The 114022-nt window shown below is 69.4% G+C and carries 105 protein-coding genes, 2 tRNA genes and 4 pseudogenes (2 of these 111 running past the window's edge); 70 read left to right on the top strand and 41 right to left on the bottom strand.

Going from position 1 to position 114022, the window contains the following annotated elements; translation table 11 throughout:
• Window positions 1-980, bottom strand: the 5' portion of a protein-coding gene (locus tag A4R44_RS05865) for a prolyl oligopeptidase family serine peptidase (protein WP_067577067.1). The gene continues 868 nt to the left of window position 1, outside the view; 980 of the gene's 1848 nt are visible here — the first part of the coding sequence; it begins with the start codon at window positions 978-980; the stop codon falls past the left edge of the window.
• 39 nt (window positions 981-1019) lie between these two features.
• On the opposite strand from A4R44_RS05865, the gene A4R44_RS05860 reads away from it, so the two are divergent.
• Window positions 1020-1763, top strand: a complete 744-nt coding sequence (locus A4R44_RS05860; protein ID WP_067577065.1) for a class I SAM-dependent methyltransferase — start codon at window positions 1020-1022, stop codon at window positions 1761-1763.
• 193 nt (window positions 1764-1956) lie between these two features.
• Here the strand turns inward: A4R44_RS05860 and A4R44_RS05855 are convergent.
• The 3 genes from A4R44_RS05855 to A4R44_RS05845 form a co-directional block, all read right to left on the bottom strand.
• A tRNA-Pro gene (locus A4R44_RS05855) sits at window positions 1957-2030 on the bottom strand.
• 29 nt (window positions 2031-2059) lie between these two features.
• Entirely contained in the window at window positions 2060-3040 is a 981-nt protein-coding gene (locus A4R44_RS05850; RefSeq protein WP_067577063.1) for a metallophosphoesterase, read from the bottom strand.
• A gap of 379 nt (window positions 3041-3419) precedes the next feature.
• Window positions 3420-5570: a transglycosylase domain-containing protein gene (locus A4R44_RS05845; protein WP_067577060.1), complete on the bottom strand. Its 2151-nt coding sequence runs from the start codon at window positions 5568-5570 to the stop codon at window positions 3420-3422.
• A gap of 337 nt (window positions 5571-5907) precedes the next feature.
• Between A4R44_RS05845 and A4R44_RS05840 the strand changes: the two genes are divergently transcribed.
• Window positions 5908-6201: a WhiB family transcriptional regulator gene (locus A4R44_RS05840; RefSeq protein ID WP_067577058.1), complete on the top strand. Its 294-nt coding sequence runs from the start codon at window positions 5908-5910 to the stop codon at window positions 6199-6201.
• Window positions 6202-6245: 44 nt separating this feature from the next.
• On the opposite strand, the gene A4R44_RS05835 is transcribed toward A4R44_RS05840, so the two are convergent.
• The 3 genes from A4R44_RS05835 to A4R44_RS05825 are packed head-to-tail and all read right to left on the bottom strand — an operon-like array spanning window position 6246 to window position 8639.
• Window positions 6246-7364: an ArsA family ATPase gene (locus tag A4R44_RS05835; RefSeq protein ID WP_067577056.1), complete on the bottom strand. Its 1119-nt coding sequence runs from the start codon at window positions 7362-7364 to the stop codon at window positions 6246-6248.
• Complete coding sequence (locus A4R44_RS05830; protein ID WP_067577055.1) at window positions 7364-8368, bottom strand: ArsA-related P-loop ATPase; 1005 nt, start codon at window positions 8366-8368, stop codon at window positions 7364-7366. Before A4R44_RS05830 ends, A4R44_RS05835 begins: the two co-directional genes overlap by 1 nt.
• Window positions 8369-8390: 22 nt before the next feature.
• On the bottom strand, window positions 8391-8639 hold the full coding sequence (locus tag A4R44_RS05825; RefSeq protein ID WP_067577053.1) for a hypothetical protein: 249 nt from the start codon (window positions 8637-8639) through the stop codon (window positions 8391-8393).
• A 189-nt stretch (window positions 8640-8828) separates the two neighbouring features.
• Between A4R44_RS05825 and A4R44_RS45325 the strand changes: the two genes are divergently transcribed.
• The 7 genes from A4R44_RS45325 to A4R44_RS05795 all read left to right on the top strand — a co-directional run bounded on the left by A4R44_RS45325 (window position 8829) and on the right by A4R44_RS05795 (window position 13331).
• Complete coding sequence (locus A4R44_RS45325) at window positions 8829-8990, top strand: DUF4177 domain-containing protein (protein WP_093572516.1); 162 nt, start codon at window positions 8829-8831, stop codon at window positions 8988-8990.
• Between the two features lie 10 nt (window positions 8991-9000).
• The gene (locus A4R44_RS05820; protein ID WP_067577051.1) at window positions 9001-9456 is read left to right on the top strand and encodes a RidA family protein; all 456 of its coding nucleotides are present in this window, start codon (window positions 9001-9003) and stop codon (window positions 9454-9456) included.
• Window positions 9456-10085, top strand: coding sequence for a hypothetical protein (locus A4R44_RS05815; RefSeq protein WP_067577049.1), 630 nt, complete (start codon window positions 9456-9458; stop codon window positions 10083-10085). Before A4R44_RS05820 ends, A4R44_RS05815 begins: the two co-directional genes overlap by 1 nt.
• A gap of 38 nt (window positions 10086-10123) precedes the next feature.
• Window positions 10124-11308: a hypothetical protein gene (locus A4R44_RS05810; protein ID WP_067577047.1), complete on the top strand. Its 1185-nt coding sequence runs from the start codon at window positions 10124-10126 to the stop codon at window positions 11306-11308.
• Window positions 11309-11478: 170 nt separating this feature from the next.
• Window positions 11479-12303 carry an NUDIX domain-containing protein gene (locus A4R44_RS05805; RefSeq protein WP_067577045.1) on the top strand — a complete coding sequence of 275 codons (825 nt, stop codon included), beginning with the start codon at window positions 11479-11481 and terminating at the stop codon, window positions 12301-12303.
• Window positions 12304-13080 (top strand): MBL fold metallo-hydrolase, encoded by a 777-nt coding sequence (locus tag A4R44_RS05800; protein WP_067577043.1) that lies wholly within the window; start codon window positions 12304-12306, stop codon window positions 13078-13080.
• Window positions 13077-13331 (top strand): glutaredoxin domain-containing protein, encoded by a 255-nt coding sequence (locus tag A4R44_RS05795; RefSeq protein ID WP_043827085.1) that lies wholly within the window; start codon window positions 13077-13079, stop codon window positions 13329-13331. The genes A4R44_RS05800 and A4R44_RS05795 overlap by 4 nt, the downstream gene beginning before the upstream one ends.
• 762 nt (window positions 13332-14093) lie before the next feature.
• On the opposite strand, the gene dnaN is transcribed toward A4R44_RS05795, so the two are convergent.
• Both dnaN and A4R44_RS05785 read right to left on the bottom strand, forming a co-directional pair.
• Window positions 14094-15167, bottom strand: coding sequence for a DNA polymerase III subunit beta (dnaN, locus tag A4R44_RS05790; protein ID WP_067577041.1), 1074 nt, complete (start codon window positions 15165-15167; stop codon window positions 14094-14096).
• Window positions 15168-15355: 188 nt separating this feature from the next.
• Entirely contained in the window at window positions 15356-16615 is a 1260-nt protein-coding gene (locus A4R44_RS05785) for an MFS transporter (RefSeq protein WP_067577039.1), read from the bottom strand.
• Between the two features lie 92 nt (window positions 16616-16707).
• Here A4R44_RS05785 and A4R44_RS05780 point away from each other — a divergent pair, with 92 nt between their 5' ends.
• A complete protein-coding gene (locus A4R44_RS05780; protein WP_067577037.1) occupies window positions 16708-17865 on the top strand; it encodes a glycosyltransferase in 1158 nt (385 codons plus the stop codon).
• A 420-nt stretch (window positions 17866-18285) separates the two neighbouring features.
• On the opposite strand, the gene A4R44_RS05775 is transcribed toward A4R44_RS05780, so the two are convergent.
• The gene (locus A4R44_RS05775) at window positions 18286-18960 is read right to left on the bottom strand and encodes a Crp/Fnr family transcriptional regulator (RefSeq protein WP_009084463.1); all 675 of its coding nucleotides are present in this window, start codon (window positions 18958-18960) and stop codon (window positions 18286-18288) included.
• Between the two features lie 159 nt (window positions 18961-19119).
• Window positions 19120-19371: a hypothetical protein gene (locus tag A4R44_RS05770; RefSeq protein ID WP_037369289.1), complete on the bottom strand. Its 252-nt coding sequence runs from the start codon at window positions 19369-19371 to the stop codon at window positions 19120-19122.
• 237 nt (window positions 19372-19608) lie between these two features.
• Between A4R44_RS05770 and nth the strand changes: the two genes are divergently transcribed.
• The 4 genes and pseudogenes from nth to A4R44_RS05750 all read left to right on the top strand — a co-directional run bounded on the left by nth (window position 19609) and on the right by A4R44_RS05750 (window position 22782).
• Entirely contained in the window at window positions 19609-20292 is a 684-nt protein-coding gene (gene nth / locus A4R44_RS05765) for an endonuclease III (RefSeq protein ID WP_067577035.1), read from the top strand.
• Window positions 20289-20891, top strand: a complete 603-nt coding sequence (locus A4R44_RS05760) for a TlpA disulfide reductase family protein (protein ID WP_067577033.1) — start codon at window positions 20289-20291, stop codon at window positions 20889-20891. Before nth ends, A4R44_RS05760 begins: the two co-directional genes overlap by 4 nt.
• Complete coding sequence (locus A4R44_RS05755; protein ID WP_067577031.1) at window positions 20888-21604, top strand: CoA pyrophosphatase; 717 nt, start codon at window positions 20888-20890, stop codon at window positions 21602-21604. Before A4R44_RS05760 ends, A4R44_RS05755 begins: the two co-directional genes overlap by 4 nt.
• A gap of 7 nt (window positions 21605-21611) precedes the next feature.
• Window positions 21612-22782 (top strand): annotated as a pseudogene (locus A4R44_RS05750) (MarP family serine protease).
• 278 nt (window positions 22783-23060) lie between these two features.
• Here the strand turns inward: A4R44_RS05750 and A4R44_RS05745 are convergent.
• From A4R44_RS05745 to nhaA, 3 genes are read right to left on the bottom strand one after another with little or no spacing between them, the layout of a single operon-like run.
• Window positions 23061-23978 carry an alpha/beta fold hydrolase gene (locus tag A4R44_RS05745; RefSeq protein ID WP_067578045.1) on the bottom strand — a complete coding sequence of 306 codons (918 nt, stop codon included), beginning with the start codon at window positions 23976-23978 and terminating at the stop codon, window positions 23061-23063.
• A 19-nt stretch (window positions 23979-23997) separates the two neighbouring features.
• The gene (locus A4R44_RS05740; RefSeq protein WP_067577029.1) at window positions 23998-24495 is read right to left on the bottom strand and encodes a phage holin family protein; all 498 of its coding nucleotides are present in this window, start codon (window positions 24493-24495) and stop codon (window positions 23998-24000) included.
• Window positions 24496-24554: 59 nt separating this feature from the next.
• The gene (gene nhaA / locus A4R44_RS05735; protein WP_067577027.1) at window positions 24555-25739 is read right to left on the bottom strand and encodes a Na+/H+ antiporter NhaA; all 1185 of its coding nucleotides are present in this window, start codon (window positions 25737-25739) and stop codon (window positions 24555-24557) included.
• Between the two features lie 287 nt (window positions 25740-26026).
• On the opposite strand from nhaA, the gene A4R44_RS05730 reads away from it, so the two are divergent.
• Window positions 26027-27484: a peptide MFS transporter gene (locus tag A4R44_RS05730; protein WP_067577025.1), complete on the top strand. Its 1458-nt coding sequence runs from the start codon at window positions 26027-26029 to the stop codon at window positions 27482-27484.
• Here A4R44_RS05730 and A4R44_RS05725 read toward each other — a convergent pair.
• Window positions 27481-28203 (bottom strand): VIT family protein, encoded by a 723-nt coding sequence (locus A4R44_RS05725; RefSeq protein WP_067577023.1) that lies wholly within the window; start codon window positions 28201-28203, stop codon window positions 27481-27483. The two genes, A4R44_RS05730 and A4R44_RS05725, sit on opposite strands and share 4 nt — an antisense overlap.
• Window positions 28204-28324: 121 nt before the next feature.
• Here A4R44_RS05725 and A4R44_RS05720 point away from each other — a divergent pair, with 121 nt between their 5' ends.
• Window positions 28325-28663, top strand: coding sequence for a cupin domain-containing protein (locus tag A4R44_RS05720; RefSeq protein ID WP_067577021.1), 339 nt, complete (start codon window positions 28325-28327; stop codon window positions 28661-28663).
• Between the two features lie 63 nt (window positions 28664-28726).
• On the opposite strand, the gene A4R44_RS05715 is transcribed toward A4R44_RS05720, so the two are convergent.
• The 3 genes and pseudogenes from A4R44_RS05715 to A4R44_RS05705 all read right to left on the bottom strand — a co-directional run bounded on the left by A4R44_RS05715 (window position 28727) and on the right by A4R44_RS05705 (window position 32052).
• Window positions 28727-29242 (bottom strand): DUF6319 family protein, encoded by a 516-nt coding sequence (locus A4R44_RS05715; protein ID WP_067577019.1) that lies wholly within the window; start codon window positions 29240-29242, stop codon window positions 28727-28729.
• A 137-nt stretch (window positions 29243-29379) separates the two neighbouring features.
• Complete coding sequence (gene acs, locus A4R44_RS05710) at window positions 29380-31359, bottom strand: acetate--CoA ligase (protein ID WP_067577017.1); 1980 nt, start codon at window positions 31357-31359, stop codon at window positions 29380-29382.
• 118 nt (window positions 31360-31477) lie between these two features.
• A pseudogene (locus tag A4R44_RS05705) lies at window positions 31478-32052 on the bottom strand (GNAT family N-acetyltransferase).
• A 112-nt stretch (window positions 32053-32164) separates the two neighbouring features.
• Here A4R44_RS05705 and A4R44_RS05700 point away from each other — a divergent pair.
• From A4R44_RS05700 to A4R44_RS05680, 5 genes are all read left to right on the top strand, one after another.
• A complete protein-coding gene (locus A4R44_RS05700) occupies window positions 32165-32662 on the top strand; it encodes a phosphoribosyltransferase (RefSeq protein ID WP_067577015.1) in 498 nt (165 codons plus the stop codon).
• Between the two features lie 82 nt (window positions 32663-32744).
• Window positions 32745-33467: an oxidoreductase gene (locus A4R44_RS05695; protein ID WP_067577013.1), complete on the top strand. Its 723-nt coding sequence runs from the start codon at window positions 32745-32747 to the stop codon at window positions 33465-33467.
• 182 nt (window positions 33468-33649) lie between these two features.
• Window positions 33650-34399 carry a 3-hydroxybutyrate dehydrogenase gene (locus A4R44_RS05690; protein ID WP_067577011.1) on the top strand — a complete coding sequence of 250 codons (750 nt, stop codon included), beginning with the start codon at window positions 33650-33652 and terminating at the stop codon, window positions 34397-34399.
• Between the two features lie 34 nt (window positions 34400-34433).
• Complete coding sequence (locus A4R44_RS05685) at window positions 34434-35741, top strand: MFS transporter (RefSeq protein WP_067577009.1); 1308 nt, start codon at window positions 34434-34436, stop codon at window positions 35739-35741.
• Window positions 35738-37558 (top strand): GAF domain-containing protein, encoded by a 1821-nt coding sequence (locus A4R44_RS05680; RefSeq protein ID WP_067577007.1) that lies wholly within the window; start codon window positions 35738-35740, stop codon window positions 37556-37558. The genes A4R44_RS05685 and A4R44_RS05680 overlap by 4 nt, the downstream gene beginning before the upstream one ends.
• Here the strand turns inward: A4R44_RS05680 and A4R44_RS05675 are convergent.
• Complete coding sequence (locus A4R44_RS05675; protein WP_067577005.1) at window positions 37543-38112, bottom strand: TetR/AcrR family transcriptional regulator; 570 nt, start codon at window positions 38110-38112, stop codon at window positions 37543-37545. The genes A4R44_RS05680 and A4R44_RS05675 overlap by 16 nt on opposite strands.
• 88 nt (window positions 38113-38200) lie before the next feature.
• Between A4R44_RS05675 and A4R44_RS05670 the strand changes: the two genes are divergently transcribed.
• Complete coding sequence (locus A4R44_RS05670) at window positions 38201-39076, top strand: aldo/keto reductase (RefSeq protein ID WP_067577003.1); 876 nt, start codon at window positions 38201-38203, stop codon at window positions 39074-39076.
• Between the two features lie 2 nt (window positions 39077-39078).
• Here A4R44_RS05670 and A4R44_RS05665 read toward each other — a convergent pair whose 3' ends face one another.
• The gene (locus A4R44_RS05665; protein WP_067577001.1) at window positions 39079-39957 is read right to left on the bottom strand and encodes a sigma-70 family RNA polymerase sigma factor; all 879 of its coding nucleotides are present in this window, start codon (window positions 39955-39957) and stop codon (window positions 39079-39081) included.
• Window positions 39958-40028: 71 nt separating this feature from the next.
• Here A4R44_RS05665 and A4R44_RS05660 point away from each other — a divergent pair, with 71 nt between their 5' ends.
• A complete protein-coding gene (locus tag A4R44_RS05660) occupies window positions 40029-40481 on the top strand; it encodes a carboxymuconolactone decarboxylase family protein (protein WP_067576999.1) in 453 nt (150 codons plus the stop codon).
• A 61-nt stretch (window positions 40482-40542) separates the two neighbouring features.
• Here the strand turns inward: A4R44_RS05660 and A4R44_RS05655 are convergent, their stop codons facing one another.
• The 8 genes from A4R44_RS05655 to A4R44_RS05620 form a co-directional block, all read right to left on the bottom strand.
• The gene (locus A4R44_RS05655) at window positions 40543-41121 is read right to left on the bottom strand and encodes a hypothetical protein (RefSeq protein ID WP_157904822.1); all 579 of its coding nucleotides are present in this window, start codon (window positions 41119-41121) and stop codon (window positions 40543-40545) included.
• Window positions 41122-41137: 16 nt separating this feature from the next.
• A complete protein-coding gene (locus A4R44_RS05650; RefSeq protein WP_067576995.1) occupies window positions 41138-42214 on the bottom strand; it encodes a HoxN/HupN/NixA family nickel/cobalt transporter in 1077 nt (358 codons plus the stop codon).
• Between the two features lie 89 nt (window positions 42215-42303).
• A complete protein-coding gene (locus A4R44_RS05645) occupies window positions 42304-43233 on the bottom strand; it encodes an N-acetylmuramic acid 6-phosphate etherase (RefSeq protein WP_093572536.1) in 930 nt (309 codons plus the stop codon).
• 16 nt (window positions 43234-43249) lie between these two features.
• Window positions 43250-44251 (bottom strand): MurR/RpiR family transcriptional regulator, encoded by a 1002-nt coding sequence (locus A4R44_RS05640; RefSeq protein WP_167545218.1) that lies wholly within the window; start codon window positions 44249-44251, stop codon window positions 43250-43252.
• Window positions 44252-44462: 211 nt separating this feature from the next.
• Window positions 44463-46214 (bottom strand): serine hydrolase domain-containing protein, encoded by a 1752-nt coding sequence (locus A4R44_RS05635; protein WP_067576989.1) that lies wholly within the window; start codon window positions 46212-46214, stop codon window positions 44463-44465.
• A gap of 11 nt (window positions 46215-46225) precedes the next feature.
• Window positions 46226-47506, bottom strand: coding sequence for an exo-beta-N-acetylmuramidase NamZ domain-containing protein (locus tag A4R44_RS05630; RefSeq protein ID WP_067576987.1), 1281 nt, complete (start codon window positions 47504-47506; stop codon window positions 46226-46228).
• The gene (locus tag A4R44_RS05625; RefSeq protein WP_067576985.1) at window positions 47503-49305 is read right to left on the bottom strand and encodes a glycoside hydrolase family 3 protein; all 1803 of its coding nucleotides are present in this window, start codon (window positions 49303-49305) and stop codon (window positions 47503-47505) included. The genes A4R44_RS05630 and A4R44_RS05625 overlap by 4 nt, the downstream gene beginning before the upstream one ends.
• Before the next feature lie 627 nt (window positions 49306-49932).
• Window positions 49933-50754 carry an HAD family phosphatase gene (locus A4R44_RS05620; protein WP_067576983.1) on the bottom strand — a complete coding sequence of 274 codons (822 nt, stop codon included), beginning with the start codon at window positions 50752-50754 and terminating at the stop codon, window positions 49933-49935.
• 689 nt (window positions 50755-51443) lie between these two features.
• Here A4R44_RS05620 and ssd point away from each other — a divergent pair.
• The 9 genes and pseudogenes from ssd to A4R44_RS05585 all read left to right on the top strand — a co-directional run.
• A pseudogene (ssd, locus tag A4R44_RS52220) lies at window positions 51444-52046 on the top strand (septum site-determining protein Ssd); the annotation flags it as partial.
• 112 nt (window positions 52047-52158) lie between these two features.
• The gene (locus tag A4R44_RS52215; protein ID WP_369805855.1) at window positions 52159-52461 is read left to right on the top strand and encodes a hypothetical protein; all 303 of its coding nucleotides are present in this window, start codon (window positions 52159-52161) and stop codon (window positions 52459-52461) included.
• Complete coding sequence (locus A4R44_RS45320) at window positions 52462-53613, top strand: TadA family conjugal transfer-associated ATPase (RefSeq protein WP_095213204.1); 1152 nt, start codon at window positions 52462-52464, stop codon at window positions 53611-53613. It abuts the gene before it with no gap.
• Window positions 53614-53855: 242 nt separating this feature from the next.
• Window positions 53856-54608, top strand: coding sequence for a type II secretion system F family protein (locus A4R44_RS05605; RefSeq protein WP_067578043.1), 753 nt, complete (start codon window positions 53856-53858; stop codon window positions 54606-54608).
• Window positions 54554-55300, top strand: a complete 747-nt coding sequence (locus A4R44_RS05600) for a type II secretion system F family protein (protein WP_369805827.1) — start codon at window positions 54554-54556, stop codon at window positions 55298-55300. Before A4R44_RS05605 ends, A4R44_RS05600 begins: the two co-directional genes overlap by 55 nt.
• 30 nt (window positions 55301-55330) lie before the next feature.
• Window positions 55331-55495 carry a DUF4244 domain-containing protein gene (locus A4R44_RS45315; RefSeq protein ID WP_078561018.1) on the top strand — a complete coding sequence of 55 codons (165 nt, stop codon included), beginning with the start codon at window positions 55331-55333 and terminating at the stop codon, window positions 55493-55495.
• A complete protein-coding gene (locus A4R44_RS05595; RefSeq protein WP_067576977.1) occupies window positions 55495-55833 on the top strand; it encodes a TadE family type IV pilus minor pilin in 339 nt (112 codons plus the stop codon). Before A4R44_RS45315 ends, A4R44_RS05595 begins: the two co-directional genes overlap by 1 nt.
• Window positions 55830-56192, top strand: coding sequence for an Rv3654c family TadE-like protein (locus A4R44_RS05590; RefSeq protein WP_067576975.1), 363 nt, complete (start codon window positions 55830-55832; stop codon window positions 56190-56192). Before A4R44_RS05595 ends, A4R44_RS05590 begins: the two co-directional genes overlap by 4 nt.
• 1052 nt (window positions 56193-57244) lie before the next feature.
• Window positions 57245-57865, top strand: a complete 621-nt coding sequence (locus A4R44_RS05585; RefSeq protein WP_067576973.1) for a bifunctional DNA primase/polymerase — start codon at window positions 57245-57247, stop codon at window positions 57863-57865.
• Between the two features lie 47 nt (window positions 57866-57912).
• Here A4R44_RS05585 and A4R44_RS05580 read toward each other — a convergent pair whose 3' ends face one another.
• Entirely contained in the window at window positions 57913-60888 is a 2976-nt protein-coding gene (locus A4R44_RS05580) for a DEAD/DEAH box helicase (RefSeq protein ID WP_067576970.1), read from the bottom strand.
• A gap of 276 nt (window positions 60889-61164) precedes the next feature.
• Here A4R44_RS05580 and A4R44_RS05575 point away from each other — a divergent pair, with 276 nt between their 5' ends.
• Window positions 61165-63450, top strand: coding sequence for a sodium-translocating pyrophosphatase (locus A4R44_RS05575; RefSeq protein ID WP_067576968.1), 2286 nt, complete (start codon window positions 61165-61167; stop codon window positions 63448-63450).
• 137 nt (window positions 63451-63587) lie between these two features.
• Entirely contained in the window at window positions 63588-64175 is a 588-nt protein-coding gene (locus A4R44_RS05570; protein WP_067578041.1) for a hypothetical protein, read from the top strand.
• Here the strand turns inward: A4R44_RS05570 and A4R44_RS05565 are convergent.
• The gene (locus A4R44_RS05565; RefSeq protein WP_232791510.1) at window positions 64142-64903 is read right to left on the bottom strand and encodes a nucleotidyltransferase domain-containing protein; all 762 of its coding nucleotides are present in this window, start codon (window positions 64901-64903) and stop codon (window positions 64142-64144) included. The genes A4R44_RS05570 and A4R44_RS05565 overlap by 34 nt on opposite strands.
• Window positions 64904-65014: 111 nt before the next feature.
• Here A4R44_RS05565 and A4R44_RS05560 point away from each other — a divergent pair, with 111 nt between their 5' ends.
• Window positions 65015-65716 (top strand): hypothetical protein, encoded by a 702-nt coding sequence (locus A4R44_RS05560; RefSeq protein ID WP_067578039.1) that lies wholly within the window; start codon window positions 65015-65017, stop codon window positions 65714-65716.
• A gap of 52 nt (window positions 65717-65768) precedes the next feature.
• Here the strand turns inward: A4R44_RS05560 and A4R44_RS05555 are convergent, their stop codons facing one another.
• Entirely contained in the window at window positions 65769-66584 is an 816-nt protein-coding gene (locus tag A4R44_RS05555; protein ID WP_067576964.1) for a serine protease, read from the bottom strand.
• Between the two features lie 306 nt (window positions 66585-66890).
• Here A4R44_RS05555 and topA point away from each other — a divergent pair.
• The 6 genes and pseudogenes from topA (at window position 66891) to A4R44_RS05525 (ending at window position 76777) form a co-directional block, all read left to right on the top strand.
• A pseudogene (gene topA / locus A4R44_RS05550) lies at window positions 66891-69792 on the top strand (type I DNA topoisomerase).
• Window positions 69793-69853: 61 nt separating this feature from the next.
• Window positions 69854-71002 carry an MFS transporter gene (locus A4R44_RS05545; RefSeq protein WP_067576962.1) on the top strand — a complete coding sequence of 383 codons (1149 nt, stop codon included), beginning with the start codon at window positions 69854-69856 and terminating at the stop codon, window positions 71000-71002.
• Window positions 71003-71065: 63 nt separating this feature from the next.
• Window positions 71066-71917: an ESX secretion-associated protein EspG gene (locus A4R44_RS05540; RefSeq protein ID WP_067576960.1), complete on the top strand. Its 852-nt coding sequence runs from the start codon at window positions 71066-71068 to the stop codon at window positions 71915-71917.
• A gap of 795 nt (window positions 71918-72712) precedes the next feature.
• A complete protein-coding gene (locus A4R44_RS05535) occupies window positions 72713-73303 on the top strand; it encodes a hypothetical protein (RefSeq protein ID WP_202506954.1) in 591 nt (196 codons plus the stop codon).
• 148 nt (window positions 73304-73451) lie between these two features.
• Complete coding sequence (locus tag A4R44_RS05530; protein ID WP_067576956.1) at window positions 73452-75581, top strand: dTMP kinase; 2130 nt, start codon at window positions 73452-73454, stop codon at window positions 75579-75581.
• Window positions 75578-76777 carry a DNA polymerase III subunit delta' gene (locus A4R44_RS05525; protein WP_067576954.1) on the top strand — a complete coding sequence of 400 codons (1200 nt, stop codon included), beginning with the start codon at window positions 75578-75580 and terminating at the stop codon, window positions 76775-76777. Before A4R44_RS05530 ends, A4R44_RS05525 begins: the two co-directional genes overlap by 4 nt.
• 59 nt (window positions 76778-76836) lie before the next feature.
• On the opposite strand, the gene A4R44_RS05520 is transcribed toward A4R44_RS05525, so the two are convergent.
• The gene (locus tag A4R44_RS05520; protein ID WP_067576952.1) at window positions 76837-78525 is read right to left on the bottom strand and encodes a hypothetical protein; all 1689 of its coding nucleotides are present in this window, start codon (window positions 78523-78525) and stop codon (window positions 76837-76839) included.
• A gap of 127 nt (window positions 78526-78652) precedes the next feature.
• On the opposite strand from A4R44_RS05520, the gene A4R44_RS05515 reads away from it, so the two are divergent.
• Window positions 78653-78726, top strand: a tRNA-Thr gene (locus A4R44_RS05515).
• Between the two features lie 78 nt (window positions 78727-78804).
• On the opposite strand, the gene A4R44_RS50020 is transcribed toward A4R44_RS05515, so the two are convergent.
• The gene (locus A4R44_RS50020) at window positions 78805-79080 is read right to left on the bottom strand and encodes a hypothetical protein (RefSeq protein WP_067576950.1); all 276 of its coding nucleotides are present in this window, start codon (window positions 79078-79080) and stop codon (window positions 78805-78807) included.
• 275 nt (window positions 79081-79355) lie between these two features.
• Window positions 79356-79946 carry a TetR/AcrR family transcriptional regulator gene (locus A4R44_RS05505; RefSeq protein ID WP_093572548.1) on the bottom strand — a complete coding sequence of 197 codons (591 nt, stop codon included), beginning with the start codon at window positions 79944-79946 and terminating at the stop codon, window positions 79356-79358.
• A gap of 87 nt (window positions 79947-80033) precedes the next feature.
• Between A4R44_RS05505 and A4R44_RS05500 the strand changes: the two genes are divergently transcribed.
• Window positions 80034-80735 carry an SDR family oxidoreductase gene (locus A4R44_RS05500; protein WP_067576948.1) on the top strand — a complete coding sequence of 234 codons (702 nt, stop codon included), beginning with the start codon at window positions 80034-80036 and terminating at the stop codon, window positions 80733-80735.
• A gap of 5 nt (window positions 80736-80740) precedes the next feature.
• Here A4R44_RS05500 and A4R44_RS05495 read toward each other — a convergent pair whose 3' ends face one another.
• The gene (locus tag A4R44_RS05495; protein WP_232791536.1) at window positions 80741-81031 is read right to left on the bottom strand and encodes an SRPBCC domain-containing protein; all 291 of its coding nucleotides are present in this window, start codon (window positions 81029-81031) and stop codon (window positions 80741-80743) included.
• 162 nt (window positions 81032-81193) lie between these two features.
• Here A4R44_RS05495 and A4R44_RS05490 point away from each other — a divergent pair, with 162 nt between their 5' ends.
• From A4R44_RS05490 to A4R44_RS05480, 3 genes are all read left to right on the top strand, one after another.
• Window positions 81194-81613 (top strand): SRPBCC domain-containing protein, encoded by a 420-nt coding sequence (locus A4R44_RS05490; RefSeq protein WP_067576946.1) that lies wholly within the window; start codon window positions 81194-81196, stop codon window positions 81611-81613.
• Window positions 81603-81938, top strand: a complete 336-nt coding sequence (locus tag A4R44_RS05485; protein WP_067576944.1) for a helix-turn-helix transcriptional regulator — start codon at window positions 81603-81605, stop codon at window positions 81936-81938. The genes A4R44_RS05490 and A4R44_RS05485 overlap by 11 nt, the downstream gene beginning before the upstream one ends.
• Window positions 81939-82040: 102 nt before the next feature.
• On the top strand, window positions 82041-82487 hold the full coding sequence (locus A4R44_RS05480; RefSeq protein WP_067576942.1) for a hypothetical protein: 447 nt from the start codon (window positions 82041-82043) through the stop codon (window positions 82485-82487).
• Between the two features lie 47 nt (window positions 82488-82534).
• Here A4R44_RS05480 and A4R44_RS05475 read toward each other — a convergent pair whose 3' ends face one another.
• Window positions 82535-82993 (bottom strand): GreA/GreB family elongation factor, encoded by a 459-nt coding sequence (locus A4R44_RS05475; RefSeq protein WP_037808306.1) that lies wholly within the window; start codon window positions 82991-82993, stop codon window positions 82535-82537.
• A gap of 122 nt (window positions 82994-83115) precedes the next feature.
• Between A4R44_RS05475 and A4R44_RS05470 the strand changes: the two genes are divergently transcribed.
• From A4R44_RS05470 to glyA, 3 genes are all read left to right on the top strand, one after another.
• The gene (locus A4R44_RS05470) at window positions 83116-83703 is read left to right on the top strand and encodes a TetR/AcrR family transcriptional regulator (RefSeq protein ID WP_067576940.1); all 588 of its coding nucleotides are present in this window, start codon (window positions 83116-83118) and stop codon (window positions 83701-83703) included.
• Between the two features lie 19 nt (window positions 83704-83722).
• Window positions 83723-84241, top strand: a complete 519-nt coding sequence (locus A4R44_RS05465; protein WP_067576938.1) for a gamma carbonic anhydrase family protein — start codon at window positions 83723-83725, stop codon at window positions 84239-84241.
• Window positions 84242-84399: 158 nt separating this feature from the next.
• Window positions 84400-85668 carry a serine hydroxymethyltransferase gene (gene glyA, locus A4R44_RS05460; RefSeq protein WP_067576936.1) on the top strand — a complete coding sequence of 423 codons (1269 nt, stop codon included), beginning with the start codon at window positions 84400-84402 and terminating at the stop codon, window positions 85666-85668.
• A gap of 40 nt (window positions 85669-85708) precedes the next feature.
• Here the strand turns inward: glyA and A4R44_RS05455 are convergent, their stop codons facing one another.
• The gene (locus tag A4R44_RS05455; RefSeq protein WP_067576934.1) at window positions 85709-86845 is read right to left on the bottom strand and encodes an RNA polymerase sigma factor; all 1137 of its coding nucleotides are present in this window, start codon (window positions 86843-86845) and stop codon (window positions 85709-85711) included.
• Entirely contained in the window at window positions 86842-87249 is a 408-nt protein-coding gene (locus A4R44_RS05450; RefSeq protein ID WP_067576932.1) for a YciI family protein, read from the bottom strand. Before A4R44_RS05450 ends, A4R44_RS05455 begins: the two co-directional genes overlap by 4 nt.
• 204 nt (window positions 87250-87453) lie before the next feature.
• Here A4R44_RS05450 and A4R44_RS05445 point away from each other — a divergent pair, with 204 nt between their 5' ends.
• Window positions 87454-89103, top strand: coding sequence for an MDR family MFS transporter (locus A4R44_RS05445; protein WP_067576930.1), 1650 nt, complete (start codon window positions 87454-87456; stop codon window positions 89101-89103).
• Between the two features lie 56 nt (window positions 89104-89159).
• On the opposite strand, the gene A4R44_RS05440 is transcribed toward A4R44_RS05445, so the two are convergent.
• A complete protein-coding gene (locus A4R44_RS05440; RefSeq protein WP_067576928.1) occupies window positions 89160-89678 on the bottom strand; it encodes an inorganic diphosphatase in 519 nt (172 codons plus the stop codon).
• Window positions 89679-89849: 171 nt separating this feature from the next.
• Between A4R44_RS05440 and dacB the strand changes: the two genes are divergently transcribed.
• The 12 genes from dacB (at window position 89850) to folK (ending at window position 104410) form a co-directional block, all read left to right on the top strand.
• A complete protein-coding gene (gene dacB / locus A4R44_RS48810) occupies window positions 89850-92720 on the top strand; it encodes a D-alanyl-D-alanine carboxypeptidase/D-alanyl-D-alanine-endopeptidase (protein ID WP_232791508.1) in 2871 nt (956 codons plus the stop codon).
• Between the two features lie 109 nt (window positions 92721-92829).
• Window positions 92830-93846, top strand: a complete 1017-nt coding sequence (locus A4R44_RS05430; protein WP_067576926.1) for a zinc-dependent metalloprotease — start codon at window positions 92830-92832, stop codon at window positions 93844-93846.
• Complete coding sequence (tilS, locus tag A4R44_RS05425) at window positions 93843-94814, top strand: tRNA lysidine(34) synthetase TilS (protein WP_067576924.1); 972 nt, start codon at window positions 93843-93845, stop codon at window positions 94812-94814. The genes A4R44_RS05430 and tilS overlap by 4 nt, the downstream gene beginning before the upstream one ends.
• Window positions 94815-94817: 3 nt before the next feature.
• Window positions 94818-95372 carry a hypoxanthine phosphoribosyltransferase gene (hpt, locus tag A4R44_RS05420; RefSeq protein ID WP_037369179.1) on the top strand — a complete coding sequence of 185 codons (555 nt, stop codon included), beginning with the start codon at window positions 94818-94820 and terminating at the stop codon, window positions 95370-95372.
• A gap of 171 nt (window positions 95373-95543) precedes the next feature.
• On the top strand, window positions 95544-95912 hold the full coding sequence (locus A4R44_RS05415; RefSeq protein ID WP_067576922.1) for a hypothetical protein: 369 nt from the start codon (window positions 95544-95546) through the stop codon (window positions 95910-95912).
• Between the two features lie 1561 nt (window positions 95913-97473).
• On the top strand, window positions 97474-98277 hold the full coding sequence (locus tag A4R44_RS05405; RefSeq protein WP_067576920.1) for an ESX secretion-associated protein EspG: 804 nt from the start codon (window positions 97474-97476) through the stop codon (window positions 98275-98277).
• Window positions 98278-98717: 440 nt separating this feature from the next.
• Window positions 98718-99539, top strand: a complete 822-nt coding sequence (locus A4R44_RS05400) for an ESX secretion-associated protein EspG (RefSeq protein WP_067576918.1) — start codon at window positions 98718-98720, stop codon at window positions 99537-99539.
• 206 nt (window positions 99540-99745) lie between these two features.
• Window positions 99746-102148 carry an ATP-dependent zinc metalloprotease FtsH gene (ftsH, locus tag A4R44_RS05395; RefSeq protein WP_067576916.1) on the top strand — a complete coding sequence of 801 codons (2403 nt, stop codon included), beginning with the start codon at window positions 99746-99748 and terminating at the stop codon, window positions 102146-102148.
• Complete coding sequence (folE, locus tag A4R44_RS05390) at window positions 102120-102734, top strand: GTP cyclohydrolase I FolE (protein ID WP_067576914.1); 615 nt, start codon at window positions 102120-102122, stop codon at window positions 102732-102734. The genes ftsH and folE overlap by 29 nt, the downstream gene beginning before the upstream one ends.
• The gene (gene folP, locus A4R44_RS05385; RefSeq protein WP_067576912.1) at window positions 102731-103567 is read left to right on the top strand and encodes a dihydropteroate synthase; all 837 of its coding nucleotides are present in this window, start codon (window positions 102731-102733) and stop codon (window positions 103565-103567) included. Before folE ends, folP begins: the two co-directional genes overlap by 4 nt.
• Window positions 103560-103919, top strand: coding sequence for a dihydroneopterin aldolase (gene folB / locus A4R44_RS05380; RefSeq protein ID WP_067576910.1), 360 nt, complete (start codon window positions 103560-103562; stop codon window positions 103917-103919). Before folP ends, folB begins: the two co-directional genes overlap by 8 nt.
• Entirely contained in the window at window positions 103916-104410 is a 495-nt protein-coding gene (folK, locus tag A4R44_RS05375) for a 2-amino-4-hydroxy-6-hydroxymethyldihydropteridine diphosphokinase (RefSeq protein WP_067576908.1), read from the top strand. Before folB ends, folK begins: the two co-directional genes overlap by 4 nt.
• A gap of 32 nt (window positions 104411-104442) precedes the next feature.
• Here folK and A4R44_RS05370 read toward each other — a convergent pair whose 3' ends face one another.
• On the bottom strand, window positions 104443-105381 hold the full coding sequence (locus A4R44_RS05370; protein ID WP_067576905.1) for a MerR family transcriptional regulator: 939 nt from the start codon (window positions 105379-105381) through the stop codon (window positions 104443-104445).
• Between the two features lie 70 nt (window positions 105382-105451).
• On the opposite strand from A4R44_RS05370, the gene A4R44_RS05365 reads away from it, so the two are divergent.
• The 7 genes from A4R44_RS05365 (at window position 105452) to A4R44_RS05335 (ending at window position 112824) form a co-directional block, all read left to right on the top strand.
• A complete protein-coding gene (locus A4R44_RS05365; RefSeq protein WP_067576903.1) occupies window positions 105452-105904 on the top strand; it encodes a DUF3180 domain-containing protein in 453 nt (150 codons plus the stop codon).
• Between the two features lie 69 nt (window positions 105905-105973).
• Window positions 105974-107866, top strand: coding sequence for a DUF6779 domain-containing protein (locus A4R44_RS05360; protein WP_067576901.1), 1893 nt, complete (start codon window positions 105974-105976; stop codon window positions 107864-107866).
• A 412-nt stretch (window positions 107867-108278) separates the two neighbouring features.
• Window positions 108279-109433, top strand: a complete 1155-nt coding sequence (locus A4R44_RS05355; RefSeq protein ID WP_202508015.1) for a PrsW family intramembrane metalloprotease — start codon at window positions 108279-108281, stop codon at window positions 109431-109433.
• A 259-nt stretch (window positions 109434-109692) separates the two neighbouring features.
• A complete protein-coding gene (locus A4R44_RS05350) occupies window positions 109693-110595 on the top strand; it encodes a Rossmann-like and DUF2520 domain-containing protein (protein WP_067576899.1) in 903 nt (300 codons plus the stop codon).
• Window positions 110592-111500, top strand: a complete 909-nt coding sequence (panC, locus tag A4R44_RS05345) for a pantoate--beta-alanine ligase (RefSeq protein WP_067576897.1) — start codon at window positions 110592-110594, stop codon at window positions 111498-111500. Before A4R44_RS05350 ends, panC begins: the two co-directional genes overlap by 4 nt.
• A gap of 12 nt (window positions 111501-111512) precedes the next feature.
• A complete protein-coding gene (gene panD, locus A4R44_RS05340; protein WP_067576895.1) occupies window positions 111513-112007 on the top strand; it encodes an aspartate 1-decarboxylase in 495 nt (164 codons plus the stop codon).
• A gap of 43 nt (window positions 112008-112050) precedes the next feature.
• Window positions 112051-112824 (top strand): type III pantothenate kinase, encoded by a 774-nt coding sequence (locus tag A4R44_RS05335; protein WP_067576893.1) that lies wholly within the window; start codon window positions 112051-112053, stop codon window positions 112822-112824.
• On the opposite strand, the gene A4R44_RS05330 is transcribed toward A4R44_RS05335, so the two are convergent.
• Complete coding sequence (locus tag A4R44_RS05330) at window positions 112821-113555, bottom strand: SDR family oxidoreductase (protein ID WP_067576891.1); 735 nt, start codon at window positions 113553-113555, stop codon at window positions 112821-112823. The genes A4R44_RS05335 and A4R44_RS05330 overlap by 4 nt on opposite strands.
• Window positions 113556-113685: 130 nt before the next feature.
• On the opposite strand from A4R44_RS05330, the gene A4R44_RS05325 reads away from it, so the two are divergent.
• On the top strand, window positions 113686-114022 hold the 5' end (the start) of the coding sequence (locus A4R44_RS05325) for a sigma-70 family RNA polymerase sigma factor (protein WP_067576889.1). The gene runs 518 nt beyond the window's last position; 337 of the gene's 855 nt are visible here — the first part of the coding sequence; it begins with the start codon at window positions 113686-113688; its stop codon lies beyond the right edge, outside the window.

Here is a 114022-nt window from a genome sequence, read left to right as displayed (position 1 = left end):
GACCACGAGTACTCGATGGTTCCGTCCGGCCGCACGCCCGCGCCGCCGATCCGTCCGGCGGGAGTGTCCACAGCGGACAGCTCGCCGGTGTCAAGGTCGTATCGGTACAACGAACTGCGTGCCTCGTGGAAGTGCACGACGAGCAACGCGCGCGCGTCCGGATACCAGTCCGCGACGACCTCGCCGGGCAAATCAATCAGCAGTTCGGTTTCGGTGTCCGCCTGCACGTCCCACACCAGCAGTTCTTCGCGGCCGCGGCGTTCGTGCAGGACCAGCACGCGCTGGTCGCCCGGAAGCGGCGAGAACTCCAGCGCTTGCAGGCCTTTGCCTTCGCCGTCCCACTTCTCCGCGACGGTGGTGAACCCGTCGGTGGACAGCACTCGCAACGCCGGGTGCCGGGAATCGCCGTGCTCGGAATGGGAAATGGCGAGCAGGCTTTCGTCCCGCGACATCGACGTGATCCCGGCGTCGTCCGCGTGCTGGTAAAACCGCTCGGTTACGCCGTCGATTTTCGCGAACAGTTCGCTGCCGTCGTCGGTCGAAACGCCTGCCGCGATTACTCGCTGGCCGATTTCCAGACCGGCCGGGTATCCGTCGTGAATATCGGGCAGTGCTTTGCTGGCCGCGGAGCTGTCGCCGTCGAACGGCTGGCTGCGCCAGGACCCGAACTCGTCGCCGTCGGTGTCGTCGAACCACCAGATGGCTGTTCCGTCGGGCGAGGGCGTCGCGTGCAAGGTGCCGTTGGGCCGGTCGGTGACCCGCCGGTGACTGTCGGTGGCCCGGTCCCACGCGTAAACCTCCCATACGCCGCTGGCGTTGGAGACGTACACGTTGGCCTCGGGTGCGTCGCGGGCCCATTCGGGCACCGAGATGCGCGGCGCGTGGAATCGCGCCAGCCAGCGTTTTTCGGCTTCGGGGTCGTCGAACAGGCGGTCCGGGACCACCGCGGGCGGATTTTGGTTGCCTGACTGCGTGCTCACCCCTCGATCCTGCCACCTCTCACCCGTACTCTGTGCGGGGTGCTGGAGGGTTACGCGCCGGGCTATGCCCAAGACGCGCTGTCAATGATGAACACGCGCACAGCGAGTGACCGCGCCGCGTTCGCCCAACAACTGTTCATCCCGGGCTCGCGCGTGCTGGACCTGGGCTGCGGCCAAGGCTCCATCACCACCACTCTGGCCCCGAACTGCCACGTGATCGGCCTTGACATCCACCACCCCCTGCTCCCCACTGCGTCCACAGTGGACTACATCAACGCGACCGCATACGCCCTCCCTTTCGCGACGGCGTCATTCGACGTTGTTTTTTCACACGCGCTCTTCGAGCACCTGGCAGACCCCGCCGCCGTACTGGCGGAAATCCGCCGAGTACTCCGCCCAGGCGGCCACCTGGCAATCTCCACCTCAGACTGGAGCCGAGCAAAAATCCGCCCGAGAACCGCAAACGTGGACGCCGCCCTGCGCGGCCACTACCTGCTTCGCCGCAGCTCCGGCGGCGACCCCTTTTCCGGCCGCACCATAGCCACAAAACTCGCCACCGCTGGCTTCACGAACATCACCGAACGCTCGCGCTACCGGGAAGACCTCTCCTACCGCGCCCTGGCGACCTACGTAGAAGCCCGCCTGGCGGAAGCTCTCTCCAAGCCCCCCACGAAAGACCACGACCAACTAACCTCAGCCGCCCGCTCCGCCTGGTCCTGGACCCGCACCACCGCAATCGGCGACTTCCACCAATGCTGGCAAGAACTAACCGCCACCCGCTAATCCCCCTCGTGAGCGGCAACCGGTACAAACACTCACGACCCCACCCCACCCCACCCTCCGCCGCCGCCGCACCTTCGGGGGTCCAGGGGGCGAGCCCCCTGGCGGGGGTCTGGGGGTCCGACCCCCAGGAGATACAACGAAGTAAGGGCTCCCTGTCTGCGCTTTGTGCAGACAGGGAGCCCTCACTTACCAGTCGGGGTGGCGGGATTTGAACCCACGACCTCCTCGACCCGAACGAGGCACGCTACCAAGCTGCGCCACACCCCGAGGTACTGCTTAGCGGGTCGGGGGTAAGTCTAGCGGACGGGTTTCGCGGCTTTGCGCGGGGCTGGTTTGCGGGGGTCGGGGGCGTCGGATCCGCGCGGGACCAGCGTCAACAGGCTGGCTTCCGGCGGGCAGGCGAAGCGAGCGGGGGCGTAGGGGGAGGTGCCGAGTCCGGCGGAGACGTGGAGCCACATGCGGGCTCCCCAGCGGGAGGCGCCGCGGGCACGGCTGCGGTCGAGTTCGCAGTTGGTGATGATGGCGCCGTAGCCGGGGATGCGGAGTTGCCCGCCGTGGGTGTGGCCGGCGAGGACGAGGTCGTAGCCGTCGGTGGCGAAGGTGTCGAGGACGCGTGGTTCCGGGGAGTGCGTGACACCGAGGCGGACGGCCGCGGTGGTGTCGGCGGGTCCGGCGATGTCGGAGTACCGGTCGCGGTGGAGGTGCGGGTCGTCGACGCCGGCGGCGAAGACGGCACGGCCGCCGACGTCGACCGTGCGGCGGACGTGGGTCAGGTCGACCCAGCCGTGCTCGACGAAGGCGGCGCGAAGGTCGCGCCAGGGCAGCTGGGTGCCGTGAATGCGCTTCTTTTTGCCGCGCGGCATCAGGTAGCGCGCGGGGTTTTTGGGTTTGGGCGCGTAGTAGTCGTTGCTGCCGAAGACGAACAGCCCCGGCCGGTCCAGCAGCGGGCCGAGCGCGCGGAGCACGGAGGGGACCGCGGTGCGGTGGGAGAGGTTGTCGCCGGTGTTGACGACGAGGTCGGGTTCGAGCTCGTCGAGCGCGGCGACCCAGCGTTGCTTGGCTTGGTGACCGGGGAGCATGTGCAGGTCAGAGACGTGCAGGATGGTGAACGGCGGCGTACCGGGCGCGAGTACGGGCAACTCGGCGGTCCGCAAGGTCCAGCGGCGGCGTTCGATGCCGACGGCGTAACCGAGGGTGGCGGCCCCAAGGGCGATGGTCCCCACGGCCAACCGCTTCGCGGGGCCTCCGGGCGGACTGGCATTACCGAGCGTGCTCACAAGGTCGAGGATACGTGTTCGATCGGGTCGTCCGCTGTGGCCGGTGCCGGATGGCGTAGAGCGAAGGTCTCAGCGGTGTTCTCTCGACAGCCGGCGCGTCGTTGGATCGAATTGGATCGGACCAGTCCGACAGAGATGCGGAGCCTGGCTATGGCAAGCACGATTCTCTTTTTGCTGGCCGCGTTCCCGTGGCGCCGGGGGACAAAACCCTGGGCGCGGTTGTGGTGTTTTCGCTGGGGTGGCCCCTTTGCGAGCACTGGGACCGGGCTTTCCGATCGCGATCGTGCGGCTCTGCCGGATCGCGCTCAACGGCCGACGCTGAGCCCGGACAGGCGAAACGGGGCGGGAGATCGCGTCTCCCGCCCCGTTTTCACCGGATTCAGTTGGTGTAAGCCGGATCCTCCGGCGGCAGCCCGACGATCGGCTGGTCCTTCATGATGTTCGTCATCGCGCCGAACCAGGTCTGCGCGGGCGTCTTGCCGCCGAACATGTTGCCGGTGCCGCAGGTGTACACGTTGCCAACACCTCCGTAGCAGAGGCCGCCATTACCGCCTTCGGGGCGGAACACCATCGCCGCACCGGCCATCTGCGGCGTCCCGGCCACGAAGGTCGCCGAACCGTTGTTCTGGGTCGTACCCGTCTTGCCGACGAGCGGACGGTTCCAGCCAGCGTCCGCGGCGGCCTTGGCGGACGTGCCGCCGGGCTGGTCGTCCTTGCTCATCCCGACCGCCATGGTGTTCGCGAGGCCCTCCGGCACGACCTGCTCGCACGCAGCTTCCTTGACCGGCACCGGTTTGCCGTCGCGGTCGGTCACCGACGCCAGCGGGGTCGGCGGGCACCATTTGCCGCCGCTCAGGATGGTCGCGGCGACGTTCGCCATTTCCAGGCCGCTCGTCGGGCTGAAGCCGAGCGTGAACGCGCCCGTGCCCGGGTAATTGCCCTTGGGCCCGTAGGCCTGCGCCTGGGTCTGGTTCTTTCCCGGGTTGGTCGACTTCGGATCGACCGGTCCGCCGCCCTGGTTGCTCGCCATCGTCTCGCGCATGCCCAGTTTCGTCGCCATGTCGATGGCGGGCCCGGTGCTGCCGAGCTTGTCCTCCAGCGCCACGAACGCGGTGTTCGGCGAGGTCGCCAGTGCTTGCTGCAACGAAGCCGATTCGGGATAGCCGTTGCCCGCGTTGCCAACGCAGTACCAGCGAGTGTTCGGTGCACCGGTCGCCGGGCAGTGCGGCTGGCTGCCGGTGAAGACGTGCGAGACGTAGCTGTTGCCGACCGGGATGTTGCTGTAGATCCCGGCGATGTGCTGGTTCAGCACCGCCGCGGTGGTGAAGATCTTGTAGCTCGACCCCGCGCCGCCGGTGTTGAACACGCCGGACGGGAGCGCGTAGGTCGTCTGCCCTTGATCCGCGTCGATCCCGTAGTCCCGGTTCGCCGCGAGCGCCACCACTTCGTGCCGGTCCTTGCCGGGCCGGATCAGCGAAAGCGTGTTCGCGACGTTCTTCTGGGTTTTGTTCACCTGTTGCTCGGCCGAGACCTTCGCTTCGTGGTTGGCCTTCTCGTCCAGCGTCGTCTTGACCGTGTAGCCGCCGGTGTACAGCTGGTCCTCGGACATCCCGGCCTTGAGCAGATAGTCCTGGACGTACTGGCAGAAGAAGCCGTTCTCAGTCCCGGCCCCGGTGCAGTTCGACGCGGGCTTCTGCGGGGTGTCCGGCACCACGCCGAGCGGTTCGGCCTTGAACTTGTCCGCGTCCGCCTTCGCCAGCTTCTGGTTGCTGACCATCCGGTCGAGCACCAGGTTGCGCCGTTTCGTCGCCTTGTCCGGGTGGTTCCACGGGTCGAAGACGATCGGGTTGTTCACGATGCCCGCGAGCAGCGCGGCCTGCGGCACGGTCAGGTTCTCCGGCGTGGTGTTGAAGTAGGCGTGCGCGGCCGCTCCGACCCCGTAGATCTGCCGGGAGAACTCGACGATGTTGAGGTAGCCGGCGAGGATCTGGTCCTTCGAGAGCTTCGTCTCCAGGTTGATCGCGATCCGGGCTTCCTTGAGCTTGCGCGAGAGCGTCTGCTCCTGCGCCTTCGCCTGCCCGTTCTTGTCGCCCCGGTAGACGACGTTGATCAGGTAGTTCTTCACGTACTGCTGCGTGATCGTCGAGGCGCCCTGCGTGTCCCCGCCCGCGGTGTTGGAGACGGCGGCGCGCAGCGTCCGGCCCCAGTTCACCCCGTGGTGCTCGTAGAACGCCTTGTCCTCGGCAGACAGCAGCGCCCACTTCAGCGCCGGGTTGATCTGGTCCGGGCGGACCGGGATCCGGTACTGCTTGTACAGCGTCGCGATCGGCTTGCCGCCGGCGTCGGTGATAGTCGTCACCAGCGGCGGCGGGATGTCGGCGAGGTCGGACGACGTCTTGTCGACCGTTTCGCTCGCCTGGTTGGACACGACCCCCGCGGCGCCCACCACCGGGAACATGATCCCGGCGACCAGCACCCCTGCCAGCAGGCACAGGCCGAGGAGCTTGAAAAGACCATCCGTTTTGCGCACGAAAGCCAGGGTACTGAAGCCCCGTGTCGCCTTCGTGACCTAAGGGTCCGCGCGCCCCGGAGGCGATCATTAACGGGACCCCATGTCGTGACCTTTGGTAACGGAATGCATGCTAGGTCTCGACGGAGGGAACCGAGGGACCCTACAGTCCGTCAACGTCTCACGTAGATGCCGACAGACGGAGCAGCCCGGGTGGGAGCCTGGCTGGTCCGGACGGCGGCAGCGGCACCGGGGAGGTGCCGTCACCGACGTGCGGCGCAGTGGGAAACGCTCGCGGGGGTGGGAGCGGGAGCTTCGCCTTCGCTGGTGCCATACACCAGATGAGGGAGCTGGGGGTATGCAAACCAATCAGGTTGGCTGGCGGGTCGATGCCTCGTGCCGGGACGCTGATCCCGACGGGTTGTTCGTGCGAGGCGCCGAGCAGAACAGGGCGAAAGCCGTGTGCATGGGGTGCCCGGTCCGCACCGAATGCCTCGCCGAGGCGCTCGACGGCCGGATCAATTTCGGAGTCTGGGGCGGGATGACGGAACGGGAACGGCGCGCCCTGCTGCGCCGTCGCCCGGACGTGACCAGCTGGACTGACCTGCTCGAAGCGGCGAAGCGGGACGCGCTGTCCGCCGCGGCGGGCTGAACCTGCTCGTGAGTGGCGATGCCGGTGAGAACCGGCATCGCCACTCACGACGTCAGCTTTATCCCGATGTCGCGCAGGCCTTCGAGGTCGTGCACGTCACCGGCGAGCGCGGGCACCCGGGTCAGCGGCACTTCCGGATGCGCGCGGGTGAAGCGCGCCAGCAGCCGGTTCTCGCGCTCGGCCAGCGCGACGCGGTCGGCGTGCAGCCGCAGCACGGCTTCGGCGAGCGGCGCGTTCTGCACCGACTCGGCGGCGGTCAGAGCTTCGGTCGCGGACAGCGGCGCGAGCACCGGGTGCGTGCGGTTGGCCACCAGACCGGCCAGCGGCATCGACTCTCCGGCGAGGCGCTCCACGAAATAGGACGCCTCGCGCAGCGCGTCCGGCTCCGGCGCGGCCACCACGAGGAACGACGTACCGGACGACCGCAGCAGCTCGGCGGTCTTGCGCGCGCGTTCGCGGAAGCCGCCGAACATGCTGTCGAAGGCCTGCATGAACGCGGACGCGTCGGCGAGCAGCTGGCCGCCGATGATCGTCGACACCGCCTTCGCGAACATCGAGAACCCCGCACTGACCACCTTGCGCAGGCCCCAGCCGCCCGCCTTCGCCGGGCCGGTGAGCAGCCGGATCATCCGGCCGTCGAGCGCGGTGGACAGCCGGGTCGGCGCGTCGAGGAAATCGAGCGCGGACCGGCTCGGCGGCGTGTCGACGATGATCAGATCCCAGTCGTCGGTCGCCGCGAGCTGGCCGAGCTTCTCCATCGCCATGTACTCCTGCGTGCCGGAGAACGACGTGGAAATGGTCTGGTAGAAGGGGTTCTGCAGCAGCTGCTCGGCCCGCTCGGGCCCGGCGTGCACGCGCACCATGTCATCGAACGTGCGGCGCATGTCGAGCATCATCGCCCACAGTTCGCCCTTGGGCTCGAAGCCCTCGACCCGCACCTGCTTGGGATGATTGCCCAGTTCGCGCAGCCCGAGCGCCTGCGCGAGCCTGCGTGCCGGGTCGATCGTGAGCACCACGGTCTGCCTGCCGCGTTCGGCGGCCCGCAGCGCGAGCGCCGCGGCGGTGGTGGTCTTGCCGACGCCGCCGGAACCGCAGCACACGATCACGCGGCTGGCCGGGTCGTCGAGGAGGGCGTCCACGTCGAGCATCGTGTCGGCGGGCATCAGCGCACCCCCTGTTCGTGCAGCGTTTCGGCGAGTTCGTAGAGCGCGGCGACGTCAACGCCCTCGGTGAGGTCCGGCAGCTCCAGCGTCGGCAGATCGGCCTCGGCGAGCTGTTCGCGGGCCCGCTGTTCGGCGGCGACGCGGACGGCGTGCTCCACGGTCTCCTCCACGAGCGCCTCCAGCGTCGCCTCCGGCAGGTTCAGCCCGGCCGAGGCGAGGCCGGAGCGCACCCGGTCGGCGTCCACCCGGCCGTCGGCCGCCGCGGTCACCGAACGCGCGGGCAGCCGCGGCGGACGGACCCGGTTCACCAGCACGGCGCCTGGTCGCAGATCGGCTCCGTCCAGTTCGGCCACCGCTTCGACGGTCTCGCGCACCGGCATCTCCTCCAGCAGCGTGGTGAGGTGCACGGCGGTCTCGCCGGAATGCAGCAGCCGCACCACGCCGTCGGCCTGGCCGCGGATCGGGCCGGTCTTGGCGAGGTCGGTGAGCGCCTTGGTGACGTCGAGGAACTTCACCACGCGCCCGGTCGGCGGCGCGTCGACCACGACCGCGTCGTAGGTGTGGCGGCCGTCGGATTCCGTGCGCCCGACGCATTCCTTGATCTTCCCGGTGAGCAGGACGTCGCGCAGGCCCGGCGCGAGCGTGGTGGCGAACTCGATCGCCCCCATCCGGCGCAGCGTCCGCCCGGCGAAACCGAGGTTGTAGAACATCTCGAAGTATTCGAGCAGCGCCGCTTCGACATCGATGTGCAGCGCGCGCAGTTCGCCGCCGCCGGGGACCGACGCGATCCGCTGTTCCGCGTACGGCAGCGGTTCGGTGTCGAAGAGCTGCGCGATGCCCTGGCGGCCCTCGACCTCGATCAAGAGCACCCGGCGGCCGTTTCGGGCGAGCGCGAGACCGAGCGCCGCGGCGAGCGTGGTCTTGCCGGTTCCGCCCTTGCCGGTGACGAAGTGCAGCCGGGCCCTGGCGAGCTCGTCGGTCCAGCCAGCGGAGGGTGTGGTCACACCCTCAACACTAAACCGGTGTTCAGCTGGCCAGCATCAGGACGCCGACCGCAGCGGCGACCACCGCAACGACGATCCAGGTCACCAAGCCGGGCAGCACGGTCAGCGTGAGCACCGCCACCACGATCAGCCCGGTGAGGGTGACCGCGCCCGCGATCGCCACCTGGCCCGAATCGTTCACCCGGTCCCGCGTTTTGGCCATCACGGCCAGCGCGAGCGGCACCCCGGCCACGGCGAGCAGCACGGTCGCGACGATCCGCCAGGTCTCCACGCGCCCACGCTAGCGACCTCGTGAGTGGCGATCACGGCGAGAACCGTGATCGCCACTCACGAGAGCGACGATCGGATGTGAACTGCCCCACACTCACCCGGCCCAGCCAGGTGCTCCCCTGGACGGGTGACGGGCTTTCGGCGGCCGCGGTCCGGAGGGGCCTTGCCCGCTTGGTTACGCTCCCGAGTCATGAGTGCGACCACATGGGAGTACGCCACCGTCCCGCTGCTGATCCACGCCACGAAGCAGATTCTCGACCAGTGGGGCGAGGACGGCTGGGAGCTGGTGACCGTGCTGCCCAACCCGAGCGGCGAACAGCACGTCGCGTACCTGAAGCGGCCGAAGAGCTGAGGGGGCGGCGTTGACCTGGAGTGACCGGCTCGCCGAGCTCGGCATCGAACTGCCCGGAGTCGCCGCACCGCTGGCCGCGTACGTGCCCGCCGTGCGCTCCGGCTCGCACGTCTACACCTCCGGCCAGCTGCCGTTCGTTGACGGCGCGCTCGCCGCGACCGGCAAGGTCGGCGGCGAGGTCAGCCCGGAGGAGGCCAAGGGCCACGCCCGCATAGCGGCGCTGAACGCGCTCGCCGCGGTACACGCCCTCGTCGGCATTGACTCTGTTGTCCGGATTGTCAAGGTGGTCGGTTTCGTCGCCTCCGCGGAGGGCTTCACCGGCCAGCCCGCGGTCGTGAACGGGGCGTCCGAGCTGCTCGGCGAGATCTTCGGCGACGCCGGGGTGCACGCGCGGTCGGCCGTCGGCGTCGCGGAGCTTCCGATCGCTTCGCCGGTGGAAGTCGAACTGATCGTGGAGGTGCGGTGATGGACCCCGACATCGAACAGTCCTTGCACGAACTGCTGCTGCGGCTCGCCGGCCGCACGCCGGACCAGCTGTTGTGGCGGTTCCGCGACTGGCTCGGCGAAGGCGCGATGGGGACGCTCGCGCGGACCCTGCCGAGGTCTTTGCTCAAGCACAGGATCGATTTGGACCAGTCGGAGTACCGCCTGCTCGTGGCCGGTCTGATCCCGCACGGTGCTGACTGGCACCAGGTGAGTTCGACCCTGGGGGTAGACGACGTCACCGAGACCAGGTACACATTCACGCAGAGTGCGCCCGAATGGGTGAACTCCGTCGACTCTGTGTCCGTCTTGCTTCACGCGACGTTGCGTGGACGCGCGGATGTGGGGGAAGTACGGCAGAGCTGGCGGCGCCTCGGCACCGCCAGCGAGAGCGGGGCGAAGCGAGTCCTGCTGGTGACGGCGACCGCGGGACAGCCCCGGCTCACCGGTGAACTGCAGCGGGTGCTGCGGGTCATGGGGGACGAGGAGCCCAGCGTCGAGGTCATCCCGCCGCGCTTCGACCTTCCCGGGTACCACCGGGCCGCGCTCGCCGAGTCCGAGCTGGTCTGCGTAGGCGCCGCGGGCGCCGGTCATCGACTTGTCGCCGCTTAACGCTCGTTGCCGCCAGGCGAGCTGGGAGGAGCAGAGCCATGGTGGAGGTTCACGACGGCCCGATGGACGGGTTCTCGGTGCCCCTGCGCCTGCATAACTTGTTGCTGGCCCTGGCGGGCCGCATCGACGACAGCGCGCTCACCGAAGCGCGGGAACTGATCGCCCGGGCTCACATCGACGAGGCGGTGGAACTCACCACCGGCACGTTGATCGCGGGCCGGATCGCGGTGAGCGAAGCCGAACAGCGCGAGCTGGCGCTGGTGCTCGAGATGAGCCGGTCGGACGCGACGCTCGCGAACGACCTGCTGGTCACCGACCACGAGCCGATGCACACGCACCGGTTCACCGGCGACAACCAGCCCGAGTTCGGTCTCGCCGAGGCGCTCGACCGGACCTTGCAGGTGCTGCCCGACGTGCGTTCCGTGCACGCGGTGTGGCGCAACACCCCGGCGGGCAGCGTGCCGGGCGCGCTGCCGCAGCGGGTAGTGCTGGTCGAACTCGGTCCCGAGGGCAACCCTCCCGCGGTCGCGTTCCGCGTCGACACCGCGCTGCGCCGGGCGGGCATCCGCTCGGTCGTCGAGGTGAGCGGTCCGGGAATTCCGCAGTCGGATTACCACCAGGCCGCGGGTGCCGTCGCGAGCCCGGTGTGGGTCACCGGCAGCACGCATTCGGCCCCGGACTACCGGCCGGAACCGACGCCGCAGCGCAGCGCCCCGGCGCCCGCTTCGGCTCCGGTTCCCGAGCCGGTCTCGGAAGCGCCGAGCCGGCACGGGCACCGCCAGCCCGAACCGGAACCGGTTGCCGCCGAGCCGGTGGTGCCGGTCGCGCCCGTGGTGCCGATCGTGCAGGCCGTGCCCGCACAGCCGATCTCGACGCCGGAGCCGGTGGCCGAGCCCGCCGCGTCTTCGGAGCGGCCGAGGACGGCCGGATCGGAGTCGCGTGCCGAGCGCACGTCGGACCTGACTCCGTCCGAGGTGGCGCAGCTGCGGCGCGCGCTGGCCGAGGACCCGGAGAAGGGCCGCGAGATCGCCGCGGGCAAGCCGAGCATGCACGAGGTGGTCGAGCTGCCCGCGCTGGATCTGGACGATCCGAGCCTGTCCGAACGCGACCGTGCGCTGCTGCGCGAGTTGCACGAGGAACTGGCTGAACGCGAGCGTGCCGAGGCGGCCCGGTTGCGGCTCAACGGCGCGTCCCGTTCCGGCGGGGACCAGCACTGGTCCTGAGCCCCTGTTGTTCCGTGAAGGGCTCCTTGCGGGAAGAAGATTCCCGCAAGGAGCCCTTCGCGGCTTTCGGGCGACCGGACGCGGGACGGCGGTTTTGGGCTGCCCCGGGACTGTCGGGAGGTGACACAAGTAATCCGCGACGCGTACGGATTGCGAGGTATGTTGCCCGGGTGGAACGGCCGCGTGAATTCGTTTTCGACATCCCCGCCCGTCCCGGCATCGCGATCCGGGACAACGCGGATGGCCCGCCGGCGACCCCGAAGGACGCCGCCACGGTGATCCTGCTGCGGGACGTTTCCGACGGCGTGGAGGTCTTCCTCCAGCACCGCGTCATGGGCATGGCGTTCGCCGGCGGGATGACGGTGTTCCCTGGCGGCGGGGTCGATCCGCGCGACGCCGACGCCTCCGTGGCGTGGGCCGGGCTGCCGCCGTCGTGGTGGGCCGAGCAGTTCACCTGCGACGAAAGCCTCGCCCGCGCGCTCGTTTGTGCCGCTGTTCGGGAGACGTTCGAGGAGTCCGGCGTACTGCTGGCTGGGACCGAGGACTCGGTGGTCGCCGACGTCGCGCCGTACCACGAAGCGCGGACAGCCTTGGAATCACGGGAAATCTCGCTCGCTGGTTTCCTGGCTGATGCGGGCCTTACGTTGCGCGCGGACCTGCTCCACCCGTACTCGCACTGGGTCACGCCGCCGCAGGAACAGCGTCGATACGACACCCGCTTCTTCGTCGCGAAGCTCCCTGAAGGCCAGCGCGCGGACGGCGCGACCTCAGAAGCCGCCGCCGCCGGTTGGCAACCGCCCGCCGAGGCAGTCGCGGACGCGCGCGAAGGTCGTCGCACGCTGATGCCGCCGACCTGGCTGACCCTCGTCGAACTCGCCGAGTTTTCCAAGGCCGACGCGGTGCTCGCCGAGCCGCGCGAGATCGTGAAGACCGTGCCGACCCTGGTCCGGGACGGCGAGAACATCCGCGTTGTCCTCGATACTTCGGAGTCCTGAGTGACCGCTCCCGCTTACGGCGTGCTGCGCCGTGTTTCCGAAACCGCGTCGGTGCTGCTGGAGAACAATCCTTCGACGATGACGCTGGAGGGCACCAACACCTGGGTGCTGCGCGGTGGTGACGCCGCTGCCGCCGTGGTCGTCGACCCCGGCTACCACGATCTGGAGCACTTGGAAAAGCTCGCCGCCGTCGGTCCGGTCGAGCTCATCCTGCTGACCCATCACCACCCGGATCACGCCGAAGGCGCACCCTGGTTCGCTTCGAAAACGGGCGCGCCGGTGCGAGCCTTCGACGCTTCCCTCTGCATCGACGCGCCTGCGTTCGCCGACGGCGACTCCTTCGCCGCGGGCGGACTGGACTTCAGTGTCCTGCACACTCCCGGCCACACCGACGATTCGGTGTCGCTACTGGTCGGAGGCCAGATCCTGACCGGAGACACGATCCTCGGCCGAGGCACGACGGTCCTGCACGACCTGGGCGACTACCTGCGCTCACTGCGCAAACTGATCGCACTCCCGGACGGCATCCCAGGCCTGCCCGGCCACGGCCCGGAGCTGCCGGATCTGCCCGCGACCGCACGAGAGTATTTGGCGCACCGGGAACAGCGCCTGGATCAGGTGCGTTCCGCCTTGCGAACGCTCGGCGAAGACGCGACGCCGCGGCAAGTGGTCGAGGTGGTCTACGCCGACGTCGACCGCGCGCTGTGGGCACCGGCCGAGGCGAGCGTGCGCGCACAACTGGAGTATCTACGGTCGTCTTCGGAGGACGGACAATGAGCAACGTCGAGGTCGAGTTCTACTGGCGCCCAGGCTGCGGCTTCTGCTCGGCCCTGCGCCGGCCACTGCTGGAAAGCGGTTTGCCGGTCCGGGAAATCAACATCTGGGAGGAACCGGGCGCGGCCGAACGAGTGCGCGAGGTGGCGAACGGCAACGAGACGGTGCCCACGGTGATTGTGGGGTCGACCGCACTGGTGAACCCGACGTTCGACGAGGTCAAGGCCGCGGTGGCCGCGGAGACGGCTGCCTGAAGGCTGTTCCGAGCCTTCCCCGGGACGTGCCGCGACGCATCGCGCAGGCCCCGGTGGATCTTCGGATGGAGGGCGGCAGCCGATCCATCACCGCGCAGTTGTGCTGCCTTCCCGGCAACAGCAGCCAGAACCGCCGCGAACCGACAACGGCACGCCCCTGCCGTGTTGACTCCGCCGCAGGCCGCTCAGCCCCGTTCAGACCCCTTCGGCCTCCGGCACGACTTCGCTCGGCTCCGTGCCGGGTGCGCGGCCTGGAACAGCCCGGAAAGCCCGCCGCGGAGCGTGCCGACCTTCGGCACGCTCCGCGTGCGAGAGCGCCGCGTCGCCTAGCCCCGCGGCGCTCCGGCGAGCCCCGGTCGGCGCAGTTCCGGCTCGGTGCTGTGCCGTGCCGTGTCGTGGAAGTCTGGCTTGGTTCCGGCGAGCCCGAGTCGGNCTGTGCCGTGTCGTGGAAGTCTGGCTTGGTTCCGGCGAGCCCGAGTCGGCTTAGCTCTGGCTTGGTGCTGTGCGGCTGAGCTGTGCCGTGTCGTGGAAGTCTGGCTTGGTTCCGGCGAGCCCGAGTCGGNCGAGCCCGAGTCGGCTTAGCTCTGGCTTGGTGCTGTGCGGCTGAGCCGTGCCGTGTCGTGGAAGTCTGGCTTCGTCCCGGCGAGCCCGAGTCGGCTCAGCCCCGGCTCGGCACCGCGCACCCGAGCCGTGCCTACCCCGGCTCGCACCGCGTCCGGCGCGAACCAGCCGTCAGGCCGGAGCCAAGTCAGTGTTCGCCGGTTACCGGGGCAACATCGGCATCAAGTAGTACTTCAATGCCACCTCCCGTCCGTCCTCGTCGGCCGGAGTCAGGACGCACGCTCGCAACCCTGGCTGGATTGCCAGCCGGATGCGTTCTCCGCTGAACGGGGCGAGGGCGTCCAGCAGGTACCGGGCCTGGAAGGACGGCGAGGTCCGGCCGCCGCAAACGTTTGCCTTCAGGTGTTCTTCCGCCTCGCCGGTGTCTTGTCGTGCGCTTGCCAGGCGGAGGTGTGCGTCGCCGACTTCCAGGGTCAGGACTCGGCGGTCCTCGGAGTAGACGCCGACTCGGCGGATGGCTGCGGCCAGTTCGTCGGCGCCTACCTCGACTTCCGTGTCGACCGCGTCGGACGGGATGGAGTCCGCGGACAGGAAACCCGCGTCCAGGACCGCTGTGGTGACGGTGCCTCCTCGCCAGCTCAGCGCGAAGTGGCTGGGGTCGGCGTGCAGCCCCATGGCACCGGCGCTGTGGCGGGCGGCTTCGGTCAGCAGGGTGGCGGGGACCAGGACATCGATGGGGTCCCGGACCTCTTGCAGCGGCAGGCGGGCTACGGCCATCCGGTAGCGGTCCGAAGCGGTCAGGCACAGTTCGTCGCCGATTGACTGCACTCGTACGCCGGTGAAGACCGGGAGCGGGTCATCCTTGGCGGCGGTGCCCGCGACGGTGCGCAAAGCCGCAGCGAGGGCTGTGCCGTCAACTTTGGACAGCAGGGGTGGTGGTTCCGGAACGTGGAGCAGGTCGCGGTCCAGCACGGGCAGGGCGAAGCGGGCACTGTCCGTTCGGATCGCGAGGCGGGTTCCTTCGACTGCCAACCGGACCTGGTCGACATCCAGCATGCGGACTGTCTCGGCGAACGGCGCGGCTGGTACTACGACTTCGCCGTCGAGATGGGTGGTCGCTGGGCAGGACAGCTGGACGGCCAGGTCGCGGTCGTTGCCGGACACGACGAGGCCCTCAGCGTTCGCCCGCAAGCGCAGGCGGGTTTGCCTCGACAGGAGCCGGGCCGCGGCGGTCGCGACCGCCGCCAGCGGCCGCACGAAGGATGTGAGATCCATGCCACGCAAAGTAGCGGCGAGCACCGACAAAAACGGCGACCAAGGTAGTTGAGCTGCGGAAACGCATCCCCAACCGCTGGTGAAGGGGACACGGACGGTGCCTGTCGGCGGGCAAAGAGGCCCGGACAGCTTCGGAAACAGCTACCCGGCAGCGCTGCCGAGCGAAGCGGCACTAGCTACGGGAAGGGTTACCCAGCAGCTCCGACAAGAGCACCGTCCGCAGGTACCGGCGAAGCAGCCCGCACGGTCCCCCGAAGCAGCCAAACCACCACAGCCAGCGCAACACCGGCTACGCCAGCAGCCAGGAAAGCCGCAGCCGTCCCGGAATGTTCGACCAGGTAGCCGCTCACTGACTGGCCTGCCGCGAGGCCTAGCGTCACCGCCGTGAGGACCCAGCCGAACGCCTCGGCCGCGGTGCCGCGAGGGGCGACGACCTCGATGGCTGCGGAGTGGGTCGTCGACTGGGGAGTGATCATCGCGCCGGCCAGCAGCATCAGCAGCGCAAGGGCCCACAGGCTCGACGGAAGGGCAAGCAGGGCGACGAAAGCGCCGAAACCGCCCAGCAGAATCGGCAGGCGCAGGCCGAGACGGCGCGGCCACGGGTGCAGGCTGTAAGCCACCCCGAACGCCACCGAGCTCAACGACCACGCGGACAGCAGCAGACCGCTGAGCGAGGGGTGGCCGGATTCCGTCGCGGCGGCGGGCACGGCGACCTCCACGAACCCGATCACCATGCCGAAACCGAGCGCTGCCAAGGCGAGCGTCCGCATCCCGGGGCTGGCCAGCGCGCCGAGCAGTGGTGTCCTGGCCTTCGGGGCTGAACCCCACGCGCGCACGGTCGGGTTCAGCGCGAACAGCACCGCGCCGGTGACCATGGTGATCGAGCCGACGACCATGCCGGTGCCCGCCCATGGCGCGGTGATCAGCAGGCCCGCGATGCCGGGGCCGAGGATGAAGAAGACCTCCATGCTGATCGCCTCATAGGACAGCGCGGCGTTGCGCGCCGGTCCCTCCGGCAGGATTTTCGTCCACAGCGCCCGCGACGCGGAGCCGACCATCGGCTCGGAAAGCCCGGTCGCGGCGGCCAGCGGGATCAGGACGAACGTCGGCAGGTGCGCCTCGATCGCGACCGCGAGCGACGCCATCGACAGGGCGAACACGGCGGCGACGACCAGCAGCGGACGGCTCGGCCCGAACCGGTCGATCAGCCTGCCCTGTACGACCGCGCCAACCGAGACCCCGGCGAGCGAGCTCGCGGAGACCAGCCCGGCGGCGGCGAACGAACCGGTTTCGCGCTGCACGTACAGCAGCGCGGAAATGCCGATCATCGCGATCGGGAGCCGGGCGAGGATCGACGCGATCACCGGGCCGCGCGAGCCAGGGGCGCTCAGCGCGGCGCGGTAGTCGGAGAGCGTGGTGCGGCCTTCGGAATGGGCAGACTGGGACACGCGTACCAGTATGGCGAAATTGGTACGTAGGTACCAGTAATTTCCCGGTCATCTCGGTCACGCCCGATCGGGTCAGCCAGTACGCTCGCGCGATGCGGCTGATGTTCTCCTCCGGGGCTGGATACAGCCATCTCGCGCCGATGCTTCCGCTCGCCGAGGCAGCACGTGCCGCTGGAGACGAGGTCGCGTTCGTGACCGGTCCGGAAGCCGTGCGGTACCTGGAGAACGCCGGTCTGCCAGCGGTGTCGGTGGGACAGCCGAGCGACCCCGCCGCCGCGGCCTCGATGTGGCAGCGAGCCCGCGAGGAGATGGCCGGGATGACCGCGGACGAGCGGCTCTCCCACCTGGTCGCCGAGTACATGGTCGGTCTCGGCGCGGCCGCGCGGCTCGACGAGATGGTCGAGTTCGTCCGCGGCTGGCGGCCGGATCTCGTCATCGCCAACCTCGCCGAACGTGCCGCCGTGATGGCTGCGTGCCTGGTCGGCGTGCCGTATGCGATGCACGCGATCGGCCCGCCGAAGTCCGCCGCGACGATGGAGCGGGCCTGGGAAGTCGCCAACGGCCTGGTGCGCGAACGCGGTCTCGGCGAGCTGCCGCCGCGCGAGGCCGTGCCGTACCTGGACTTCTGGCCGACGGGATTGACCCCGGCTGACGTCGCCTGGGAGTACCCGACGCGCTGGCCGCTCCAGCCCGCTGGCGTGACGCCGACGCCTGGTCCGCGTCCGGCAGTCCTCGATGGGCTGCCGTATGACCGGACCGTCTACGTCACCCTCGGCACCACCCACAACGCGCGGCCCGGCGTGCTGGAGGGAATGGTGGCCGCGTTGCGCGACGAGCCGGTGAACGTCGTGGCGACGATCGGCCTGGACGGTGACGCCGGCCGGTTCGGCGAGCGGCCGGACCACGTTCGGATCGAGCAGTTCGTGCCCCAGACACAGCTGCTGCCCGCCGTCGACGCAGTGGTCTGCCACGGCGGTTCGGCGACCGTTCTCGGCGCGCTCGCGCACGGGGTGCCGCTGGTGGTCTTGCCGTTGGCGACTGATCATTTCGAAGTCGCCGCGCAGGTTCAGGCCGTGGAAGCCGGAATCGCGGTCGACTCAGGCGACGGAATCCTCGACGCGGTCCGGACAGTGCTGGCCGACCCGGCCTACCGGGAGTCCGCCGAGTCCCTGGCCGCCCAGATCGCTGAGCAGCCCGCCCCGGCGTCGGTGGTGGCCCGGTTGCATGACCTGGAGGTCTCGATCCGATAACACCAGCTGGATTCTTCGTGAACTCGTGCAACGAAAACGCGGTCTTGGCGTCCTTGAGGGTGAATGGCCTTGAATTCGTGAGTTTTGGCCGTGATGGTTGAACGACAGCCCATTGCGGGCTGGACAGCACTGCAGCACCCAGCTCCCTCCGGCATATGGGTCGGGGCCTGGTCCGGAGGGCGGGGAGCGCGGGTCGTCGGGGGATGATCCGTGCGCAGGCAAGGAGCCGGTGCGCCACGTCGGGGGTGGCGCCCGGCTCCTTGTCATTTTCCTGGCCGGACGCGCCGAAACCGGCGGCGACACGGGACGGGAGCGGAATGCCGCTCTTGTGGGGGACAGTCCGATATGCACGCACGAAGGCCACCCCCGGTAGGAGGTGGCCTTCGAAAGCCCGTGCGGAGTAACCCGCACGGGTGTGGATCAGCGGGCGCGGCGGGCGAGCCGCTCCGGGTCCAGGATCAGCACGCTCTTGCCCTCGAGCCGCAGCCAGCCGCGGTGGGCGAAGTCGGCCAGCGCCTTGTTGACGGTCTCGCGGGACGCGCCGACGTACTGGGCGATCTCTTCCTGCGTCAGGTCGTGCGTGACCCGCAGCAGGCCCGCCTCCTGGCTGCCGAAGCGCTGCGCCAGCTGCAGCAGCGCACGGGCCACGCGGCCGGGGACATCGGTGAAGATCAGCTCCGCGACCATGTTGTTCGTGCGGCGCAGGCGGCGCGCGACGACGCGCAGCAACTGCTCGGCGATCTCCGGGCGGGTGGCGATCCACTGCCGCAGCGCCGGGCGGTCCATGGTGACCGCGCGGACCTCGGTGACCGTCGTGGCACCGGACGTGCGCGGGCCGGGGTCGAAGATGGACAGTTCGCCGAACATGTCGGACGGACCGGCGATCCACAGCAGGTTCTCACGGCCGTCCGGGGACTTGCGGCCGATCTTCACCTTGCCGGACTGGATGATGTACAGCCGGTCGCCCGGCTCACCCTCGTTGAAGATGACATGGCCGCGGGGGAACTCCACGGATTCCAAGGTCTGGGCCAGCGCCTCCGCCGCTGCCGGCTCCACACCCTGGAAAATGCCCGCACGGGCCAGGGTTTCGTCCACCTCGGGTGCCTCCTCGTCGAGAAACGACCACTTCCTTCGCAGGCCGAAGGCAGTGTCGCCGATCACTTTCGCGTCAGTCTAGGGCGTGTCGGGCAGATCGCTCGTCGGCTCGCCGCGCCCGGCGCGGCTGCCTGGAACGATCTCGTCCGACTGAGCAGCCTAACTCCGCACCTTGCGCGCGCGTAGCCTGGCTGCCCGTCCGCCGAGCCTGCGGAGCCGGAAGAGCTCCAGCGCGCGGCCGATCCCGTGCCCGTACAGGGCCCTGACCTCGTTGGGCTGGGCCTGCTCCAGGAACTCCTCGACCTCGTTCTCCTGCACCGCGACGTGCTTGAGCCTGCTCTCGACCCGTTCCATGAACAACGCGAAGAACATGATCACCAGCGGGACCAAGATCACGAACCACACGGTCATGCCACAGCTCCGCTGTTTTCGGTGACGCACTCGGTCATGGATCTCCAGATCCTCGCTCAGGGCGGACGCGCGGCCCGCAGAGGTGGTGCTCTGGCGGTTCGGCCGTCCACCGGCGGATGCTCCCGACCGGCTCGTCCGACTCGCCCGTAGGCTATCGGGGTGCCCCCTGTTGTCCCGAACGGGCCCCGCGCGGACCGCGAAGAAAGCCGGCTCGCTCTCGTGAGACGCGCCCGGCGGATGAAACGTTGCCTCGACGAGGTTTATCCGGACGCGAAGGCCGAGCTGGACTTCACGAATCCGCTGGAACTGCTGGTCGCGGTGGTGTTGTCGGCGCAGACCACGGACGTGCGGGTGAACCTCGTCACGCCCGCGTTGTTCAAGAAGTACCGCACCGCGGCCGATTACGCCGGAGCCGAGCGCGCCGAACTCGAGGAATACCTGCGCACGACCGGGTTTTTCCGGGCGAAAGCGAATTCGCTGATGGGTCTCGGCGCGGCGCTCGTGGAGCGCTACGGCGGCGAGGTGCCGAAGAAACTCGACGACCTCGTCACGCTGCCCGGCGTCGGCCGCAAGACCGCGAATGTCGTGCTCGGCAACGCTTTCGACGTGCCGGGAATCACAGTGGACACTCACTTCGGCCGCCTCGTGCGGCGCTGGGGCTGGACCGCGGAAGAGGACCCGGTCAAGGTCGAGCACGCGGTCGGCGAGCTGATCCCGCGGAAAGAGTGGACCATGCTGTCCCACCGCGTGATTTTCCACGGCCGCCGCGTGTGCCACGCACGGAAACCGGCCTGCGGCGCGTGTCCGCTGCGCAAGGACTGCCCGTCGTTCGGCACCGGGCCCATCGAGTTCGAAGTGGCCGCGAAACTGGTCAAAGGCCCGGAGAAGGACCACATTCTCGAGCTGGCGGCGCGCGGGTGACCGCAGTCACCAAGTGGGCGCTCGGGGTCGCGGTGCTGGCGGTGGCCGCGTTGGTCGCGGTCCTGACGCTGCGCGGCGGCGATTCGACGTCCGCGCCGCCCGCGTCCGGCGACCTCGCCTCGGCTCGTGCGGCGGCGAAGCTCCAGGCTTGCCCGCCCGCCGCGGCGAAAGCCGTCGATCAGCTCTCCGGGATCGAAGCGGACTGCCTCGGCGACGGGTCCCGCGTGGACGTCGCCAAGGTTCTCGGCGGCGGTCCGGTGCTGGTCAACGTATGGGCGTCGTGGTGCCAGCCGTGCCGCACCGAGCTGCCGGTGCTGCAGCGGTACGCCGCTGAGCCGGGTGCGGTGCGCGTGGTCGGCGTGCAGGTCGCCAGCCCGGCTCCGGACGGGCTCGGCCTGTTCGAGCGACTCGGCGTGCACCTCCCGTCGCTCTACGACGGCGACGGCCAGACCGGTCCCATCCGCACCGCGCTCAAGGTGCCCTCGTCGCTGCCCGCGTCGTACTTGGTCAGTGCGGACGGCCAGGTCCGGTTCATCGCGAACCCGCGGGTGTTCGACAACACTGACCAGGTGCGCGCTGCTGTGAAGGACTACTCATGACCACCGGACCGCTTGTCGAACCCGAAGCCGTGCCGGAATGGCTGCGGCCGCTGGTGAAGGTGTCCGGCGAGGTCGACAGCCGCACGTTCACCCGGTTCAGCCCGCCCGAAGACCTGCTCACCCGCGCCGCCGCGGTGCTCATCCTGTTCGGCGAACGGCCTGGCGGCGACGGCCCGGACGTCCTGCTGCAACGCCGGGCGGACACGCTCGGCTCGCACGCCGGGCAGGTCTCGTTCCCCGGCGGCGGCGCGGAGGACGGCGACGACGGCCCGGTCGGCACGGCGCTGCGCGAAGCCGAGGAGGAGACCGGCGTCGACCCGTCGGGGATCCTGCCGGTCGCGGTGCTGCCGGAGCTGTTCGTGCCGGTGTCGAGGTTCGCGGTGACGCCGGTGCTGGCGCATTGGCACAGCCCGTCGCCGGTGCGCGCGGTCGATCCGGCAGAGACGGCGGCGGTCGCTCGGGTGTCGCTGGCCGACCTCGCCGACCCGGCCAACCGGTTCACCGTGCGCCGCGGCGACGCGTCGTGGCGCGGGCCCGCGTTCACTGTCGACGGCTTGTTCGTCTGGGGCTTCACCGCCGGTCTGCTGTCCGTGCTGCTTTCGCTCGGCGGCTGGGAACGGGAGTGGGACACCGGCGACGTGCGCGAGCTTGACGTAGCGTGGGCCGAACATCAGGGCCGGTTGGCGGCTCGGGACGGTTCTATCGAGGAGTGACGGCGCGGTGAACTGGGTCGATGTCGTCGTCCTGCTGCTCGCGGTCATGGCGGCGGTTTCCGGCGCGTTCCAGGGCGTGATCGTCGCGCTGCCCGCGCTCGTGGGCGTCGCGCTGGGCGCGGTGGCCGGGGTGAAGCTGGCGCCGTTCGTGATCAGCCTCTTCGACAGTCCGGTCGCGAAGGTGGCTTTCGCGTTCGCTGTGGTCGTGTTCCTGATCGTGCTCGGCGAGACGCTCGGCGTGTGGGTCGGGCGGAAGCTGCGGCAGAAGATCAATCCGGACAAGCTTTCCGGCATCGACAAGACGCTCGGCGCGATCTTGCAGGCGGCTGCGGTGTTCGTGGTTGCCTGGCTGGTCGCGAATCCGTTGACGACGGTTTCGGCGATTCCTGGGCTGGCTAANGGTGGTGCTCGGCAAGGTCAACGACCTGATGCCTGCCGAGGCGCAAGGACTGCCAAGCGATTTGCGGAAGTTGCTTGACGCGTCCGGGTTTCCGTCTGCGCTTTCGCCGTTCGAGAAGGCTCCTTCGGCGGATACGCCGCCGCCGGATACCTCGCTCAATGTGTCCGCTGTGGCCAAGCGGGTGCATCCGAGTGTGGTGAAGATTCGGGGGAATGCGCCGTCTTGTTCCCGGGCGCTCGAAGGCAGCGGATTTGTGGTCGCACCGCAGCGGGTGATGACTAATGCGCACGTGGTGGCGGGGACCGATGAGGTCGGGATCGAGTCGACTTCGGGGGACTATCGGGCTCGGGTTGTCTATTTCAATCCGGAGATCGATGTCGCGGTGCTGGCGGTGCCTGGGCTGAGGGCGCCGGTGTTGCCGTTTGCGCCGGAAACCGCGAAGGCCGGGGATAACGCGGTGGTGCTCGGGTATCCGTTGGATGGGCCGTATACCGCTACTCCGGCCCGGGTTCGGGGACGGATTAACTTGCGCGGGCCGGATATTTACGACGCTAATACTGTGCAGCGGGATGTGTTCACCGTTCGGGGGACGGTGCGGAGCGGGAACTCCGGGGGGCCGATGATCACGCCTGACGGGGATGTCATCGGGGTGGTGTTCGGGGCCGCGGTGGAGGATCCGGATACTGGGTTCACGCTGACTGCGGATCAGGTGCGCAGTGCGGTTGACGCTGCGCCGTCGCAGACTGCTCGGGTGGGGACTGGGGCTTGCGCTAATTGATCGGCTCGTCGCCTGGGGGCGACATTGGCCCGGTTGCTGGCGTGGGGCACCCCGAAGCCCGAGTGTGCAGGAAGGCTTCGTATCGGGGTGCGGGGGAGGGCTGGGTGCCTCGATGGTCGGGTGTATCGGCTGCGGTTCTCGGGTGGGCTTGCGCGCCAATTGGGGTTTCTTGGTAGTTGTGGTGTGCGGCCTCGTTGTGGCGGTGCGCGGCATCTGGTCGGGTCGCGTGGTCTCGCTGGCGTCTGTGGGGTGGCCCTCACGTACCCCATGCTCGAGTGTCAGCGGACGAAGTCCACAACGGATTTGGTGACTCGGTCCGGGTCTTCCAAGTGTGGGAAGTGGCCGATGCCTGGCCAGATTTTCGGTTCGCTGTGCGGGCCTGCCCAGTGGACTGAGGCCAGTGCGGTTTCCGGAAGGATGCAGGTGTCGTCCGCGCCGTGTAGTTGCAGTACCGGAGCAGTGATGCGGCCGTCGACGGCGTCGGTGAAGCGTCTGCCTTCGCCGCGGAACTGGGCGCGGAAGGCCCAGCGGTAGTACTCCAGTGCGGAGTGCGCGACGCCGGGGACCAGCATGGCTTGGCGGAACGGCGGCATGGTCTCGGTGAAGTCCGAAGAGGATCGCCAGGACTCGCCGGACCAATTGGCGAACAGTTCTTCCACTGCTGCCGCGTTGTCGCGGACCAGCCACTTTTCCGGGGCCATCGGTACCTGGAAGCGGAAAAGATGGCCGGCTGCGCGGATCTGGCCGCGCGCGCGTTTCACCGCCGACTTGAACGCTAGCGGGTGCGCGGCGCCGATGGCGGTCACCGAGGACACGAGGCGCGGGTGCAGTGCCGCGACGGTCCAGGCGAGCATGCCGCCCCAGGCGTGGCCTACTAGATGTGCCCGGCGGGCGCCCAATGTCTTGATCAGGCCGCCTACGTCGCCTGCCAGTGTCCACGCGTCGTAGCCGCGCGGGGGTTTGTCTGAGTCGCCGTAGCCGCGCAGGTCTACCGCTACCGCGCGGAAACCCGCGTCGGCCAGTGCGGGCAGTTGGTGGCGCCAGGTCCACCAAAAACCCGCGAACCCGTGCAGGAGCAGCACTAACGGGCCCTCGCCGCATTCGGCGACGTGCAGGCGGATGCCGTTGGCCGAGACGTCGCGATGCGTCCACGGGCCGTCGACCCGCACGCTTGACGGGTCCGGCGTCAGCTCCACCACCGCGCGCGGGCTGGCGTCAGCCCTGCGTCGAGGGCAGGTCGTCGTCTTCGGCCGGCTTGCGCTTGAACGCCTCGGCCGTCTCCTTGACGCTGCTGATCGTGCGTTCCGGCGCGCGCAGCTTCTTCACCTTGCGCCAGCCGATGAACGCGGTCACGCCCACGGTGACCAGCATCAGGCCGAACACCGTCGCGAATGCGGGCCAGCGGATGCCCCACCAGTCCGACAGGCCCTCGGCGATCAGCAGGAACAGGAAGAAGGTGCTGTACAGAAAGACGGTGAGGGCGATCAGGAAGAAGACCGTCCCCTTGAGCGCCTTCTTCGCTTCCTGCGCCAGCTCGGCTTTCGCCAGCTCGATTTCGGCGCGGACCAGCGTCGACAGGTGCTGGGTGGCGTCGCCGACGAGCTTGCCGATGGACTGCTCGCTCGCCGCGGCTTCCTCGTCGCTGGACAGGGGCAGGTACGGCACGGCCCCCACGCCGTCGGGGCTGGTGCGCTCGTGTTTGGGGCTGCTCACTGGGTCATCGTGCCACGTGGCCGCACGCGAGGCGCGACGGACCGGCGGGAGTGTCGGGATCAAGCCGCCTTCGCGTGTACCCGGCTGCGCCGCAAGAGCAGCACGGCCGCCGTCAGCGAGGCGATCGCCGAGGCGATCAAGACCGCCGCCTTGGCCACTTCAGCGGCTTCGGCGGGCAGCGCGAGTTCGGCGATCAGCAGGCTGACGGTGAACCCGACGCCGCCGAGCACGGACAGCGCTGCCACGTCTCGCCAGCTCATTCCGCTGGGCTTTTCCGCCACGCGCAGCTTCACCGCCAGCAGGCTCGCGCCGAAGATGCCGATGAACTTCCCGACGACCAGTCCGATGAGGACAGCCAGCGGCAACGCGGTGGTGAAAACCGTCGACAACGCGTCGCCGTTCACCGAGATCCCCGCGGCGAACAAGGCGAACACCGGCACCGCCACCGCCGCTGACCACGGCTGCAGCCGGTGTTCGAGCCGGACCGCGGGTGCTTCTTCCTCACCCTGGTCCTCGCGGACGCGAGTGAGCAGCCCGAGCGCGACGCCGGCGATCGTCGCGTGGATGCCCGCCGAATGCACCGCGACCCAGGTGATCAGCGCGAGCGGCACGTACAGCCACGGCGTGCGGACGCGCTTGTGCTGCAAGAAGGCGTAAAGCCCAAGCGCGATCACCGCGACCGCCGCCGCGATCAGGTTGAAACTGCTGGTGAAGAGGATCGCGATGACGAGAATCGCGCCAAGGTCGTCCACCACGGCGAGGGAAAGCAGGAACACCCGCGCGCTGCTGGGCAGGTTCGAGGCGGTCAGCGCGAGCACGCCGAGCGCGAACGCGATGTCCGTGGCGACCGGGATCGCCCACGCCCGGTCGACGCCCGGCGTGCCCCAGGCGACCGAGAGCGCGAGCACCGCGGGCACGACCATCCCGCCGACCGCGGCGATCACCGGCAGCACCGCCTGCCGCCACCGGGACAGCTCGCCGACCACCAGTTCTCGTTTGAGCTCAAGCCCGGCGACGAAGAAGAACAGCGCGAGCAGGCCGTCTTTCGCCCAGTCGCCGAGGGTGAGGTTGAGGTGCAGGAACTCCGGGCCGAGCCGGAAGTCGCGCAGTGCCTCGTAAGCCGGCGCGAGCGGCGAGTTGGCCCAGACCAGCGCGACCGCGGTGGCGGCGAGCAGGATCAGCCCACCGGTGGTTTCAGTGCGGAGGAAACGGGCGAATTCGGCGACGGCGCGGGCTGGGGTCACGAAAAACTCCTTGTGGGATCGACGGCTCTTCCGCCGACCAGACTTCCCGGCACACCGACCGCCAGTTTACCGTCCGCAGTCGCCGATTACCGCCCGTTGTGACGAACGGCAACCCAGGACTGCCCGATGACGCTCGCATCGCGCAGGGCCGTGCGCAAACGGAGATCAGCCCGTCGCGGCGGTCAAGTTGTCTAGTCCATACTGACGCCGGTTTTTCGTTCACCTGTTCGCCTTCTAGCATGCGAGGAGAGAACGACAATGATGTTGAATACAGGGACGAGGCAGTAGTGAGCACCCCTATCGACGCCCAGGCCGACACGAGATTTTTCGGGCACCCGAGGGGGTTGGCGAACCTCTTCGGCGTGGAGATGTGGGAGCGCTTCTCCTTCTACGGGATGCAGGGCATCCTCGCCATCTACCTCTACTACCAGGCCGACAAGGGCGGCCTCGGGATCGACCAGAGCGCCGCGCTCGGCATCGTCGGCGCGTACGGCGGCACGGTCTACCTCGCCACGGTCGTCGGCGCGTGGATCGCCGACCGGCTGCTCGGCTCTGAACGCACGCTGTTCTACAGCGCCATCGTGGTGATGATCGGGCACATCGCACTGGCGGTGCTGCCCGGCCTGACCGGCGTCGGCGTCGGTCTCGCGTGCGTCGCGCTCGGGTCCGGCGGGCTCAAGGGCAACGCGACCTCGGTGGTCGGCACGCTGTACGCCGAGGGTGACGAGCGGCGCGACGCCGGATTCACGATCTTCTACATGGGCGTCAACATCGGCGGGTTCATCGGCCCGCTGCTGACCGGGCTCGCCCAGCAGAACGGCGGCTTCCACCTCGGCTTCGGCCTCGCCGCGATCGGCATGGCGCTCGGGCTGATCCAGTACACGATCGGGCGGAAGAATCTCGGCGCGAAGGCGTCCGAGGTGCCGAACCCGCTGCCGTCCTCGCAGCGCGTGCTCGTGGTCGGCGTGGCCGTGGTGATCATCGCCGCGGTCGTCGCGCTGATCATGTCCGGCGTGGTCACCCCGGACAATCTCGCCGACGTCGTGGTCTACGTGGTCGTCGCGATCTCGGTGGTGTACTTCGTCGCGATCCTGACCAGCAAGAAGATCACCTCGGACGAGCGCAGCCGGGTGCTGTCGTTCATCCCGATGTACATCGCGAGCGCCGCGTTCTTCTCGCTGTACCAGCAGCAGGCGACGGTCGTGTCGGTCTACAGCGACCAGCGGCTCGACCGCGACCTGTTCGGCTGGACGATGCCGGTGTCCTGGGTCAATTCGATCAACCCGGTGTTCATCATCGTGTTCGCGCCGATCGTCGCGGCGATCTGGACGAAGCTCGGCCCGAAGCAGCCGTCGACGCCGATGAAGTTCGTGCTCGGCACGGTGCTCATGGGCGTGGCGTTCCTGCTGTTCCTGCCGATGGCGCACACCGGGGAGAACGGCAGCCCGCTGATCGCGCTGGCCGGCATTCTGCTGGTGTTCACCATCGCCGAGCTGATGCTGTCGCCGGTCGGGCTTTCGCTGTCGACGAAGCTCGCGCCGGAGGCGTTCCGGACGCAGATGGTGGCGCTGAACTTCCTGTCGGTGTCGCTGGGCACGGCGATGTCGGGCAAGCTCGCGCAGTCCTACGACCCGCACGACGAGGTGCCGTACTTCAGCATCATCGGCGGCGTCGCGGTCGCGGTCGGCTTGCTGCTGTTCGCGCTGATCCCGATGATCCGCCGACTGATGCGCGGAGTGCACTAACCCACGGTGGTGCCGAAAAGCACTCCGACGAAGTAAGTGACGAGCATGGTGAGGGCGCCGACGCCGACGTTTCGGACGATCGCGCGCCCCACCTGCGCGTCGCCGAGCCTCGCGCTCACGAAACCGGTGAGCGTGAGGCCGACGACCACCGCCAGCGCGCACGCCCAGACGCGGACGCTGACCGATGTCCAGGCGATCGCCAGCAACGGCAGCAGCGCGCCGACGGAGAACGCCAGCAGCGACGCCCACGCCGCCTGCCACGGGCTGGTCAGGTTGTCCGGGTCGATGCCGAGTTCGGCTTCCGCGTGCGCCTGCAGCGGATCGTTTTCGGTCAGCTCGCGCGCGACCTGCTTCGCCAGCTCCGGCGAGAGGCCCTTGCCCTGGTAGATCTGCGCGAGTTCGCGTTCCTCGGCTTCAGGCATTGTTTTCAGTTCTTGCTTCTCGAGCCGCAGCAGCGCGCGTTCGGTGTCGCGCTGGGTGCTCACGCTCACGTATTCCCCGCCCGCCATGGAAAACGCGCCCGCGACGAGTCCGGCAATTCCGGCGGTGAGGATCGTGGTGCTGTCCGTGGTGGCTCCCGCGACGCCCACGACGATGCCCGCGACGGACACGATCCCGTCGTTCGCGCCGAGAACCCCGGCGCGCAGCCAGTTCAGCTTCCCGCCGAGGTCCTCGTGCGGTTCGTGCGCGTGCACCGCGTCGCCCATCGTTTCGGTCACGACTTCAGTGAATCACGGAAATTGTTTCCGCGCGACATTTTCCTGGTGCGCGGGAATTCGGTTAAGAAAGGCAATCCTCAATGAATTGTGCCTTGCCTGACCAGCCGAATAGGCTGCCGGGATGGAGCAGGAGTGGCGGACGTTGTCGGTGGTGGAGGGGCGGCCGTTGCGCGGCGGTACCGGGCTGATCCGGGAACGGGCGCGCGCGGAGCACGGTCTGGCGTACGAAATCCGTTATCCGGCTGGCGTCGCGTCGGCCGAGCACTGCCACGACCACGACAGCATCGTGCACGTGCTGGAAGGGCGGCTGCGCGGCACGGTCGACGGGGTGTGGGCCGAACTCGGACCGGGCGACGTCGTGGTGCATCCGCGCGGGGTGCGCCACCACGTCGAAGCGCTGACCGACAGCCGGTGGATCGAGTTCAAAGCCCCGCTGCCCGGACGACCGCCGGTGGGCTGAAACGACGAACGCCCGGGTCCGGAGCCACCGTGGACACCGGACCCGGGCGAACCGGGGTCTTGCTCAGTTGTCGAGTTCGGCCAGCGCCGCCTTCGCGGCCTCCAGCTCGGCCTCCAGCTGCGCGACCTTCGCGGCCTGCGCTTCGCGCGCTGCGTTGATGACCTCGTCGATCGGGCCGGACAGCTCTTCGTGCAGTTCCTTCGCCGCCCGCGACACCGCCGCGGCCGGGACGGCCAGGCCCTTCGCGACCCACTTGGCGCCGTTCTTCAGCTCGGCCTGCCACTCGCCGTCCGCCGTGCCGGTGACGGTCAGCGTCAGCTCCACAGTGCGGGTCTTCTTCGCCGTCGACGCCGCGGCCTTCGGGCGGCCGCGCTTCGGCTTCGGCGATTCGACGGCTGGGGTTTCCTCAGCCGCCGGCTTCGAAGCGTCCGCCGGGGCGGATTCCGAAGCGGACTCCGCGGGAGCGGCAGTGGACTCGGCGACTTCCGGGGTCTCCGGGGTGCCAGCGGCCTGCGGCGATGACGACGCCGCCGTCTCGGCCGCAGTGTCCTCGTCGTGCGTCAAGGCTTCCACGGACATTCGTGTCGTCTCCTTGCCCGGATCTGGGTTGGGTACGCGGGCATCTTAGAACATGCGTTCGATGTCCGCACTTTCAGGGGATCAATGCAGGAAGGGACCCTCCCAGCCGGGAGGGTCCCTTCCTGACGGTGAAGAACTTACTCCTCCTTGCCGGAGTTCAGTCCGGAGGAGATGAGGTCCATGACCGACGAGTCGGCGAGCGTGGTGACGTCGCCGATTTGCCGGTTCTCCGCGACGTCGCGCAGCAGCCGGCGCATGATCTTGCCGGAGCGGGTCTTCGGCAGCTCGGCCACGACCATGATCTGCCGTGGCTTCGCGATCGGCCCGATTTCCTTCGCGACGTGGTTGCGCAGCTCCTGCACCGCGTCATCGCCACCGTCGACGGCGTTGCCGCGCAGGATCACGAACGCGACGATGCCCTGTCCGGTGGTCGGGTCGGTCGCGCCGACGACGGCGGCCTCGGCGACTGTCGGGTGCGACACGAGCGCGGATTCGACTTCGGTGGTGGAGATCCGGTGTCCGGACACGTTCATCACGTCGTCCACGCGGCCGAGCAGCCAGATGTCGCCGTCCTCGTCGTACTTCGCGCCGTCGCCCGCGAAGTAGTAGCCCTGCTCGGAGAAACGGGACCAGTAGGTGTCGCGGAAGCGCTCTTCGTCGCCCCACACGCCGCGGAGCATCGACGGCCACGGCTTGTCCAGCACGAGGTATCCGCCGCCGCCGTGCGGGACCTCGGCACCGGTGTCGTCCACGACCTTCGCCGAGATGCCCGGCAGCGCGCGCTGCGCGGAACCCGGCTTGGCGGCGGTGACGCCGGGCAGCGGAGAGATCATGATCGCGCCGGTTTCGGTCTGCCACCAGGTGTCCACGATCGGCGTCTGGTTCGCGCCGATCTTCTCGCGGTACCAGATCCAGGCCTCGGGGTTGATCGGCTCGCCCACGCTGCCGAGAACCCGCAACGAGGACAAGTCGTACTTCGCCGGGATGTCCTCGCCCCACTTCATGAAGGTGCGGATCAGGGTCGGCGCGGTGTAGTAGATCGAGACCTTGTACTTCTGGACGATTTCCCAGTGCCGGCCCTCGTGCGGCGTGTTCGGCGTGCCTTCGTACACGACCTGGGTCACGCGGTTCGCCAGCGGCCCGTACACGATGTAGGAGTGCCCGGTGATCCAGCCGATGTCGGCGGTGCACCAATAGACGTCTTCGCCCGGCTTGTGGTCGAACACGACGTTGTGGGTGTACGCGGTCTGGGTCAGGTAGCCGCCCGAAGTGTGCAGGATGCCCTTCGGCTTACCCGTGGTGCCCGAGGTGTAGAGGATGAACAGCGGGTGCTCGGAATCGAATGCCTCCGGCTTGTGTTCAGCGGATTGTCCGTCGACCAGTTCGTGCCACCACAGGTCGCGGCCCTCGGTCCACGGCGTCTCGCCTTCAAGGTCGCTGCCGGTGCGCCGGACGACGATGACCTTCTGCACGGTTTCCGCGCCCTGCAAGGCTTCGTCGACGTTCGCCTTCATCGGCGCGGCCTTGCCGCGGCGGTACTGGCCGTCCGAGGTGATCACGATCTTCGCCGCCGCGTCGTCCACCCGCGCGCGCAGCGCAGTCGGCGAGAAACCGCCGAACACCACACTGTGCAAAGCGCCGATCCGCGCGCACGCCAGCATCGCGAAAATCGCCTCGGGCACCATCTGCAGCTGGATCGCCACGACGTCCCCGGCCACGACGCCCAGCGACGACAGCGCGTTCGCGGCCCTCGAGACCTCGTCCTTCAGCTGCGAGTAGGTGATGTCGCGCGTGTCGCCCGGTTCGCCGACCCAGTGGATCGCGACCTGGTCCCCGTGGCCGGACTCGACGTGCCGGTCCACGCAGTTGTACGCGACGTTCAGTTTCCCGCCCACGAACCACTTCGCGAACGGCGCATTGGTCCAGTCCAATACCTGGGACCACTTCGTGTCCCACGACAGCCGCTCCGCCTGCCCGGCCCAGAACTGCTCCCGGTCAGCGTCCGCCGTCGCATACAAATCGGCCTTCGCGTTCGCCTGACCAGCGAACTCGTCGCTGGGAGGAAACGTGCGGCTCTCGGTGAGCAGGTTGTCCAACGCTGGGGACTGCTCGGTCATGGTGCAAAGCCTCCTGTAGTGCGAACCCGCGGCTCAGGGAACGCTAGCGACGTTAGCCCGCCTACGACAAGGTTGCAGCCACGTTGCGCGCACAGCTCCAAGCGACCTGCGGCGAGGCTCAGCCGAGGCGGGCGAGCAGCCGGGCACGGGCGCCCGGCCACTCGGCGTCGGTCATCGAGTAGAGCACCGTGTCGCGTGTCGTGCCGTCCGGACGGATCCGGTGCGCCCGCAGCACCCCCTCGCGCAGCGCGCCGAGCCGTTCGATGGCGCGTTGCGAACGGAGGTTGCGGTTGTCGGTTTCCCACGCGACGCGCTGGGCTCCCCAGTCCTCGAAGGCGTTGCGCAGCAGGAGGAATTTGGACTCGGTGTTGAGCGCGGTGCGCTGGAATTCCGCGCCGATCCAGGTGTGCCCGATCGAGAGGATCCGGTGCCTCGCTACCACCTGGTAATAAGAAGTGGTCCCGGCGACGCGGCCGGACGCGACGTCGATCTGCGCCCACGGGCGGCGGTCCGGGTCGGCGAGCGCGTCCTTCACCATCGTCTCGGTTTCGCCGAGGCCGGCGGGCTGGCGGACGCTCAGCCAGGCCCAGATGGCCGGGCTCCGGCTTCGAGCAGGCCGGGGGCGTGCTCGGTGGTGAGGGGTTCGAGCCGTACGTGGCGGCCGGACAGAATCGGGTGCTCGCTCCAGGTCACGGGCTCACGCTACGACGACAAGTGGCAGTGCCTAAGTACCATTTACCGGTCATTTCAGCAGTCCACTTTCCGGCCGCTTATGCTCGGCGGACCCCCGAGAAAGAGAGCGCGCATGGCCGAGGAGCGAGAAAACCTCACCTGGGAGTTGTTCGGTTCGGCGAGCCGGGAACTGGCGCGGGAGGTGGCCGCGGACGGGTTCGTCCCCGACCTCATCCTCTCCGTCGCGCGCGGCGGGCTGTTCGTCGCGGGCGCGCTCGGGTACGCGCTCGACGTGAAGAACCTCCACGTGATGAACGTCGAGTTCTACACCGGTGTCGACCAGCGGCTGGATCTTCCGGTCATGCTGCCGCCGGTGCCCAACGTGGTGGATCTCACACGCAAGAAGGTGCTGGTCGCCGACGACGTCGCGGACACCGGGGCGACGCTCAAGCTGGTCCGGGACTTCTGCGCCGACCACGTCGCGGACGTGCGGTGCGCGGTGGTTTACGAGAAGCCCGCTTCGACGGTGAAGTGCGAGTACGTGTGGAAGCGGACTGACCGGTGGATCAACTTCCCGTGGTCGGTGCTGCCTCCGGTCGTGGAGCGGGCTGGACAGGTGCTCGACGCATGAGCGCTGCTTGCGAGCGAATCATCGATATTCATGCCGTCGCCTCCCCGTCGACCGGCGTGCCACTCCTGATGGAGGCGGCGACATGAGCGATCCGCTGAAGCCGCTGCTGGAGCTGGACGGCGTTGCCACGGCGGCCAAAGCAGCGCAGGACGCCGTCTTCGCCGTGCACCGGTTGCCCGCGAACCTGCGCGGCGGGGCGGAGACCGCGGCCGAGGCGTCCGTCCGTGCGGCGAGGGCTTCGGCGGGGATCGACGGGGCCAATCCCGAGTTGCCGGAAGCCGGTTCGGTGACCGACCCGCTGCTCGCCGGATCGTTGCGGGTGGCGGAGAAACTGGAGTCGTTGCTGCCGACGTGGCGGCGGGCTCCGTTGCAGACGTTGGCCCGGCTGCATTTGCTGGCCGCGTCGGACGTGGTGTCCGATCCGGATCAGCTTGGCCGTCCGCAGCGCGGCGGCGAGCGGCTGGAGTTGCTGGCTCAGCTCGTCACCGGTGCGAGCGCGGTACCCGGGCCGGTGCTGACCGCGGTGGTGCACGGCGAGCTGCTGGCGTTGTCACCGTTCGGTTCGGCGGACGGGGTGGTCGCCCGGGCGGCGGCGCGGCTGTCGATGGTCGCCACTGGGCTTGACCCGAAGGCGTTGACGGTGCCGGAAGTCGCCTATTTCCGGCGGGTTCCGCGATATGTCGAGCTGGCGCAAGGCTTCGCCGGCGGGACGGCCGACGGCGTGCGCGAGTGGCTGCTCTTCTGCTGCGAGGCCTTCGAAACCGGGGCTAACGAGGCGCGGAGCATCTCCTCTGCTGCTGGCTGAGGGCCATGCGGGGAAGGAAGGGCTAGCCCGCGTCGCGGCGGCACTTTCGAGCTGGACGGGTGCGTCCCAGAAGGGCCCTTTCCCAGACCAGTGCAGGTGGGGTCAGGCCACATAGATGGTCGTCATTCTGTGGGGGACTGAGCCATGGTCGCCCAGGTCGGAGCGACTTACTGTCTTCGGCCATGACCAGTGACAGTTCCCTCGCCGGACGCACCGCGCTGGTGACCGGCGGCGGCAGCGGCATCGGGCTGGCCTGCGTGCGGGCGTTCGGCGCGGCCGGGGCCAAGGTGCACGTCGTGGACGTGGCCGGGGCGGAGGCGGCGGCTGCTGAGGTCGGCGGGCAGGCGCACTCGGTGGACCTGACCGACCCGGCGGCGCTGGCTACCCTGCCCGCGGACGTCGATGTGCTCGTCAACAACGCGGGCGTGCAGCACGTCGCGCCGTTGCCGGAGTTCCCGCCGGAGCGGTTCACCTTCATTCAGTCGTTGATGGTGACTGCGCCGTTTCTGTTGATCCGGCAGTGCCTGCCCGCGATGTACGCGCGCGGTTGGGGCCGGATCGTGAACATGTCCAGCGTGCACGGCGTGCGGGCGAGTCCGTACAAAGCTGCTTACGTCACGGCGAAACACGCGCTTGAGGGACTGTCCAAAGTGGCCGCTCTCGAAGCCGCCGAGCACGGCGTGACCAGCAATTGCGTGAACCCAGGTTATGTCCGTACGCCGCTCGTCACCGGTCAGCTCGAAGCGCAAGCGGCTGAACACGGGGTAGCGCCGGAAGAAGTGCTGGAACAGGTGTTGCTGCGCCGGGCCGCGATCAAGCGATTGATCGAACCCTCCGACGTCGCCGATCTCGTGGTGTGGCTGTGCGGCGAGTCCGCCGGGCACGTCACCGGTGCGTCGCTTCCCGTTGACGGCGGCTGGACCGCCGGCTGAAATCCCCTTTCCCCACAACGGAGTGGAGTCCATTATGGACAAGAAGCTGCTGCGCGTCGTCGGAGCCGGGCTGATCGGAACCACCATCGAGTGGTACGACTTCTTCCTCTACACCTCGGCCGCCGCGCTGGTCTTCAACAAGCTGTTCTTCCCGACCGCGGATCCGCTCACCGGCACTCTGCTGGCGTTGCTCACCTACGCGGTCGGCTTCCTCGCGCGGCCGATCGGCGGGCTCGTGTTCGGGCACTTCGGCGACCGGATCGGACGTAAGAAACTGCTGGTCGTGAGCCTGTTGATGATGGGCGGCTCGACGTTCGCGATGGGCCTGCTGCCCACGTACAGCGCGGTCGGCGTGCTCGCGCCGGTCCTGCTGACGCTGCTGCGGCTGATCCAGGGCTTCGCCCTCGGCGGCGAGTGGGGCGGCGCGGTGCTGCTGGTGTCCGAGCACGGCGACGACCGGCGGCGCGGGTTCTGGGCGTCGTGGCCGCAGACCGGCGTTCCGGCCGGGAACCTGCTGGCCACGGCGGTACTCGCGATCCTGGCGTCGGCGCAGTCGGACGCGACTTTCCAGGCTTGGGGCTGGCGGGTCCCGTTCCTGCTGTCGGGCGTGCTGGTGGTGCTCGGTCTGTGGATCCGGCTGGCGGTTTCGGAATCGCCGGTGTTCATCGCGGCGAAGGCCGCTGCGGACGAGCGTGAGCAGGCACCGATTGTCGACGTGTTCCGCGGGCACTTCCGCGCGCTCGCGGTGACGTTCGGCGCGCGCATCGCGGAAAACGTGTCCTACTACGTGATCACCGCGTTCATTCTCGTGTACGTCACGACCGGGCTCGGCCTGCCGAAGGCGACCGGCCTGACCGCGGTGCTCGTCGCGTCGGCGGTGCATTTCGTGACGATTCCCTTGTGGGGCTTGCTGTCTGACAAGATCGGCCGGAAGCCGGTGTACCTGTTCGGCGTCGTCGGGATGGCCGCGTGGTCGTTCGGCTTCTTCTGGCTGCTCGACCTGCGCACGACGGGTTCGGTGCTCGGCGCGGCGGTGATCGGGCTGGTCGTGCACGGTGCGATGTACGGGCCGCAGGCGGCGTTCTTCGCCGAGCAATTCCCGACGCGGGTGCGCTACACCGGGCTTTCGGTCGGCGGCCAGCTGTCGTCCATCGCGGCCGGTGCGGTCGCCCCGTTGATCGCGGTGGCGCTGTTCGAGGCGTACCACTCGACGGTGCCGGTTTCGGTCTACGTGGTCGCGATGTGTCTGTTGTCGCTGGTCGCGCTGCTCGCCGCCCGTGAGACGCGCGGTGCGTCGCTGCACGAGACGGCGGCCGAACGGCAGGCTTCAATGACAGCATGACGGGTGTGGACCCCACTGCCGAGGCGTATCGCCGGCTGCTCGAACTGCTCGCCGCCGGAGCGAGCAGCGAGCAGCTGGCGCACGTCGCTGCCCGGGGCTTGTCCGCGGAACAGTCCGCCGCGATCGGTTCGGCGACCGAACTGGCGTTGCGGATCCGCGAGACGCTCAGCGAGCACCGGCGGCGGGAAGCCGAGCTGACCGCGTTGTTCGACACCGCGAGCGACCTCGCCCGGCTGCGCGATCCGGACGCGGTGCTGCGGTCGATCGTCCGGCGCGCTCGGACACTGCTTGGCGTGGACGTTTCGTATCTCAGCCTCAACGACGAAGCGAACGGCGAGACCTACATCCGGGTCACCGATGGGTCGGTTTCCGCGCTGTTCCAGCAGATTGTGCTGGGGATGGGCGAAGGGCTCGGCGGGCTGGTAGCGCAGACCGCGCGTCCATACGCGACCGCGGATTACTTCGAGGACGAGCGGTTCCGGCACACGGAACCGATCGACGCGGGCGTCGGTGAGGAAGGGTTGAAGGCGATCCTCGGCGTGCCGCTGGCGATCGGCGGCAAGGTGCTGGGCGTGCTGTACGCGTCCGACCGTTCGTCGCGGGCGTTCTCGACGGCGGAGGTCGCGTTGCTGTCGTCGCTGGCCGCGCACGCCGCGATCGCCTTGGACACCGCGCATCTGCTGGAAGAAACCCGCTCGGCGGCCGCGGAACTGAACGCGGCCAACGCGACGATGCGCCGGGCCGACGACGCACACGACCGGCTGATGGACCTCGTGCTCGGCGGCGCGGATCTGCCCGCGGTGGCAGCGGAAGTGGCCGGAGTGTTGCGCGGCTCGATCGCCGTGTACGACGAGGAAGGCGGGCTGCTGGCCGGTACCTCGGTCGCTTTTGATACTGCCGCGGTGGCTTCGTCCCACGCCAATGGCCGCGCGGTGTCTACAAAGGACGTCTGGGTCTGTGCGGTACGGGCAGGCCGCGAACTGCTCGGCAGCCTGACGCTCTCCGGACGGCCCGAGCTGGCCGGGGACGACCGTCGGCTCTTTGAACGGGCTGCGGTTGTCACGGCATTGCTGTTGCTGTTGCGCCGTTCCGTAGCGCAAGCCGAGGATCAAGTGCGCGGCGAATTGCTGACCGACCTGCTCACCTCGCCGACCCGCAACCCGGGCTCGTTGGTGGCTCGCGCACGCCGGTTGGGCGTCGATTTATCGGCACCGCACGCGGTTCTGGTCGCGCACGCGTCCGGCATCTCTCGCCGCGGACTCGCCGCGGCCTGTGCCCGGTACGGCGATTTGGTCGGAGTCCACGCTGAGCAAGTCGTCGCGCTCGCCCCGGACCAGCCTGCGGCGGCGAGGATCGCGGTCGAGCTGAAGTCCGTTGTGGACTGTCCGGTGACGGTCGGCGCGGCTGGCCCGGCGAGCGGCCCGGAAGCGTTGGCGCAGGCCTACACTGAAGCTGTTCGATGCGTTAATACTCTGCTGGCTCTGGGCCGCGAAGGCGACGGCGCGGCGATGGCCGATCTCGGGTTCCTCGGCGTCCTGCTCGGCCGCCATTCCGACCTGTCCGGTTACGTCCGCGCGACCCTCGGCCCGGTACTCGACTACGACGCTCGCCGCGGCACCGACCTCATCGGCACGCTGCGCGCGTACTACGCGGCAGGCGGGAATTTGGCGCGGGCAAAAGAAACCCTGCACGTCCACGTCAACACGGTCGCGCAGCGGATGGAACGCCTCGCGGTACTGCTGGGCGAGGATTGGCGCGAACCGGAACGCTCGCTGGAGATCCAGCTCGCGCTGCGCGTGCATCAACTCGGCGGCTGACGGACTCCGGCGAGGATCAGGTCGAGCATCCGATCCAACTGCTCCGGCCCGTCCGGCAGCGTCCGCATGCTGCACGCGCCGACCACCGTCACCACAACGTCCTGCGCGCGAACGTCCGCCCGCAGTGTGCCGTCCGCCGCGCCCGCGTCCATGATCAGCTGGACGGCTTCAGTCAGCTCCGCGCGGACCTGCGTCATGTCGACCGTGCCCGCCTCGATGATTGCGCGCAGCGTGTCGGCCATGTCGTGCTTCGTGCTCGCGTACTCGGCGAAGCGGTCCATCCACCGGCGCAGTGCGCGAATCGGCTTCTCGCTCTCAAGCAGCTTCGGCGCGCTCGCGACGACCTGCGCCAACTCGTCGCGGTACAGCGCCTCGACCAGCGCTTCGCGGGTAGGGAAGTGACGGTAGAGCGTGCCGATGCCGACACCCGCTTCGCGTGCGACGCGCTCCAGAGTCACGGGCTCGTCGTCCTGGCCGAACGCTTTACGGGCAGCAGCGAGCAGGCGAAGCCGGTTGCGTTCGGCGTCCGCGCGCGGTTTCTTGGCGCTCGACAAAGCGGAGGGTCCTCCGGTTCTGCTACGGTGGTGATACGGAGGCACCTCCGCATCAACTTCCACTATGCCACGGCAGGAGTCTTTCCTCATGACGGCAACCACTGCTCCAGGCGGCACCGCGAAGCTCGCCGGCCACGAGGTCGCGCGGATCGGCTACGGCGTAATGCAACTCGGTCGCCCCGGAACCGACCGCGCTGACCAGGTGAAACTGCTGCGCGAAGCGGCGAGCGCGGGCGTGAACCACCTGGACACCGCCCAGTTCTACAGCGACGGCCGCTGCAACGACCTGATCCGCGAAGCGTTCTCGCCCTATCCGGACGACCTGGTCGTGGTGACCAAGGTCGGTGCCGAGGAATCGCCGCGAGGGCTCCGGCTCGCGCAACAGCCGGAGCAGCTTCGAGCGCAGGTCGAGGCCAACCTCGCCGCGCTCGGCGTCGAACAGCTCGACGTGGTCAACCTGCGCCGCGCGGACGCCGGGCCTGGCCTGATCGCGGAAGGCGACCAGCTCGTCGACATCGACGATCAGCTCGCCGAGCTGATTTCCTTGCGGGACGCGGGAAAGATCGGCTCGCTGGGGCTCAGCAACGTGTCCGCCGGCCAGCTCCGGCACGCGCTCGAAGTCGGGATCGTCTGCGTGCAGAACTCCTACAACGTGCTCGCCCGAGCCACCGAACCGGTGCTGGAGCTGTGCCGGGAACACGAAATCGCGTGGGTGCCGTACTTCCCGCTCGGCTCCGCGTTCGAGCTGGGCCAGGACGTCCGCGATAATCCGGTCGTGACCGGCGTCGCGGCCGAACTCGGCGCAACTCCGGCGCAGGTCGCGCTCGCCTGGCTGTTGCAGCGCTACGCGGGCACGCTCCTGATCGCGGGCACGGCGACTCCCGCGCATCTCGCCGAAAACCTCGCGGCCGGCCAGGTGCAGCTGCCCGCCGAAGCGGTAGCTGCCCTGGACCGGCTCGGCTGATCTCAGAAGTTCAGCGCCGCGATCCGCTCGGCGTCGGCGAGGATGTTGATCTCCGTGATCAACCCGTCGGCCACGGTGAACGACAGCACCGAAACCGCCTTCCCGTCGCGCCGGGCGATGATGCCGGGGCCGCCGTTGACAGTCGCGTACTGCGACCTCAGGCCGGCTGGGCGGAACTGCGACGCGCTGCCCGCGACCTCGGCCGCGCCGCGCACGACCTTCGAGCCGAGCCCGCCGGTGTCGACGCGCAGCAGAGCGTCGGGGTGCAGAAGGGCGACGAGCCCCTCGAAGTTGCCGCCGCGTGCGGCGGTGAGCCAGGCGTCCGCGATCTTGCGCTGCTGGGCTCGATCCGCCGGACCGGCGGGCGTCACGCCCCGCACGCGGCGGCGCGCCCGGCTCGCCAGCTGCCGTACCGCGGCGGTGTTCTTGTCGAGCATCGTCGCGATCTCGTCGAACGGCACGGCGAACATGTCGTGCAGGACGAAGGCGAGCCGCTCCGCCGGGTCGAGCGCCTCCAGCACCACCAGCAGCGCGAGCCCCACCGAGTCCGCGAGGACCTCCTGCTCCGCCGGATCGACGCCGTCCCCGGTCTCCACGACCGGGTCCGGCACCCGGACGTCCAGCGGGTCCTCGCGGCGGGTCGCGCGCGAGCGCAGCATGTTGAGGCACTGCCGCGACACGATCGTCGTCAGCCAGCTGCCGGTGTTGCGGACGTCCTCGCCCGACGAACGCGTCACCCGCAGCCAGGTCTCCTGGATGGCGTCGTCGGCCTCGGCGAACGAACCGAGCATCCGGTACGCCACCGCCCGCAACCTGGGCCGATGCTCCTCGAACTGAGCCGCCCAAAAATTCTCGTCCTGTTTTTCGTCCCGCACTGTCACATCTTCTCCTCGGGCCGGGTCCTACTGGCAAGACCCGCCGAACGCGGCGGACGTGACAGGAGGAGATCACCATGCAGGCTCGGATGACCCACCCGATCCAGGTGCGGCCGGACGCGATGAAGGCGCTGCTGGCGCTGAGCAAGGCCACGAACGACAGCACCGTGCCCGCGACCACGCACCACCTCATCCACCTGCGCGTGAGCCAGATCAACGGCTGCAGCATGTGCGTCGACATGCACGCGCGGGAGATGAAGGAAGCGGGCGAGAAGGACGAGCGGATCTGGGGCGTCGGCGCGTGGCGCGAATCGACGTACTTCACCGACGCCGAGCGCGCCGCGCTGGACCTGGCCGAACACGTGACCCGGCTGGCCGACCGGACCGACCCGGTCCCGGACGAGGTCTGGGACGCCGCCGCGGACATCTACGACGAGAAGGAGCTTTCGTCGCTGCTGCTGTCCATCGCCGGCATCAACGTGTGGAACCGGCTCAACGCCGCGATCCGCCAGCCGGTCGGCTCGTTCTGAGGTGCACTGGGGGTGTTGCCGGGGGCGGTGGCGAGGGGATCCACCGCCGCCTCCGGCAGCTTCACACGCTCGCGGACAGCTGGTCCCGGATCGCGGCGACGGCGGCCCGCGGATCGTCGGCCCAGAGGTCGAGCTGAGTGATTTCGACGCCTGCCTTGCGGCCGAGATCGACCCGCTGCGGTTCGCGCAGGGTGACCGAGAGGTTGGTCGCCTGGCTGATTCCCACGGCCAGCACCCCGTCTTCGGGCACGCTGACGCCGCCGCGTGTCTTCAACGACCGGCTCGCCTGCCGGACAGAATCGATGCTGGCCAACGGGATCCGATGGTCGAAGAAGGACAGATACCGCACCCGCAGCCCTTCCCGGCTGACTGAGTGCGGGTACTTGTAGAGCGTCGCGACGAGCGCCAGGAACGCGAGTGCGCCGATGACTTCCAGCACCAGCAACGCGATCCGCACCGGCACCGACTTCACCACGACCTCGACCAGCACGATGTCGACCGGGTTGACCGCCAGCATCACCCAGAACATCGGGCGGATGGTGCGGCTGTAGTGGATCGCGACGCCGTCCGGCGGCACGTCGGTCCGGCGGCGGAGCACGAGCGCCAGTGCCCTCGCCAGTATCAGCGGTTGTCCCTCCACGGTGCCCCCTGAGCGGTCAGTCGGCGGTTCCCAGCCGCGCGGCCCACTTCTCCTCTATTCTCCCGAATTTCCAGATCGCGAACGCGGCCAACCAGGTGACGACGAACAGCCCGACGATCGCGAAGCCCACGTAGTCGAGGTCCACCGAAGCGATCGCGGCGAGCGGTCCGGACGTGATGCCGAGCTTCTCGGCGAGCAGCGTCACCAGTTCGATGGTCCCAATGCCGAGCGCGACCGCCACGGAAAGCGCGGTGACCGTGAGGTTGTAATAAATCTTTCGGATCGGCCGGGCAAACGCCCAGCCGTATGCGTAGTTCATGAGCACGCCGTCGGCGGCGTCGAACAGGCTCATTCCGGCGGCGAAAAGGATCGGCAGCACGAGAATCGCGTACCAGGGCAAGGCAAACGCGGCGGCACCCGCGGCGAGTACGAGCAGTCCGATTTCCGTCGCGGTATCGAAACCGAGTCCGAAGAGGACTCCCACTGGATAGATGTGCCACGGCTTCCGCACCGCTTTGGTGGCCCCGCGCAACAGCCGGTTCATCAGGCCGCGGTTGTCGAGATGGCGTTCCAGTTCCGCCTCGTCCAGTTCGCCGCGGCGCATCCGGGCGAACACGCGCGCGATCCCGACGAGCACGACCAGGTTCATGATCGCGATCAGGTACAGGAAAATCCCGGACACCGAGGTGCCGATCAGGCCGGTCGTCTCGTGCAGCGCGGAACCGTCGTCCTCCAGCTGCCCGGCGATCGCGCGGACGCCCGTCGACAGCAGCAGGCACAGCGCGAAGACGATCGTCGAATGCCCGAGGGAGAACCAGAACCCGACCGAGAGCGGACGCTGCCCGTCGGCCATCAGCTTGCGCGTGGTGTTGTCGATGGCGGCGATGTGGTCGGCGTCGAAGGCGTGCCGCATGCCGAGTGTGAACGCGGTGACTCCGAGGCCGATGCCGAAGGTGCCGCCCGCGCCGAGCGCGTAATGCTCTGGCGCGACGACCAGCACGAGCAAACCCCAGCCGACGAGGTTGAGCAGCAGGACCACTGCCGCCATGCCGCCGATCGACCAACGGCCGCCGCGAGTGAACCGCTGCGTCATCGCCGTCCTCTCGCTCGCCGGAAAGCCGTGCGGCTTCTTGAGGGAATCAGATTCCCTCAAGAAGCCCTTCACGGACAATCGGGTAAAGCTCAGCCGGCGCGCAGATGCAGCGAGTCGAGCGCCTTGCGCACGTGCCCGCCTGCCGAGGACAGCGCCTCGGCGGAGCGGGTGACGTCGCTGCCGGACAGCAGGTGCACGAGCGCCACCTTGAGGTCGCCGCCCGCTTCGGTGAGCGCGTCCGAGCAGTCGGCCATCGTCATGCCGGTGGCTTCTTGCAGGATCCGGATGGTGCGGCCGCGCAGCTTCGCGTTCGTCGCGCGCATGCTCACCATCAGGTTCGAGTACGTCTTGCCGAGCTTGATCATCGTCGCGCTGGAGAACGCGGTGAGGATCAGCTTCTGCGCCGTGCCCGCCTTCATCCGGGTCGAGCCCGCGATGGCCTCGGGACCGGTGGCGACGGCGATCAGGACGTCCACGCCAGGCGGTTGCGCAGCGCGCGGGTTCGCCGAGACGAGCCCGGTGTGCGCGCCGATCCGGCTGGCCTCGGCGAGCGCGCCGAGCACGTACGGCGTGCGTCCGGAGGCCGCGAGACCGAGCACGAAGTCGCCCGGCCGCACCGACAGGGCGATTTCCGCCGCGCCGGCGTCCGCGTCGTCCTCGGCGTTCTCGACGGCCTGCCGCAGTGCCTTCTCGCCGCCCGCGTGATGGGCGATGAACCAGTCGCCGGGCACGTTGAACGTCGGCACCAGCTCAGCCGCGTCCAGCGTCGCGAGGCGGCCCGAGGTGCCCGCGCCGACGTAATGCACGCGCCCCCCGCCGCGCAGCGCCTCGACGGCGTAGTCGACCGCGCGGGCCAGCTGCGGCAGCACCGCGGCCACCGCGTCCGGCACCCGGCGGTCCTCGGCGTTGATCGCGCCGAGGATCCCCATGGTGGACATCAGGTCGATGTCCACCGTGCGCGGGTTTCGTTGTTCGGTGGGCGAATCGACGTGCACCGTCTGGCAGGGGACGGACATCAGATCCTCGCTTCTTGGTTCATTTGCCGGTTTCCCGCGGGCGACGACGACCGTCGGGTCTGACCCCGAGCCGGTGCGAGCCGACCGCGTCCCTCGTGGCGTCCAACGCGCTGACCGACGCCTCCATGTGCCGCTGCGCGACGCCGATGAAGAGGCAGTCGATCACGGTCAGCTGGGCGATCCGGCTCGCTGTCGCCCCGGACCGGAAGGTGGTCTCGCGGGCTGCCGTGGTGAGCACGTGGTCGGCGACCTCGGTGATCGGCGAGCGCGGGAAGTTGGTGACCGCGACGGTCGCCGCTCCGTGCTCGCGGGCGACCCGCAGCGCCTCGACGGTGTCCGTGGTCGCGCCGGTGTGCGAGACGCCGATCGCGACGTCGCCCGGCTTCAGGACCGCGGCCGAGGTCAGCATGATGTGCGTGTCCGACCAGGAGAAGCTGACGCGGCCGATCCGGTGCAGCTTCTGCTGCAGGTCAGCGGCCACGAAAGCGCTTGCGCCCACGCCGTACACGTCGACCCGGCCGGCTTCGGCGACGAGGTCGATGACGCTCTGCAGCTGGGCGACGTCGAGCTGGTCCGCGGTCTCTTCGACGGCGCGCGCGTCGGCGAAGCTGACCTTGCCGATGACGGACGCCAGGTCGTCGCCAGGGCCGATCTCGCCGCCGAGGTTGCGCGAGGTGCGCGCCTCGGTGCGAGCGGTGTCCGCGGCGAGTGCGATGCGCAGCTGCGGGTAGCCGCCGACGCCGACGGCCTTGCAGAAGCGCGTAACGGTGGTCTCGGAGGTGTTCGCGGCGAGCGCGACCTCGGTGATGCTGCGGCGCGCGACGGCGGCCGGGTCTTCCAGGACAACCTTCGCGACCCGCTGCTCGGCCCGGGCGAGTCCGGGCAGCAGCGAGCGAATGCGGACCAAGGGGCTCGCATCCGCGTCGCGCGCCGTCGCCTGACCTGCGAGGTGCTCGGAGGGTGCGCTGCTGATTACGGATCCCGCATCATCCGCCGTCGGAAAGTTACTAACCGTTGGCATTTGCGACAAGGCTACCCACATCCTTCGGCAGAACCACAACCCGTCCGTGTCTGCGGACTTCGGTTTGCGATTAATCGTTGTCAAGAAAGTCGCCAACCGAGTCCACGGTGTTAACGACCTCAAGCTAACGACTTGGCAACTAAGTGTGTCTAGCGAAGGAGTCTTGTTCCACTGAGTGGGGACACGAAGGTGGCAATGCGCGGCGGGGTGCCTACCGAGCGCTCAATTTCCATCCCGAAGAGGCCAGTTCCGAGGGGTTTCGCTCACCATCGAGAACGACCTGGCCGCGTTGGGTGACTTTCACACTGTCGAGGGAAACTCCCCGCCCCGTGTAATTCGGATCGGTGCTGTAACGCCACCGGAGCGAGGTAGCCGCGGACGCGGGCACCTCGGCGGACACCCGCCACCAGGAACGGTGCCCGTGTCCGCCGAGCGCGGCCGTCTCGGCTCCGGGCGCACCTGGGCCACGGGCCTGGAGCGGAACAGGTTGCCAATTAACCCCGTCGGTGCTCGATTCGAGCTGTAACGGGTCGCTCGGGCCCTCGGTATCGACGAAAGCGGCGAAGGACACGCGAAGTGGTGCACCTGCTGGAAGCGGTTGGGTACTGAGCGTAGCGGTGCCGTTGTTTCCCAGGCTCGCGTACCAGGCGTCGGGACCCTGAACCGGCCGCACGGCCATCGCCTTCGCGAGCGAGGTCGCCCAGACCTGGCGAGCGGTGTTGATGGAACCCCAGTCGCGCGTCGGGTGCACGCGGTTGGTGAGCAGCAACGCGAACGAGCGCGACTCAGGGTCGATGACCAGCGTGGTGCCGGTGAAGCCGGTGTGGCCCGCGCTGACCGGCGACGCCAGCGCGCCCATGTACCAGGGCTGGTCCAGTTCGAAACCGAGCCCGTGCTCGTCGCCGGGGAAGCGCTGGTTGTAGTTCGTCAGCATCTTCGTGACGGTGTCCGGCCGCAGGATCCGGTGCCCGCGGTAGCTGCCGCCGTTGAGGATGGTCTGGGAGAGCACGGCCATGTCGCTGGCCGTGGAGAAGACGCCCGCGTGCCCGGCGACGCCGCCGAGCGACCAGGCGTTCTCGTCGTGCACCTGTCCGCGCACGAGCCCGCGCGGCGGGTTCGTCTCGTACTCGGTCGCGGCGATGCGGGCGAGCTTCGACGCGGGCGGGCGGTACCCGGTGTCGACCATGCCGAGCGGAGCGGTGATGCGGTCGTGCACCACCTGGTCCAGCGGCTTGCCGGACAGCTTCTCGATCAGGAAGCCGAGGGTGAGCATGTTGAGGTCGGAGTACAGGTACGTGCTGCCCGGCGCGTTCTTGAGCGGGCTGTCGAGCACTGCCTTGCGCCGCGAGGGGATGTCCGGATAGCCCTGCCAGAGCGACGGTGACGGGTCGGCGTCGAAGCCGGAGGTATGCGTGAGCAGCTGCAGCACGGTGACGCCCTGCTTGCCGTTGACGCCGAACTCCGGCAAATAGCGCACGACCGGTGCGTTGACGTCCAGCTTGCCTTGTTCGGTCAGCTGCAGCGCGGCGATCGAGGTGAAGAGCTTCGAGATCGACGCCATGTCGAAAATGGTGTCGTTGCGCATCGGAACCTGCTGGTCCGGCGGCAGTTCGGTGCCTTTGGCGTCCGCGTACCGGAGCGCGCCGCCGACGGCGTACCGGTCCACGACTACGCCGTCGTGCGCGAGCAGGCCGACCGCGCCGGAGAAATGCGGATGCCCGCTGTCGTCCGGCTGGGTCCAGCTCTTCAGGAACTGCTCGGCGTCGCGGATCGGCTGCGGATCGAGGTTGACCTCGCGCGGGCTGCCGTCGCGCAGCGTCGTGCTCGCCGGGGCGAACCCGTGCTGCGGACGGTCGAAGCGCCCGGCGAAGCCGTGTCGGTTGTCGATCGTGGCTGCTCCCGCGGTCGTCGTGGCCGCGACCAGGACGGCCAACGTCGCGACGAGCACTTTCCTAGCACGCATGACCGCTCTCCTCAGCGATAGATCAGGTGGGGGCGGCGTCTGCGGGCGAAGTCGGCGAGTTCGGCGCGCCAAGCGCCGGTGATCTCGTCGACCCCGGCGCCGGCGTCGACCATGGTGCGCAGCCGCGCGGATCCGGACAGCTTGTCGATCATGCGGTCCGGCCGCCAGCCGAACTTGTCGGGCGCGACGCGTTTGGCCGTTACGAACATCGAGACGGTGGTGTTAATGGCGTCGAAGGCCTGCGGATCGGCGACGGTGACCTGTACGCCGCCGCAGGGCTCGTTCACGAACTTGCCGAAGGTGGGTACGAAATAGATCTCGCGGAACGCCGCACCCGGCAGATGGAGCTTTTCGAGTTCTTCGCGCCAATGCCAGTCGAGGCCGGGCGCGCCGATGATCTCGAACGGCCGTGTCGTGCCGCGTCCTTCGGAGAACACTGTGCCTTCGAACATGCCTGTGCCCGGGTATACGAGCGCTGTGTCCGGCGTTGGCATGTTCGGGCTCGGAAGGACCCAACGCAGCCCGGTGTCGGCGAAGAAGCTGTCGCGTCGCCAGCCGCGTACCTGGACGACTTCGAGCTTCGCCAGCTTCACGCCTTCGCCGGGCAGGAACTCGGCGGCGAAGAACCGCGCCAGCTCGCCGACAGTCATGCCGTGCTGCTGTGCGATCGGCTTCAGTCCGACTCCGGACGAGAACTTCGGGTCGAGCACCGGGCCGGACAGTCGTCCGCCGATGGGGTTTGGCCGGTCTAGAACGACGAAGGCCGCGTTGACCTTCGCTGCGGCGACCATCGCCGTGTACAGCGACCAGATATAGGTGTAGAAGCGCGCGCCGACGTCAGCGATGTCGAAGACGACAGTGTCCAGTCCGGCCTTCTGGAACAGCGAAGCGAGCTTCGTCGCGTTAGCGCCGTACGCGTCGTACACGGGGATGCCGGTGCGCGGATCGGTGTAATCGCCTTCGGAGCCACCGGCTTGTGCGCTGCCGCGAAAGCCATGCTCGGGCCCGAAGGCCGCGACGGGGCGTACGCCCGCCGCGACCATCGAGTCGACAATGTGGTCGCCGTTGGCGAGCACGCCGGTCGGATTGGACAGCACGCCGAGCTTGCGTCCGGCGAGCGGACGCCAGCCCTGCGCGGCGAGCTGTTCGGCACCAGTGAGCACCCGGCGCTCCAGCTCGGGTTGCGCTGCTTCGGGTGCCGCCTGTGCCGCCTGTGCCGCAGCCGAGCCGCTCGCCAGCACCGGGACGGCGAGCGCCGGAACGGCCAGGAAATTCCTGCGATTGAGAGTCACCAGGTCAGCCCGTGTCCGAAGGGGTATTTGACGGTGTGCACGTCTGCCCCGGCCGGGACGTCGACCGGCAGCTTCCCGCTGGGCTTCGTCTCGCCGAGCACGACCTTGGCGAGCGCTTCGAGCGACGGCGTGATGTAGCCGTAAGTGGCGAGCCAGGTCGGCACCGGGTTCGCGTACCCGGCGTCGTACGGAATCTGCGCGGCGACCGCGACCACCGGCTTGCCGGTGTCCATCAACGCCTGAAGAAGCTTGCCCTGCAAGGGGAAACCGCCGAGGTTGTTGGTCAGTACCACGACGACGTCGTTTTGCTTCGCGGCGGTTGCGGCTTCGGAGATCTGCGCGTCGGTCGGGGTTTGCCCGGTGGCCAGCGCGGTCGCCTTCGTGCCATGTGCGGTGAAGCGGTCGGCAAGCGTTTGCGTCGTGGTGTCTCCCCAGCCGGTGACCAGCACGTTCGACGGCTTCTGCTTGAGCGGCAGCACTCCGGCGTCGTTGGCGATCGCGGTGACCGACCGGTCGGCGATGCCCTGCGCGGTAGCCAGGTGGTCCGGCGTGCCGACCTTCTTCATGACCTGCGAAGGGTTGTTGAACGGCGAGTACAGGATTCCGCGCTTCAGCTTGAGCTTCAGCACCCGCAGCACGCTCTGGTCGATCCGCTGCATCGGCAGGTCGCCGGACTTCACCGCGGCGATCACGGCGTTGATCGCGACGTCCAGGTGCACCGGCATGAGCAGCTGGTCCACGCCCGCCTTCAAGGCGAGGACCGGGATTTCGGCGTCGCTGTGCAGCTCCCGCACGCCCTGCATCTCAAGCGAATCGGTGATCACGACGCCGTTGTAGCCGAGTTCGCCGCGCAGCTTGCCGGTGATGATCGGCTTAGACAGCGTCGCGGGCTCACCGGACGGGTCGAGGCTCGGGAACTGGATGTGCGCGCTCATGATCGAGTCGATGCCCGCGGCGATCGCGGCCTTGAACGGCGGCACGTCGATCTTGCGCCAGTCCGCCTCGGAGCGGTCGATCTTCGGCAGCCCGGTGTGACTGTCGGTGGCCGCGTCGCCATGGCCGGGGAAGTGCTTCGCGGTGGACGAGACGGTCTGGCTCGCCGGCCCGGAGTTCTGGTAGCCCTTGACCTCCGCGGTCACGAAACTGCTGGCCAGGTCGGGTCGTCCGGAGAACGACCGGACGCCGATGACGGGGTTGGCCGGGTTGGAGTTGACGTCCGCGTCCGGCGCGTAGTCCTGGTTGATGCCGACCGCGCGCAGCTCGTGGCCCAGGATCGTGGCGGCCTTGGTCGCACTGCCGGTGTCGCGTCCGGCGGCGATGGCCATCGAGTTGGGGAACTCGGTGGCGGGCGCGCCCATCCGCGTCACCGTGCCGCCCTCCTGGTCGGTGCCGATCTGCAGCGGAATGTGCGCGCCGCTGGAGATCGCCGCGCGCTGCAGGCCGTTGGACAGCTTCGCGACCTGCGTGGGGTCGTCGAAGTTGTCGCGGCTGGTGTTGTTGAAGTAGATGACGCCGCCGAGGTGGTACTTCTGCACGGCTTGGGCGGCAGTGTCGACGCCGAAGTCGGTCTGGTTCTTCGGGTTGACCTCGTCCGCGGACTTGCCGTTCACCCACGTGACGAACAGCTGCCCCACTTTCTCTTCCAGGCTCATGCCGCGCAGCGCCTGTGCGGCCGCCGCGTCGAGCCGCGCGGCCGTCTGCTGGGGTGTCTGCTGCGGCTGTTTCGGCACCGCGAACGCCGAGGAACTCAGCCCCCCGACGGCGAGCACCCCCGCAAGGGGAACGGCGAACACCTGCATCCTCCGCGTGCGCGCGAGTCGGTTCGTCACGAATTGCCTCCCAGTGTCGCGTGCCGCAGCGGGTACGGACGCGGGTCGTGAAGCGTCCACCGGGCAGCACCGGTATCGGGAAGCTACTCACCGCGATACGGGGTTGTCCATCGGCCGAGCGCAGGAACGAGAGGGTTCACCTGGGAGGACGGTCTGCGCGCGGATTTCATCGAGCCCGGCTCGGTCCGCTGCGCGAGGTGCCGACATAACACTGGCGGCGCCCGTCAGCCGAGGCCGGACGGGTGCCGCCAGTCAGCGCGAACATCTCGGGCGACCAAGCGTGCAACTCTGGTCGTACCTTCATGGACTCGGCGTCCGGCGTCCCGGTACGCAGTCCCTAGACGACGAGCCTCCCGCGGCGTGCTGCGCGTGGGTACCCGGAGTCCGCGCACGGAGGTTGCCCGGGGTGACAGAGGCTTCTCTTCTACCTCTGTCCTGGCCGAATCAACGTCCGCACCTACTTTCTACGCCGTGAGCGCGGTCACTTCAAGTGCGCGTACGGGTGCACCGGTACAGAGGCTCGATCCGGTGACAACACCACCCTCAGCAACGGACCTAGCTGCGGAAACCGGCGTTTTGGTACCGCCACGCGGGTGCTCAGTCGCCGGTGCCCCGGGACCGGCGGCGCCGGCTCAGGCTGTACCAGGTCGCGCCCGCCGCCACGGCCCCCACGCCGAGCGCGACCATCCCCGCGGACTTCGCCGGGATCCGCGTGCGCAGCGACATCGGCCGCTCGAACGCGAGGACCGGCCAGCCGTGCTCGTCCGCGGTGCGGCGCAGCAGCTTGTCCGGGTTCACCGCGTGCGGGTGACCCACCACCTCCAGCAGGGGGAGGTCGGTGCTGGAGTCGGTGTAGGCGAAGCAGTCCGCGAGGTCGTAGCCGTGCGTGGCGGCCTGCTGCTTCGCGGCGACGGCTTTGTTCTCGCCGTAGCAATAGAAATCGACCTCGCCGGAGTAACGGCCGTCGACGATCTCCATGCGAGTGGCGACGCAGCGGGTCGCGCCGAGCATCTCCGCGACCGGAGCCGCGACCTCCTCGCCGGTCGCGGACAGCACGATCACGTCGTGCCCGTCGGCGAGGTGCGCCGCGATGAGGTCGGTCGCTTCCGCGTAAACGAGCGGATCGACTACGTCGTGCAAGGTTTCGCGCACGATCGCGGAAACCTGCGCGACATCCCAGCCCGCGCACAACGCGGAAACCTCGGCGCGCATCCGCTCGGTCTTGTCCGCGTCCGCGCCGGCGAGCGAGAAAACCAGTTGCGCGTAAGCGCTTCGCAGCGCCGCACGGCGGTTGATCAGTCCTTCGCGCAGCAACGGCTTGCTGAACGCGAGCGCGCTGGACGACGCGATGATCGTCTTGTCGAGGTCGAAGAAGGCGGCTACGCGCCGGGGTGCTTCTTCGCTGCGGGGTTCGGCCACGTGATCAGGATAGGCGCACCGCGCCGCGTTGTTGGCAGCACACCGGTCGTGGCGACGGCCGGAAAATCGATGACATCGGCTCGCTTACGGCCTCGGGTGCCGTTATCGAATCGTATGTGTCACTCACACAGCCAACTCATAGCTAACGGAGTTACAGTGAACAGGCCCGGTCTTGAACCGGGCTGGTTCAGTCCGACCCCCCGGGGCTGAACCCCTGGCGGCCCTCGTCCCTCCCCCCTGGCGAGGGCCGCCTTCTATTCTCCCCGTTTTCGCGTCGGCGAACAATTTTCAGGTCTGCCCCGGAAACGCTGTACTGCCCGTATTTATCGCTCTGACCTGGGCGGTCTTGGTCGTTCGCCGGGCACCTTACGGGCAAGATCAATTAACCGCATGCTTACCTTTCCAGTGTTTTCTCCGGCGGTGGCACCCCTTACTTCTCCCGCTGCGGCAAATTTACTTCTTTCCACTTGGTTTTCCGGAGTTTCTTCGCAGCAATCGTTTTCTCAGCCGAATGTGCGGAGCCGTGCATTATCCGGTGCCGGCCGACACTCCGCGGTGCTGGATCGATTTCGCACCCCGAGTTGTCCACAACCCCCGGGTTATCCACATGACGGAAAGACGGGCATTGCCGTGCCGCCTGGCGGCGAGCGACCGTGGGAGTCCGGCCCGCGAAACCCAGGGGAGGGCACATGGCCACCGCACAACCGCTCGTCGTCTCCGGCGAAGGCACCGTGTTCGAAGAGATCCGCCGCGTCGCCGCGGTAGTCGGCTGCGAGTTCGACCACGCGCCAGACCTAGCCGCCGCACGCGGACGATGGACACGAGCTCCGCTCGTGGTGCTGGATGAGGACATTTCGATCGACAGCTCGCCCATGCCAGCACGCGACAGCGTCGTGCTTGTCTGCAAAGGCGCACCCGGACTGGATACCTGGCGACGCGCAGCCGCCCTCGGCGCCCGCCGAGTCTTCAGCTTGCCCGACGACGAAGCGGGCCTGACCGGCGCGTTCGCCGACGTCACCGACGCACCAGCCGAATCACCAGGCCCAGTAATCGCTTTCGTGGGCGGCCGAGGCGGTTCCGGCACCTCTGTGCTGGCCGCAGCAGTCGCCGTCGAAGCCGCCCGCACCGACTCCGCGCTATTAGTCGACTGCGACCCGCTAGGCGGCGGATTGGATCTCCCGCTGGGCCTGGAACACACGAAAGGCCTGCGATGGCCCGAAGTTCGGCTGTCCGGCCGAGTGTCCGTCCCGTCCCTGATCGCCTCGCTCCCCAGTCGCGGCAAGCTCCCTGTGCTGTCCTGCGGTCGTTCCGGCGACGGCCCGACTCCTCGCGCCTTGTCCGCGGTGGTCNCCCCGCCATTTCGACGAGGGCACGCTTGCCGTCGCCGCAGCCGCCGATCTGGTCGTGCTGGTCGTTCCCGTCGAGTTCCGTGCCTGTATGGCGGCGAAACAAGTCCTGACCCACCTTCGTCCGCACACCGGGCGTTTCGCAGTCGTCGCAAGTGGACACCGCATCGACGGCGTCCCGGCTTCGCAAACCGCAGGCATGCTCGGCCCGCCCTTGATCGCTGACGTGGCCCCAGAACGCCGAGTAGCCGCCACCTTGGAATCCGGCGAGTTCGACCTGCCCCCGAAGGGCGCGTTGGCCACCGCTGCCCGTGCCGTACTGGCGAACCTGCGTCCCCTCACGACCGCACAGGCCGCGTAGATGACCACCGACCTAGTAGAACGAGTCCGTCACCGCCTGGCAGGCGAAAGCCGCGGCACCGACCCGATCGCCCTGGCCGAAGCAGTCCGGGTCGAAGCCGGCGGCGCCCTGAGCCATGACGCAGTACTAGCCGCCGTTCGCCAAGCGCGAGACGAGTTCGTCGGCGCAGGCCCGCTAGCCCCATTACTGGAGGACGACACAGTTACCGACGTCCTGGTCACTGCTCCCGACCAGGTGTGGACCGACGGCCCCGCCGGCCTCACCCACACGACCATCCGTTTCCCCAACGAGGACGCCGTCCGCCGCCTAGCGCAGCGCCTGGCCCTAGCGGCAAGCCGCCGCCTGGACGACGCCCAGCCCTACGTAGACGGCTGGCTCCCCGCCCGCCAGGGCCGAATCCGCGTCCACGCCGTCCTGCCGCCCATCGCCGCCAACGGCACCTGCCTGTCCCTGCGCGTGCTGCGCCCGGTGACGCACGACCTAGCCGCACTCCAAGCCCACGGCTCCATCGACCCAACCGCTCTGAACATCCTCGAAGCAATCCTCAAACACCGCCTGGCCTTCCTGATCACCGGCGGCACCGGTGCCGGAAAGACAACGCTCCTGAGCGCCTTGCTGAGCGCGGTAGCTCCAACCGAACGAATCGTCTGCGTAGAGGACGCTGGCGAACTACACCCGACCCACCCACAATTCGTAAGCCTCGTCGCCAGACCCGCGAACGTAGAAGGCGTAGGTGCCGTGGAACTCCCAGAGCTGGTCCGACAGGCACTGCGAATGCGCCCAGACCGCCTGATCGTCGGCGAGGTTCGCGGAGCAGAAGTGTGCTCCCTGTTGAACGCCATGAACACCGGTCACGAAGGCGGTGCCTGCACCCTGCACGCGAACTCCCCTGCCGAAGCCCCAGCACGCCTGGAGGCCTTGGCAGCCCTGGGCGGTCTGCCGAGAGATGCGTTGCACAGCCAACTAGCCGCAGCAGTCCGCGTAATCCTCCACATGCGCCGAACAGCCACCGGCCGCCGCTTGACGGAAGTCGCCGTACTCCAGCGTTACCACGGGGAAGTAAAACCCCACCCCGTCTGGCGCGACGGCCACTGGACGAACCGTCGCTCCCTTTTCACCGCACTGACAACGCCGGAACCCGCCCCTGCCTAGCCCCCCCGCTCGCTTCCATCGCTCGCGCGTTTGTCCTGCGCAGCCACTCACCAGTCGGCGTTTGCACCCATTAGACCTCGCGCCGACCCCGGACCACGCGCACCTTCCTTCCGCTCCACAACAGAACCTTGTCGCGCGGACCACGCGCACTTCCCTTTCGGCAGTCCGTTCCGCAGTTCCGCCCCGCAGCGAAGCGTCCCGTAAGAACCGCACTCAACCGACCCAGCATCGAGGTGACCCCGTTGATCTCCGCATGGTCGTTCCTCTGCGCAGGCACCGGAATCCTGTGCTGGCCAGCCACCCCCAACCGCCTCATTCCAACGCCCCGCCGCCGCTTCCGCCTCCCCGTCCCGCCCCGCCAGGCCCTCTGGCTGGCCCCCGCCATCGTCGCCCTGCCGCTGGCCGGAATCGGCGCCGCGGCAGCCACCGCCCTGCTCACCCTCGCCGTCGGTCAGGAATGGCGCAGCAGAAAGGAAACCACCGAAACCCTGACCCGCGCCGAACGCACCGCGACTGTCCTCCGCACGATGGTCTCCGAACTCCGCGCCGGTGCCCACCCGGTAACCGCCGCCGAAGCAGCCGCGGACGCGGTCCCCGAACTGGCCGGAGAGCTCCACAACCTCGCCACCGCCGCCCGCCTCGACGGAACCCTGGAATCGCCAGCACTCCCCGCCGTCGTCCAATCCTGGAACCTGGCCCGCTGCCACGGCCTGCCCATCGCCGACGCCCTCGAAGCCGCCCGCCGAGACGTCGACGCCGAAGTCGCCTTCGCCCGCCGCCTGCGCGCAAAAATGGCCGGGCCACGCATGAGCGCAATAGTCCTGACCGTGCTGCCGGTCGGTTGCCTGGCAATGGGCCAGCTCATCGGGGCCAACCCGCTCGCCGTCCTCACCGAAACCCTGATCGGACAAGCATTCCTGGTCTCCAGCGCAGCCCTGCTATGGGCAGGCACCGCCTGGTCCAGAGCCCTCACCGGCCGCAGGTCGGCCCCATGACCGCCCTGAGCCTCGCCCTCGCCGCCACCGCGCTGCTGCTCTGGCCAAACACCGTCCCGCCCCGGCACCTAGCCCGGCCCAAGCGCCCACCCCGCACTCTGCGACCAGAGGTCTGGCACCCCGCCGCCGCAATCGTCGTAGGCGTATCCGCAACCGTCCTCACCGGAATCCCCATCGGACTGGCCGCCTGCGCAGGCTCCTGGTGGCTCCTGCGCCGATCCCGCCATCCCAAAAACCCAAGCGACGTCTCGGAACGACTCCGTTCCGCGTCAGTCCTGGACCTGCTTGCCGCCTGCCTTCGCGCCGGAATGCCAGTCCCGACCGCCTTGGAAGCCGTAGCGCCCGGCGCGCCACCGGACACCGAAACCGCCCTGCGCGCAACGGCGAACCTGCTAGCACTGGGCGCGGACCCGGCTCCCGCCTGGACCCCGCTCCGAGCCCGCCGGGACTTCGCCGAGCTGGCGGTCGCAGCCACCCGAACCGCGCGGTCCGGGGCGGCCCTCGCCTCGACCGCGGACGACCTGGCCCACCGCATTCGCGACGGACTGGGCGTCGAGGCCGAAGAACGCGCCGAACGCGCCGGAGTCGCCCTGGCCCTGCCGGTCGGGTTGTGCTTCCTGCCCGCGTTCTTCGCCCTCGGCGTACTGCCGGTAGTGCTCGGCCTGGCCGGGCGAATCGGCGGTCTGCTGTGAACCCATCCACGACAGAAAGGGAATCCGACCATGTGGTTCTTGCCCGGAGACGAGGGCACCACCACCGCCGAATACGCCATCGGCACGGTAGCCGCGGCAGCGTTCGCCGTGGCGCTCTACGTGCTGCTCAGCGGAGACTCGGTCTCCGCGACTTTGGCCGGCCTGGTGCACAAGGCCCTGACGGTGGCCACCTGATGGCCAGCCGTCGCCGGGACGGCGGATTCGTCACGGTAGAAGCCGCCCTGTCCTTGGGCGCGCTGACCGCCGTGCTGGCGATCCTGCTCGCGGGCACCAGCGCGATCGCCGGGCACCTCCGCTGCCTGGACGCCGCCCGCGAAGCCGCCCGCCTGACCGCGACCGGGCAGCCAGGAGCCGCCGACGCAGTGGTCCAAACCATTGCCCCGCACGGCGCACACCTCACCATCCACCGCACCGGCGACGGCCTCACCGCAGAAGTAACCACCGACGCCCTGTCCGCTCTTCACTTGAGCGCAACCGCCTACGCCATCTTCGAACCAGGCCCAGCCTCATGACCCAGAAACAACCAGCCGACGCCGGCGTAGCCACGATCTGGACGGCCCTGGCTGCCGCAACCCTGATCTCCGTGACAGTCCTGGTGTGGTGGTTAGCCGCGGCCATCACCGCCCGCCACCGCACCGAAGCTGCCGCCGACCTGGGCGCGTTGGCCGCAGCAGCCCACGCCGCCGCCGGACCGACCATCGCCTGCGCCCGAGCCAAGGAGGTCGCCGACCACGAACGCGCAGTGCTGACCAGTTGCCGCTGGCACAACCGCGACGCCTTTGTCGAGGTCCGCGCCACGACCACCCCGATCCCCGGCCTGCCGGCCCCCACCGCAAAATCCCGCGCCGGTCCAGTCGACCTGCCTCTCTGACCGGAACGCCTCGACCGACGCTGGCCTCGGCAGCCGCGTTCAACGGCGGCGACGCGCGGACCAGTCCGGTAGCCGTGCTCCGCGACCGGCCGCTTGCGTGGACACCGGTGCTGGCCCGTTGGTGGTGTTGAGAGGCAGGGCCCGATCCAGTAGCCGTGCTCCGCAGTCGGCCGCTGACTACCCGCGCGTCCGGTAGCCGTGTCTCAGGTGGAGCGGTGTCCGGGCGGGTCGCTGCGGCTCCGCGACGGACTGCTGACTCCTTGCGCCCGCCATCGGTGTTCCCCTGCGACCGCCTGAGCTGCCCCTCGGGCACGGGACCGCCCGAGCTGCGCCTCGTGCACGGGACCGACCGGCCGAGCTGCCCGTCGGGCACGGGACCGCTTGAGCTGCCCGTCGGGCACGGGACCGCTTGAGCTGCCCCTCGGGCACGGGACCGCCTGAGCTAGGCAGATCTGCCCGGGCCTAGGCCGCCGGTTCACCCGCCGCAGTCCAGCGCGCGGTTTGTCGCGGAGACCGGCGTCGCCCGATCCAACCGAAGGGAGTTGCAACCTGCCGACCGCCTCCACACACCCCGCTCGTCCAGACACCATGGGCCGCCCTCAGCGGCGTTCCGGGCCACCAGCCGGAACCGTTCATCGGCGACGAGCCGGACCGGTGACCAGTCCCCGGAACCCACGGTGCGTCCGGATCTTTCCGGCATCGGCGACGAGTGGCGAAGAACACGAGCAGCGGTCGCTGACGCACGCCGAACGGTCAATTCCCCAGGTCAACGGGTGGTCCAAGGGCATGCCTCAGTGCGTGTGCGAAAAGGCGGGAAAGTGTCGAATCCCGTGGTAGCCCCGTTCTCGCGGGCGGGACGGCGGGGTCAGCGGCCGGTGATCGGCTCCTTGTTATCGGCCGGACAGTGGGCTACTGGGCGTTCATCGATCGGTAACGGCCGGTTGTCGCGCGGAGTCTTCCCCGCAATGTGCAACTTGCCGTTTAGTGAGACGTGCGCCACCACGGCCCCGACCCGGACGGCGCGAAAACCGGACCTCGAAGGCAGGAAAGCAATGTTGGACGCGAATTGGCCGGACAGCTGGCGGAACGCCTTCCGCATCGAACTGCGTGCGGAGGCGATCGGCCTCGCCTGGCGCGGCTGGCCGGTGCTTCCGGGGGCGACCCCGGAGCCGATCACCGCGGAGGGGGACGACCTGACCTGGCGCCGGCCGGTGCCGGTGCGCGACGACTGGCGTGAGCTGGTCGGTTCGCACGCCCACGAGGTCGCCAGCTGGTTCAGCGACCGCACGCACAGCCTGCTGGTGGCGACCGGCACCGTGCTCGACGCGGTCGAGGTGGACCAGGAACTGGGCAAGCGCGCCGCACGACTGCTGCGCGCCATCGGGCACCCGGCCCCGATCGTCGCCATGCCGAACGGCCGGTGGCTGTTCCTCACCTTGCCCTCCGAGCACCTTCCCGCCGAACTCGCCGAGCAGATTTCCCTGCAATGGCACGGCAAGGACAGCTACATCCCGCTGCCGCCGTCGCCGTTCCAGCACGGTGTCGTGCACTGGCGCGTGAAGCCCGAGGTGTGCGGCTGGCAGCTGCCGCCCGCCGCCGAGGTGCAGGACGTGCTGGTTCGCGCCCTCGCCGACGAGCACGCCTCGATGCTGGTCGAGAGCACCGCCGCCTGATTTCCGGTTCCATCCCGGCAGGTAGCACGCGACAATCGAAAAAGTCTTCACGTTCCATCGTGGCCGCACTGTTCCCCGTGCTGACGCAACGCCCCGAGCACGGCTCCCAGTACGGCCACCGCCCCTGCCTTGTCCAGCGGATCGTTGCCGTTCCCGCACTTCGGCGACTGGACGCAGGACGGGCAGCCCGTCGGGCACTCGCAGGAGACGATCGCCTCCCGCGTAGCGGCCAGCCACGGGACAATCGCGGCATAACCGCGGTCGGCAAACCCCGCACCCCCGGGATGCCCATCGTGCACGAACACCGTCGCCTCCCCGGTGTCCTCGTGCCACGCGGTAGACACCCCGCCGATGTCCCAGCGGTCGCACGTAGCGAACAGCGGTAGCAGGCCGATCGCCGCGTGCTCGGCGGCATGCAGGGCACCGGGGACGCGCGCCGGAAGCAAACCGGCGCCCCCCGGTGCTCTGCCAGCACCCCCGGTCCCCACCGGTCCCACCGCAACACCGATCTCGACCCCGGCACCGGGCCCCCGCCCAGCCGCCGGATCGCCCGAAACTTCGCCGGTTACCCCGACAGCCGACGAGGCACCCCCGGTCCCCACCGGCTCTCCAGCCGCACGACGGTCCGCCGCCCCCGCAGCGGTCCCGCCGATTCCCCCGGCGGCTGGCGATGCACTCTCGGTCCCCGCCGGTTCTCCCGCCACACGGCGGGTTGCTGACCCCGCAGCGGCTTCGTCGATGTCCCCAGCGGTTCGCGATGCACCCCCGGTCCCCACCGGTTCTCCGGCCGCACGACGGTCCGCCGCCCCCGCAGCGGTCCCGCCGATTCCCCCGGCGGCTGGCGATGCACTCCCGGCCCCCGCCGTCTGGCCGCTCGCCGACACCGCGCCCATTCGGCCGGGATTCCCGGCAGCTGGGGACGCGCCCTCGGACCCCGTCTGCCCGCCAACCCCGTGGCTCGCTACCGATCCCGCAGCGGTCCCGTCCTTCTCCGCCGTGGCTGGCGACGTGGTCTCAGCACGGCTCGCCCCGTCGACAGCCTCGTTGTTCGCCGACCCGGCAGCGGTTTCGCCGGCGCCACCGCCAGCCGGAGATTCCAGCAGCCCACCCGAAACCGTGTACCAAACCGCTCTCGTGTGCAGGCTCTGTTCCGGCAGGTCAAGCGGCGTATGGTCCAGCACTTCCCCCGACGGCCGCCTCCGTAGATACCCCACCACCTGCGATGTCACTGCGACCTCGCCAAGGCACACTGTCACCCCGCCGTGGCGGCATTGTTCTTCTGTCGACAGCACCGAGATGTCCACGATCTCGCGCGGCGAAGTCGTCCAGTCCGGGTCCTCCGCGTGCACCAGCGCCAGACCTGTCTCCAGATCCAGCTCATCGACGACATACGACGACCCCTGATGCAGATACACCGCGCCGGGATGGACGGAGTAGCAAGCCGATCCGGGGTCGACGGTGCCCAGCATTCGGCCGGAGTCGGCTTCCACCACCGCGATCTGGTCGCCGCCTGAGCCGCGGATGCCGACCTCTCCGTGCGGGCGGTCGCGCGAAGTCCAGTACCAGCCGCTCGAACGTCGGCGCAGCAGCTTCTCCTCGGCCAGATCCGCCAGTACCGCGCGGGCCGCCTCGCCGCCGAAGGTTTCCAACTCCGGTTCGGTGAGCGGCAGCTCCGCGACCGCGCACGCGAGCTGCGGGCCCAGCACGTACGGGTTCGTCGGGTCCAGGACCGCGGTTTCCACCGGGCGCTCCAGCAAAGCGGCCGGGTGGTGCACCAGGTAGGTGTCGAGCGGATCGTCCCGAGCGACGAACACCACGAGCGCCTCATCGCCCGAACGCCCGGCGCGGCCGGATTGCTGCCAGAACGACGCGAGAGTGCCGGGGTAGCCAGCCAGCACCACGGCGTCCAGGCCAGCGATGTCGACGCCCAGCTCCAAGGCGTTCGTGGTCGCGACGCCCAGCAGCCGACCCGAAAGCAGGGCTTGCTCCAGAGCACGACGCTCTTCAGGGAGATAGCCGGACCGGTACGCGGCAACGGTATCCGTCAACCGGGAGTCCACTTCGGACAGAAGGCGGCGTGCTCCCAGCGCGGTCAGCTCCGCACCGCGGCGGGAGCGGACGAAAGCCAGCGATCTAGCGCCTTCGACGACCAGTTCGGTGAGAATCCGCGCGGTCTCGACGCCAGCCGGGCGGCGGACGGGCGCGCCGTTCTCGCCAGTCAGTTCGTCGAGCAACGGCGGCTCCCACAGAGCGACCGTCCGTGCTCCGCGGGGCGACGCGTCGTCGGTGACCGCGGAGCACTGCACGCCGGTGAGCCGGGTGGCGAAGGAAGCTGGCGAAGCAGTAGTCGCCGAAGCCAGCACGAACACCGGGGAGGCTCCGTAGTGCTCCGCCACCCGGCGCAGGCGGCGCAGCAACAGCGCGACGTGCGAGCCGAAGACGCCGCGATAGCTGTGGCATTCATCGACCACGACGTATCGCAACCGGCGGAAGAACTGCGTCCATCGAGAGTGCGTCGAAAGGATGCCGCGGTGCAGCATGTCGGGATTGCTGAACACCCAGTTCGCGTGCGCGCGGACCCAGTCGCGCTCTGTCATCGGAGTGTCTCCGTCGAACGCCGCCGCGCGCACGCCTGTGACGTCCAAAGAGGACACCGCGCGCAGCTGATCAGCGCCGAGTGCCTTCGTCGGAGAGAGGTAGAGCGCGGTCGCCCGCGGGTCCGTGGCCAATGCGCTGAGCACCGGCAGCTGATACGCCAGCGACTTCCCCGACGCGGTGCCGGTGGACACCACGACGTGCGTGCCCGCGTGCGCCAGCGAAGCCGCATCGACCTGGTGCCGCCACGGTTTTTCGACTCCGGCCGCACCGAACGCGGCCACCACCGACGGCTCCGCCCACTCCGGCCACGGCTCGTGCCGGGCCGCGCGTTCCGGCAGCCGGGACACGTGCGTCACCGGATTCTCGTGCGCCGGGATCCCTGCCGTGACCCGGTCCAGCAGCCTCCGTCCTCGCTCTCCCACCACGTGCCGAAGCTTCGCACAGGGCACCGACAAAACCTGGCCGAGATCGATCCAGTGACCAATCACACAAGGTCACCGAACGTACTGTCGCCGGGACGCATTGCGGACGCGCAGATCACTACCAATACACTCCCTCGATCCACACCCACTGTGGCGAGCGTCATGCGAGACGTGCATTGCTTGCACGGCTAGCGTGTCCTTCGGCACAGATCCACGCCAGTGCAGGCGCGCCGGGTACGACGGGCCCGCGCTGGCCAAACGGCGTTCCCAGGAGGACGAATGTCCCGGCAGTTCCTCGCGGAGGGCGGTATCACGCTCTCCGGGGGTGGCTACACCATCGTCGGTGTGGTCGCCGTGGTCGCCCTTGTCGCACTGGCCATCGGTTACGTGCTGCTCAAGGAGGTGCTGGCCGCGGGCCAGGGCACCGCCAAGATGCAGGACATCGCGAAGGCAGTGCAAGAAGGTGCGGCCGCATACCTGAAGCGGCAGCGCAACACCCTCGGCATCTTCGGCGTGATCGTGTTCCTGCTCCTGTTCGCGCTCCCCGCGGACGACTGGAACGAGAGGATCGGCCGGTCGATCTTCTTCCTTATCGGGGCGGCGTTCTCGTTCGCCATCGGCTACCTCGGCATGTGGCTGGCCACGCAGGCGAACCTGCGCGTGGCCGCCGCGTCGCGCGAGGAGGGCGGCCGTGAGAAGGCGATGCGCGTGGCGTTCCGCACCGGCGGCGTGGTCGGCATGATCACCGTCGGGCTCGGCCTTCTGGGCGCGGCGATCGTGGTGCTCGTCTACACCGGTCAGGCGCCGAAGGTGTTGGAGGGCTTCGGTTTCGGCGCGGCTCTGATCGCCATGTTCATGCGTGTCGGCGGCGGCATCTTCACCAAGGCCGCCGACGTCGGCGCTGACCTGGTCGGCAAGGTTGAGCAGGGTATCCCTGAGGACGACCCGCGCAACGCCGCGACGATCGCCGACAACGTCGGCGACAACGTGGGCGACTGCGCCGGCATGGCCGCGGACCTCTTCGAGTCCTACGCGGTGATGCTCGTCGCCGCGCTGATTCTCGGCAGCTCCGCGTTCGGTGCGTCCGGCCTGATCTTCCCGCTGATCGTGCCCGCCATCGGCGTGATCACCGCGGTGATCGGCGTCTACATCACGAAGGCGCGCGCGGGTGAGGGCGGCCTGGTCACGATCAACCGCTCGTTCTACATCTCCGCGGTTATTTCCGCGGTGCTGTCGGCGATCGCCGCGTTCGTGTACCTGCCGAACAGCTTCGCTGAATTCGGCGAGGGCTACGCGCACAACACCGGTAACCCGGCGGTGATCGCGACGGTCGCGGTGATCATCGGCATCGTGCTCGCCGCACTGATCCTGCGCATCACCGGCTACTACACCGGCACCGAGCACAAGCCGGTGCAGGACGTCGGCAAGACATCGGAAACCGGTGCGGCGACGGTAATCCTGTCCGGCATCTCGGTCGGCTTCGAGTCCGCCGTGTACACCGCGCTGGTGATCGCCGCGGCCGTGTTCGGCGCTTACCTGCTCGGCGGCGGCGTCGCGCTGTTCGCGGTGGCGCTGGCCGGCACCGGCCTGCTGACCACCGTCGGCGTCATCGTCGCGATGGACACCTTCGGCCCGGTCTCGGACAACGCGCAGGGCATCGCCGAGATGTCCGGCGACGTCGACGAGAAGGCCGCGCAGATCCTCACCGAACTGGACGCGGTCGGCAACACCACCAAGGCCATCACCAAGGGCATCGCGATCGCTACCGCGGTGCTGGCGGCGACTGCGCTGTTCGGGTCCTATTCGGACGCGATCGCGAAGACCGTCGCCGAACGCGGCGAGGGCGCGGTCACTGCGGTGAACTCGTTCGTCAACCAGGTGGTCAGCCCGAACACGCTGGTCGGCGTGATCGTCGGCGCGGCGGTTGTGTTCCTCTTCTCCGGTCTCGCGGTCAACGCGGTTTCGCGTGCCGCCGGCGCGGTGGTGTACGAGGTGCGCCGCCAGTTCCGCGACATCCCCGGGATCATGGAGGGCACTACGCGGCCCGAGTACGGCCGGGTCGTCGACATCGTCACCCGCGATTCGCTGCGGGAGCTGGCGACGCCGGGTCTGCTGGCCGTTTTCGCGCCGATCGCGGTCGGGTTCGGTCTCGGCACCGGTGCGCTCGCCGGGTACCTGGCGGGTGCGATCGCGACCGGCACGCTGATGGCGATCTTCCTCGCCAACTCCGGTGGTGCCTGGGACAACGCGAAGAAGCTCGTCGAGGACGGCAACCACGGCGGCAAGGGTTCCGACGCGCACGAGGCGACGATCATCGGCGACACCGTCGGCGACCCGTTCAAGGACACCGCCGGTCCCGCGATCAACCCGCTGATCAAGGTCATGAACCTGGTCTCGGTGCTGATCGCGCCCGCGGTGGTCACGCTGACGCTCGGCGGCGGCGCGGACACCACGTGGCGGATCGTGATCGCGGTCGTCGCGGTCGCGGTGATCGTGGCGGCGATCGTCGTGTCCAAGCGGCGCGGCAGCGTCATGGCGGAGACTCCGGCGGAGGCGAAAGCCTGACGCGTTGCTCCATTCGGGCCCGGTACGCCTTGTGCGTGCCGGGCCCGTTCGCGTCCACGACCCGGGGCGAGTTGCGGTCTACTGGCGGGTCGGTACCGTGCGGAGGACACGGATTTCGATGGACAGGAGTGGTGCGGGTGCGGCCGCGGTGGACCGGTTTAGCCGCGCTGGCAACAGGAATCGGCCTTGGGCTCACGGGCTGCGGGCAACCGCCGCCGCCGAGCGAGCAGGTCGTGTCCGGCGGGCACGCGGAGGCGGCGGGCCCATCCGATCCGGCCGCGAAATGGGCCGACGGGTACTGCGGCGCGGTCACGCATCTGGTTCGTGCGCTGGCGAATCTGCCCTCGATCGATCCGAGTTCGTCAGCGCAGGCCGCTCGCACGTCGAGCGATCTGCTGGCGTCGGTCGCCACCGGCATCGACCGGACCGTGTCCGGGCTGCACCAGGTCGGCCCAGCGCCGCTGCCCGGTGGCGAACCGGCGCGCACGGCTTTGCTCGACCAGTTCGCTTCGGTGCGGCACCAGACTGACCAGGTGCGCGGCAAACTCGACGCGGCCGAGGGTCCCGAAGCGGTGAAAGCGGCGCTGGACGACGCCAAATCGGCTATCGACCAGATTTCCCGGCTCGACGTCCTCAAGGGCCTGGAAGCGACGCCAGCCCTGTCCGCGGCGGGCAAGCGCGCGGCGGGCTGTCAGGAACTGGTGGTCCCGCCCGCGCCACGCTGATCGAGTGCCCGCCGAAGGGCGACCGCGCGCTCCGCATCATGGTGGGCGACGGCGGCGAGGTAGTGCTGAAGCAGCGCCTGCCGAGACCGTTCGAGTTCGGTCAAGCTGACCGACGCCGCCCGGCCGTCTCGCAGCGTCGCCAGCACTGGTTCGGGCAGTCGGTCGACTTCGCGCCCGTGCCCAGGATTCAAGCCGTGCCGCAGGCATTCCAGGGCGATGATCTGGTCGCGAAGGTCGTCGAGCATCAGGAGGGCCTGCCAGGTCCGGCCGCGGGCGATGGCCGAGCGGGCGTGCACCGCGTACAGCCAGGCCATGCCGATCACCTGCGCGCTGTCCGGTTCCGCGGCGCTGGCCGGCTCGTTGGCCTGGCCGAACACGAGCTGAAAGCCGTCCTCGGTGGCCCGGAACAGATCGTGGGGCCAGAACGACAAGTCGACCTGGAGCGAGGAGCCGAGGAGGAAGACCCGATAGCGAACTCCCTCGCGCGAGGTCACGTCGAGGGTGTCGGCGACGCCGAACTTCTCGTCGAGCGACCGAGTCCAGCGTGCGACGATTGCGGACTCGTCCGCGTCCTCCGCGAGCTGAAGCACGAGATCGATGTCTGACCAGCGGTCCTCGGCACCGCGAGCGGCCGATCCGACCAGAGCGGCACCTGTGATGTCCACGTCCTGGCGGGCCGCGGCGATCAGCTCGGCACGCACCCGGACGCGTTCGGCGACTTCGAACAACTGGGCTCCCAGGGTCGGTACCGGTATTATTATACCGACAACGCTGAGTGCGCGGGAAAAACCTCGGCGTGACGCTCGCCTTCAATCGAACTTGTGTTCTATCATCGCGGCGTGGATCGGACGATCTCGCTGTTCTCGGCGGAGGCGACCGGCCCGGGCCTGCCCGACCTGGCCGGGCTGTTGTGCTGCCAGGGGCAGATCACCGGGTTCGGCCGCACGGCGGCGCGGCTGTCGGTGCTGGTCGAGGAGTCGTGGCGGGCTCGGGCGCTGGCGCGCGAATGCCGCAGCCGGGGCGCGGACGCGCAGGTCGCGGCGGCCGAATGCGGCAGTCCGCAGGTGCGCACGTCGTTCCGGGTCGATCTGCTCGGGCTCGCCGAACAGTGGCTGCGGCCGGGACACACCGGTCCGGCGGAGGACGATTCGGGCAAGGCGGTGCCGGGCGGCTTCCGGCTGAGCGGCGCGATGCTGCGGATGTGGGCGCTCGCGGCGGGCCGTCCCGAACCGGGCGGCTACCTGCTGGGCGTCGATCCGCTGGCCCCAGGAATGCATGAGGAACTGCTGGCTGTGCTCGCGTCGCTGGGCGTCCAGGCCCGGCTGCTCGGGCCGAAGGCGGAGCAGCCCGCGGTGCGTGTCAGCGGACGGCGGAAGCTGGCCGGTCTGCTGGAGCTGATCGGCGAACCTCCGGCCGGGGCGGAGGCGGCGTGGCCGGAGTTGCCGCCGGCCGGGGAGCGCCGCGAACGGACGCCGGGAGAGCCGCGCCGAGGCGCTCCGGCGGAGAGCCCCGCACAGTATTTACTGGAGGCTGTGGGGTAGCCGCGCAGAAAAAGTCCCCCACCGCCAAGCGATGGGGGACCGATGAAGTGTCCTACGGTTTCGGCAGGGTGCAGCCCTGCTGGTTGAGGTCGATCTCGTTGGCCGGGGTCAGGCAGGCCGGGATTCCGTAGGTCTCTTCGCCGTACTTGTAGTTCGGCCGCACGGTCACGTTGCCTGCTTCGTCGACCTCGCACGGGTTGTTCAGCGTGCAGCGCTGGCCGTCGTCGTTGGACGTGTTGTTCACGCCGATGACCTTGCCGGTGTTGCGGTCGACGACCGGCGAACCGGACGTGCCGCCGATGGTCGCGCAGCCCGGCACGTAGCGGATCGAGTCCTTCCAGACCCAGTTGTTCTCGTGCAGTTCGTGCACGAAACCGTCGATCGAGCAGGAGTAGATCTGCTTCCAGTACCCGGACACCACGTCGATCGGCGTGCCTGCCTGCGGATGGGTGTTGACCAGTTCGAGCGGCGGCACGTTGTACTTCTGCTCGATGTCGGCGTAGGTGTCGCTCAGCTGGTACAGCGAGATGTCGGTGTCGGTCATCGTCGCGTAGACGACCTTGGTCGCGGTCACGGTGCCCACCGAGCTCTGCCCGTCCGGCGACAGCAGGTCGAACGAACGGTTCGAGGACTGCCCGACGATCACCTGCCCCGGATCGGGCATGCCATCTTCGAGACAGTGCCCGTTCGACAGCACCATCGCGGGCGCGTCCATCGGCGTGGCGGCCGGTTTCACGACCGAACCAGAGCAGTTGGACAGCGCCACGGCACCGGTGAACGTGGTGGTCGCCGCGCTTGCTTCGGGGGCGGTGACCAGCGCGAATGTCGCCGTGACGGCGATCGCGGCGCCAACCAGTCGGCGGATCATGGTGGGTTCCTTTCGGCTGGGGGGAGGAATAAGTGAACCGTCGACGTCCTGGGACCCGCCACCGTCTAACGGAGGGTATCGGTGCTATGACCGGTTACCCTGCACGGCACGTGTCCGACATCACGTGCTAGGTGTGGAGGAGAAACATCGTCGAGGTCAGCGGCGATCCGACGGGCAAGGCCCCGGCGGCTCGTCAGGGCACCTCGGCGCTGCGCGGACACCGGGGACGTGCACACTGACAGGTCGAGACGCGGGCGCAGTACCCCTCTGGTGCAGGGGTGAGAGCGCCGCTGCGGCGGCGCGGAGATGAGTGGAGAGCAGGGCAGCGTGGCAGGAACACGGACCAAGAAGAGCGGTACCGGGGGCAACGGTGCCGATCGACGGCGGCTGGTGATCGTCGAGTCGCCAACCAAGGCCCGCAAGATCGCCCCCTATCTCGGCGGCAACTACGTCGTCGAGTCCTCCGTCGGGCACATCCGGGACCTGCCCCGCGGCGCCGCCGACGTCCCCGCGCAGTACAAGGGCGAATCGTGGGCCCGGCTCGGCGTCGACATCGACAACGACTTCAAGCCGCTCTACATCGTCACCCCGGACAAGAAGTCCAAGGTCACCGAGCTGAAGGGGCTGCTGAAGGACGTCGACGAGCTCTACCTCGCGACGGACCCCGACCGCGAGGGCGAGGCCATCGCCTGGCATCTGCTGGAGACCTTGAAGCCCAAGGTCCCGGTGCGCCGGATGGTCTTCCACGAGGTCACCGAGCAGGCCATCCAGGCCGCCGCCGCGGCCACCCGCGAGCTGGACGCCGACCTCGTCGACGCGCAGGAAACCCGCCGCATCCTCGACCGGCTTTACGGCTACGAGGTCTCGCCGGTGCTGTGGAAGAAGGTCATGCCGAAGCTTTCGGCGGGCCGCGTGCAGTCCGTGGCGACGCGGATCGTCGTGGAGCGCGAGCGTGAGCGGATGCGCTTCACCTCGGCGTCGTACTGGGACATCTCGGCGACCATGGACGCCGGCGAGGACGCTTCGCCGCGTACGTTCCCGTCGCGGCTGGTCGCGGTCGACGGTGCGCGCCTCGCGACCGGTCGTGACTTCGACTCGAACGGTCAGCTCAAGGGCAACACGGCGGACATCCGCGTGCTTGGCGAGTCCGACGCCCGGGCGCTGGCCCAGGGGCTGCAGGACCGCGACTTCAAGGTCGCGAGCGTCGAAGAGAAGCCGTACACGCGCAAGCCGTACGCGCCGTTCATGACCTCGACGCTGCAGCAGGAGGCGGGCCGCAAGCTGCGCTTCACCTCCGAGCGCACGATGCGGGTCGCGCAGAAGCTGTACGAGAACGGTTACATCACCTATATGCGTACCGACTCCACGACGCTGTCGGAGTCGGCGATCACGGCCGCGCGAAACCAGGCAACGCAGCTGTACGGCAAGGAGTACGTCTCGCCGTCGCCGCGCCAGTACACGCGCAAGGTGAAGAACGCGCAGGAAGCGCACGAGGCGATCCGTCCCTCGGGTGAGGTCTTCCGTACGCCGGGCCAGGTCGCGAAAGAGCTGGACACCGACGAGTTCCGGCTCTACGAGATGATCTGGCAGCGCACCATCGCGTCGCAGATGGCGGACGCGAAGGGCACCACGATGTCGGTGCGCATCATCGGCACCGCCACGACCGGCGAGGAGTGCACCTTCGCCGCTTCGGGTCGCACGATCACCTTCGCCGGCTTCTTGAAGGCGTACGTCGAGGCAGTCGACTCCGAGGCCGGTGGCGAGGCCGATGACAAGCAGAGCCGGCTTCCGGTGCTGGTCAAGGACCAGGGTCTGACCGCGCCCGAGCTGTCCGCAGACGGCCACTCCACGTCGCCGCCCGCGCGCTACTCCGAGCCGAGCCTGGTCAGCAAGCTGGAAGAGCTGGGCATTGGCCGCCCGTCGACGTACGCGTCGATCATCAAGACCATCCAGGACCGCGGCTACGTCTGGAAGAAGGGCTCCGCCCTGGTTCCGTCGTGGGTCGCGTTCGCGGTGATCGGCTTGCTGGAGCGGCACTTCGAACGGCTGGTGGACTACAACTTCACCGCCGGGCTCGAAGACGAGCTGGACCGCATCGCCAGCGGCGACGAGCATCGCGTCGAATGGCTGTCGAAGTTCTACTTCGGCGGCGACTTCGGCGTCGAGGGTTCGGTCGGCCGTCTCGGCGGGNCTCGGCGGGCTGAAGAAGCTCGTCGACGGCAGTGTCGAGGGCATCGACGCGCGCGAGATCAACTCGATCCCGATGTTCAGCGACGCCGAAGGGCACCAGGTCGTGGTGCGCGTCGGCCGCTACGGGCCGTATCTGGAGCGTGAGGTCAACGGCGAGTCGCAGCGCGCGAACCTGCCCGAGGACCTGCCGCCGGACGAGCTGTCGCCGGAGATTGCGGAGAAGCTCTTCGCGACGCCGCAGGAGGGCCGCGTGCTGGGCACCGACCCGGTCAGCGGACACGAGATCGTGGCGAAGGAAGGCCGCTTCGGCCCGTACGTCACCGAGCTGCTGCCTGAGCCGGAGCTGCCCGAGGACGCCACCGCGGCGCAGAAGAAGGCCGCGAAGGCGAAGCTGCCGAAGCCGCGTACAGGCTCGCTGTTCAAGTCGATGTCGATCGAGACGATCACGCTCGACGACGCGCTGAAGCTGCTTTCGCTGCCGCGCGTCGTGGGTAAGGACCCGGAGTCGGGCGACGAGATCACCGCGCAGAACGGGCGCTACGGGCCGTACCTGAAGAAGGGCACGGACTCGCGGTCGATTCAGACCGAGGATCAGCTGTTCTCGATCACGCTGGAAGAAGCGCTGAAGATCTATTCGGAGCCGAAGCAGCGCGGCCGGTCGGCCACCGCGCGTCCGCCGCTGAAGGAACTCGGCGACGACCCGGTGTCGGGCAAGCCGATGGTGGTCAAGGATGGCCGCTTCGGCCCGTACGTGACCGACGGCGAGTACAACGCGACGCTGCGAAAGTCCGACAGCATCGAGGAACTCACCGCGGAGCGCGCCGCTGAGCTGCTGGCGGAGAAGCGCGCGAAGGGTCCGGCGCCGAAAAAGCGGACGACGCGCAAGGCACCGGCGAAGTCCACCGCGACCAAGTCGACCACGACGAAGTCGACCACGACGAAGTCCGCGGCGGCGAAGTCGACCACGGCGAAGAAGGCACCGGCTAAGCGAAGCAGTACCGCGACGAAGTCGAAGTAACGAGGATCCGAAGGGCCACCTGGAGAACTCCGGGTGGCCCTTTCTCGGATCAGGGGGATGGATGGGGGAGACGCAGCGCGCTCGTGCCGCGGTTTCCGTGGTTTTCGCGGTTTGTGGTGCGGCATTCGCTTCATGGGCGGCTCGAGTGCCTGCGGTGCAAGCGAAACTCGGCCTCAGCACCGGAGAACTCGGGATCGGGGTGTTCGGGCTGGCCGCCGGTTCGGTGGTCGCCTTGCTGGCCGCGGGGCCGTTGATCACGAAGATCGGCAGCAGGCGCGGGGTTCTTTGCGGAGCCGCGGTGTTGTGCGGTGGATTGCCGCTCGTCGCCTTCGCGCCGGACCTGCCGTTGTTCGTTGCCGCGCTCGTGGTGCTCGGAGTGGGCAACAGCCTGCTGGACGTCTCGATGAACGCGCACGCCGCGCGCGTCGAAGAGGCGTACGGGCGGCCGATTTTCGCTGGGTTCCACGCCTTCTGGAACATCGGCGGATTGGCGGGATCGGGTGCCGCGGCGCTGATGGAGGTCTGGCGGGTGCCGATCGAAGCGCACTTCGCCGGTGCTGGCGTGGTGCTGCTGGTGCTCGGGATTTTCGCCGCTTCGCAGTTCTTGCCGGGTGCCGATCGCGGACAGGGTGAGGCGGCGTTCGCCTTGCCCAGCAAGGCATTGATCCCGCTGGGCGTGATCGCGTTCTGCGGTTTCGTCGCGGAAGGCACGGTGAACGACTGGAGCGCGGTCTACCTCCGGGAGGTCACTACGGCGAGCACGGCCGTCGCGTCGCTGGGCTACTTCGCGTTCTCGATCACGATGATCGGGGTGCGCACGGTGGCCGACCGGGTCGTCGAGCGCGTCGGCGCGGTGCTGTTCCTGCGGGTCGCGACCGCGGTGACGGTCGCCGGATTCCTGCTGGTGGTCGCGGTGCCGGTGCCGATGGTCGCGGTGATCGGGTTCGCGGTGGTCGGACTCGGCGTGTCCGGGATCGTGCCGCTCGCGTGGAGCGCGGCCGGACGCAAGCAACCGGAGGCGCCGGGGCGCGCGATCGCGGCCGTCGCGGCGTGCGGATACCTCGGGTTTCTCGCCGGTCCGGTGCTGGTCAGCGGCCTGAGCGGCGGAATCGGCCTGCACTGGACGCTCGCCGTGGTCGGCGCTCTTGTGGTGACGGTCGGCTTCCTCGCGCCCACGATGCGTGTCGGCGACCCGGTGTCGCGGCGCTGACCGACCGCTCGGCGCACGGATGGGTCGACTCGAACAAAAGTTCGAGAAATTGTCGGTACCAGGGTGTTCAATGACGGGGTGAGCAGTTCAGCACCCGTCGTCTTCGACGTCATCGACGAGGTCATCGGACCGCTGCGGGCCGAGATGCCGCAGCGGCCTTCGGTGATGGAGTTCTACGACCCGCATTTCCAGGTGCCGCCCGTGCTGGCCGAGGAGGAGCCCGCCGGAGCGGCTTCGGGACTGAGCTTGGCAGAGGAGGTCCGGCAGTCGTTCGGGCCGATGCTCGGCGCCGGGCTGGCCGAGGAGGTGGAGCAGTACACGCGATTCGTCGCCGGGATGACCGCGCTCGGGCTCGCCGCTGAGGGAGAGGTGACCGCCGAAGCGGTCGAGCTGTACCGAGTGCTGCGCGGCGGGTTCATCCGAGGAGTGGTCACCGGGGTGTTCCCGGCGAGCGAGGAGCCGTGGGAGGTGCGGTTCTTCGGAGACGAGGACTTCACCACGGTGATGAGCAAACTGGGCCGCCGGGCGCGGCTGCGGTCCGGGATGCTGAGCGCGCTGCCCGGATGGGTGTTCGACGGCCTGCCGGACCGCCCGCCCGGCCCTGGCCCCGCAGTGCGCATAGAGACCGACGACAGCGGCCTGATCCCGCGGGCGGCGTGGGGAGACCTGGACGTCATCCGGCAAGCGGTGGCCCGGCCCCGGCAGGGAACGGTGCTGGTGGACCTGGCAGTACGGGACGCGGTGCTGGCGGAGTACCCGCACGGAGCGTTCGGGCTGGTGGACAACGATCAGGGGAGGTACCAGTTCCGGGCCGCGCCACGAGGCGGAGGCGGCGGATGGGTGGTGACGTGGTCTCCGGCTACCCGGGGGACCGCGGAGGCGTGGATCGTGGAGGCGGTGCGCGGTCATGCTTGACCGGAGGTGCTGGCGGCCGGACTGGATCTGGTCGGTCGAGTCCGGGGTGTCGGACCGAGCGCGGGACAGTCCAGCTGGAGTCTGGGACGTTCCTGGCTGAGCGCGGGGCGGCCCGGCCGAGCGTGGGACAGTCCGGCTGTGCCGCGCTGGTCCGGGCTGTGCCGCGCTGGGCCGGGTTGTGCTGGCTGGGCCGGGTTGTGCCGGGCTGTGTTCCGGCTGCGGCTGGTTGTGCCGGGCTGTGTGCTGGCTGGGGCTGGTTGTGCCGGGTTGTGCTCCGGCTGCGTTCCGGCTGGGGCGGGCTGTGCCAGGCCGCACTCCGGCTGCGGCTGGCTGGGGCGAGCCTGGCTCAGTCGCGCTCAGTGCCTCTCCGGCGGACCCGGTCGGTTCGTCCACGCCGCAACCGGTCCGCCAACCGGCTGACCCGCCAGCTCGATCGATCTGTCAGCCGGGCCAGCCGGGACAGCCCGGGCCGGTCTGTCGGTCCCGCCCGCCCGTCGGCCGAAGTCAGCCCTGCCGACCTGTCGGTCCTGTGCGCTCATCAGCCAAGCCCGGTCACCCCAGCTCCTGCAGCCAGCCAATCCTGCCCCTGAAGTCCAACCCCGCCCCCTCGGCCCGGCCCAGGGTTCCCCGTGCCAAAACCCCTCCGCCCGGCCGTCTGCCGGCGGTCACTGGTCCGGGTGGCGCGCCTTCCCCCGGGCGCGGGCAGTAGTGGTTCTGCGGCCATTGGGTGGATGCGGGGACCGGTACTCTCGCCGACACTGGACTCGCCGGACATTCCGTAGTGAGGTGGTCACCATGAGCACGAGCGACGGGACTCCGTTTTTTCCCGCCTCCGGGCCGGACCGGGACGGGACGTTGGCCGGCGAGGTCGGCGAGGTCGGGGGCGAGCGGTTCTCCGATCCGTTGTCCGGGTTCGAGATGGCGTCCGGCCGCGCGCCCCGGCCGTTGCCGACCGCCAAGCCGGTTCAGCATGATCCCGAAGAGGTCAAGCGGATGGTCGAGGCCGCGCTGAAAGAGGAAGCCAAGAAGAAGGAAGTCGTCAAGACGCCGAATCCGGTTCCGCCGTCCGACCGGCCGGATCTGGTTCCGCTCGGGTTGCTGCCGCGGCAGCGGACGTGGCCGACCAAGGCTCCGCAGTTGCTGAAGAAGGTGCCCCGGCCGCGGCCGAAGCGGGTCACCGAGATCGCTGACGACGACATCGAGGAGGAGCTCGCCGAACGGCAGAGCCGGCGTGGGCTGCCCTCGATCAGCATGCCCAGCTTCGGGCGTCCCTCCAGCAGCACGGCGGGCGTGGTGCTCGCTGTGGTGTTGCTCATCGTGTTCGGAATTGTCGCGATCGAGCTCATCGCTAGCCTGGTGAGCAGTGTGAAGGGGCTGTTCGGCTGACGCCCGCTGACCTCGTATATCACGGGGCGTGCCCTCCTCCCGTCCGCGGCGGGACTACCCTGGCGGCTACACGGTCGGGGGATCCGCAGGGGTCGCCTGACTCCGCCGTGACAAGTGGGGTGGGCGTATCAGCGAGGGCGTACGGTCGGTGCCCGGCACCGGCCCGGGCGGATCGGGCGGGACGTCCACGATTCACCGGGCCCGCCGAGTGCTGGCGATCAAGCCGTTCCGTCGGCTGTGGGGCGTCACGTATCTGTGCAGTGTCGCCGACTGGCTGAACCTGCTGAACCTCACCAGCCTGAGCACCAAACTCCTCGACAACTACTCCGCGCAGAACTACGCGTTCGTCGGCGTCGTCGTCACCGCGCTGCTGCCCGGCCTGCTGTTCGCGCCGGTCGGCGGCCTGCTCGCGGACCGGTTCGACCGGCGCAAGATCATGGTCATCTGCGACCTGCTGCGCTGCGGGTTCCTGCTCTCGATCGCCATCATCGGGGCACCGTGGTGGCTGTTCGTGGCGAACTTCCTGGTCGGCTGCTGTTCGATCATGTGGATCCCGTCCAAGGACGCGGCGGTGCCGAACCTGCTGCGCCGCCCCGAGCAGGTCGAGACCGCCAACCAGCTGGGCATGGTGATGACCTACGGCCTCGCCGTCATCACCGCCGCCGGGGCGAACGCGCTGATCCAGGGCGCGAACTCCACGTTCCAGCTCTTCCAGGGCCCCGGGGTCGACCTCTACATCGCCAAGGTCGTCGTCGTCATCACCGGCCTGCTGTACCTGATCAGCGGCATTCTCGTCGCCACCCGCATCCCCGAACTGTCCCTGCGCGACGTTCACTCGCTGCCGCAGCAGAAAGTCAAGCGGGCTGACGAGGAGAAGTTCGGCTTCGGCGCGATGATGCGCGACGGGCTGAAGTTCGTCCGCAGCACGCCGATCGTCCGCGGCCTGCTGATCGGTGCCTTCGGCGCGTTCGCGGCCGGTGGCGCGGTCATCGGCGCGGCCAAGCCGTACTCGTCGTCGCTGCTCGGTGGAGACGCGGCGTTCAACCTGCTGATGCTGGCCGTGTTCATCGGCCTCGCTCTCGGGATGGCGCTGGCCCCGAAGCTCGCGCACCGGCTCCCGCACGACCGGCTGTTCGGCATCTCGATCGTCCTCGCCGGGCTCGCGCTCGGCGTCGTCGCGTTGTCGCCGCACCTGGCGATCTCGGTCGGCGCGGTCGCCTTCGTCGGCATCTGCGCCGGCACCGCCTTCCTCACCGGCGTCACGATCATCGGCTCCCGGGTCGAGGACGCGATCCGCGGCCGGATCAACGCGATCTACCAGGCGATGCTCAAGATCGTGCTGTTCGGCGCGACGGTGGTCACGCCGGTGTTGATCGGCCTGGTCCGGCAGCGCAACGTCACCCTGTTCGGCACGCCGATCATCGTCGACGGCACGCGCCCGGTCATCCTCGGCGGCGGCCTGCTCGCCGTGCTGCTCGGCATCATCGCCTACCGGCAGATGGACGAGCGGCGCACCGAGAAGATCTTCAGCGATCTGCGCAACGCGCTGCGCCGCAACCCGCGCCGCGTCAACGGCTTCCTGATCGCCGTCGAGGGCACCACCGCGGTCAACACCGCCGAGCAGGCCGCTCGCCTCGCGCGCTGGCTCGGCACCGGCACCCGGCCGGTCGTGCTCAGCGCCGACCCAGCGCTCGGCGAACAACGCTTCCGCACGCTTGTTTCGGACGCTGCCCTCACCGGGGTGCGGGCGCAGGCGCTCGTCGCCGCGGCCGTGCGCGCCGAGCTGGTGGAACGCCAGATCCAGCCCGCGCTCGACGGCGGGTCCGTCGTCGTCATGGAACGCTTTGTCGACTCCCCGCTCGCGTCGCTGTCCGCGGCGGGCGAGCTGGACCGCGCCGAGCTGGAAGGCCTGGTCGACTGGGCCACCGGACGGCTCCGCCCGGACCTCACCGTGCTTCTCGACTCCGCGCACCCGGATGACCCGCAGCCGTCGCTGAAGGACCAGCTGTGGGTGCAGAAGCTGCTCGCCGAGATGGCCGCCGCCGACCCGGACCGGTACGTGGTGGTCGACGCCGAGGCCTCCGACGACGAGGTGGCGGGCCGCGTCCGCAGCGCCGTCCAGTCGGTCTTCGCCGGGCTCGCCCCCGCGGAACCGCCGGAGGACGAGCCCGAGGACGCGGCTGGCGCGGACGTCGCAGAGGCGGCGGCCGCCGAAGCGGAACCGCCGGAGAACGGCGCGGACGCGCTGTCCGCAATGTCCAAAGTGGAGGATCGGTGACGACCCCGATCGGCGTCTGGACAGAGCTTGTCGGCCAGGAGCCTGCCGTGGAAACGCTGTCCACCGCGGCGGCCGCGGCAGCCAAGATCGTTGCTGGCGAAGCTGTCTCGCCAGCGGCGATGACCCACGCCTGGCTCCTGACTGGACCGCCGGGCTCCGGCCGTTCGGTCGCCGCGCGCGCGTTCGCCGCGGCCCTGCAGTGCAGCACCGGAACCGGTTGCGGCGCTTGCCCCGGCTGCCGGACGACGATGGCCGGCACCCACGCGGACGTGCGGCTGGTCGTCCCGGAAGGACTGTCCATTTCGGTCGCCGAGATGCGCGCGCTCGTGCAGGCCGCGGCGCGACGGCCGACGACCGGCGAGTGGCAGGTCGTGATCATCGAGGATGCCGACCGGCTCACCGAGGGCGCTTCGAACGCGCTGCTCAAGGCTGTGGAAGAGCCACCCGCCCGCACCGTCTTCCTGCTGTGCGCGCCGTCGGATCACCCGGAGGACGTCTCGGTCACCATCCGTTCGCGGTGCCGGCTGGTTCCGCTGCGCACTCCGCCCGCCGAGGCGATCGCGCAGGTGCTGATCTCCCGGGACGGCGTCGAGCCCGAGCGCGCCAACTGGGCCGCGGCGGTGTGCAACGGTCACGTCGGCCGCGCGCGTCGCCTCGCCACTGATGAAGCCGCTCGGCAGCGTCGCGCCACCGTGTTGCGGATTCCGCTCGGACTGCGCCGTCCGGACGACGTTTTCACCAGCGCTGACCAGTTGATCAGCGCGGCGGAAGCGGACGCGGGCGAGGAAAGCAAGGGCCGCGACGAGCAGGAACGCTCCGAGCTGCGCACCGCGATGGGCGGCGACGGCACCGGCAAGGGCGTCGCCGGAGCGAAACGTGCCGCTGAGGCCGCGGTGAAGCAGCTGGAGAAGCGCCAGAAGTCTCGCGCGACGCGGACCCAGCGCGACACGCTCGACCTCGCCTTGGTCGACTTGGCGGGCTTCTACCGCGACGTCCTGGTGACGACCACCCGTTCCGGTGCGACGCTGACGCATCCAGACCACTCCGAGCAGATCAACTCGGCTGCGGCTTCCTGGTCGCCGGAGTCGACGCTGCGCCGCTTGGAGGCGGTGCTGGAGTGTCGTGACGCGATCGGGTTGAACGTGAAGCCGCGGATCGCGGTGGAAGCGATGGTTACCACGCTGCGCCAAGGCTGACACTCACCAGAAAACGGCCCCCTCGCCAGCCAGCGAGAGAGCCGTTTCCCTGCCTAACGTCAGTCGCGCGGATGCGGCGACGGCTTGAACGGGGTGTCCGGACCGCCGGTCGGCCGGTTCAGCACCAGCGCGGGACGCCGCCGGTGCGGGAACGCCGCGACCAGCACGACGCCGAGCAGCAGCATCGCCGTACCCGTCCAGAACAGCGGCACCGTGTCGTACGCGCCGTTCGTGTAGGCCAGGTGCTTCACCGGACCAGCCGGCGCGGCACCACCCTGGGGCGGGGCAGGCGGAGTCGTCGTCGAACCGCATACGACGCCGCCGGTCGGGGCGTAGGAGCGGGCGACCTGCTCGCCAAGCGACAGCTGCGCCAGCGACGACGGCAGGTTGTCGCCAGCCTGCTTCGGCAGCAGCGACTTCAGCTTCTGCGTCGGCAGCACCTGGAGGTCGAGCAGCCGCGCGGCCGCGCCGATCTGGTAGCCCTTGAACGGCGTGGTCGCCTCGGACTGCTTCTGGTCGAGGTTCGCGATGCTCAGCCGCAGCACACCGAGGTCGAGCACCTTGTTAGTGGTGTCGCCGAGCTGCTGCAGGCCCTTCGTCGCGGTGGCGACGAGGCCGCCGACCACCGGCACGTTGTCCAGCGCGCCGAACTGGTCGCTCAGTGGCGAGAGCGGCAGGCCGATCGGGATGTCCTTGGTCGGGTGCGCCGCGTCGAGCGTGTACAGCGTCTTGCCGCCGGCCGCGATGGTGATCACCGGAGCCTGGTAGTCCACCTTGGACGTCTTCGCGTCGCCGGTGGAGGTGACGGTGAGCGTCGGCTGGCTGGCCACCTTGAGGTTCAGTTCGAGCGGGGTGCCCTTGAGGATGTTGATGTCCGCCGCCTGCAGCGTGGACTTCGACTGCACCGCCTTGTTCTTCGAACCGGGGATGTCGACGAGCTTGACCTGCGACCGCGACGACAGCGTGTTCGGCAGGCTCAGCAGCGAACCGGTGCCCGCGGTGGGCGTCTGGCCGCTGCCGGGAAGCAGGCCGCCGAGGCTCTGCAGGCCGCTCTTCGGGTCGAAACCCTGCGCGAGCTGGGTGTTGTCCGGCAGTTTCAGCCCGCCGTTGCCGAGCAGCGGGACCTGCGGCAGCGTCGGGATGACGTTCAGCAGCGACAGGCTCGCGACGGACGTGCTGGAGTCGGCGATCGTGTCCACGCACGGGCCGAGCGATTCGCTCCAGCGGGCGTGCGCGGTGCCGTTGAGCAGCCCGACGTTGAGCAGCGGGTTCGACGGCGCGTTCAGGCCTCCGCTGATCTCCTTCGGGTTGTCCGGCAGCGCGGTCTGCACGAGGCTGCCCGGCGTCTGCGGAGCCTGGCCCCCGACGGCCAGCCCGAACGGAGACGACTGCGCGATCGACTTCTCGTAGGCCAGGTAGGCCTCCGAGTTCGCCGACGCGCTGGACAGTCCCATCCCCGCTTCGAGCGCGGACTGCTTAGGCAGGGTCTGGCCGAAGCCCGGAAGGATCGTGCTCGTGGTGACCGAGTTCGGCAGCAACCGCAGGACGCCGAGCGCAGTACCCGCGTCGCCCACCGCGTGCCCGAGCGGCTGCGGCCCGATGGGCGCGGACGCGGGCGGCTGCGAGGGGTTGTTCGGCTGCGGGATCGGCGTCGTCGGAATCTCCTGCGCACCGGCCGGCGCGGCCAGAAGCAGCAGCAACGCGGCAGTTGCGGGTACCGCCAGCGCACGGGGCAGTCTTCGCTGCATGTGCCGGGTCCTCCAGTGGATCGCCGGGTCGGGGGGTGAGACCGAAGTCATAGGAGCCTAACGACGCGGCCCCCGCAAGGTGACGCACCACGCCTCCGCTACACTGGTGACCGTCGCACAGCGGCATGCCGCCTTAGCTCAGTCGGCCAGAGCGATTCACTCGTAATGAATAGGTCGGGGGTTCGATTCCCCCAGGCGGCTCCCAGGTCAGGCCCCCTCCGAAGCAGTTCGGAGGGGGCCTGAGTCGTTTCGGGGGCAGCCTGCTCGGCTTCCCTGAATTCACCCGTTAGGGGAGTCGCTCCGTTCAGCGAGCAACTCCAGGCCGCCGGGCCCGAGCCGGAGGACGGACGGGACCAGTTCCGTCGTCTCGTACGGTGAAGTAAGCATTTGCTCCCGTACGGTGTCCGCCATGCCGGAACCCGCCTTGGCAAGCGAGACCAGCACGTCCCCGCCCGAACTGCGGACCTCGAACTTCAGCCCGCGGACCAGGCAGCCGAATCCGACGTCGAGCGGTGCGCCCAGCTCCTCCCGCTGGTGCCGGGTGATGTGCTCCATCCCGATCTTGCCTCGGGAGTCCGCGACACCACCGCGAGCGCGACCGACAATTTGCCGGGCACGAGTGCGGTGCGGGAGTGCGTCGAGCAGTCCGGTGCGTGGTGAGGACGCGCTTCAGGGGACCGGCAGTATCTCCTCGGCGCTTTTCCGCGGCTCGGCCATGGCAGTGCGGGCTTCGGCGAAGGCGTGATCCCATTCACCGGGACCTGGCTGGGTGAAGCTGTAGCTGCACTGGGCTTTCCGGAAATTCTTGGCGATGAACTTCTGGTCGGCCGCTAGGCTTTCCTTGAAGGGTCTTCGCGCAGTCCGGCGAGGCTGAACGACAGTGTGCGCCGCCATGCGTCCGGGGTTGCCTCGACGGTCTCGCGAACGATCAGCGCGTTCGTGAAGATCAGCAGCATCAGATCGTCGGAGGTGACATCCGCGCGCAGCGTCCCGGACCGTTGCGCGCGTTCGAGCAGCCGGACCGATTTGGCGAGTTCGGCCGTGCACCGCGCGGTCAGTTCAGGCGCGTCCTGGAGTTGACGGCTGATCGCGTCCCGGAACGCGGGGTCGTCGGCTTGCTGTTCGCACAGCACCGTCACGTAGGTGACGAACGATTCCCACGGATCGTCGACCGCCTCCGCCTGGCGCATCGCCTCGTCCATCCGCGCGGCGACCAGTTCGGGCATCACCGCGTCGATCAGCGCTTCCCGCCCGCCGAAGCGGTTGTAGAGAGTTCCGGCGCTGACACCCGCTCGCTGCGCGATCTCCTCCAGCGGCACCGTCAAACCCTTCTCCCGGAAGGCTTCCGCCGCCGCGGTGAGGAGCCGTTCCTGGTTGCGGCGGGCGTCTCGGCGCAGCGTGGGCTTCCCCTCCGTTTTCACCGGGTCATCGTAGGTCCGGGCGAGGAAGTTGACAACAGCCTCAACTTGGCGTCAAAGTTGAGGCTGTCATCAACTTATGGAGGTTCCGTGTCCAAGACTCTCGTTCTCCTCGGTGCCGGCACCGGCCTTGGCCCCGCGATCGCCCGGCGCTTCGGCGGTGAGGGATTCCGCGTCGCGCTCGTCGCGCGCGATCGCGAACGGCTCGCCGCACTGGCCGGTCAACTGGGTGCGGAGGGCATCGAAGCCGCGGTGTTTCCGGCGGATCTAGCGCGCCCAGCGGAGATCCCGGCGTTGGTCGACGCGATTCGGAACCGCTTCGCGCGGATCGACGTGGTGTCGTACGCGCCCTTGGATCTGAACGGATTCACGCCCGCTGCCGAGCTGACGCCCGCGACCGCGCAGCAGCTCCTCGACCTGTATTTCCTCACCCCGATCGCCTTGGTTCAGGCCGTGTTGGGGGAGCTGCGCGACCGCGGCGAGGGCAGCATTTTGATCAGCCAGAGCGTCTCGGCCACCCAGCCAGCGCCCGTTCTCAGCGGCATCGGTCCGGCGATGGCCGCGACCCGCAACTACATCCAGAGCCTGGCGGCCGAAATCTCGCCCGACGGGGTGCACGCGGCGACGCTTCAAATCGGAGCCATGATCCGGGGCAGCGGCGTCCACGCCGCATTGCTGTCGGGTGCTATCGGACCCAATTCGGAGTTCCCGGAGATCGATCCGGCCGACATCGCGGAGACGCTGTGGGAGATGCACGCCAAGCGCGACACTTCCGATTTCCAGCTCCCCTGAGGGGATTACTTGGCCGGGGCGGCGGATTCCGGGATCGGCTCGCCGACGCCAGTCGTCAGCAACGCGTGCAGGCTCGTGGTGACGCAACTCGTCCAACCGCGCGAGCACTCGCGGTAGCAGGCCTGGTCCGGAGTGAGGCCGTGGTGCGTGAAGCGCAGCGTCGTTCCGTTCGGGCCTGGCGTGATGTCGAAGCTCATCCGCGTGTCGGTCCATTCGTCGTGCTGGTCGACGAAGGCGACGTACGCGTCCTCGACATGCCAGGCGACGCGGCACCGGTGATTGTCTTGCTGAACCAGCTTCGGACGTCGGTGACCGCGGCGAAGACCTCCTCGGGGGTGCGGTCGACGGTCAGCTCGGTGGTGAAGGAGTTCATCGGACTTCCTTTCGCCAAGTAATGCAACTGCCTTGTTGCGTCAATGGAGTGTGGTTGCCTAGGCTCGGCCCGGAAGGAGCACGAAATGGGGTTTCCCGACCGCATCGAGCGGACGGTCGAGCTGGCGCAGCCGCCCGCGACGGTGTGCACGGCGGACGGCCTGAGCGCCTGGTTCGGCGACGAGGCCGAGATCGACCTGCGTCCGGGCGGGCTCGGACGCGTCGCGTGGATCGGCGACCGCAGTGCCGAAATCCGGGTCGCGCGTGTCGAGGAGCCAGCGGTGTTCGGGTTCACCTGGCAGGTCGACGGGATGCCGGAGGACGACCCGCGACGCACGTACGTCGAGTTCACCCTGCACGCGCGCGACGGCGGAACCCGGCTCACCGTGGTCGAATCCGGGTTCGCGCAGCTGCCGGACGGCCAGTACCCGGCGACCTACCGTTCGCACCTCGAAGGCTGGGCCCGCGAACTGGACGAGCTGGCGGCCAGTCTCGATGGCAGCTGACTCCGAAGCGGTCGCCGAGCAGGTTTTCGCCGCGCTCGCCGATCCGACCCGGCGTGCGATCCTCGCCGAGCTGGCCGCGCGCGGTCCGGCGACGGCGACGGACCTGGCGGCGCGCCTTCCGATCACCCGGCAGGCGGTCGCCAAGCACCTCGGCCTGCTGTCCGACGCCGGGTTGGTCGCCGCTGAACCCGGTGAGCGCCGCCGTGTGCGGTACCGGCTCGATTCCGCGCCGATGCGCGTCGCGCAGCAGTTCCTCGCCGCGCTCGCGCGGGACTGGGACGGACCGCTCGCCGCGCTGCGGGCCCATCTCGACCGCGAAGAATGACCGCGATTTCACTCGTCTGAGGGACGGAGTCAGCCGACTGGCCAGCCGCAAAGGGCCGGAAGAACGAGGGCGGGACAGGCGGGTCCCGGTTGACTGGAAGCCATGAACAGCGTGCGGAACAAGGCGGTACTGGCCGCGACCGGGATCGCGGCTTTGGCCACGGTCGCGGCGTGCGGACTCGGTGCCTCGGTCGAGGAGAAGTCGAACGGCCACGTGAAGGCGGTTTCCTACGACAACGGAAAGCAGGGCAAAGCCAACTCGGACGCCCGGCTTCCGTCGTGGGTGCCCGACGACGCGAAGTCGGTCACCGAACTGATCCGCACCACCGGTTCGGAACGGATTCTGCGCTATCAGCCAGGTCCGTCGGGCCTGCCCGCGCTGTGCCAGCCGGGGAAGGCCGAGGCGAAAGCTCCGACGCTCACCGCGGACTGGTGGCCGGCGGGCGAGCACAAACGGATGGACAAGGACTGCGGCGGCTGGCACGTCGCGGTCGAGACTGACGGCGTGTTCGCCTATCAGGCCGAAACGGTGGCCAACGCGGACAAATAACAGTGGCCGCCCTGGAAACCGGGGCGGCCACTGTCTGTCCTATGAGGTCAGTTGGCGGGCGGGGTCAGCTTCAGCACCGTCGCGGTGGCTTGCCCGCGCGGGGTGCGGTAGCTGATTTCCTCGCCTGCCTTCGCGTTGGCCAGCGCGAGGCCGAGCGGGCTGTCCGAGGTGATCGCGTCGGCGTCCTCGCCGGGAAGGGTCACCACGGTGAACTCTTCCTCGTCACCGTCGGAAAAACGCAGCGAAACCCGCGTGCCGTCGGGAAGCAGCGAGCTGTCGTACGCGCCGTGCTCCAGCTTCGCGGTGACGTCGGCGATCTGCCGGTCCAGTCGCGCCGCTGCCTCGGCGCGGTCGATCACGTCCGCCTGGTCGGCGGCGTCCCCCGTGCGTTCCTGCTCGCCCGGCTGCGGCGATAGCGCCTCGCGTTGCGCGCGCAGATCCGCGATTTCCTTCTCCAGCTGACGGCGCGCCGCCTCGCTGAGCCCCTTGTCCCCTGAGATCACCATGCCGGGCATTGTCCGCTGCGCGGACCGGGGTGGCCAATCCGGTTTTTCACCCGCCGGAAGACGTTGGGACGACTGGCCTAGGATTCAGGGCTGCTGTCCTGACGAACGTAACGAGGATCACCGTGAGCGCCCTACCCGGTCGCAGCACCCAGCTGTCGCCCAACCAGTTGCAGAAGCAGGAACTGATCGTCGAAGCGGCGCGCCAGGTCCTCGCCCGCGAAGGGCTCGCCGGCTGCACGGTACGCGCGATCGCCGAGGCCGGACCGCTCACCAAGAGCGCGATCCACTACTACTTCGCCGACATCGACGTGCTCATCGACCGGGCGATGGCCGCGCACATCAACATTTTCGCGGCGGAGCTGCGCAAGGTCGCGGACAAGCACTCCGACCCGCGCAAACGGCTTTTCGCGGTGACCGAGGCCTACCTCGCCGAATTCGCCGATCACCCGCGCGGCGCGTTCCTCTGGTTCGAGTACTGGATCGCGGCGGGCCGCGCGCAGCATCCGCAGGCGATCGACGCGATGCTCACCTCGATCACCGAACTGCTCGTCGAACTCCTCGGCCCGCTCGACGTCGACGATCCGCGTGCCCGCGCCCGCTCGCTGCTGAGCTATCTGCTCGGCGCGGTGGTGCAGCAACGCGTCCGGCCGCGGTCGTCCGCGAGCCTCCGCGGCGACATCGAGGCGCTCTGCTTCGCCGGATACCGCTGACGCCGCTTAGGCTCCCGGCATGCCTTTGTTCTCCTTGGACGGCGTCAGCCCGCAGGTTCACCCGGACGCCTGGATCGCTCCCACCGCCACCCTGATCGGCAACGTGACCGTCGAGAAGGACGCTTCGGTGTGGTACGGCGCGGTGATCCGCGCGGACTTCGGTCCGATCGTCATCCGCGAGGGCGCGAACATCCAGGACAACTCGGTGATCCACTCCGGACCCGAGATGACCGAGGTCGGCCGCAACGTCACCGTCGGGCACCAGTGCCTCGTGCACGACTGCACGGTCGGCGAACAGGCGTTGATCGGCAACGGATCCACGGTCCTCGACCGCGCGGTGATCGGACCGCGCGCGTTCGTCGCCGCGGGGTCGACGGTCACGCCCGGCACCGAGGTCCCAGCGGAGATGATCGCGATGGGTAGCCCGGCGAAGAAGTTCGTGGAACTCACCGATTCCGCGCGCGTGTGGGTCGACCACAACGCGGCGGTCTACCAGGAACTCGCGCGGCGGCATCGCAGCGGCCTAGAGCAGGTCTGAGCCCGTTTCCCGCGGACCGGACGCCCCTGGCGGAGTGCACTAAACTCCGTCCCGCAGCAGCGACTGGCGCCATTCAAGAGGTGGAGCACCACCGGGGAGCGACGACGAGGCCGGCACCGCGCGCCTGGGTGAGGGCCACTGCACAGCCGGAGTACGCCATGACACACCAGCCCGCCCTGTCCGCACTGTCCGCGGCGGATCCGCGGATCGCCGGTCTCGTCGAGGACGAAGCGAAACGCCAGCACGACAAGATCCGCCTGATCGCGTCCGAGAACTACGTTTCGCAAGCGGTGCTCGAAGCCACCGGCAGCGTGCTCACCAACAAGTACTCCGAGGGCTACGCCGGCAAGCGCTACTACGAGGGCCAGCAGTTCATCGACCAGGTCGAACAGGTGGCGATCGAGCGCGCGAAGGCCGTCTTCGGCACCGACCACGCGAACGTCCAGCCGTACTCCGGCTCGCCGGCCAACCTCGCGGTGTACCTGGCGTTCGCCAAGCCGGGCGACACCGTGCTCGGCATGGCGCTGCCGGACGGCGGCCACCTCACCCATGGCTGGAGCGTGTCCGCGACCGGCAAGTGGTTCACGCCGGTCCGCTATGGCGTCCGGAAGGAAACCGGCCGCGTCGACCTCGATCAGGTCCGCGACCTCGCCCGCCAGCACCGGCCGAAGCTGATCTTCGCGGGCGGCACGGCCATCCCGCGCACCATCGACTTCCCGGCGTTCGCGGAGATCGCCCGCGAGGTCGACGCCGTGCTGGTGGCCGACATCGCGCACATCGCCGGCCTGATCGCGGGCGGCGCGCACCCGTCGCCGGCCGGCCACGCGCAGGTCATCACCACGACCACGCACAAGACGCTGCGCGGTCCGCGCGGCGCGATGATCCTCTCCGACGCCGAGCACGCCAAGGCCGTCGACAAGGCGGTGTTCCCCGGTCTGCAGGGCGGTCCGCACAACCACACGACGGCCGCCATCGCGGTCGCGTTGGGGGAGGCGCAGCAGCCCTCGTTCTCCGAGTACGCGCACACGATCGTCGCGAACGCCAAGGCGTTGGCCGAAGCGCTGGTCGAGCGCGGTTACGACCTCATCTCCGGCGGCACGGACAACCACCTGCTCTTGATTGACCTGACCAACAAGGCGGTGCCCGGCAAGCCCGCGGCGCAGGCGCTGGACCGCGCGGGCATCGAGCTGAACTACAACACCGTGCCGTTCGACCCGCGCAAGCCGTTCGACCCGTCCGGCATCCGGCTGGGCACCTCGGCGATCACCACGCGCGGGCTCAAGCCGGAGCACCAGGTGCAGGTCGCGGACTGGATCGACCGGACCGTGACCGCCGCGGCCGCACAGCAGGACGGCGCGCTGGATGCGATCGCGGCGGAGATTTCCGAGTTTCTGCGGGCGTTCCCGATTCCGGGGTACAGCGAGTGAGGTCGTGAGTGGCGATCACGGTGAGAACCGTGATCGCCACTCACGAGCTGTTAAGCCGCGCCGCCTGCTTGACCAAGTGATCCCGCTCAGCCACATTGCCCGCCTTCTCCGCCGCCTCCCGATACAGCCGCGCGGCGGTCGCCAGATCCCCGTCCCGCTCGTGCAGATAAGCCGCCACCGCACGATGCCGCGGCAGCTTGTCGTCCAGCTCCGCCAGCGCGTTCAACCCAGCCCGGGCTCCGTCCGCCTCGCCGACCGCGACCGCCCGGTTGAGCCGGACGATCGGGCTGTCGGTCAGCGCGAGCAGCTCGTCGTACCACTCGACGATCTGCACCCAATCGGTTTCCGCTGCCGCGAGAGCGTCTGCGTGCAGCGCGGCGATCGCGGCTTGGGCCTGGTATTCGCCCAGCTGGTCGCGGGCCAGCGCCGACTGGAGAAGGTCGACGCCCTCGGCGATCAGCCGGGTGTCCCAAACGCCGCGGTCCTGTTCGGCGAGCGGCACGAGACTGCCGTCCGGCTTCGTCCGCGCGGCCCGGCGGGCGTGGTGCAGCAGCATCAAGGCGAGCAGGCCGGCCACCTCCGGATGGTCGAATCCCGCCGCGAGCTGCCTGGTCAGCCGGATGGCTTCGGCGGCGAGGTCGAGTTCGCCGGAGTAGCCCTCGTTGAACACCAGGTACAGCACGCGCAGCACGGTCGCGACGTCGCCGGGCGCGTCGAACCGCACGTCGGACACGGTCCGTTTGGCGCGGCTGATCCGTTGCGCCATCGTCGCTTCCGGCACCAGATACGCCTGCGCGATCTGCTTCGTGGTCAACCCGCCGACCGCGCGCAGCGTGAGCGCGACGGCCGACGACGGCGTCAACGACGGGTGTGCGCACAGGAAGTAGAGCTGGAGCGAATCGTCCACCGCGGACGCCGGACCGGGCTGTGGCTCGGCGTCCATCGCCACTTCCCGGCCCCGGCGCGAGGATTCCGACCGCGTGGCGTCGAGGAACCGGCGCCACGCGGCCGCGATGAGCCACGCCTTGGGGTCGCGCGGCGGATCGTCCCGCCACGCGTCGAGCGCGCGGATCAGCGCTTCCTGCACGGCATCCTCGGCCGAGGCGAAGTCCGCTCCGCGCCGGACGAGGATGCCGATCACCGCGGGCACGAGTTCCCGCAGCAGTTCCTCGTTCATTCGGTGACCGAGGGCGTCACGCCGTAGCAGGGGCGCAGTTCGAGCCACTCGTGGATCGGCTTGCCGCCCGCGCCGGGAGCCGCGGACAGCTCGCCGGCCAGTTCGAGCGCGCGCTCGTAGCTGTCGACGTCGATGAGCATCCAGCCCGCGATGACGTCCTTGGTCTCGGCGAACGGGCCGTCGGTGACCGGCGGGCGGCCCTCGCCGTCGAAGCGGACCCACGTGCCTTCCGGGGACAGCGCCTGCTCGCTGACGAACTCGCCGGTCTCCACGAGCCGGTCCGCGAAGTCGCGCATGTACTGGATGTGGGCGGTGACCTCTTCGGGCGTCCACTGGTCCATCGGGGCGTTGTTCACCGAAGCCGGCGCGCCGCGGTAGTGCTTGAGCAGCAGGTACTTGGCCATTGTGGTTCTCCTCCGTGCTGGTGGCGGCTCGTTGTCGCCACGTTCGCGCCAGGGACGGAGCCGGTCGCGCGTTCTCGACATCGCCCGGCGAGAGACTAGCGTCACACGATATTTGGTTGATGAATGCAAGCTTTTCGGGAACAGTTGTGGCGAGCAAGTAGTTGAGAGATACAAGCAACTAGTACGGCACTGAGGGAGACCACCATGAGCGACACCGCCACTGCGGAAGGGGGCGCCACCACGAACGGACGGCTTTCACACCGGCAGATCCTCACGGTTCTGTCCGGACTGATGCTCGGCATGTTCCTGGCGGCCCTCGACCAGACCATCGTGTCCTCGGCGATGAAGACCATCGCCGACGAACTGCACGGACAGAGCCTCCAGGCCTGGGCCACCACCGCCTACCTGATCACCGCGACGCTTTCCACGCCGCTGTATGGCAAGCTGTCCGACCTCTTCGGCCGCAAGCCGATGTACCTGACCGCGATCTCGCTGTTCCTCGCCGGTTCGCTGGCGAGCGCGATGGCCGGATCGATGTACGAACTGGCCGCGTTCCGCGCGTTCCAGGGCCTCGGCGCCGGCGGTCTGATGTCGCTCGCGCTCGCGATCATCACCGACATCACCTCGCCGCGGGAACGCAGCCGCTACCAGGGCTACTTCATGGCCGTTTTCGGCGTTTCGAGCGTCGCCGGCCCGGTCGTCGGCGGGTTCTTCGCCGGACTCGACTCGTTCGCCGGCCTCACCGGCTGGCGCTGGGTGTTCATGGTGAACGTCCCGATCGCGCTCGCCGCGCTGGTCGTCGTGAGCAAGGTGCTGAACCTCCCGCACACCCGCGTGGACCAGAAGGTCGACTTCCTCGGAGCCGGCGCGCTGACGGTCGGCCTCGTGCCGCTGCTGCTCGTCGCCGAGCAGGGCCGCGAATGGGGCTGGGGTTCGCCCGCGTCGCTGGCGATGTACCTGGTCGGTGCGCTCGGCGTGGTCCTGTTCATCCTCCAGGAACGCCGGATGGGCGACGCCGCCCTGCTGCCGCTGCGGCTGTTCCGCAACGGGGTGTTCCGGGTGTCGACGATGGTCACCGTGATCCAGGGCATCGGGATGTTCGGCGCGATGATGTCGCTGCCGCTCTACCTGCAGATTGTCAAGGGCGCGACGCCCACCCAGGCCGGGCTGCAGATGCTGCCGCTGACCCTCGGGATCATGGTCGCGAGCCTCGGCAGCGGCCGGATCATCGCCCGCACCGGCCGGTACAAGGGCTTCGCGGTCGCCGGACTCGGCCTGATGGCCGCGGCGGTGTACTCGTTCTCGATGATCGGCGTGGACACCGCGCTCGGCGTGGTCATGGCCATCGCGTTCGTGCTCGGACTGGGCCTCGGCTCGACCATGCAGACGCTGACCCTGGCCGCCACGAACGACGTCTCGCCCCGCGACATCGGCGTCGCGACCTCGTCGGTCACGTTCTTCCGGCAGATCGGCGGGACGGCGGGCACCGCGGTGTTCCTGTCGATCCTGTTCAGCACGGTCGGCGACCGGATCGCGGCGGCGGTCCGCTCGGCGATGGCCTCCCCGGCCTACACCGCGGCGCTGGCGCAGCACCCGGAGTTCGCCCGGCAGATGGCGAGCGGCGGCCTTGACGTGAACGACACCTCGTTCCTGTCGACGCTCGACCCGGTGCTCGCCCGGCCGGTCCTGGAAGGGTTCTCCAGCTCGATGAGCACGGTGTTCCTGATCGGCGGCGCGGTGCTGACCGTCGGGTTCGCGCTGGTCTGGCTGCTGCGGGAGAAGCCGCTCTCGGACAAGTCGGCGATGGAGCAGCGCGCCGAGCAGGAGGCGAGCGAGCTGGCCCTCGCGGGCTGAGAAGGCAGCAAAAAGGGGCCGTCCACCAGGCAGGTGGACGGCCCCTTTCGGGTGGCTCAGCGGTGCGCTTCGCCGGTGATCTCTTCCTTGGCGAGACGGTCCTTCTCGCGCTCGTAGGAGCGCGAGATCTCGGCCTCGGCATCGGCGCGGCCCACCCAGGAGGAGCCCTCGACGCTCTTGCCCGGTTCGAGGTCCTTGTAGACCTCGAAGAAGTGCTGGATCTCGAGCTTGTGGAACTCGTTCAGGTGGTGGATGTCGCGCAGGTGCTCAAGGCGCGGGTCGTTCGTCGGGACGGCGAGGACCTTGTCGTCCGGTCCCTTCTCGTCGGTCATCCGGAACATGCCGATCGCGCGGCAGCGGATCAGGCAGCCGGGGAACGTCGGCTCCTGGACGAGCACGAGCACGTCGAGCGGGTCGCCGTCCTGGCCGAGCGTGTCGTCGATGAAGCCGTAGTCGGCCGGGTACTGGGTCGCGGTGAACAGGGTCCGGTCGAGCTTGATCCGACCGGTCTTGTGGTCGACCTCGTACTTGTTGCGCTCCCCCTTGGGGATTTCGATCGTGACGTCGAATTCCACGGCCGTCCTCGCTGCTTCTCGAATCTCGGTGTCCCACGCGCTCGTGGGCGGCAACCTCATGACCTCGTTGACGTCACTAGTGTGGACTACGCCCGTCGGCCGGTCGCGCCGATGTCGGCCAGACGGCATGTGACCTTGGCCCCTCCGGGGGCGGGTGAGAAGGAGTGGTGGGTGCCGGAAAACGACCAGCCGAGGTGGCCCACGGGCGACGAGGACACCTCGTCCGAGGCGGACCGGGCGACCTCCCGCCTCCCCCTGCCCAAGCGCGACGCGGGAGCCACCGCGCAGCTTTCCGTGCCGAACGTCACACCGGGAGACGGGCCGGGATCGTGGTTCCGGCCCAAAGTCGAACCGGAGGAAGTGCCCGGGCTCAACGCGCCCTCGGACGCTCCCGCCGCGCCGCCGGAACCGCCTCGGTCGAACCTCGCGGACCGGATGAGCGGCGCTTCGGCGCCCGCTCGGGCCGAGGAACCGAAACCGCGGGCGCCGTGGGTGCCGGTGGAGGGGCCGACCCGGTTCACCGCCGGGGTGCCGGGGCCGGGCGACAACGCGGCCCGTCCGGACGCCGAGGCGACGGTGCGGTCGTCAACGGTCGAGGAGGGATCCGCGGAGAAGACTTTCCAGGTATCGCAGCAGCCGAGGCCGTCCGCGGAGCAGACGGTCTGGGCGCAGCCGAGTTTTTCGCCTGGTCAGGATGGGTCGCAACAGTCGTCGCCCGCATGGCAGGCCGCGCGGAAGCCGGGGAACTCGCTGTTCGAGCCTGCTGGTGCTGGAGCTTCGGACGAGGGGCAGGGGTGGAAGCCGTTCCAGTCCGGCCAGTCCGCCGAGCCCGCTGAGTCCGCCGAGCCCGCTGAGTCCGGAAAGCCGGGGCAGTTCGCGGCGTTCCGGGACGAAACGCCGGGAACGGGCGAAAACAACCAGGGCTGGGCGGCGTTCCGGCCGGTCGTCACGCGGGACGAGCAGGGGCAGGAGCCGCCCAAGGAGGGCTGGACCGCCTTCCGGAACGACTCCGGTACCGCCGCGTCTGGCCAGAACCAGTCCGGTCGTGGCGGAGAAGGAGCACCTGAGTTCCGGGGCGAGCCCGGGGCCGCCCGCCCCGCTGGGCAGGCTCAGCCCGGGGAGCAGCCGCGGGAGAACCGGACGGGCTTGCGGGGCGAACCGGCACCCGGGTCCGCCGCCGCGCGGCTCAACCCGGCTCAGCCCGGCTGGCCGGGGAACGAAGCGCCGGAGAGCTGGGGTCGCTCCAACGCCGGTCAGTCCGGTCGTCCCGGGAACGAGCCGAACCGGAACGAATCCGGCTCCGAGTCGTGGGCGCAGCAGATCGAGATCCCGGTCCGTCCAGCCTTGCCCGAACCAGCACCCGGCACCGTCCCGCCGGCGGGCGGCCAGGCGCGGCCGATGCGGATCGACCCGACCGGTGGCCAGTTCCCGGCAGAGGCGACCGTCGGCATCCCGCGTCCGCCCGAAGGCTTCCCCGGCGAAGCGCAGCAGGGGCCGTCCGAAGCGACTGTCGGCATTCCTCGTCCTGCGGAAGGTTTCGCTGAGCGCCCAGGCCCGGAGCAGATCGCGGCGCGCGCTGCGGAGCCACCCGAACCGCCGTCCGGCACCGGGCCGATCCCGCCGCAGGGCGACGCGCCTCGTCCCGAGGGGAAGAAGCCTCGCCGGAAGGCGCTGATCCTGGCGCTCGTCGTGCTGCTTCTGCTGGCTGCCGCGGGTGGCGCGTCGGCCGTGCCCGCCGTGTCCAACCGGCTCGGGTTGCCGTGGGCGCCGAACGCGCCGAAGGGCAGCGAACCGGACCCCTCCGACGCCAGCCTCGCGCTGCACGGCCCGGACACGTCCGGTCAGGGTCCGTCCGCGAACGGCGTCGCCTCGAAGCTCTCCGGTCCGGCAGGGGCGGCTGCGCTCTCGCAGCTCAGCGGAAGCGTGATCGACCCGGCGAACGGCACCGTGCTGTGGGACCACGCGTCGAACACCCCGCTGACCCCGGCGTCGACCACGAAGATCCTCACCGTCTCCGCGGCGCTGCTCGCGATGGAGCCGACGAAGCGGATCTCCACCAAGATCGTCCAGGGCGCGCAGCCGGGCACGGTTGTCATCGTCGGCGGCGGCGACCCGTCGCTGACCGCGCTGCCGGTCGGCACCGACTCGCCGCTCTACCCCGGCGCGGCGCACGTCGACGACCTCGTCAACCAGGTCAAGAAGGCCGGCGGCGACGTCAAGAAGGTCCAGCTCGACGCGAGCGCCTTCAGCGGTCCGAACACCGCGCCGGGCTGGGAGCCGGGCGACGCGCCGTCGCTGTACGGCGCGCCGATCGTCCCGGCCATGACCGACGGCGGCCGCGGTAATCCGAAGGTCGACGAAACCATGCGCTCGGGCAACCCGGGAACCACGCTCACCCAGCTCGTCGCGGACAAGCTCGGTGCGAGCCCGGCCGGCGCCGCGAAGGCTCCGGACGGGGCGAAGGTGCTCGGCGAAGTCCAGTCGGCTCCGCTGCCGGACCTCGCGTACGCGCTCCTGCAGATCTCCGACAACGTGCTCGCCGACTCGCTCGGCCGCCAGGTCGCCATGGCCACCGGCGGGGAAGCGTCGTTCGCCGGCGCCTCCGCCGCGGTGAAGAAGGTGCTGGCAGACCACGGTTTCGACGTCAACGGCCTCCAGCTGTTCGACACGAGTGGACTGTCCAATCAGAACAAGGTGCCCGCCAGGCTGCTGGCACAGGTGCTCGCCGCGGCGGCCGGTCCGGACGGGAAGGACCCGAACACGCCGAAGCTGCGTCCGCTGCTGGCCGGCCTTCCGGTCGCGGGCAGCCCGGAAGGCACCCTGCACGGCCGCTACCACTCGGGAGAAACCCAAGGGGGCAAGGGCTGGGTGCGCGCCAAGACCGGCACGCTCACCGGCGTCAACACCCTCGCGGGGTATGTGCTCGACAGCGACAACCGCGTGCTCGCCTTCGCCTTCATGTCCAACGGTTCGGAGAAGAACTCCGGGCAGGCGGCGCTCGACGTGCTGGCGACAGCATTGCGGGGCTGCGGCTGCAAGTAGCCCGCACTGAGCCGACTCGCTGAACCCGTTCGGCTGAGCTGCCCACAATCGCGGGCCGGAAGGTAGCGTCGGAGGGGTGAGCCAGGAAACCGAGACCCAACGGCGGCCCATGGTCGACTGGGACCGGGCAGCCGCCACCGGCGCGCTGCTGGTGCGCGGCGGCCCGCAGGTCGCGCGCGGAGAAGCGGACCGCGCGGTGGTCGACCTGCGGGAGCTGACCGCCGAGGCGGAAGGGCACGTCCGTGAGCTGACCGGTCTCGGCCGGGACCTGCCGCTGCTGCCCGGCACCGTGGTCGACCGGCCGGGCTGGGTCCGGTCCGCGGCGTCCGGTCTCGGCGTGCTCACCGGGCGTGCGCTGCCCGCGGCCCAAGGCGGTCCGCTCGGCCCGCTCCTGGCGTCCGGCGCCGGCGTGCAGACCGGGCTGCTGCTCGCGTTCCTGGCGTCTCGTGTGCTCGGGCAGTACGACCCGTTCGGCGGCCCCGAGAACAAGGGAGAACTGCTGCTCGTCGCGCCGAACGTGGTGTCCGCCGAGCGCGCGCTGAAGGTCCCCTCGCACGATTTCCGGCTGTGGGTGTGCCTGCACGAATGCACGCACCGGCTGCAGTTCACCGCGGTGCCGTGGCTGCGCGACTACTTCGCCGACGAGGTCGAACGGCTGGTGTCCGGGCTCGCGGAAAGCTCCGCCGACGGTCTGGCCGAACTGGTCGGCAGGCTGCCCGACGCGCTGCGCAACCGCGGCAAGGGCGGCGGTATCGCGGAGCTGCTGCAGTCGCCGAAGGAGCGCTCGGTTTTCGATCGGCTGCTGGCGTTGTCCACGCTGCTGGAGGGCCACGCGGACTACGTGATGGACGCGGTGGGCCCGCAGGTCGTCCCGAGCGTCGAGCAGATCCGGGCGCGATTTACCGCGCGGCGCCAGGGCGGCGGGCTTTTCGACCGGCTGTTGCGTGCGGTGCTCGGTCTCGACGCGAAGATCCGCCAGTACGAGGAGGGCGCGAAGTTCACGCGGCACGTGGTCGACGCGGTCGGGATGGACGGGTTCAACAAGGTTTGGCGCTCGCCGAACACGTTGCCGACCCGCGCCGAGATCGCCGACCCCGCGGCCTGGGTGCGGCGCCTGCACGGGTGAGCGCGCTCGCCACGGTCCGGACAGCGGTTCGCGATTTCCTTGCGGCAGTCGCTGTCCCCGGCGAGGTGTGCGTCGCGGTGTCGGGCGGCGCGGACTCCCTAGCGCTCGCTGAAGCGACGGCATACGTCCTCCGGCATCGAGACGTCCGTACGCGGGCGCTCGTCGTCGACCATGGCCTTCAGGCGGATTCAGCGGTTGTTGCCGCCGAAGCGGCGACGGTTGTGAAGAGCCTTGGCATCGACGTCGTCGAAGTGCATGCCGTACACGTCGTGGGCAAAGGCGGTCCCGAAGCAGCCGCGCGCGCCGCGAGGTACCACGCGCTGCGCGAAGCGTTGCCAAACGGCGAAGGGCTCGTACTGCTCGGCCACACCCAAGACGACCAAGCTGAGACGGTGCTGCTCGGTCTAGGCCGCGGTTCCGGACCACGGTCGCTGGCTGGCATGCGTCCGCACGATCCGCCGTGGGGTCGTCCGCTGCTCGGCATCACGCGCGCGCAAACCGTGGCGGCGTGTACAGAGCTCGGCCTGGAGCCCTGGCAAGACCCGCACAACGCTGATCCACGCTTCACCCGCGTACGGCTGCGTACGGAAGCACTGCCGCTCCTGGAGGACGTGCTGTCGGGTGGAGTCGCTCCAGCTTTAGCCCGTACGGCCGCACAGCTGCGCGAGGACACCGAGGCGTTGGACACACTCGCCATGCGTGTCCACGAGCGCGCGGCCCGCGAAGACGACCTCGACGTAGGCGTGCTCGCAGCCGAGCCCGCTGCGCTGCGCAGACGGGTTCTCCGCAGGTGGCTGCTGGACTCCGGGGTCCGCGAGCTGACCGACGCGCACCTGCGTTCGGTCGACGCGCTCGTGGCCCGCTGGCGGGGTCAGGGCGGGGTGTGGCTGCCAGGCAACTTGGAGGCTCGACGGCGGCGTGGCAGGCTCTCGCTTGCCGGACCCGAACCCACCACCCGAGGGGAATGACTCGTGTACGAGGGCGAGATCGCCTCCGTGCTCATCACCGAGCAGCAGATCAAGGACAAGATCGCGGAGCTGGCGGCGAAAATCGCCGCGGACCACCCGGAAAACGGCCAGGGCGACCTCCTCCTGGTCGGCGTCCTCAAGGGCGCCGTCATGTTCATGACCGACTTCGCGCGGGCGCTTCCGGTGCCGACGCAGCTGGAGTTCATGGCCGTGTCGTCCTACGGGTCTTCGACCTCGTCGTCGGGGGTGGTGCGGATCTTGAAGGACCTCGACCGCGACATCGCCGGGCGCGACGTGCTGATCGTCGAGGACATCGTCGACTCCGGGCTCACCCTGTCCTGGCTGCTGAAGAACCTGGCGAGCCGGAACCCGGCCTCGCTCGAGGTCGTCTCGCTGCTGCGCAAGCCGGAAGCCGTGAAGGTCGAGGTGCCGGTCAAGTACATCGGCTTCGACATCCCCAACGAGTTCGTCGTCGGCTACGGCCTCGACTACGCCGAGCGCTACCGCGACCTGCCCTACATCGGGACGCTCGATCCGCACGTCTACACGTCTGGATAGTCCGGATAGTCACGGTTCGCGGTACTCATTCCGGGTGCGGAACCCGGAAGCCCGAAATCGCGTCATAGGGCTCGACCAGGTGCGTTAACCTATGCGAAGACCTATTGCCATGCGGACGAGTGACACCAGCCGACGGGTTGGTCCTCGCGCGGGGGAACGGAGAGAGGGCAGATGGGCAACAACAGCTCGGCGGATGCCGCGGCGTTCAAGAACGCCGCGGTCAACGGCCAGGTCGGAATCGACCCGGACGCCGCGCAGACCGTGCTGAAGAAGATCCGGACCGGGCGGGACGCGGTCGAAGCTCTCCTGAACAGCGCGGGCACGCTCGCGCAGCCGCCGAAGCTCGGCGCGAACCCGGTCGGCAAGGCGATGGCGACCAAGTTCGTGCAGCGCGCCGACGGCGGCGGCGACTCCTACTCGTCCGCGCTGCAGAACCTGCTCGGCCAGTACCAGGCCGCGGAGGAAGGCATCGTCGCGGCGATGGCCCGCTACCACGAGATCGACCAGTCCGCCGGCGACCCGTTCCGCAACAAGGCCTGACGTCCTAGGGGGATCACGCAGTCATGGCACCGAACACCAACACCTCGGCCCCGGGCTCCGTCCCGGACGGATCGGGCTACAACACCTCCGGCTACGGCAGCTCGTCCTCGGTCCCCGCGCCCGGCTCCGCCGTCGCGATGGGCTCGAACCCGGCGGCCAACGACATCGTCGCGTCGGCGCGCAGCAGTTCCGGCGGTTTCGAGATGGGCGGCGACCGCGCCATCGGCAACCCGCCGAACTGGCAGGCGCAGGAAAGCCACCAGCTCTACGTCGGCGCGACCACGGACAACGACCCGGGCACCGCCGAGGCCAGCGGACAGCACTGGGCCAAGCACGGAACCGAGCTGAAGCAGGCGTCGGACGACCTGTACAACGCGATCACCGAACTGGGCAACGCCTGGGTCGGCCACGGCGCCGCCAGCGCGCAGGGCGCGCTGGTGGCGATCGCCAACTCGGGCACGCAGGCCTCCGACGCCGCGCACACGATGTCCGACCGGCTCGCCCGCCAGGCCGCCGCGGCCGCCGAGGTCAAGAAGATGCCCGCCCCGCGCGACTACGACCCGAAGCAGGCCATGACGGCCGCGCTCGCGGGCGGCCCGGCCGCGCTGGCCGCGGACCAGAAGGCGCAGGCGGACGCCGCGAACGACGTCAAGGCGCAGCAGGTCGCGTTCTTCAACGCCTACACCCAGGCGATGAGCGAGGTCGACGGCTCGACCCCGAGCTTCGGCCCGGACTCGCTCGGCATGAAGCCGACCGCGACGCACTTCAACGGCAACTCGTTCAACAACGTCAACAACATCGGCCACACCGACGGTCCCGGCGCGCTCGGTTCGCCGGCCAGCTTCGGCACGGTCGGCGCGCACGGCGGGGCAGGCGGCGCGGGGGGCGCCGGGCACGGCGCTCCGGCGCANGGCAGGCGGCGCGGGGGTCGCCGGGCACGGCGCTCCGGCGCACGTCTCGGCCGACTCGGGCAAGTACGGCACTTCCGGTTTCGAAGGCGGCGGCGGGCTCGCCGCGGGTGCCGGCGTTGGTGCCGGTTCCGGCGTTGGCGCGGCCCCGGTCGCTGCCACGCCCGCGAGCACGGGCGGCAGCGGCCTCGGTTCCGCGCTCGGCCTCGGCGCCATCGGCGCGGGAGCCGGGTTCGCCGGCGGCAAGCTCGGCGAGGGCAACCGCAGCGGTTCGCGCAAGGAGGAGGAAGGCAAGACCTCCGCGGCGTCCGAGCACCAGAGCGGGCAGAGCGCCGCGTCGGCGGCTCCGCAGCAGCAGGGCGTCGTCCCGGCGAGCGGCACCATCGGCCAGTCGCAGGGCGGCATGAGCCCGATGGGCGGCATGGGCGGAGCGGGCGCGCACGGCGCGGGCGAACAGGACGAGGAGCACACGCACGCTTCGTTCCTCATCGAACCGGACCCGGACGACGCGTTCGGGGCCAACCAGGCCACCCCGCCGCCGGTCATCGGCGCGTGGTCGGACGACGACAACTGACGCAGTGCTCGCGGGCGCGTGACCGGACCGGTCACGCGCCCGCGAGCGTTCGCAAACACGTGGGGTAGGGGGTTGGTCGATGCCGAACGCGGAGCTGCTCGCGCCGATCGAGGTGGACTTCCTGTGGGAGTCGGCCGGTTTGGGCGAGCTGCCGTATCCGCTGCGGATCCGTTCGCACGGCGCGACGATGGACGAGCGCTCGGCGCTGCGCACGCGCACGCTCGGCGCACTGGCTGACCGGGGGCTCGCCGACGGCCGCGGCAGGCCCGCTCCGCACGTCGAGGACTACTTCGGCATCCTCGCCTCGCCGGACGTCAGCCTCGACACTGTCCAGCTGCTCGACCCGAACGGCGAACCGCTGCTCGCGGTCGCGGGCAGCGCGAACGGCGACGGGCTGTTCGCCGTCCATGACCAGCGCGGCCTGCACCTGCACCCGTGCGCGCCGGACGGCCTGGCCACCGCGATCATTTCGCTCCTGCCGGGCGCTCCGCGCGGTACCGAGAAGTCGATCACCGTGCCGTTGGAGCAGCTGGTCGGCGCTTCCGGAGTCGACTTCATGCAGCGGCGCGGCAACCAGGTCGACGCCTCCGGCCGTGCGAGCGTGGACGAGGACCGCAAGGCACTCGCCCGGCTGCACGCCCAGCAGCGCCTGCGCGGCGGCCAGATCGGCGCGAACGCCCGCAACCGCCTCGGCGGCCGCAGCCGGTCGACGGTGCTGAGCTGGTTCGACACCGAAACCGGCCGGTACTTCACGCAGGCGAGCCAGGGCCACGACGGCCGCGACTGGATCACCATCGCGCCCGCCGACCCGGCGACGCTGCGCCACCGGCTCGGCGAAATGCTCGCCGGGGTGGCCGACCAGTCCAACGCGGGCGCGTTCTGACCAGCCCTGACCCGCTCTGACCAGCCCCGGCCTGCGGGCTTGCGCTGATCCGCGGGCTTGCGCTGACCCGCACTGATCCGCTCTGGCCCGCACTGATCCGCACTGATCCGCTCTGGCCCGCGCTGACCAGCCCTGACCCGCTCTGGCCCGCGCTGACCCGTGGGCTTGCTGTGGCCAGCCCGGCTCCCGCTCGGCCGAAACCGCCCCAATGCGGCATTGGGCGCATCTCGCGCACCGAGCGCCACATGGGGTGCGTGTGCAACAACCGCCGCGTCTTGCCGGGTGGGACGGAGCGAACGCCACTTTGGGTGCGTTGAGCGCACCGAATGCCACTTTGGGTGCGTGCGACGCACCCAAAGTGGCATTGGGGCGCTTGAAGACTGCCGATCCGGCGCTACGCTGGGGCCGGAGATCGTTGACCGGAGGGTGAGCAGCACCGGATGCACCAAGAGTTCTTCTCGCCGCTGGCATTCGACTTCCTGTGGGAGTCGGTGGAGCTGGGCGAGCTGCCCTACCCGCTGCGCGTGCGCTCGCACGGCGCGACCGAGGACGAGCGCGTGTCGCTGCGGCACCGGGTCGACATCGAGCTGAAGGCCCGCGGTGTCCGCGACGCGCGCGGCCGGGTCGAACCCGACGTCGAGGACTGGCTGACGCTGCTCGCGCGCGCCCCGCACTCCATTGACGCGCTGCACATCCCGCAGTTCGAGGCGCATCCGGTCGCGTTGCTCGCCGCGGGTGACGAGCGCACCGGCGTGGTCGCGATCCAGGACGCCGACGGCATCTGGCTGCGCGCGATCCCGCCGGACGGGCTGGTATCCACGATCGTCGAACTGCTGCCCGGCGGTCCGCGCGGCAGTGAGGCGTCGGTCACGCTTCCGCTGGACGAGGCGCTGCACACCCAGCCGATCCGGGTTCCGGTCGCCGCGGGTGGCGGCCAGCCCGAGGAAAAGGGCGGTCGGCGGGCGAAGCGCCAGTCGCTCAGCGAGCGCGCCACGCTCGATCCGCGCGAGACCTACGGGCTCATCGCGGGCCAGCCGCGGCTGCGCGGCGGTCAGCTCGCAGCGAACAGCCGGTCCCAGCTGGGACACCGGCAGCGGTCCCGGGTGCTTGGCTGGTTCGACACCGCCACCGGACGGTATTTGAGCTTGTCGAGGGCGGGTTCGGACGGCCGCGAATGGGTCACCGTAGCCCCGGCGGACCCGGCGACGCTGCGGAGCAGGCTGGGTGAAATGGTGGCTTCAGTGGCGGTCGAGGGCCGATAGCTGGGTGACGTGTCGTCCCGGACCGGGAACCCTCGCGCGGGATTGGCCGTTGACCTGCGAGAGGCTCGCCAGGCTTCCCCGCCCGCCCGGACGGTACCCTGGTGGGACGGGTGCCCAGCGGTGCCCACGGGTTGTCAAGATCGCGATGGCGGGTATCACAGGAGCCGCCCAACCAGGGAGGGTCGAGGCCGCAAGGGCCGAGTCGTATGAACCGGAAGAGCGTGCTCAGGAACCCACTGCTGTGGATCGTCGCGGGGTTGCTGGCGTTGCTGGCCTACAACACGATCTTCGACAGCGATCGTGGCTACACCCAGGCTCCTATCTCGACGGCGATGGGCCAGGTCGCCCAGAACCACATCAAGGAAGCCAGCCTCGAAGACAAGGAGCAGCAGCTCAAACTGCAGCTCACGCAGAAGATCGACGTCGAGGGCCAGCAGACTGACCAGATCATCGCGCAGTTCCCCGCGAACGCCACGCAGGAGATCTACGACAAGCTGATCAACGCCAAGAACGACGGCCAGCCCGTCAAGTTCACCACCAAGGTCACCCAGCAGAGCCTGCTGACCCAGATCCTGATCTTCGCGATCCCGCTGGCGCTGGTGCTCGGCCTGCTGATGTGGATGATGAACAACGCCCAGGGCGGCGGGAACCGAGTCCTGAACTTCGGCAAGTCGAAGGCGAAGCAGCTCAACAAGGACATGCCGAAGACGACCTTCGGTGACGTCGCGGGCGCTGACGAAGCGGTCGAAGAGCTGTACGAGATCAAGGACTTCCTGCAGAACCCGGCGCGCTACCAGGCGCTCGGCGCGAAGATCCCGAAGGGCGTTCTGCTCTACGGGCCGCCCGGCACTGGTAAGACGCTGCTCGCGCGCGCCGTCGCGGGCGAGGCGGGCGTGCCGTTCTACACGATCTCCGGTTCGGACTTCGTCGAGATGTTCGTCGGTGTCGGTGCGTCGCGAGTCCGCGACCTGTTCGAGCAGGCGAAGCAGAACGCGCCGTGCATCATCTTCGTGGACGAGATCGACGCGGTCGGCCGCCAGCGCGGCGCCGGCCTCGGCGGCGGCCACGACGAGCGCGAGCAGACGCTGAACCAGCTGCTGGTCGAGATGGACGGCTTCGACGCCCGCGGCGGGATCATCCTGATCGCGGCCACCAACCGGCCGGACATCCTCGACCCGGCGCTGCTGCGCCCGGGCCGGTTCGACCGGCAGATCCCGGTGTCCGCGCCGGACCTGCTCGGCCGCAAGGCGATCCTCGAGGTGCACGCCAAGGGCAAGCCGATCGCGCAGGGCACCGACCTGACCGGGCTGGCCAAGCGCACGGTCGGCATGTCCGGTGCGGACCTGGCCAACGTGCTGAACGAGGCCGCGCTGCTCACCGCCCGCGAGAACGGGCACGTGATCACCGACGTCGCGCTCGAGGAATCGGTCGACCGGGTGGTCGGCGGTCCCGCGCGCAAGAGCCGGATCATCTCCGAGAAGGAGAAGAAGATCACCGCCTACCACGAGGGCGGGCACGCGCTCGCCGCGTGGGCGATGCCGGACATCGAACCGGTGTACAAGCTGACGATCCTGCCGCGCGGCCGCACCGGCGGCCACGCGCTGCTGGTGCCCGAGGACGACAAGCAGCTGATGACCCGGTCGGAGATGATCGGCAGGCTGGTGTTCGCGATGGGCGGCCGCACGGCCGAGGAGCTCGTGTTCCACGAGCCCACCACCGGTGCGTCCTCGGACATCGAGCAGGCGACGAAGATCGCCCGCGCGATGGTCACCGAGTACGGCATGAGCGCGCGGCTGGGCGCGGTGAAGTACGGCCAGGAGCAGGGCGACCCGTTCCTCGGCCGGTCCGCGGGCAGGCAGGCCGACTACTCGCTCGAAGTGGCGCACGAGATCGACGAGGAGGTGCGCAAGCTCATCGAGACCGCGCACACCGAGGCGTGGCACGTGCTGAACACCTACCGCGACGTGCTCGACAACCTGGTCATGGAGCTGCTGGAGAAGGAAACGCTGCAGCGCAAGGACCTTGAGCGGATCTTCGCCACGGTCGAGAAGCGCCCGCACATCACCGTCTTCAACGAGTTCGGCGAGCGCACGCCGTCGGACAAGCCGCCGATCAAGACCCCGGGCGAGCTGGCGATGGAGCGCGGCGAGCCGTGGCCGCCGCCTTCTCCGGAGAAGGAAAAGCCCGCCCTGCAGCCCGCTCCGACCCCGGTCGGCACCGCACCGGGTGCGGGCGAGCTGCCTGGCGGCCCGCCGTACCAGGCTCCGGACCCGAACGCGAACCCGTACGCCCCGCCGTCCAACGGCGGCCGTCCGGGCGGGCCGAACGGCACCGGCCGCTGGGGCCAGCCGTATGGTGGTCCGCAGCAGCCGGGCGGTCCGGCAGGCGGCGGCTACCAGCCCGGTGGCCCGGGCGGTGCGCAGAGCGGACCGCCGAACTACGGGGCGCCTCCGGGCTGGACCCCGGCGACGTCCCCGGGCGGCCAGCAGCCGTGGCGCCCCGCCGAAGACCGTCCGCGTGAGCAGGGCTGGTTCGCCGACGGCGCGAACGGCCAGCAGCCGGACGAGGGGCAGCATCGGCGTGACGTCGACGGACCAGACAAGCAGTAAAGACGGCATCCGCCCGGTCTTCGATCAAGACCGGGCGGAGCGCGCCGTTCGCGAGCTGCTGCTCGCCTGCGGCGAGGACCCGGATCGGGACGGTCTCCAGGACACCCCGGCCCGGGTCGCTCGCGCTTACCGGGAAATGTTCGCCGGCCTCTACACCGATCCGGACGAGGTGCTGGCGCGGACGTTCGACGAATCGCACGAGGAACTCGTGCTCGTCACGGACATCCCGATGTACTCCACCTGCGAGCACCACCTGCTGGCCTTCCACGGAGTGGCCCACGTCGGCTACATCCCGAACGGCGAGGGCAAGGTCACCGGGCTGTCGAAGATCGCCCGGCTGGTCGACCTCTACGCTCGCCGCCCGCAGGTGCAGGAGCGGCTCACCTCGCAGATCGCCGACGCGCTGGTGCGGCGGCTGGAGCCGCGCGGGGTGATCGTGGTCGTCGAGGCCGAGCATTTGTGCATGTCGGTGCGCGGGATCCGCAAGCCGGGTTCGCGGACCACCACGTCGGCGGTGCGCGGGATGCTGCGGTCGTCGGCGACGTCGCGGGCCGAGGCGATCGAGCTGATCCGGGGGCGCCGATGATCCCCCGGCCGGGGCGGTGCGCCGTGCTGGGCGTGCTGAACGTGACGCCGGATTCGTTCTCCGACGGCGGCCGTTACCTCGATCTCGACCAGGCGCTGGAGCACGCGCGCGAGATGTGGGCGCGTGGCGCGGACCTGATCGACGTCGGCGGCGAATCGACGCGCCCAGGTGCCTCGCGGGTCGACGCGGAGACCGAGGCCGCGCGCGTCTTGCCGGTGATCCGGCAGCTGGCTTCCGAGGGCGTTGCGCTGTCGGTCGACACCACTCGGGCCGCGGTGGCGGAAGCCGCGGTGGCGGCGGGTGCGCAGGTGATCAACGACGTCTCCGGCGGGCTCGCCGATCCGGCGATGGGACGAGTCGCGGCGGAAACCAAGGTGCCGTGGGTGCTGATGCACTGGCGCGGGCACAGCAAGGACATGAACGCGCTCGCCACGTACACCGATGTCGTCGCCGAAGTGCGCGATGAGCTGTCGCAGCGGGTCGACGAGGCGATCGCGGCCGGGGTTTCGGACCGGGAGATCGTGCTCGACCCCGGCCTCGGGTTCGCGAAGCACGCCGAGCACGACTGGGCGTTGCTGCACGGGCTGGATTCGTTGCTGGACTTGGGTTTCCCGGTCTTGGTGGGTGCTTCGCGCAAACGCTTCCTCGGCCGGTTGCTGTCCGGGAAGGACGGCGTGCCGAGGCCGCCGGACGGCCGCGAGGTCGCCACCGCGTCGATCTCGGCGCTGGCCGCGGCGGCGGGTGCTTGGGGCGTGCGGGTGCACGAGGTGGGGGCTTCACTGGACGCCGTGGCGGTGGCCGCGGCCTGGCAGCAAGGACGAGCCGATGGCTGACCGCATCACGCTCACGGGACTGCGCGTGTTCGGCCGGCACGGGGTCTTCGACCACGAAAAGCGCGACGGACAGGAATTCGGCATCGACATCGTCGCGTGGCTCGACCTCGGACCCGCCACGGCGTCGGACGACCTGACCAAGACGCTGCACTACGGCGAGCTGGCCGAACTGGCGGCGGGAATCGTCGCCGGGGAGCCCTTCGACCTGATCGAGAGCGTCGCAGGCAAGATCGCCGACGAGGTCATGCGCGACGACCGGCTGAGCGCGGTCGAGGTCACCGTGCACAAGCCGTCCGCGCCGATTCCGCTGACCTTCGACGACGTCGCGGTCACCATCCGGCGGGAGCGGTGAGCCGCGCGGTCCTGTCGCTGGGCTCCAACCTCGGCGACCGGCTCGGTTACCTGCGCAGCGCGGTGGACGCGGTGCGCCCGGCGCTCGTCGCGGTGTCCGGGGTGTACGAAACGAAAGCCTGGGGCGTCGAGGACCAGCCGGACTTCCTGAACGCGCTGTGCATCGTCGACGACCCGGCGCGCGACCACTGGGCGTGGCTGCGCGCCGGGCAGGCGGCCGAACAGGCGGCGGGCCGGGTACGCGAACTGCGCTGGGGCCCGCGCACGCTGGATGTCGACATAGTGACAGTGCAGGATGTGACGTCCGATGATCCGGAGCTGCTGCTGCCGCATCCCGGGACCCCGGACCGGGCGAGCGTGCTGATCCCGTGGCTTGAGATCGACCCGGACGCCGAGGTTCCCGGGCACGGCCGGGCCGCCGATCTGCTCGCCCGGCTGCCGGAAGCCGACCGGGCGGGCGTCGTCCTGCGGCCCGGCCTGACCCTGTCGTGAGTGGTGATCCCGGTTCTAGCCGGGATCACCACTCACGACGCCCGCAATGCCGCCAGCAGGAACCGCACCTCTTCCTGGCGGCTCGGAATCGCGGGCCACCCGTTGATCGTCGCGAGCAGCTGCCAGTACCGCTCGGCGCGCGGATCCGCGCCGACGGCGATTCCGCCGGCCAGCTGGTCGCGGACCGCCGGATCGGCCGGGTCCTGGTCCGGCCGGGCCGAGGCGATCACGATCGCGTCCGCCAGCGCCCGTCCGGCCGGGGAGTCCGGCGCGTGGCCCGCGTCGAGCGCGGACCGGGCGTCAGTCATCCAGGCAGCCCAGTTTTCCTGTTGAGCCTTCGACGGCTGCTCGTACTCGCCCGCTTCCCGCGCGGTCGAATGCCGCTCGCTCATCGTGCGGATGGACTGCCGGAAGCCCGGGTCCTGGACGAGTTCGGCGAACTCGATCCAGGCCTCCAGCTGTTCCGGCGTCGGATCATCCGGAAGATCCGGTTTCGCCGACTGCATTCGCGCGTAGAACGCGGGATCGACATCGAGTCCTTCCATCATTTCGGCCCAGAACTCGTCCACCAAACGGCGGCGTTGCTCGTCTGGCATTTGGGCGATGCGATTCATCAGTTTCACTTCCTCCAGCTCGGAATCCCGTTTCAGCACCGCGCGCAATACCGCGCGGCGCAGCCGCAACCGCCGGATCTGCTCGTCGAGCGCGTCGACGTGGCTCGTCGCCAGGTCGCGCACCGTCGTCTCGCGCGCCAGTGCGCGGGACACGTCGGGCAGGCCGATGCCCAGCTCGCGCAGCGTCCGCACCAGCTCCAGCCGGGCGAGCGCGTGCGCGTCGTACAGCCGGTAGCCGGCACCGGTCCGCTGCGTGGGCGGGAGCAGGCCCTCGTCGGAGTAGAACCGGATGGTCTTCACCGGCAGCCCGGTGCGCCGGGACAGTTCGCCGATCGTGAAGACCGTGGTGGCAGGCATGTCAGGCATCGTGGAGTCTCCAGTCGCTGGAGAGTCAAGCCTGCCAGAACGGGCTCGGTACGGTGGGGTCATGCACTTCACGCGGTCCCGGGACCTGGTCGTGGCCGCGGTCCTCGGCCTCGCCGTGGTCTACGTGCTGTTCCAGGCCGCTTACGGCGATCTGCCGCAGCTGCCGTTGCTCGCCGGGGTGACCTTCGCGGTGCTCGCGATCGCCGAGGCGGGTTTGGCTCTCTCGATCCGGTCGCGGATCAAGTCGGGCCGGGTGCACGGCGACGCGGTCGGGATCGCGAGGGCGGTGGCGCTGGCGAAAGCGTCTTCGCTGGCCGGGGCGTTCCTCGGCGGCGGCTGGCTGGCCGCGTTCGTTTACGTTTTCCCGCGACGTGACGAACTCGTCGCGGCGGTCTCCGACAGCAGGTCGGCGGTCGTCGGAGCGGTGTCGTCGGCGCTGCTGGTAGCTGCCGGTTTGTGGCTCGAGCACTGCTGCCGGACGCCGCCGGAGGAGCGTAGGGGAACGACCGGTTAACGCTTCGATGCCGCCGCTCGAAGTACCGACTAGGTCTCATTCGGATCACCGGAAGGTACGGTGTCAGGCATGACTGGCGTGGGTGACGACTCGCATGGCCGCCGCCCTGGCAGGCCGTGGCTTGTCGTCGGATTGCTCCTCGCCGTCGGCGCCACCCTCGCATTGGTGCTCAGCGACGACCTCCGGTACCTCCGGCTCGGCATCGTCGCGGCGCTCTGGGCTGCCCTGATCGGCGCCTTCCTGGCTGTCCGGGCCCGCAAGAACGCGGTGCACAGCGAGGACGCGGTCGCCGAGGCGCAGGCGGTATACGAACTCGAGCTGGAACGCGAGATCGCGGCCCGGCGGGAGTACGAACTCGAACTCGAGACGGAAACGCGCGAGGCCGCGCAGGCGCAATCGCGCGAAGAACTGGATGCGCTGCGTGCCGAAGTGGCTGCGCTCCGCGAGAGCCTGCAATCGCTGTTCGGCGGCGAGGTGCTGCTCGAACGCGTCGCGCTCACCGCGCAGGCGACCCGGATGCGCGCGCTGAACGACGAGCAGCGGCTCGTTTCGGCCGGTTCGGAAACCCAGAACGGCAATGGCAAGAAACCGGCTCAGTTGCTCGCTCCGCAGAAGCCGGTGGTCGACGTTCCGGAGCGCCCGACCGAATTCATGGACCGGGTGCTCGACGCGGCTCCCGCCGAGCGTCGCCGGACGCCTGCGAACGGGACCGCGAAGACCAACGGCGCCAACGGGACTTCCGGCGCGAACGGCTCGATCAGCGCTGGGTTGAACGGTTCCGGACCGAATGGCGGCCGTTCGACTCAGCTGCGCACTCAGCAGATGCCGCGCCTCAAGCCGAAGCGTCCGGAACCGCCTGCCGAGCCGGAGCCGTTCGAGGACGAGGTCGAAGCGGACAGCCCCGCTCCGCGCGGTGGTCGCGACCCTCGGGTCAACCTGGCGGAGGCGTTCGTGCCCCGCGGCGACTCGGGACCGCATGAGGGGCGCGCCAGTGTGGCGGATGCTTTCGCTGCGCGTGAGCCGCGGAACGGGGCACCGGAACCGCATGCTGGACGGCCCGTCCGCGGTGGTGCGCCGGAGCCGCAGGCCGAGCGTGGGCCTCGCGGGGCTGCGCCGAAGCCGCGCGGTGATCGGGCACCGGAGCCTTACGAAGCTGAGCGCCGTTCGGCGGGTGACTCTGGGTCGCACGTCATTCCGGAGCCGTTTGAGCAGGACAGTGCCCGGGTGCGCAATGTGACTGAGCCGTTGCCTCGTGAGGCTGAGCGGGTTCGGGAGCCTCGTGGTCCGGTCAGCCGGAACAAGCCGTCTCCGCGGGCCGCTCGGCCGCGGAACGACGTGCCGGAGCCGCCTCGGCGGCCCGAAGCGCAGCCGACTCGGACTGTCGCGCCGGTGAACAAACCGGAGCCGGTCAAGGAGGAGCGGCCGGTGCCTCGGCTGGCGGCGCGGCCCGCTCCTCAGCGGGCGGAGGAGCGGCCGGAACCTGACGAGCAGACTGCGGTTTCCCGGCCTGCTGAACCGGCTCGGCATGCCGAACCGGCCCCGAAGAAGGCGGAGAAACCGGTGCCGGAGAAGGAAACCGCGGTTGAGTCGCGGACTCGGGCTCCCTCTCGGCTGGAGCAGTTCTCTCGGTCGGATTTGTCGCCGTTGGCGGAGGACACCCCTACTGGGCGGCATGGTGCTCCTGGGGCCGATGCGGTTAATCCGACATTGCCGGAGTCGGTTCGCAGTTCGGCGAGCAGCGGGACTGGGGGGCGGCGTCGGCGGCCTGAGGCGGAGGCCGCTCCGGCTTCGTCTGGCGGGCGGAGGAGGCGGCCGGAGGGCGAACCGCCTGCTTGGGAGGCTCCTGCTGAAGAGGCGGCCTCGGCTGGACATCACGCGTCTGGACGGTCGGTGACTGAATTGCTCGCGGCTAACGGGAAGACCGAGGGGAGTCCTCGGCGGCGGCGTCGGGCGGAGGATTGATCGGCTCGACGCCTGGCGGCGACATTGCGCCCCGGTGGGTGCGTGGGCACCCCGAAGTTGAGTGCGACGACGGATGGCGGGTGCTTGTCAAGGTGGGAAAGATGCCTTGACAAGCACCCGCCATCCGCGTTTTGGCTTCGTATCGGGGAGCGGGGGGTGTGGCTGCCTGGTGGGTTTGGGTGCGCTGGCCGCGGTTGAGTGGGGCGCATCCGGCGGCAGCGGGCAGCGGTGGGGCGCGGGGTCGTGAGGGGAACCCTCAGGGAATCAGAGTTCGTGAGGGTGGGCCCTCACGAACTTCTGGGGGGAGGAGGGGCACAGGGCGTCGCGCGGAGGGCTGAACCCGGTGCGTCCAACCGGCATCCCTTGGGGGGCCTGCGTATGGTGACCGCTCGTGAACGGCACCCTTTCTGCCATGCCGCGGGGTTCTGCGTCCACGGGCTCTCGTTCGCGGCACATCACCGTGCTCCTTCCGGTGCTCGGGTTGATCGTCGTGGCGTTGTGCGGGCTCTTTCTCTTCGGGCTCGCGACCGCGCGCGTTGGGTGGCTGGCGGTCGCGATCGGGGTGGTCGCCGCGTTGGTGCCGGTCGGCGTGGTGGTCGCTGGGTTGCTCTGGGTTGATCGGTGGGAACCGGAGCCGGCGAAGCTGCTCTTGATCGCTTTCGCTTGGGGCGCTTGCATCGCCACCGTCACCGCGCTGCTGATCAACACTGGGGCCGAGGCGTTCGGTGACCTGCTTCTCGGCGGCGGCAATGGCAGTAAGGTCAGTGCGCTCGTCTCCGCGCCGCTGGTCGAGGAGGCCGCGAAGGGCGTTTTTGTCCTGTTGATCTTCTGGCGGCGCAACGAGGAGTTCGACGGGATCGTCGACGGCGTCGTCTACGCGGGCTTCGCGGCCGCTGGGTTCGCCTTCACCGAGAACATCTATTACTTCGGCCGCGCCTTCGCTGACCACGGCTTCGGCAACGGCACCAGCTCCGGCGTGCTTGCCGCTTTCTTCGTGCGTGGCGTGCTTTCGCCGTTCACGCATCCGCTGTTCACCGCTATGACCGGAATCGGGCTCGGGATCGCGGCGCGGTACGCGCAGCGGTGGATTCGGATCCTCGCGCCGCTGGCCGGGTATCTGGCCGGGGTGTTCCTGCACGCGCTTTGGAACGCGGCGGCCACGCTCAACGGCGGAAAGTCCTTCCTCACCTTGTACTTCCTGGTGATTTTGCCGCTGCTGATCGCCGCGATCTACGTGATCGTGTTGCAGCGACGGCGAGAACAGCGGATCGTCGCCGCTGCGTTGCCGAAGATGGCGGCCGCGCGGTGGATCGCGCCGTCGGAGATCGAGTTGCTCGCCAGTTTGCCTAGGCGGCGGCAATGGCGGAAGCAGGCGCGCAAGCAGTCCGGGCCGGCGGCCGCGCGGGCGGTGGGCCGGTATCAGACGAGCGTGACCGAGCTCGCATTCCTGCGGCGTACGCGGTTGCGCACCGAGCAGGACCGGCAGCGGCAGGAAGAGTTGCTGCAGGCACTGCGGGACGCGCGCGCGGATGCCGTGCGATTGGCGAACAACCGCGACAGTCGGTGAACATTCCCCGTCCGGGGTAGCTCGACCGTGCCAAAAGTGGCGTTCCGCCGGGGGATTCGCGGACACGGTGACCGGGAGAAGCCGAACGCCAATAAGGTACGGGCGCGATGGGACGCCCCGGGTGAAGCTGGTCACCCGGGCACCTCGATCCGGCTGGGGCGGGGCTACTCTCGCGCCGTCGTCTGGTACCCGCGACGAAAGAGCGGGACTGGAACGAACATGAGGAGTTTCGAGCCATGAGCGTCCACAGGCGCACGCCATGAACCGACCGGCCCGCCTTGCCGTGGGCGTCGTTTCCGCCGGCCGGGTGGGCAGTGTCCTCGGTGCGGCATTGGCCAGGGCAGGCCACACCGTAGTCGCCGCTTCGGGGCTGTCCGCGGCTTCGCTGAACCGCGCGGAACGGTTGCTGCCGGATGTCCCCTTGCTGCCGCCCGACGAGGTCGTGCGGAGAGCTGATCTCGTCTTGCTCGCGTTGCCGGACGACGCGCTCGCCGGCACCGTCCGTGGTCTGGTCGCTACGAATTCGGTACGGGCGGGCCAGATTGTGGTGCACACCTCGGGTGCGCACGGCATCGACGTGCTGGCCCCGGTCGCGGAGGCCGGTGCGCTGCCGCTCGCGCTGCATCCGGTGCTCACCTTCACCGGCCGCGAGGAAGACCTGGAACGTCTTGTCGCGGCAAGCATCGGCGTCACCGCGGCACCGGAGGACGACGCGGCGTGGAACGTCGGGGAGGCGCTCGCCGTCGAGATGGGCGCCGAGCCGGTGCGAGTCCCCGAATCCGCGCGGGCGCTGTATCACGCGGCGCTGGCGCACGGTGCGAATCACCTGATGACGCTGGTCGCCGACTGCACCGAAACCTTGCGCGGCGCCGGAATCGAGCATCCGGAACGACTCGTCGCACCGCTGCTTTCGGCGGCATTGGACAATGTCCTTCGCCACGGGGACCGCGCCCTCACCGGACCGGTCCCGCGTGGTGATCTCGGCACCGTCCGCAAGCACCTCGACGTGCTCACGGACCGGGCGCCGCGGATCGTCCCGGCCTACCGGGCGCTGGCCCGGCGCACGGCCGAACGGTCTCGCGTCGCAGGCCTGCTCGATCCCGCGGCCGCGGCCGAACTGACCGATCTTCTCGCCGATCCCGCCGAAGGACAGACCCCGTGACGACACCGAAATTCCAGCGCGGAACGCTCAACACGTTCCAGCCGCCCGAGCACATCAGCAAGGTGAGCTGGGGCCTGCGCAGCGTTGGCCGGAAGGTCGCGCTCGTGCCCACTATGGGCGCGCTGCACGACGGCCACCGCGAGCTGCTGCGTCGCGCGAAGCGGCTGCCGAACACCGTCGTCTCCGCGTCGATCTTTGTGAACCCGTTGCAGTTCGGCGAGGGCGAGGACTTCGAAGCGTACCCGCGCCAGCTCGAAGCCGACTTGGCGACCTTGTCCGAAGCAGGCGTCGAACTGGCCTTCACGCCGAAGGCTTCGGACCTGTACGCGGACAACGCGATGGTCACCGTGAACCCCGGCCCGCTCGGCGACGAGCTTGAGGGGGCCGTCCGGCCCGGGCATTTCGCCGGGGTGCTGACGGTCGTCGCGAAGCTGTTCAATCTGCTGCGCCCGGATTACGCGTTCTTCGGGGAGAAGGACTACCAGCAGCTGGTGCTGATCAAGCGGATGGTGGCGGACCTCAACATCGGCACCCACGTCATCGGGGTGCCGACGGTCCGGGAGCGGGACGGCCTCGCGCTGTCCTCGCGCAACGTCTACCTGACGCCGGAACAACGGGAAGACGCCGTGGTGCTGTCGGCCGCCTTGTCGGCCGGGGCGCACGTCGGGCGGGACGGGGCGGAGGCCGTGCTGGACCTGGCGCGGAGGACGCTCGCGGCCCGTCCCCAGGTGGAAGTGGATTACCTGGAATTGAGGGGAACCGATTTGGGGCCGGCGCCCGTCGACGGAGAGGCGCGGTTGCTGGTCGCTGCCCGGGTGGGGAGTACCCGGCTGATCGACAACGCGGGAGTGCTGCTCGGAAAAGCCGTGGAACATCCGAGCGGGGATCCGGACGCAGGGGAATAGGGAGAGTCCACGATGTATCGCACGATGCTGAAATCGAAGATCCACCGGGCCACGGTGACCCAGGCCGACCTGCACTACGTGGGCTCGGTCACGGTCGACGAGGACCTGATGGAGGCCGCCGACCTGCTTGAGGGCGAGCAGGTGTCCATTGTGGATGTCACGAACGGCGCGCGGCTGGAAACCTATGTCATCACCGGCGAGCGCGGCAGCGGCGTGCTCGGCATCAACGGAGCCGCCGCGCATCTGGTGCACCCTGGCGACCTCGTCATCCTGATCGCCTACGGGCAGATGGACGACGCGGAGGCCCGCGGGTACCGGCCGCGAGTGATCTTCGTGGACGATTACAACCGGATCGTCGAGCGCGGGGACGACCCGGCGCACGCACCGGACGGATCGGGCCTGCTGAGCGGCACGGTCACGCTGCCCGAAGAGGACACGATGACCTTCCCGGTGGCCGAAACCGCGGACGCGCGCCGTCTCGACGCGTTGCTGCACGCCGAAAACTGACCTGTACCGGCGGCGGTCGCGAGCCGCAGTAAGGAAGACCTCGTTGCTGCTCACTGTCGACGTCGGCAACACCAATATCGTGCTCGGCCTCTACCAGGGTGCCGAATTGGCCGGTGACTGGCGGATGCGCACCGACGCGCGGATGACCGCGGACGAACTCGCGCTCGCCGTGCGCGGGCTGCTCGGCCCGCACGCCGACGCGGTCACCGGAATCAGCGCGCTGTCCACGGTTCCCGCGGTGCTGCGGGAATTGCGGGTGATGCTCGGCCGCTATTACGCGCGGGTGCCGAAGGTCGTGGTCGAGCCCGGCGTGCGCACCGGCGTCGCGCTGCTGGTGGACAATCCGAAGGAAGTCGGCGCGGACCGGCTCGTGAACACCCTCGCCGCGCACCATTTGCACGCCACCGCGTGCGTGGTGGTCGATTTCGGCACGTCTACCAATGTCGACGCGATCTCGGCCCGGGGCGAATTCCTCGGCGGGGCGTTCGCCCCGGGTATCGAGATCTCGGTGGACGCGCTCGCCGCCCGCGCGGCCGCGCTGCGGAAGGTGGAACTCGTCCCGCCGCGTTCGGTGATCGGCAAGAACACCGTCGAATGCCTGCAGTCCGGCATTCTGTACGGGTTCGCGGGGCAGGTCGACGGACTCGTGCGACGGATCGTGCGCGAATTGCAGCACGACAGCTCAGAACCGGTCACGGTGATCGCCACCGGCGGGCTCGCCCCGCTGGTGCTGGGCGAATCCGAGACGATCAAGGAGCACGTGCCGGACCTGACGCTGCTCGGCCTGCGGCTGGTGTACGAACGGAATGTGCGTTAGCCGAACAGCTCGGCGAGGTAGTCCTCGAAAGTGCGGGTGCCGGTGTCCGCGTCGAGGTTGAGGTTGCCGTCCGCGCGATAGACCTTTCCGGCCGCGCCGGGAACGCGCATCGGCATTTTCAGCCGCCGCAGCCCGCGGGCCCGCACATATTTGTCGACCAGCTCGCCCATGCCGTACACCGTGGGCCCGGCCAGATCCCGCACCCGCCCGGCCGGGTCGCCGAGCGCCAGCCGGGCGATCCGCTCCGCCACTTCCCGGGCGTCGACCGGCTGGACATTGATCGCGGGCACCGGCACGATCGGCAGTTTCGCCGCTGCCCGCACGGCATTGAGGCAGAAGCCGTGGAACTGTGCCGCCCGCAGGGTGGTCGAGGGCACTTCCGAGGCGGCGACGAGCTTTTCGGCCTCGTGCTTGCGGCGGAAATAGCCGAGCGGCACCGCGTCCGCGGCGATCACCGAAATGAAAACCAGGTGGCAGGCTCCGGCGCGTTCGGCGGCACGGACCAGATTCGCCGTCGCCACGTCGTCGCCCTTCGGGCCGCCCGCCAGGTGCACGACCACCTCGGCGCCGTCGAGCGCGGGAGCGAGGCCTTCGCCAGTCATCAGGTCGCAAGCGAACCGGTCAGGGCCGCTCGCGGTGCGGCTGAGGATGCGCACCTTCGCGTCGCCGAGGGCGGGAACGACCAGTTTGCCGAGGGTTCCGGTGCCACCGGTGACCACGATCGTCGTCATGACAATTCCTTCCGGGTAGAGTGCCGCTGGGTTTGGGCACTGGGGGTGTCCTGCTGGGAGGAACCCGCCCGTGACAGGAATGTGACAGCGCGGCCTTGGCTGCTCCGTTGAGGGCGGGAAGAGGTGACAGGTGGACGAGAAGAACCTGCTCGCGGCCCAATTCGAGGAACAGCGGCCGCGGCTGCGGGGAGTCGCCTACCGGATGCTCGGTTCGCTTGCCGAGGCTGACGACGCGGTCCAGGAAGCCTGGCTGCGCGTCGACAGCGCCGACATTTCCGAAGTGCGGAATCTGCCCGCCTGGCTCACCACAGTGGTGGCGCGGGTCTGCCTGAACCTGTTGCGCACGCGCGAACGCCGCCGAGAGGATTCGCTGGACGCGTTCCCGTTCGACCGCGGCGACGGCGGCGCGGATCTCGCCGAAGAAGCCCAGCTGGCCGATTCCGTCGGACTGGCGATGCTGGTGGTGC

This window comes from Amycolatopsis sp. M39 (assembly GCF_001651785.1).
Classification (GTDB): domain Bacteria; phylum Actinomycetota; class Actinomycetes; order Mycobacteriales; family Pseudonocardiaceae; genus Amycolatopsis; species Amycolatopsis rubida.
This window is presented reverse-complemented; position numbering and strand designations above follow the sequence as displayed.

Coding starts and splice junctions, on each gene's coding strand:
- A4R44_RS05840 (WP_067577058.1), top strand. CDS start 5,908: ATGCAAACCAATCAGGTTGGCTGGCGGGTCGATGCCTCGTGCCGGGAC.
- A4R44_RS05835 (WP_067577056.1), bottom strand. CDS start 7,364: ATGCCCGCCGACACGATGCTCGACGTGGACGCCCTCCTCGACGACCCG.
- A4R44_RS45325 (WP_093572516.1), top strand. CDS start 8,829: ATGAGTGCGACCACATGGGAGTACGCCACCGTCCCGCTGCTGATCCAC.
- A4R44_RS05815 (WP_067577049.1), top strand. CDS start 9,456: ATGGACCCCGACATCGAACAGTCCTTGCACGAACTGCTGCTGCGGCTC.
- A4R44_RS05810 (WP_067577047.1), top strand. CDS start 10,124: ATGGTGGAGGTTCACGACGGCCCGATGGACGGGTTCTCGGTGCCCCTG.
- A4R44_RS05795 (WP_043827085.1), top strand. CDS start 13,077: ATGAGCAACGTCGAGGTCGAGTTCTACTGGCGCCCAGGCTGCGGCTTC.
- dnaN (WP_067577041.1), bottom strand. CDS start 15,167: ATGGATCTCACATCCTTCGTGCGGCCGCTGGCGGCGGTCGCGACCGCC.
- A4R44_RS05780 (WP_067577037.1), top strand. CDS start 16,708: ATGCGGCTGATGTTCTCCTCCGGGGCTGGATACAGCCATCTCGCGCCG.
- A4R44_RS05770 (WP_037369289.1), bottom strand. CDS start 19,371: ATGACCGTGTGGTTCGTGATCTTGGTCCCGCTGGTGATCATGTTCTTC.
- nth (WP_067577035.1), top strand. CDS start 19,609: ATGAAACGTTGCCTCGACGAGGTTTATCCGGACGCGAAGGCCGAGCTG.
- A4R44_RS05755 (WP_067577031.1), top strand. CDS start 20,888: ATGACCACCGGACCGCTTGTCGAACCCGAAGCCGTGCCGGAATGGCTG.
- A4R44_RS05720 (WP_067577021.1), top strand. CDS start 28,325: ATGGAGCAGGAGTGGCGGACGTTGTCGGTGGTGGAGGGGCGGCCGTTG.
- A4R44_RS05715 (WP_067577019.1), bottom strand. CDS start 29,242: ATGTCCGTGGAAGCCTTGACGCACGACGAGGACACTGCGGCCGAGACG.
- acs (WP_067577017.1), bottom strand. CDS start 31,359: ATGACCGAGCAGTCCCCAGCGTTGGACAACCTGCTCACCGAGAGCCGC.
- A4R44_RS05700 (WP_067577015.1), top strand. CDS start 32,165: ATGGCCGAGGAGCGAGAAAACCTCACCTGGGAGTTGTTCGGTTCGGCG.
- A4R44_RS05695 (WP_067577013.1), top strand. CDS start 32,745: ATGAGCGATCCGCTGAAGCCGCTGCTGGAGCTGGACGGCGTTGCCACG.
- A4R44_RS05690 (WP_067577011.1), top strand. CDS start 33,650: ATGACCAGTGACAGTTCCCTCGCCGGACGCACCGCGCTGGTGACCGGC.
- A4R44_RS05685 (WP_067577009.1), top strand. CDS start 34,434: ATGGACAAGAAGCTGCTGCGCGTCGTCGGAGCCGGGCTGATCGGAACC.
- A4R44_RS05680 (WP_067577007.1), top strand. CDS start 35,738: ATGACGGGTGTGGACCCCACTGCCGAGGCGTATCGCCGGCTGCTCGAA.
- A4R44_RS05670 (WP_067577003.1), top strand. CDS start 38,201: ATGACGGCAACCACTGCTCCAGGCGGCACCGCGAAGCTCGCCGGCCAC.
- A4R44_RS05660 (WP_067576999.1), top strand. CDS start 40,029: ATGCAGGCTCGGATGACCCACCCGATCCAGGTGCGGCCGGACGCGATG.
- A4R44_RS05650 (WP_067576995.1), bottom strand. CDS start 42,214: ATGACGCAGCGGTTCACTCGCGGCGGCCGTTGGTCGATCGGCGGCATG.
- A4R44_RS05640 (WP_167545218.1), bottom strand. CDS start 44,251: ATGCCAACGGTTAGTAACTTTCCGACGGCGGATGATGCGGGATCCGTA.
- A4R44_RS05635 (WP_067576989.1), bottom strand. CDS start 46,214: ATGCGTGCTAGGAAAGTGCTCGTCGCGACGTTGGCCGTCCTGGTCGCG.
- A4R44_RS05625 (WP_067576985.1), bottom strand. CDS start 49,305: ATGCAGGTGTTCGCCGTTCCCCTTGCGGGGGTGCTCGCCGTCGGGGGG.
- A4R44_RS45320 (WP_095213204.1), top strand. CDS start 52,462: ATGACCACCGACCTAGTAGAACGAGTCCGTCACCGCCTGGCAGGCGAA.
- A4R44_RS05600 (WP_369805827.1), top strand. CDS start 54,554: ATGGGCAGGCACCGCCTGGTCCAGAGCCCTCACCGGCCGCAGGTCGGC.
- A4R44_RS45315 (WP_078561018.1), top strand. CDS start 55,331: ATGTGGTTCTTGCCCGGAGACGAGGGCACCACCACCGCCGAATACGCC.
- A4R44_RS05595 (WP_067576977.1), top strand. CDS start 55,495: ATGGCCAGCCGTCGCCGGGACGGCGGATTCGTCACGGTAGAAGCCGCC.
- A4R44_RS05590 (WP_067576975.1), top strand. CDS start 55,830: ATGACCCAGAAACAACCAGCCGACGCCGGCGTAGCCACGATCTGGACG.
- A4R44_RS05585 (WP_067576973.1), top strand. CDS start 57,245: ATGTTGGACGCGAATTGGCCGGACAGCTGGCGGAACGCCTTCCGCATC.
- A4R44_RS05575 (WP_067576968.1), top strand. CDS start 61,165: ATGTCCCGGCAGTTCCTCGCGGAGGGCGGTATCACGCTCTCCGGGGGT.
- A4R44_RS05555 (WP_067576964.1), bottom strand. CDS start 66,584: ATGATCCGCCGACTGGTTGGCGCCGCGATCGCCGTCACGGCGACATTC.
- A4R44_RS05545 (WP_067576962.1), top strand. CDS start 69,854: ATGGGGGAGACGCAGCGCGCTCGTGCCGCGGTTTCCGTGGTTTTCGCG.
- A4R44_RS05535 (WP_202506954.1), top strand. CDS start 72,713: ATGAGCACGAGCGACGGGACTCCGTTTTTTCCCGCCTCCGGGCCGGAC.
- A4R44_RS05520 (WP_067576952.1), bottom strand. CDS start 78,525: ATGCAGCGAAGACTGCCCCGTGCGCTGGCGGTACCCGCAACTGCCGCG.
- A4R44_RS50020 (WP_067576950.1), bottom strand. CDS start 79,080: ATGGAGCACATCACCCGGCACCAGCGGGAGGAGCTGGGCGCACCGCTC.
- A4R44_RS05490 (WP_067576946.1), top strand. CDS start 81,194: ATGGGGTTTCCCGACCGCATCGAGCGGACGGTCGAGCTGGCGCAGCCG.
- A4R44_RS05485 (WP_067576944.1), top strand. CDS start 81,603: ATGGCAGCTGACTCCGAAGCGGTCGCCGAGCAGGTTTTCGCCGCGCTC.
- A4R44_RS05480 (WP_067576942.1), top strand. CDS start 82,041: ATGAACAGCGTGCGGAACAAGGCGGTACTGGCCGCGACCGGGATCGCG.
- A4R44_RS05475 (WP_037808306.1), bottom strand. CDS start 82,993: ATGGTGATCTCAGGGGACAAGGGGCTCAGCGAGGCGGCGCGCCGTCAG.
- A4R44_RS05465 (WP_067576938.1), top strand. CDS start 83,723: ATGCCTTTGTTCTCCTTGGACGGCGTCAGCCCGCAGGTTCACCCGGAC.
- glyA (WP_067576936.1), top strand. CDS start 84,400: ATGACACACCAGCCCGCCCTGTCCGCACTGTCCGCGGCGGATCCGCGG.
- A4R44_RS05455 (WP_067576934.1), bottom strand. CDS start 86,845: ATGAACGAGGAACTGCTGCGGGAACTCGTGCCCGCGGTGATCGGCATC.
- A4R44_RS05450 (WP_067576932.1), bottom strand. CDS start 87,249: ATGGCCAAGTACCTGCTGCTCAAGCACTACCGCGGCGCGCCGGCTTCG.
- A4R44_RS05445 (WP_067576930.1), top strand. CDS start 87,454: ATGAGCGACACCGCCACTGCGGAAGGGGGCGCCACCACGAACGGACGG.
- A4R44_RS05430 (WP_067576926.1), top strand. CDS start 92,830: ATGGTCGACTGGGACCGGGCAGCCGCCACCGGCGCGCTGCTGGTGCGC.
- A4R44_RS05415 (WP_067576922.1), top strand. CDS start 95,544: ATGGGCAACAACAGCTCGGCGGATGCCGCGGCGTTCAAGAACGCCGCG.
- A4R44_RS05405 (WP_067576920.1), top strand. CDS start 97,474: ATGCCGAACGCGGAGCTGCTCGCGCCGATCGAGGTGGACTTCCTGTGG.
- A4R44_RS05400 (WP_067576918.1), top strand. CDS start 98,718: ATGCACCAAGAGTTCTTCTCGCCGCTGGCATTCGACTTCCTGTGGGAG.
- ftsH (WP_067576916.1), top strand. CDS start 99,746: ATGAACCGGAAGAGCGTGCTCAGGAACCCACTGCTGTGGATCGTCGCG.
- folP (WP_067576912.1), top strand. CDS start 102,731: ATGATCCCCCGGCCGGGGCGGTGCGCCGTGCTGGGCGTGCTGAACGTG.
- folB (WP_067576910.1), top strand. CDS start 103,560: ATGGCTGACCGCATCACGCTCACGGGACTGCGCGTGTTCGGCCGGCAC.
- A4R44_RS05370 (WP_067576905.1), bottom strand. CDS start 105,381: ATGCCTGCCACCACGGTCTTCACGATCGGCGAACTGTCCCGGCGCACC.
- A4R44_RS05365 (WP_067576903.1), top strand. CDS start 105,452: ATGCACTTCACGCGGTCCCGGGACCTGGTCGTGGCCGCGGTCCTCGGC.
- A4R44_RS05360 (WP_067576901.1), top strand. CDS start 105,974: ATGACTGGCGTGGGTGACGACTCGCATGGCCGCCGCCCTGGCAGGCCG.
- A4R44_RS05355 (WP_202508015.1), top strand. CDS start 108,279: ATGCCGCGGGGTTCTGCGTCCACGGGCTCTCGTTCGCGGCACATCACC.
- A4R44_RS05350 (WP_067576899.1), top strand. CDS start 109,693: ATGAACCGACCGGCCCGCCTTGCCGTGGGCGTCGTTTCCGCCGGCCGG.
- panD (WP_067576895.1), top strand. CDS start 111,513: ATGTATCGCACGATGCTGAAATCGAAGATCCACCGGGCCACGGTGACC.
- A4R44_RS05330 (WP_067576891.1), bottom strand. CDS start 113,555: ATGACGACGATCGTGGTCACCGGTGGCACCGGAACCCTCGGCAAACTG.